General features: G+C 36.9%; 104 protein-coding genes, 1 tRNA gene, 1 rRNA gene and 1 pseudogene (2 of these 107 cut by a window edge). 86 read left to right on the top strand and 21 right to left on the bottom strand.

Annotated features, from left to right (window positions below):
- The 11 genes from DS745_RS16315 to hfq form a co-directional block, all read left to right on the top strand.
- A protein-coding gene (locus tag DS745_RS16315) for a 2-oxoacid:acceptor oxidoreductase subunit alpha (protein WP_129079299.1) crosses the window boundary here: on the top strand, positions 1 to 1,278 show its 3' portion. 462 nt of this gene lie to the left of the window's left edge; 1,278 of the gene's 1,740 nt are visible here — the last part of the coding sequence; the start codon falls outside the window, past its left edge; its stop codon occupies positions 1,276 to 1,278.
- On the top strand, positions 1,279 to 2,145 hold the full coding sequence (locus DS745_RS16310; RefSeq protein ID WP_129079298.1) for a 2-oxoacid:ferredoxin oxidoreductase subunit beta: 867 nt from the start codon (positions 1,279 to 1,281) through the stop codon (positions 2,143 to 2,145).
- 153 nt (positions 2,146 to 2,298) lie between these two features.
- Complete coding sequence (gene miaB, locus DS745_RS16305) at positions 2,299 to 3,837, top strand: tRNA (N6-isopentenyl adenosine(37)-C2)-methylthiotransferase MiaB (RefSeq protein WP_129079297.1); 1,539 nt, start codon at positions 2,299 to 2,301, stop codon at positions 3,835 to 3,837.
- Positions 3,838 to 3,842: 5 nt separating this feature from the next.
- Positions 3,843 to 4,250, top strand: coding sequence for a YlbF/YmcA family competence regulator (locus DS745_RS16300; protein WP_129079296.1), 408 nt, complete (start codon positions 3,843 to 3,845; stop codon positions 4,248 to 4,250).
- Positions 4,251 to 4,699: 449 nt separating this feature from the next.
- Entirely contained in the window at positions 4,700 to 5,269 is a 570-nt protein-coding gene (locus DS745_RS16295; RefSeq protein WP_129079295.1) for an outer spore coat protein CotE, read from the top strand.
- Between the two features lie 73 nt (positions 5,270 to 5,342).
- A complete protein-coding gene (locus DS745_RS16290; RefSeq protein WP_129079294.1) occupies positions 5,343 to 6,497 on the top strand; it encodes a putative amidoligase domain-containing protein in 1,155 nt (384 codons plus the stop codon).
- A 72-nt stretch (positions 6,498 to 6,569) separates the two neighbouring features.
- Positions 6,570 to 9,158 (top strand): DNA mismatch repair protein MutS, encoded by a 2,589-nt coding sequence (gene mutS, locus DS745_RS16285; RefSeq protein ID WP_129079293.1) that lies wholly within the window; start codon positions 6,570 to 6,572, stop codon positions 9,156 to 9,158.
- 39 nt (positions 9,159 to 9,197) lie between these two features.
- Positions 9,198 to 11,063: a DNA mismatch repair endonuclease MutL gene (mutL, locus tag DS745_RS16280; protein WP_129079292.1), complete on the top strand. Its 1,866-nt coding sequence runs from the start codon at positions 9,198 to 9,200 to the stop codon at positions 11,061 to 11,063.
- A 177-nt stretch (positions 11,064 to 11,240) separates the two neighbouring features.
- A complete protein-coding gene (locus DS745_RS16275; RefSeq protein WP_129079291.1) occupies positions 11,241 to 12,011 on the top strand; it encodes a class I SAM-dependent methyltransferase in 771 nt (256 codons plus the stop codon).
- Between the two features lie 18 nt (positions 12,012 to 12,029).
- A complete protein-coding gene (miaA, locus tag DS745_RS16270; RefSeq protein WP_129079290.1) occupies positions 12,030 to 12,956 on the top strand; it encodes a tRNA (adenosine(37)-N6)-dimethylallyltransferase MiaA in 927 nt (308 codons plus the stop codon).
- Positions 12,957 to 12,999: 43 nt separating this feature from the next.
- Positions 13,000 to 13,230, top strand: a complete 231-nt coding sequence (gene hfq, locus DS745_RS16265; RefSeq protein WP_071316298.1) for an RNA chaperone Hfq — start codon at positions 13,000 to 13,002, stop codon at positions 13,228 to 13,230.
- A 64-nt stretch (positions 13,231 to 13,294) separates the two neighbouring features.
- Here hfq and DS745_RS16260 read toward each other — a convergent pair whose 3' ends face one another.
- On the bottom strand, positions 13,295 to 14,257 hold the full coding sequence (locus DS745_RS16260; RefSeq protein WP_129079289.1) for a tyrosine-type recombinase/integrase: 963 nt from the start codon (positions 14,255 to 14,257) through the stop codon (positions 13,295 to 13,297).
- Between the two features lie 171 nt (positions 14,258 to 14,428).
- Between DS745_RS16260 and spoVK the strand changes: the two genes are divergently transcribed.
- The 7 genes from spoVK (at position 14,429) to DS745_RS16225 (ending at position 23,180) form a co-directional block, all read left to right on the top strand.
- Entirely contained in the window at positions 14,429 to 15,379 is a 951-nt protein-coding gene (spoVK, locus tag DS745_RS16255) for a stage V sporulation protein K (protein ID WP_129079288.1), read from the top strand.
- Positions 15,380 to 15,520: 141 nt separating this feature from the next.
- Positions 15,521 to 16,786: a GTPase HflX gene (gene hflX / locus DS745_RS16250; RefSeq protein WP_129079287.1), complete on the top strand. Its 1,266-nt coding sequence runs from the start codon at positions 15,521 to 15,523 to the stop codon at positions 16,784 to 16,786.
- Between the two features lie 10 nt (positions 16,787 to 16,796).
- Positions 16,797 to 18,065 (top strand): methionine gamma-lyase family protein, encoded by a 1,269-nt coding sequence (locus DS745_RS16245; protein ID WP_129079286.1) that lies wholly within the window; start codon positions 16,797 to 16,799, stop codon positions 18,063 to 18,065.
- Positions 18,066 to 18,246: 181 nt separating this feature from the next.
- On the top strand, positions 18,247 to 18,654 hold the full coding sequence (locus DS745_RS16240; RefSeq protein WP_129079285.1) for a MerR family transcriptional regulator: 408 nt from the start codon (positions 18,247 to 18,249) through the stop codon (positions 18,652 to 18,654).
- Between the two features lie 94 nt (positions 18,655 to 18,748).
- A complete protein-coding gene (glnA, locus tag DS745_RS16235) occupies positions 18,749 to 20,086 on the top strand; it encodes a type I glutamate--ammonia ligase (protein WP_129079284.1) in 1,338 nt (445 codons plus the stop codon).
- 358 nt (positions 20,087 to 20,444) lie between these two features.
- Entirely contained in the window at positions 20,445 to 21,839 is a 1,395-nt protein-coding gene (hemG, locus tag DS745_RS16230; RefSeq protein WP_129079283.1) for a protoporphyrinogen oxidase, read from the top strand.
- Positions 21,840 to 22,049: 210 nt separating this feature from the next.
- On the top strand, positions 22,050 to 23,180 hold the full coding sequence (locus tag DS745_RS16225) for an HD-GYP domain-containing protein (protein WP_129079282.1): 1,131 nt from the start codon (positions 22,050 to 22,052) through the stop codon (positions 23,178 to 23,180).
- Between the two features lie 288 nt (positions 23,181 to 23,468).
- On the opposite strand, the gene lexA is transcribed toward DS745_RS16225, so the two are convergent.
- Complete coding sequence (gene lexA, locus DS745_RS16220) at positions 23,469 to 24,092, bottom strand: transcriptional repressor LexA (RefSeq protein ID WP_129079281.1); 624 nt, start codon at positions 24,090 to 24,092, stop codon at positions 23,469 to 23,471.
- A gap of 157 nt (positions 24,093 to 24,249) precedes the next feature.
- Here lexA and yneA point away from each other — a divergent pair, with 157 nt between their 5' ends.
- The 15 genes from yneA to DS745_RS16145 all read left to right on the top strand — a co-directional run bounded on the left by yneA (position 24,250) and on the right by DS745_RS16145 (position 38,625).
- On the top strand, positions 24,250 to 24,588 hold the full coding sequence (yneA, locus tag DS745_RS16215; RefSeq protein WP_206662936.1) for a cell division suppressor protein YneA: 339 nt from the start codon (positions 24,250 to 24,252) through the stop codon (positions 24,586 to 24,588).
- The gene (locus tag DS745_RS16210; protein WP_129079280.1) at positions 24,554 to 25,213 is read left to right on the top strand and encodes a YneB family resolvase-like protein; all 660 of its coding nucleotides are present in this window, start codon (positions 24,554 to 24,556) and stop codon (positions 25,211 to 25,213) included. Before yneA ends, DS745_RS16210 begins: the two co-directional genes overlap by 35 nt.
- A gap of 166 nt (positions 25,214 to 25,379) precedes the next feature.
- Positions 25,380 to 25,622: a DUF896 domain-containing protein gene (locus DS745_RS16205; RefSeq protein ID WP_129079279.1), complete on the top strand. Its 243-nt coding sequence runs from the start codon at positions 25,380 to 25,382 to the stop codon at positions 25,620 to 25,622.
- Between the two features lie 117 nt (positions 25,623 to 25,739).
- Positions 25,740 to 27,740, top strand: a complete 2,001-nt coding sequence (gene tkt, locus DS745_RS16200; protein WP_129079278.1) for a transketolase — start codon at positions 25,740 to 25,742, stop codon at positions 27,738 to 27,740.
- Positions 27,741 to 27,926: 186 nt separating this feature from the next.
- On the top strand, positions 27,927 to 28,367 hold the full coding sequence (sirA, locus tag DS745_RS16195; RefSeq protein ID WP_129079277.1) for a sporulation inhibitor of replication protein SirA: 441 nt from the start codon (positions 27,927 to 27,929) through the stop codon (positions 28,365 to 28,367).
- A gap of 110 nt (positions 28,368 to 28,477) precedes the next feature.
- Positions 28,478 to 28,690, top strand: coding sequence for a YneF family protein (locus tag DS745_RS16190; RefSeq protein ID WP_129079276.1), 213 nt, complete (start codon positions 28,478 to 28,480; stop codon positions 28,688 to 28,690).
- Positions 28,691 to 28,761: 71 nt separating this feature from the next.
- Positions 28,762 to 29,841 (top strand): tRNA 2-selenouridine(34) synthase MnmH, encoded by a 1,080-nt coding sequence (gene mnmH, locus DS745_RS16185; RefSeq protein ID WP_161568290.1) that lies wholly within the window; start codon positions 28,762 to 28,764, stop codon positions 29,839 to 29,841.
- 172 nt (positions 29,842 to 30,013) lie between these two features.
- A complete protein-coding gene (locus tag DS745_RS16180) occupies positions 30,014 to 31,771 on the top strand; it encodes an ABC transporter transmembrane domain-containing protein (RefSeq protein WP_129079274.1) in 1,758 nt (585 codons plus the stop codon).
- Entirely contained in the window at positions 31,764 to 33,581 is a 1,818-nt protein-coding gene (locus DS745_RS16175) for an ABC transporter ATP-binding protein (RefSeq protein WP_129079273.1), read from the top strand. The genes DS745_RS16180 and DS745_RS16175 overlap by 8 nt, the downstream gene beginning before the upstream one ends.
- Before the next feature lie 235 nt (positions 33,582 to 33,816).
- Positions 33,817 to 34,143 (top strand): metal-sensing transcriptional repressor, encoded by a 327-nt coding sequence (locus DS745_RS16170; RefSeq protein ID WP_129080058.1) that lies wholly within the window; start codon positions 33,817 to 33,819, stop codon positions 34,141 to 34,143.
- A gap of 16 nt (positions 34,144 to 34,159) precedes the next feature.
- Positions 34,160 to 36,541, top strand: a complete 2,382-nt coding sequence (locus DS745_RS16165) for a heavy metal translocating P-type ATPase (protein ID WP_129079272.1) — start codon at positions 34,160 to 34,162, stop codon at positions 36,539 to 36,541.
- A gap of 26 nt (positions 36,542 to 36,567) precedes the next feature.
- Entirely contained in the window at positions 36,568 to 36,774 is a 207-nt protein-coding gene (copZ, locus tag DS745_RS16160) for a copper chaperone CopZ (protein WP_129079271.1), read from the top strand.
- A gap of 99 nt (positions 36,775 to 36,873) precedes the next feature.
- On the top strand, positions 36,874 to 37,437 hold the full coding sequence (locus DS745_RS16155) for a TlpA family protein disulfide reductase (protein WP_129079270.1): 564 nt from the start codon (positions 36,874 to 36,876) through the stop codon (positions 37,435 to 37,437).
- Entirely contained in the window at positions 37,427 to 38,044 is a 618-nt protein-coding gene (locus DS745_RS16150) for a hypothetical protein (RefSeq protein ID WP_129079269.1), read from the top strand. The genes DS745_RS16155 and DS745_RS16150 overlap by 11 nt, the downstream gene beginning before the upstream one ends.
- Positions 38,045 to 38,115: 71 nt before the next feature.
- On the top strand, positions 38,116 to 38,625 hold the full coding sequence (locus tag DS745_RS16145; protein WP_129079268.1) for a CcdC family protein: 510 nt from the start codon (positions 38,116 to 38,118) through the stop codon (positions 38,623 to 38,625).
- A gap of 66 nt (positions 38,626 to 38,691) precedes the next feature.
- On the opposite strand, the gene DS745_RS16140 is transcribed toward DS745_RS16145, so the two are convergent.
- The gene (locus DS745_RS16140) at positions 38,692 to 39,117 is read right to left on the bottom strand and encodes a DUF2621 family protein (RefSeq protein ID WP_129079267.1); all 426 of its coding nucleotides are present in this window, start codon (positions 39,115 to 39,117) and stop codon (positions 38,692 to 38,694) included.
- Between the two features lie 180 nt (positions 39,118 to 39,297).
- On the opposite strand from DS745_RS16140, the gene megL reads away from it, so the two are divergent.
- From megL to rrf, 4 genes are all read left to right on the top strand, one after another.
- Positions 39,298 to 40,491: a methionine gamma-lyase gene (gene megL / locus DS745_RS16135; protein WP_129079266.1), complete on the top strand. Its 1,194-nt coding sequence runs from the start codon at positions 39,298 to 39,300 to the stop codon at positions 40,489 to 40,491.
- Between the two features lie 131 nt (positions 40,492 to 40,622).
- A complete protein-coding gene (locus tag DS745_RS16130) occupies positions 40,623 to 40,925 on the top strand; it encodes a hypothetical protein (protein ID WP_129079265.1) in 303 nt (100 codons plus the stop codon).
- A 45-nt stretch (positions 40,926 to 40,970) separates the two neighbouring features.
- Positions 40,971 to 41,939 (top strand): TolB-like translocation protein, encoded by a 969-nt coding sequence (locus DS745_RS16125; RefSeq protein WP_129079264.1) that lies wholly within the window; start codon positions 40,971 to 40,973, stop codon positions 41,937 to 41,939.
- A gap of 184 nt (positions 41,940 to 42,123) precedes the next feature.
- Positions 42,124 to 42,240: ribosomal RNA gene (gene rrf / locus DS745_RS16120) — 5S ribosomal RNA — on the top strand.
- A 115-nt stretch (positions 42,241 to 42,355) separates the two neighbouring features.
- Here the strand turns inward: rrf and DS745_RS16115 are convergent.
- A complete protein-coding gene (locus tag DS745_RS16115) occupies positions 42,356 to 42,886 on the bottom strand; it encodes a YceI family protein (RefSeq protein ID WP_129079263.1) in 531 nt (176 codons plus the stop codon).
- A 408-nt stretch (positions 42,887 to 43,294) separates the two neighbouring features.
- Here DS745_RS16115 and DS745_RS16110 point away from each other — a divergent pair, with 408 nt between their 5' ends.
- Entirely contained in the window at positions 43,295 to 43,996 is a 702-nt protein-coding gene (locus DS745_RS16110) for an HAD family hydrolase (protein ID WP_129079262.1), read from the top strand.
- A gap of 65 nt (positions 43,997 to 44,061) precedes the next feature.
- Positions 44,062 to 44,340, top strand: coding sequence for a DUF1292 domain-containing protein (locus tag DS745_RS16105; RefSeq protein ID WP_129079261.1), 279 nt, complete (start codon positions 44,062 to 44,064; stop codon positions 44,338 to 44,340).
- Between the two features lie 220 nt (positions 44,341 to 44,560).
- On the opposite strand, the gene DS745_RS16100 is transcribed toward DS745_RS16105, so the two are convergent.
- Positions 44,561 to 44,887, bottom strand: coding sequence for a hypothetical protein (locus DS745_RS16100; RefSeq protein ID WP_129079260.1), 327 nt, complete (start codon positions 44,885 to 44,887; stop codon positions 44,561 to 44,563).
- A 53-nt stretch (positions 44,888 to 44,940) separates the two neighbouring features.
- The gene (locus DS745_RS16095; protein WP_129079259.1) at positions 44,941 to 45,534 is read right to left on the bottom strand and encodes a hypothetical protein; all 594 of its coding nucleotides are present in this window, start codon (positions 45,532 to 45,534) and stop codon (positions 44,941 to 44,943) included.
- Positions 45,535 to 45,804: 270 nt separating this feature from the next.
- On the opposite strand from DS745_RS16095, the gene DS745_RS16090 reads away from it, so the two are divergent.
- From DS745_RS16090 to DS745_RS16060, 7 genes are all read left to right on the top strand, one after another.
- On the top strand, positions 45,805 to 47,139 hold the full coding sequence (locus DS745_RS16090; protein WP_129079258.1) for a cytochrome ubiquinol oxidase subunit I: 1,335 nt from the start codon (positions 45,805 to 45,807) through the stop codon (positions 47,137 to 47,139).
- A gap of 15 nt (positions 47,140 to 47,154) precedes the next feature.
- Complete coding sequence (locus tag DS745_RS16085) at positions 47,155 to 48,183, top strand: cytochrome d ubiquinol oxidase subunit II (protein WP_129079257.1); 1,029 nt, start codon at positions 47,155 to 47,157, stop codon at positions 48,181 to 48,183.
- Positions 48,184 to 48,213: 30 nt separating this feature from the next.
- Positions 48,214 to 49,953, top strand: a complete 1,740-nt coding sequence (gene cydD / locus DS745_RS16080; RefSeq protein WP_129079256.1) for a thiol reductant ABC exporter subunit CydD — start codon at positions 48,214 to 48,216, stop codon at positions 49,951 to 49,953.
- Complete coding sequence (gene cydC, locus DS745_RS16075; protein WP_129079255.1) at positions 49,953 to 51,665, top strand: thiol reductant ABC exporter subunit CydC; 1,713 nt, start codon at positions 49,953 to 49,955, stop codon at positions 51,663 to 51,665. The genes cydD and cydC overlap by 1 nt, the downstream gene beginning before the upstream one ends.
- Positions 51,666 to 52,035: 370 nt before the next feature.
- Positions 52,036 to 55,107: a GNAT family N-acetyltransferase gene (locus DS745_RS16070; protein ID WP_129079254.1), complete on the top strand. Its 3,072-nt coding sequence runs from the start codon at positions 52,036 to 52,038 to the stop codon at positions 55,105 to 55,107.
- A 357-nt stretch (positions 55,108 to 55,464) separates the two neighbouring features.
- On the top strand, positions 55,465 to 64,593 hold the full coding sequence (locus tag DS745_RS16065) for a carboxypeptidase regulatory-like domain-containing protein (protein WP_129079253.1): 9,129 nt from the start codon (positions 55,465 to 55,467) through the stop codon (positions 64,591 to 64,593).
- A gap of 185 nt (positions 64,594 to 64,778) precedes the next feature.
- Complete coding sequence (locus DS745_RS16060; protein WP_338324549.1) at positions 64,779 to 66,314, top strand: right-handed parallel beta-helix repeat-containing protein; 1,536 nt, start codon at positions 64,779 to 64,781, stop codon at positions 66,312 to 66,314.
- A gap of 475 nt (positions 66,315 to 66,789) precedes the next feature.
- Here the strand turns inward: DS745_RS16060 and DS745_RS16055 are convergent.
- A tRNA-Sec gene (locus DS745_RS16055) sits at positions 66,790 to 66,886 on the bottom strand.
- Between the two features lie 217 nt (positions 66,887 to 67,103).
- On the opposite strand from DS745_RS16055, the gene DS745_RS16050 reads away from it, so the two are divergent.
- The 3 genes from DS745_RS16050 to DS745_RS16040 all read left to right on the top strand — a co-directional run bounded on the left by DS745_RS16050 (position 67,104) and on the right by DS745_RS16040 (position 71,469).
- The gene (locus DS745_RS16050; protein ID WP_129079252.1) at positions 67,104 to 68,363 is read left to right on the top strand and encodes a hemolysin family protein; all 1,260 of its coding nucleotides are present in this window, start codon (positions 67,104 to 67,106) and stop codon (positions 68,361 to 68,363) included.
- 128 nt (positions 68,364 to 68,491) lie between these two features.
- On the top strand, positions 68,492 to 70,435 hold the full coding sequence (gene selB, locus DS745_RS16045; protein ID WP_338324548.1) for a selenocysteine-specific translation elongation factor: 1,944 nt from the start codon (positions 68,492 to 68,494) through the stop codon (positions 70,433 to 70,435).
- Positions 70,417 to 71,469, top strand: a complete 1,053-nt coding sequence (locus DS745_RS16040) for a glycosyltransferase (RefSeq protein WP_129079251.1) — start codon at positions 70,417 to 70,419, stop codon at positions 71,467 to 71,469. Before selB ends, DS745_RS16040 begins: the two co-directional genes overlap by 19 nt.
- An 11-nt stretch (positions 71,470 to 71,480) precedes the next feature.
- Here the strand turns inward: DS745_RS16040 and DS745_RS16035 are convergent, their stop codons facing one another.
- Positions 71,481 to 72,350, bottom strand: coding sequence for a selenium metabolism-associated LysR family transcriptional regulator (locus DS745_RS16035; protein WP_129079250.1), 870 nt, complete (start codon positions 72,348 to 72,350; stop codon positions 71,481 to 71,483).
- Between the two features lie 51 nt (positions 72,351 to 72,401).
- A complete protein-coding gene (gene selD, locus DS745_RS16030) occupies positions 72,402 to 73,454 on the bottom strand; it encodes a selenide, water dikinase SelD (protein WP_129079249.1) in 1,053 nt (350 codons plus the stop codon).
- A gap of 158 nt (positions 73,455 to 73,612) precedes the next feature.
- On the opposite strand from selD, the pseudogene DS745_RS25465 reads away from it, so the two are divergent.
- From DS745_RS25465 to srtB, 6 genes and pseudogenes are all read left to right on the top strand, one after another.
- Positions 73,613 to 73,798: pseudogene (locus DS745_RS25465) on the top strand (Rdx family protein); the annotation flags it as partial.
- Between the two features lie 133 nt (positions 73,799 to 73,931).
- Positions 73,932 to 74,078, top strand: a complete 147-nt coding sequence (locus tag DS745_RS24650) for a hypothetical protein (RefSeq protein ID WP_161568289.1) — start codon at positions 73,932 to 73,934, stop codon at positions 74,076 to 74,078.
- 345 nt (positions 74,079 to 74,423) lie between these two features.
- Positions 74,424 to 75,830: an L-seryl-tRNA(Sec) selenium transferase gene (gene selA, locus DS745_RS16020; protein WP_129079248.1), complete on the top strand. Its 1,407-nt coding sequence runs from the start codon at positions 74,424 to 74,426 to the stop codon at positions 75,828 to 75,830.
- Positions 75,831 to 76,525: 695 nt separating this feature from the next.
- A complete protein-coding gene (gene ltrA / locus DS745_RS16015) occupies positions 76,526 to 77,851 on the top strand; it encodes a group II intron reverse transcriptase/maturase (protein WP_129079247.1) in 1,326 nt (441 codons plus the stop codon).
- 234 nt (positions 77,852 to 78,085) lie between these two features.
- On the top strand, positions 78,086 to 79,132 hold the full coding sequence (locus tag DS745_RS25205) for a fasciclin domain-containing protein (protein WP_129079246.1): 1,047 nt from the start codon (positions 78,086 to 78,088) through the stop codon (positions 79,130 to 79,132).
- A 73-nt stretch (positions 79,133 to 79,205) separates the two neighbouring features.
- The gene (srtB, locus tag DS745_RS16005) at positions 79,206 to 79,985 is read left to right on the top strand and encodes a class B sortase (RefSeq protein WP_129079245.1); all 780 of its coding nucleotides are present in this window, start codon (positions 79,206 to 79,208) and stop codon (positions 79,983 to 79,985) included.
- Between the two features lie 32 nt (positions 79,986 to 80,017).
- Here the strand turns inward: srtB and DS745_RS16000 are convergent, their stop codons facing one another.
- Positions 80,018 to 80,155, bottom strand: a complete 138-nt coding sequence (locus tag DS745_RS16000; RefSeq protein ID WP_129079244.1) for a small acid-soluble spore protein P — start codon at positions 80,153 to 80,155, stop codon at positions 80,018 to 80,020.
- Between the two features lie 141 nt (positions 80,156 to 80,296).
- Here DS745_RS16000 and DS745_RS15995 point away from each other — a divergent pair, with 141 nt between their 5' ends.
- Positions 80,297 to 80,554 carry a hypothetical protein gene (locus tag DS745_RS15995; RefSeq protein WP_129079243.1) on the top strand — a complete coding sequence of 86 codons (258 nt, stop codon included), beginning with the start codon at positions 80,297 to 80,299 and terminating at the stop codon, positions 80,552 to 80,554.
- 58 nt (positions 80,555 to 80,612) lie between these two features.
- Here DS745_RS15995 and sspO read toward each other — a convergent pair whose 3' ends face one another.
- On the bottom strand, positions 80,613 to 80,762 hold the full coding sequence (gene sspO / locus DS745_RS15990) for a small acid-soluble spore protein O (RefSeq protein WP_129079242.1): 150 nt from the start codon (positions 80,760 to 80,762) through the stop codon (positions 80,613 to 80,615).
- 224 nt (positions 80,763 to 80,986) lie between these two features.
- On the opposite strand from sspO, the gene acnA reads away from it, so the two are divergent.
- Positions 80,987 to 83,710 carry an aconitate hydratase AcnA gene (gene acnA / locus DS745_RS15985; RefSeq protein ID WP_129079241.1) on the top strand — a complete coding sequence of 908 codons (2,724 nt, stop codon included), beginning with the start codon at positions 80,987 to 80,989 and terminating at the stop codon, positions 83,708 to 83,710.
- 56 nt (positions 83,711 to 83,766) lie between these two features.
- On the opposite strand, the gene ymzB is transcribed toward acnA, so the two are convergent.
- The gene (gene ymzB / locus DS745_RS15980; protein WP_129079240.1) at positions 83,767 to 84,114 is read right to left on the bottom strand and encodes a protein YmzB; all 348 of its coding nucleotides are present in this window, start codon (positions 84,112 to 84,114) and stop codon (positions 83,767 to 83,769) included.
- 144 nt (positions 84,115 to 84,258) lie between these two features.
- Between ymzB and DS745_RS25400 the strand changes: the two genes are divergently transcribed.
- The 5 genes from DS745_RS25400 to DS745_RS15960 all read left to right on the top strand — a co-directional run bounded on the left by DS745_RS25400 (position 84,259) and on the right by DS745_RS15960 (position 85,884).
- Positions 84,259 to 84,387 carry a hypothetical protein gene (locus DS745_RS25400; protein WP_277750929.1) on the top strand — a complete coding sequence of 43 codons (129 nt, stop codon included), beginning with the start codon at positions 84,259 to 84,261 and terminating at the stop codon, positions 84,385 to 84,387.
- A gap of 12 nt (positions 84,388 to 84,399) precedes the next feature.
- Positions 84,400 to 84,609, top strand: coding sequence for a DUF1657 domain-containing protein (locus DS745_RS15975; RefSeq protein WP_129079239.1), 210 nt, complete (start codon positions 84,400 to 84,402; stop codon positions 84,607 to 84,609).
- Between the two features lie 80 nt (positions 84,610 to 84,689).
- Positions 84,690 to 85,430 carry a DUF421 domain-containing protein gene (locus DS745_RS15970; protein WP_129079238.1) on the top strand — a complete coding sequence of 247 codons (741 nt, stop codon included), beginning with the start codon at positions 84,690 to 84,692 and terminating at the stop codon, positions 85,428 to 85,430.
- A 68-nt stretch (positions 85,431 to 85,498) separates the two neighbouring features.
- A complete protein-coding gene (locus tag DS745_RS15965) occupies positions 85,499 to 85,639 on the top strand; it encodes an FbpB family small basic protein (protein ID WP_129079237.1) in 141 nt (46 codons plus the stop codon).
- A 104-nt stretch (positions 85,640 to 85,743) separates the two neighbouring features.
- A complete protein-coding gene (locus DS745_RS15960) occupies positions 85,744 to 85,884 on the top strand; it encodes an acid-soluble spore protein N (RefSeq protein WP_129079236.1) in 141 nt (46 codons plus the stop codon).
- 39 nt (positions 85,885 to 85,923) lie between these two features.
- On the opposite strand, the gene ligD (DS745_RS15955) is transcribed toward DS745_RS15960, so the two are convergent.
- Genes ligD (DS745_RS15955) through ku form a run of 3 tightly spaced genes read right to left on the bottom strand, consistent with a single transcriptional unit; the run spans position 85,924 to position 88,558 of the window.
- Positions 85,924 to 86,838: a non-homologous end-joining DNA ligase gene (gene ligD / locus DS745_RS15955; RefSeq protein WP_161568288.1), complete on the bottom strand. Its 915-nt coding sequence runs from the start codon at positions 86,836 to 86,838 to the stop codon at positions 85,924 to 85,926.
- Entirely contained in the window at positions 86,805 to 87,734 is a 930-nt protein-coding gene (ligD, locus tag DS745_RS15950) for a non-homologous end-joining DNA ligase (protein ID WP_241657879.1), read from the bottom strand. The genes ligD (DS745_RS15955) and ligD (DS745_RS15950) overlap by 34 nt, the downstream gene beginning before the upstream one ends.
- Positions 87,735 to 87,745: 11 nt before the next feature.
- Positions 87,746 to 88,558, bottom strand: coding sequence for a non-homologous end joining protein Ku (gene ku / locus DS745_RS15945; RefSeq protein ID WP_129079233.1), 813 nt, complete (start codon positions 88,556 to 88,558; stop codon positions 87,746 to 87,748).
- Positions 88,559 to 88,813: 255 nt separating this feature from the next.
- Between ku and DS745_RS15940 the strand changes: the two genes are divergently transcribed.
- Complete coding sequence (locus DS745_RS15940) at positions 88,814 to 89,335, top strand: VanZ family protein (RefSeq protein ID WP_241657848.1); 522 nt, start codon at positions 88,814 to 88,816, stop codon at positions 89,333 to 89,335.
- 39 nt (positions 89,336 to 89,374) lie between these two features.
- On the opposite strand, the gene DS745_RS15935 is transcribed toward DS745_RS15940, so the two are convergent.
- Entirely contained in the window at positions 89,375 to 89,992 is a 618-nt protein-coding gene (locus DS745_RS15935) for a TVP38/TMEM64 family protein (RefSeq protein WP_129079232.1), read from the bottom strand.
- Positions 89,993 to 90,166: 174 nt separating this feature from the next.
- Between DS745_RS15935 and DS745_RS15930 the strand changes: the two genes are divergently transcribed.
- The 8 genes from DS745_RS15930 to DS745_RS15895 all read left to right on the top strand — a co-directional run bounded on the left by DS745_RS15930 (position 90,167) and on the right by DS745_RS15895 (position 97,320).
- Positions 90,167 to 90,787 (top strand): hypothetical protein, encoded by a 621-nt coding sequence (locus tag DS745_RS15930; RefSeq protein WP_129079231.1) that lies wholly within the window; start codon positions 90,167 to 90,169, stop codon positions 90,785 to 90,787.
- A 95-nt stretch (positions 90,788 to 90,882) separates the two neighbouring features.
- Positions 90,883 to 91,815, top strand: coding sequence for a DMT family transporter (locus tag DS745_RS15925; RefSeq protein WP_129079230.1), 933 nt, complete (start codon positions 90,883 to 90,885; stop codon positions 91,813 to 91,815).
- 286 nt (positions 91,816 to 92,101) lie between these two features.
- Complete coding sequence (locus DS745_RS15920) at positions 92,102 to 92,314, top strand: hypothetical protein (protein ID WP_129079229.1); 213 nt, start codon at positions 92,102 to 92,104, stop codon at positions 92,312 to 92,314.
- A gap of 107 nt (positions 92,315 to 92,421) precedes the next feature.
- Positions 92,422 to 94,746, top strand: a complete 2,325-nt coding sequence (locus tag DS745_RS15915; RefSeq protein WP_129079228.1) for an AAA family ATPase — start codon at positions 92,422 to 92,424, stop codon at positions 94,744 to 94,746.
- Between the two features lie 12 nt (positions 94,747 to 94,758).
- A complete protein-coding gene (locus DS745_RS15910; RefSeq protein WP_129079227.1) occupies positions 94,759 to 95,187 on the top strand; it encodes an acyl-CoA thioesterase in 429 nt (142 codons plus the stop codon).
- 75 nt (positions 95,188 to 95,262) lie between these two features.
- Positions 95,263 to 95,490 (top strand): small acid-soluble spore protein Tlp, encoded by a 228-nt coding sequence (gene tlp / locus DS745_RS15905; protein WP_129079226.1) that lies wholly within the window; start codon positions 95,263 to 95,265, stop codon positions 95,488 to 95,490.
- 131 nt (positions 95,491 to 95,621) lie between these two features.
- A complete protein-coding gene (gene nadE, locus DS745_RS15900) occupies positions 95,622 to 96,440 on the top strand; it encodes an ammonia-dependent NAD(+) synthetase (RefSeq protein ID WP_129080055.1) in 819 nt (272 codons plus the stop codon).
- Between the two features lie 22 nt (positions 96,441 to 96,462).
- Positions 96,463 to 97,320: a PHP domain-containing protein gene (locus DS745_RS15895; RefSeq protein ID WP_129079225.1), complete on the top strand. Its 858-nt coding sequence runs from the start codon at positions 96,463 to 96,465 to the stop codon at positions 97,318 to 97,320.
- Here DS745_RS15895 and DS745_RS15890 read toward each other — a convergent pair.
- On the bottom strand, positions 97,317 to 97,994 hold the full coding sequence (locus tag DS745_RS15890) for a reverse transcriptase-like protein (protein WP_129079224.1): 678 nt from the start codon (positions 97,992 to 97,994) through the stop codon (positions 97,317 to 97,319). The two genes, DS745_RS15895 and DS745_RS15890, sit on opposite strands and share 4 nt — an antisense overlap.
- 181 nt (positions 97,995 to 98,175) lie before the next feature.
- Here DS745_RS15890 and metA point away from each other — a divergent pair, with 181 nt between their 5' ends.
- The 6 genes from metA (at position 98,176) to DS745_RS15865 (ending at position 105,008) form a co-directional block, all read left to right on the top strand.
- Positions 98,176 to 99,093 carry a homoserine O-acetyltransferase MetA gene (metA, locus tag DS745_RS15885; protein WP_129079223.1) on the top strand — a complete coding sequence of 306 codons (918 nt, stop codon included), beginning with the start codon at positions 98,176 to 98,178 and terminating at the stop codon, positions 99,091 to 99,093.
- Positions 99,094 to 99,261: 168 nt separating this feature from the next.
- Complete coding sequence (locus DS745_RS15880; protein WP_129079222.1) at positions 99,262 to 100,344, top strand: hypothetical protein; 1,083 nt, start codon at positions 99,262 to 99,264, stop codon at positions 100,342 to 100,344.
- Between the two features lie 94 nt (positions 100,345 to 100,438).
- Positions 100,439 to 100,585, top strand: coding sequence for a hypothetical protein (locus DS745_RS24645; RefSeq protein WP_161568287.1), 147 nt, complete (start codon positions 100,439 to 100,441; stop codon positions 100,583 to 100,585).
- 94 nt (positions 100,586 to 100,679) lie between these two features.
- Complete coding sequence (locus tag DS745_RS15875) at positions 100,680 to 101,894, top strand: EAL domain-containing protein (protein ID WP_129079221.1); 1,215 nt, start codon at positions 100,680 to 100,682, stop codon at positions 101,892 to 101,894.
- Positions 101,895 to 101,986: 92 nt separating this feature from the next.
- A complete protein-coding gene (locus DS745_RS15870) occupies positions 101,987 to 103,153 on the top strand; it encodes an MFS transporter (RefSeq protein WP_129079220.1) in 1,167 nt (388 codons plus the stop codon).
- Between the two features lie 178 nt (positions 103,154 to 103,331).
- Complete coding sequence (locus tag DS745_RS15865; protein ID WP_129079219.1) at positions 103,332 to 105,008, top strand: methyl-accepting chemotaxis protein; 1,677 nt, start codon at positions 103,332 to 103,334, stop codon at positions 105,006 to 105,008.
- 80 nt (positions 105,009 to 105,088) lie between these two features.
- Here DS745_RS15865 and DS745_RS15860 read toward each other — a convergent pair whose 3' ends face one another.
- Positions 105,089 to 105,577, bottom strand: coding sequence for a hypothetical protein (locus DS745_RS15860; RefSeq protein ID WP_129079218.1), 489 nt, complete (start codon positions 105,575 to 105,577; stop codon positions 105,089 to 105,091).
- A 107-nt stretch (positions 105,578 to 105,684) separates the two neighbouring features.
- Between DS745_RS15860 and DS745_RS15855 the strand changes: the two genes are divergently transcribed.
- The 3 genes from DS745_RS15855 to DS745_RS15845 all read left to right on the top strand — a co-directional run bounded on the left by DS745_RS15855 (position 105,685) and on the right by DS745_RS15845 (position 107,847).
- Positions 105,685 to 106,323 carry a YhcN/YlaJ family sporulation lipoprotein gene (locus tag DS745_RS15855; RefSeq protein ID WP_129079217.1) on the top strand — a complete coding sequence of 213 codons (639 nt, stop codon included), beginning with the start codon at positions 105,685 to 105,687 and terminating at the stop codon, positions 106,321 to 106,323.
- A gap of 117 nt (positions 106,324 to 106,440) precedes the next feature.
- Positions 106,441 to 106,917 (top strand): YwpF-like family protein, encoded by a 477-nt coding sequence (locus DS745_RS15850; RefSeq protein ID WP_129079216.1) that lies wholly within the window; start codon positions 106,441 to 106,443, stop codon positions 106,915 to 106,917.
- 75 nt (positions 106,918 to 106,992) lie between these two features.
- Positions 106,993 to 107,847, top strand: a complete 855-nt coding sequence (locus DS745_RS15845; RefSeq protein ID WP_129079215.1) for an amidohydrolase family protein — start codon at positions 106,993 to 106,995, stop codon at positions 107,845 to 107,847.
- 48 nt (positions 107,848 to 107,895) lie between these two features.
- On the opposite strand, the gene DS745_RS15840 is transcribed toward DS745_RS15845, so the two are convergent.
- Positions 107,896 to 108,261 (bottom strand): YhjD family protein, encoded by a 366-nt coding sequence (locus DS745_RS15840; protein ID WP_129079214.1) that lies wholly within the window; start codon positions 108,259 to 108,261, stop codon positions 107,896 to 107,898.
- Between the two features lie 232 nt (positions 108,262 to 108,493).
- On the opposite strand from DS745_RS15840, the gene DS745_RS15835 reads away from it, so the two are divergent.
- Positions 108,494 to 109,246 (top strand): peptidylprolyl isomerase, encoded by a 753-nt coding sequence (locus DS745_RS15835; protein ID WP_129079213.1) that lies wholly within the window; start codon positions 108,494 to 108,496, stop codon positions 109,244 to 109,246.
- A 58-nt stretch (positions 109,247 to 109,304) separates the two neighbouring features.
- Here DS745_RS15835 and DS745_RS15830 read toward each other — a convergent pair whose 3' ends face one another.
- Positions 109,305 to 110,873: an alpha-amylase family glycosyl hydrolase gene (locus DS745_RS15830; RefSeq protein ID WP_241657846.1), complete on the bottom strand. Its 1,569-nt coding sequence runs from the start codon at positions 110,871 to 110,873 to the stop codon at positions 109,305 to 109,307.
- A 146-nt stretch (positions 110,874 to 111,019) separates the two neighbouring features.
- Positions 111,020 to 111,718, bottom strand: coding sequence for a toast rack family protein (locus DS745_RS15825; protein ID WP_129079211.1), 699 nt, complete (start codon positions 111,716 to 111,718; stop codon positions 111,020 to 111,022).
- 245 nt (positions 111,719 to 111,963) lie between these two features.
- Between DS745_RS15825 and DS745_RS15820 the strand changes: the two genes are divergently transcribed.
- The 5 genes in view from DS745_RS15820 to DS745_RS15800 are tightly spaced (at most 40 nt apart) and all read left to right on the top strand, a layout consistent with a single transcriptional unit that may run on beyond the window.
- Positions 111,964 to 112,887 carry an ABC transporter ATP-binding protein gene (locus DS745_RS15820; RefSeq protein ID WP_129079210.1) on the top strand — a complete coding sequence of 308 codons (924 nt, stop codon included), beginning with the start codon at positions 111,964 to 111,966 and terminating at the stop codon, positions 112,885 to 112,887.
- Entirely contained in the window at positions 112,880 to 113,830 is a 951-nt protein-coding gene (locus tag DS745_RS15815) for an ABC transporter permease (protein WP_129079209.1), read from the top strand. The genes DS745_RS15820 and DS745_RS15815 overlap by 8 nt, the downstream gene beginning before the upstream one ends.
- Before the next feature lie 40 nt (positions 113,831 to 113,870).
- Positions 113,871 to 114,254, top strand: coding sequence for a GntR family transcriptional regulator (locus tag DS745_RS15810; RefSeq protein ID WP_129079208.1), 384 nt, complete (start codon positions 113,871 to 113,873; stop codon positions 114,252 to 114,254).
- A complete protein-coding gene (locus tag DS745_RS15805; RefSeq protein ID WP_129079207.1) occupies positions 114,247 to 114,945 on the top strand; it encodes an ABC transporter ATP-binding protein in 699 nt (232 codons plus the stop codon). The genes DS745_RS15810 and DS745_RS15805 overlap by 8 nt, the downstream gene beginning before the upstream one ends.
- Positions 114,942 to 115,343 carry the 5' portion of a hypothetical protein gene (locus DS745_RS15800; protein WP_129079206.1) on the top strand. It continues 399 nt past the right edge of the window, so the window shows 402 of its 801 coding nt (coding positions 1-402); the start codon lies at positions 114,942 to 114,944; its stop codon lies beyond the right edge, outside the window. Before DS745_RS15805 ends, DS745_RS15800 begins: the two co-directional genes overlap by 4 nt.

The following is a 115,343-nucleotide window of genomic DNA, read 5'->3' as shown; positions in this document are numbered from 1 at the left end:
TTCGCACGTAAAGGTAGTTCTGTTGTTGAAAAAAACATGGAAGCTATTAAACGTGGTGCTGAATATATACTTGAGGCTGCTGGCGGACAAATTCAGTCATTTGAACTTGAAAAAGCAGATGGTAAGAAACGTATGTTTATGATTGGAAACGACGCCATCGCTTTAGGAGCTCTAGCAGGTGGAGCGAGATTTATGCCTGCATACCCGATTACTCCTGCCTCAGAGATTATGGAATACTTAACGAAGAAGTTACCTGAGTTTGGTGGAACTGTTATTCAAACAGAAGACGAAATCGCTGCTTGTACGATGGCCATCGGTGCCAACTATGCTGGGGTCCGTACATTAACAGCATCTGCAGGTCCTGGTTTATCATTAATGATGGAGGCTATTGGTTTAGCTGGAATTACAGAAACTCCTCTAGTTATTGTTGATACCCAACGTGGCGGTCCAAGTACAGGTTTACCAACAAAACAGGAACAATCAGATTTAATGGCAATGATTTATGGAACCCATGGTGAAATTCCTAAAGTTGTTATTGCACCAAGTACTGTAGAAGAAGCATTCTATGATAGTGCTGAAGCCTTCAATATTGCAGAGGAATATCAATGTCCAGTTATTATCCTTACAGATTTAGCCTTATCTCTAGGAAAACAAACGGTGGAGCCGTTAGATCATAGCCGCATTCAAATTCGTCGTGGAAAGCTTGACTTAAATGCAGAGCTTCCAGATCTAGGTGGCGAATACTTCAAGCGTTATGAAGTAACTGAAGATGGTATTTCACCACGTGTTGTTCCTGGTATGAAACATGGTATTCACCATGTAACCGGAGTAGAGCATAACGAACAAGGAAAACCTTCTGAAGATCCAACAAACCGAATTAACCAAATGAATAAACGTCTTGGTAAACTATCAAACTTGCACGAGAACTTCTTAAATCCGATCTTCACTAATGCACCTCACGAAGAAGCTGACCTCTTAGTTATTGGCTTCAACTCTACTAGAGGAACAATTGAAGAAGTGTTACCACGCTTTGATAAAGACGGATTAAAAGTTAACCATGCGCAAGTACGTTTGTTACATCCATTCCCAACGGATGAGCTTAAACCTTTAATAGACCGTGCAAAAAAAGTTGTTGTTGTTGAAAATAACGCGACTGGACAACTTGCTAACATCATTAAAATGAATGTTGGTACTACGAAATTAGAAAATGTTCTGAAGTATGACGGTAATCCATTCTTACCATCAGAAATTTATAATCAATGCAAGGAGTTGTTATAAATGGCTACATTTAAAGACTTCCGAAATAATATTAAACCAAACTGGTGTCCAGGATGTGGTGACTTCTCAGTACAAGCTGCCATCCAAAGAGCTGCCGCTAATGTTGGATTAACACCAGAAAACCTTGCAGTAGTTTCTGGTATTGGATGTTCAGGTCGTATTTCTGGATATATTAACTCTTATGGGTTTCATGGGATTCACGGTCGTGCCCTTCCGATTGCTCAAGGGGTCAAAATGGCCAACCGTGAACTAACTGTTATCGCTTCTGGTGGAGATGGAGATGGATTTGCAATTGGAATGGGGCACACTGTTCATGCCATTAGAAGAAATATAGATGTCACTTATATCGTAATGGATAATCAAATATATGGTTTAACAAAAGGTCAAACATCACCTCGTAGTGAGATGGGCTTTAAAACAAAAAGTACACCATCAGGTTCAATTGAATCTGCCATTGGTATTATGGAGCTAGCAATTTCAGCTGGTGCAGGCTTTGTTGCTCAAAGCTTTTCAAGTGATTTAAAAGAATTAACTTCAATTATTGAACAAGGGATTAACCATAAAGGTTTTTCATTCATAAATGTATTTAGCCCATGTGTTACATTCAACAAAGTAAATACTTATGAATGGTTTAAAGAGAATATTGTGAAATTAGACTCAATTGAAGGATATGATCCGACAAATCGAGCACAAGCCGTGAACACATTAATGGAGCATAATGGTCTAGTAACTGGCTTGATCTATCAAAACAAAGAAAAACCTTCTTATGAGCAATTAGTTCCAGGCTTTAAAGAAACGCCTCTTGTAAATGAAGAGCTTACATTAGAAAAAGAAACATTTGATAAATTATTAACTGAATTTATGTAAAAGCAAGGCTGACATTAGTCAGCCTTTTTTCATTTTAGAATTGTATTTTGTATTTCTAAATTCTACATTCTTGTCATCTATTGAGTTTCTTTTAAAAACTCTATATACTAGAAAGTTGGTACGTATATATTTTATAGAAAAGGAGATATTCATATGAACGAACAACAAAAAAAAGAAATGATGATTAACATTGATCTTTCGTCTGCGGACAAAAAATCCGATCAGAAAAAAGATTATGGACAATATTTTCAAACGACATTTACGCAACCGAGCTTGAAAGAAGCAAAACGTCGAGGTAAAGAAGATATAGAAATCCATTATAATTTTGATATTCCACAAGAAATGCGTAATTTAGGAGCAGGAAAAAAGTTTCTTATCCGCACATATGGCTGCCAAATGAATGAACATGACTCAGAAAATATGGCAGGAATTTTGTTGGAAATGGGATTTGAGCCTACTGCAATCACAGAAGAGGCTGATGTCATTCTTTTAAATACATGTGCAATTCGTGAAAATGCTGAAAATAAAGTGTTTGGTGAGGTAGGGCATTTAAAACCGCTAAAAATTGAAAAGCCTGAACTAGTCATCGGTGTTTGTGGTTGTATGTCTCAAGAAGAATCAGTAGTAAATCGAATTCTTCAAAAGCATCAGCATGTCGATTTAATCTTTGGTACTCATAATATTCACCGTCTGCCTCATTTATTAAAAGATGCTATTTATAGCAAAGAAATGGTTGTTGAGGTATGGTCTAAAGAAGGAGATATTATTGAGAATATGCCTCGGGCTCGTCGCGGTCAATTACAAGGGTGGGTAAACATTATGTATGGCTGTGACAAGTTCTGTACGTACTGTATTGTGCCTTATACACGAGGAAAAGAGAGAAGCCGTCTTCCAGAAGATATTATTTCCGAAGTTCGGGAACTAGCCCGTCTTGGTTATAAAGAAATTACGTTACTAGGGCAAAATGTAAATGCCTATGGGAAAGACTTTGATGATATGGAGTACGGTTTAGGTCATCTAATGGATGATATCCGTAAAATTGATATTCCGCGTGTGCGCTTTACAACGAGTCATCCTCGTGATTTTGATGATTATTTAATTGATGTAATAGCTAAAGGTGGAAATTTAGTTGAACATATTCATTTACCAGTTCAAAGTGGGAATACTGAGATCTTAAAGTTAATGGCTAGAAAATACACGAGAGAACAGTATATTGAATTAGCAAATAAAATAAAAGAGCGTATTCCAAATGCAACTCTGACAACTGATATTATTGTTGGCTTCCCTAACGAAACAGAAGAGCAGTTCGAAGATACGTTAAACCTTGTAAAAGAAATGGAGTTTGATAGTGCCTATACGTATATCTATTCACCTAGGGAAGGTACTCCTGCTGCAAAAATGGAAGATAATGTTCCACTAGAGGTCAAACGTGATCGTCTTCAACGTTTAAATGCTGTAGTTAATGAATATTCTGCAATAAGAAATAAACAACTTGAAGGCACCATTGTTGAGGTTCTTGTCGAAGGTGAAAGTAAGAAAAACCCTGATGTTCTTTCTGGTAGAACTAGAACAAACAAACTTGTAAATTTTGTTGCTCCTAAGTCTATTATTGGAGAGATAGTTCATGTTAAAATAACAGAAGCAAAAACATGGTCACTAAATGGTCAAGTAGTTGAAAAAGTAGAGGTGTAAGCATAATGACAAAAACATTCACAAAAGATGAAATCGTAGAAAAAGCACAAGAAATTGCAAAAATGATCGCTGAAACAGAGGAAGTAGAATTTTTTAAACAAGCGGAACTTCAAGTTAATGAAAATCCAAAAATTCAACAGTTAATCAGCCAAATTAAACTTGCCCAAAAAGAAGCTGTAAATTTAGAGCACTATGCAAAAGCAGAAGCTTTAAAAAAGGCTGAGGTTAAGATAGATGCTCTTCAAGATGAGTTAGATGAAATCCCATTGGTAAAAGAGTTTAAACAATCTCAAATGGAAGTTAATGGTTTACTGCAATTAGTAGCAACGACAATTTCTAATACAGTAACAGATGAGATTATTAAGTCAACTGGTGGCGATGTTTTAAAAGGAACAACAACAAAAAAGAGCTGAGGAACAAATAACGGTTGTGGGGACCACAATCACTAAAAATCAAAACTAGTGCATTACTTTATATAAGTAATGCGCTAGTTTTTTTATATTCTCTAATATTTCACGTACCGTATTAAAAATAGTTAGAAAGTATTTATCATGAAGTGAATAAAACTACCATATATATGAATGAAAAAGGTAATGAAATTAGCACAACTAAGAATGTTTTCACATATGCTTTAATATCAATGTAATAGGAAAGTAATAGAACGTTTTTCGAATTTAAAAGAAAGGAACACTTTGTGAGCCTAAGCTTTAGGCTAAATTAAGTTTTTCTAACTTTATCCCAAATTGTTAGCACAATAGTCATTTGTCTTGCATAGGATGAGAGTGAGGACTGTTTGGGAGGAACTTTTAGGATGTAGAAGTTCCGCGGAGAACAACCAATTGTTTGAGGAGGGTAAAAACAAATGTCACTAGAAAAAGAATTAAATTACAGAGAGATTATAACAAAAGCCGTTTGTGGAAAAGGAAGAAAGTTCTCACAGGCTAGTCATACGATACGTCCTACCCATAAACCGTCAAGTATTTTAGGTTGTTGGATTATCAATCACAAGTATGAAGCTGAGAAAAAAGGGGACTGCATTGAAGTTCGTGGAAGCTATGATATTAATAATTGGTATTCTTATAGTAACAACACAAAAACAGAAGTTGCTACTGAAACAGTTACTTATACAGATGTCGTTCCACTTACTCTACAAGACAAAAACGTCTTGTCTGACGATTTAGAAGTCATTGCAAGAGCAATTCAACAGCCAAATACTCTTGAAGCGACAATTGCACCAAATGGCACGAGTGTGATCGTTCAAGTAGAACGTGAATTTTTAGTAGAAGTCATTGGTGAAACTAAGGTTTGTGTATATGTAAATCCAGATGGAATTAGTGATGATTTAGATGCTAAGACTTGGGATTATGATGTAGAGGATGAAGAATTTGAGGATTTAGATCCTAATTTCTTAGCAGGAGAACTAGAAGAATAGATTTGGTAGGAAGAAGTTTACTTCTTCCTATTTTTTATACCTTCGTAGAGATTTAAAAGGAGGGCTATACATAATGGAAAGTCTAAAAGAGGAAATTCAATCCTTCAATCAAAGATTTCAACCGAACAAAGACCAACTGCCAATTACAAAACTTAGCGAACATGGCATCAGGAGTGTGAGTGCTAAAGAAAAAAATAAATCCCAGCTTAAGGTTCGAGCCTTTCATTTTATCCCACTATCAATAAAACGGGTCGCTTCTGTTTCACCGATGTTGGTTCATACAAACACTACATGGGTTGATGTAGATGAGTTCTTCTACTTTGAAAGAGAGCTACGAGAATTTGCTCTTCAATGCCTCTATTTAACGAATACTATTCTAGGTGAGTGTGTTGTTCAACGGAATAGCAATAGAGAAATACGTGTTGTTGAGGTAAGACCAATCTCAGTTGACCAATTGACGGCAAGAGAAAGAGAATTATTATCGAAAGAACTAAAAACCTATAGACATGCGCAACAACTTTCATTTGGTGCCGATCTAGAACTCATGCTTAAAAGTGAGAAAACAGGTCGATACATGAATGGTGAGATGTTAAAGGGTTATCAATTTGGCTTTGATCAAGCGATTGCTCTATACCAAAGCAAAGTGTATCATCCGATTATTGAAATTAGACCAAAACCTGCGAGTGATATGAACAATCTACATAGAAATTTACTCGCTTTATTTACTCAACTTATCGATGAGATAGATAATTATCAATTAACAACAATTACTGAACCAAACCCAACTGGACGCTTTTTTCTTGGTGGCCATTTGCATTTTGGAAATATCCCTTTTACATTTAAACATGTCAGAGTGTTGGACCAATTCGTCGCAATTCCATTATCTATCGTAGAAAAAAATCCTTCATATCGACGAAGAAACAATTATGGAAGATTAGGATCAGTAAGGAAGAATGACTATAATGGCTTTGAATATAGGGTACTGCCCACATGGTTTCAACATATTCCCAACAGTTTACCTCTATTATTGTGGGTAGAGCATCTATTAGAAAATGTGTCGAGACTAGAGGTTCCATTCTTTGATAAAGACTACTTATTAGGTTATTATCATAAGCAAATCCAAAGAGATTCAATTGATCAATGGGTGTTTGATCATCAAGAGTATTTCGTAGAAGAGGAAGACAAAAAACTTTTTTTAAGCTTCGTCGACTATTTGAAAAAACTTTGAATTACTCGAGAATTTCTCTATGAATATGGTATACTAGTAACGTTGAATGACAAAGACATGGAGGAACAATCAATGGCAGAACATACGCCTATGATAAAACAATACTTAACGATAAAGGCACATTACAAAGATGCCTTTTTATTTTTTCGTTTAGGAGATTTCTATGAAATGTTCTTTGATGATGCTAAATTAGCAGCTCAAGAACTTGAAATAACACTAACGAGTCGCGGAACTGGTGTAGATAGTGAACGAATTCCTATGTGTGGAGTTCCCTATCATGCCGCTGAACAATATATACAACAATTAATTGAAAAGGGATATAAGGTGGCCCTTTGTGAGCAAACTGAAGACCCGAAACAGGCAAAAGGAGTAGTTAGACGAGAGGTCGTTAAATTAATAACTCCTGGAACGGTGATGGAAGGGAAGATTATTCAAGAGAAAGAGAATAACTTTATCGCTTCTGTTAGTGATTTTCACGATGAAACATATGGATTTGCTCTTACTGATTTAACTACGGGAGAGAGTTTTGTAACAATTATTCAGGGAAGTTGGCAAGAGGTAATTAATGAAATTGCTACTTCTGGAGCAAAAGAAATTATACTGGCACCAAATCATAGTGAGGAAAAAATTAGACAGCTTTTACAACAAATTAACGTTACACATTCCTACGAAGAAAGTGATCAGCTCCCAGAAGCCCTATTGCCACTATGTGAAGGACTAGCTCAACAGAAATTGTTGCAAACCTACGGTCGGCTAAGCTCGTATCTAGTTCGAACCCAAAAACGTTCATTGGATCATTTGCAGCCTGTTGTTTACTACACACCTACAGATTTTATGAGAATAGATCTGCATTCAAAACGTAATTTAGAGCTAGTAGAAACATTACGTGACAAAAAAAAGAAAGGCTCTCTTCTTTGGCTACTTGATAAAACGGTTACTGCTATGGGTGGTAGACTTCTAAAACAATGGCTCGAACGCCCGCTTATTGTAAAAGAACATATTGAGAAGCGTCTTAGTATGGTTGAAACGCTTATTGAAGAGTTTTTTCAACGTGAAGAATTGCGTGAAAGCCTTAAAGAAGTATATGATTTAGAGCGTTTAGCTGGTAAGGTTGCCTATGGTAACGTAAATGCCCGGGAACTTATACAGTTAAAACGATCACTACAACAAATTCCGGTGATTGTTTCTATTGTTCAACAGATGAACAATAATTACGGTCACGACTTGGTCAAAGACATAGATTTATGTGAAGATTTATTTGTCCTTTTACAAAACTCGTTAAAAGAAGATCCACCGATCTCAATTAAAGAAGGTGGAATTATCCTTGACGGGTATCATTCCCAGCTTGATCAATACCGAGATGCTAGTAGGAACGGTAAAAGTTGGATTGCTGAACTTGAACAAAAGGAAAAACAGGCAACCGGGATTAAGTCGTTAAAAATAGGCTATAACAAGGTGTTTGGTTACTATATTGAGGTGACCAGGGCAAACTTAGCAAATCTCGCGGAAGGGCGTTATGAAAGGAAACAAACACTATCTAACGCAGAGCGCTTTATTACACCTGAACTTAAGGAAAAAGAGGCACTTATTTTAGAAGCTGAAGAAAAAATTGAACAGCTTGAATATGAGTTATTTATCCAAATTCGCGAACAAGTTAAGTATTACATCACGAAACTGCAATATGTCGCGAAGAAGCTTAGTGAAATAGATGTACTTCAGAGCTTTGCTTACGTTAGTGAGGATAACCAATACACGAAGCCCGAGTTTAATGAAGATCGGGAAATATCTATCATAGATGGTAGACATCCTGTCGTAGAAAAGGTACTTGCCTCAGGGGAATATGTACCAAACGACGTGCAAATGCATCAAGAAAGAGAAATATTATTAATTACCGGTCCAAATATGGCTGGTAAAAGTACCTATATGCGTCAACTAGCCTTAATTGCGATTATGGGGCAAATTGGTTGCTACGTACCAGCAACTAAAGTAAGGATACCTATATTTGATCAGGTGTTTACGAGAATAGGAGCTGCTGATGACCTTGCTAGTGGTCAAAGTACCTTTATGGTTGAAATGTTAGAAACAAAAAATGCGATTTCTAAAGCAACGACAAATAGTTTGATATTATTAGATGAGATTGGTAGAGGAACGTCAACTTATGATGGAATGGCTTTGGCTCAAGCGATTATTGAGTATATTCATGAGGAAGTCGGTGCAAAAACATTGTTTTCCACACATTACCATGAATTAACAGTTCTTGATCAAGAGCTCTCTGCGTTGAAAAATGTTCATGTAAGTGCTGTTGAAGAAAACGGAAAAGTCGTATTTTTACACAAGGTTGTTGATGGACAAGCGGACAAAAGTTATGGAATTTACGTTGCTGAACTGGCCGAGTTACCCGAAAAAGTAATTTCAAGAGCGAAAACAATTCTTGCATCATTAGAAAATCAACCTGTCATTTCACAAGTGAAAGAAGTAGACGGACCAGTACAACTATCCTTATTTATGGATCAAAGTGAAGCACCAAAAAAGCAACCGAAACCAAGCTTAGATGATGATGAGAAAAAAGTACTAACTTCTCTAAAGAAGCTAGATATACTCAACATTACACCAATTGAAGCAATTCAAAAGCTGAATGAGCTACAAAAAAAATTGAAATAAAAGTAGTATGTAGTTTCGTAAATAGAAAGAGTGAGGCCCATGGGCAAAATTGTAAAATTAGATGAATATTTATCAAATAAAATTGCAGCGGGAGAAGTTGTTGAAAGACCTGCTTCAATTGTTAAAGAACTAGTGGAAAATTCAATTGATGCGAATAGTAGCTCTATCCTAATTGAAGTTGAAGAAGGCGGGTTACAAAAAATACGGATTGTTGACAATGGTGATGGGATGGACGAGGAAGATTGCTTACTAGCGTTTCATCGTCATGCTACTAGTAAAATCCGTACTGATAAAGATTTGTTTCGAATACGTACATTAGGTTTTCGTGGTGAGGCTCTCCCTAGTATTGCTTCAGTATCTAACTTACAATTAAAAACTTGTACTGGTACTGGCGCAGGAACGGTAGTAGTGATTGAAGGTGGTAAGATTATTGAGCACGGGTCTTCACCAAGTCGTAAAGGAACTGACATTACGATTACACATCTGTTTTATAATACTCCTGCTAGATTGAAGTATTTAAAAACAATCCATACCGAACTCGGAAATATTACAGATTTCGTATATCGGTTGGCTTTAGCACATCCAACAATCTCATTTCGACTAGACCACAACGGAAAAAAAGTGTTTTCATCTAATGGGAATGGTGACCTGAAGCAAGTAATAGCTGCTATCTACGGGATGAATATAGCGAAACAATTGTTGTATTTTGAGAATTCTTCGTTAGATTTTAAGATATCAGGATACGCATGTAAGCCAGAGGTAACAAGAGCATCAAGACAATATATGTCTACGTTTATTAATTATCGTTACATTAAAAACTTTTCCCTATCGAGAGCCATTCAAGACGGATACCATACGCTATTACCAATAGGTCGCTATCCTGTTGTTGTTTTGCATATTGAAATGGATCCGACATTAATAGATGTGAATGTTCACCCATCGAAACTAGAAGTTCGTCTGAGCAAGGAAGAAGAGTTAACTAAACTTGTGACAGATACGATAAAAGCAACATTTAAACAAGTGCAGTTAATTCCTGAGGTGAAAAAACCAAAACTTGAAAAAGAGAAATCAGAGCAAATCCCATTTACTCTTCAGCATGAGTCTGCACCTGAAAAAACATTCTTTAAAAAAGAACAGGTCGAAGAGGAACGTTTCACATTAAGAGAAACCCTAGAGGAAGAAAATTATGAAGAGATGTTACCATCTGAAACTTTTAAAACATCAATAGAGGAAAAGCCAAACGTCAGCGCTACTGCTACATTTACAGCTGAAGCAGCTTTCCCTTTAGCTACACAAGAAGATAAGAGGCTTCCTATAGATGAGAGAGTACCTGTATTGTATCCTATTGGCCAAATGCACGGCACCTACATTTTGGCTCAAAACGATAACGGCTTATATATCATTGATCAACATGCTGCACAAGAACGAATCAAGTATGAATATTTTCGTGAGAAAGTTAGCGAGGATATGAAGCAATTACAAGATTTATTAGTCCCCCTGACATTTGAATTTACGGGTGCAGAAGTTGAGAGATTAAAAGAGAATACAGTCGTACTCCAAACATTAGGTATTTTCATGGAAGAATTTGGTCAACAGACATTTCTCGTTCGTTCCCATCCCATTTGGTTTCCAAAAGGTCTTGAAGAGGAAATCATTAAGGATATTGTTGAGGAAGTGATGAACGGAAAGAAGGTAACAATAGGTTCACTCCGTGAAGAAGCAGCGATACTTATGTCTTGTAAAGCGGCGATTAAAGCGAATCGTTTTCTTAGGAATGATGAAATGTTTTCGCTTCTTGAAACACTTAGGAAATGTGAAGACCCATTTACATGCCCACATGGGAGACCGATTTTTATTCACTTTACAACGTATGAGATGGAAAAAATGTTTAAACGAATTATGTAAATGTTAAACTTGCCTGGCTAGTTACCACTATGCTCGGGCAAGTTTTTATTTTTTTTCTATAAAAATTGAGGGTAGATTTGCATGAAGACATGGAAGAGACTATAATATTAGAAAAACTTACCGTAAGTTTTCAAAAACTTGCGAATGGTGGAAGGTAGTACCATTAAGAGGAGAAATATGATTGTTACAACGTCACTACGACCTACTGAAAAAATGATTTCCAAAGCAAAAGCTGTCGCTAATGATCTTGATTTGCCACTTATCAAACGAAATAAAGAGCCTATTTCAACACTACACCAGCAATACCATTGTGATATTATTGTTGCTGGATCTAATCGACTTTCGATTTACAAGCTTGAAAACGAACAACCGCTGTTTTTTCACCCGAATTCTGCGATGTTTCGAGTAAAACGGATCTTAAAAGGAGAAGGGGACCCATACTTGCAAGCCACTAAATTAACCTCAGGTATGTCTGTTCTAGATTGTACTTTAGGACTAGCATCTGATAGTATATTATCAAGTGTGGTTGTAGGAAATAATGGAAAAGTTGTTGGGATTGAGGGAAACCGTTATTTGGCTTATTTGGTTAGAGAAGGTCTAGTTACCTGGGATAGTGGCATACGAGAAATGAATGAAGCGATGCAACGAATAGAAGTGGTGTCTGCTAATCATTTAGATTACTTACGCCATGAAAAGACCAATGCGTACGACGTCGTTTATTTTGATCCAATGTTTGAAGTGAAAATTGAATCTGAAGGAATAAACGCGATTAGGAAATTGGCTGTATACCAAGACCTTGATGAGGAGACAATTGAAGAAGCAAAGCGAGTTGCACGTTCTCGAATTGTCCTAAAGGATCATTGGCAGAGTTCGCGCTTTCAACGGTTCAACTTTCAAGTCTATAAACGGACAACTTCTCAGTTTCATTATGCTTCGATAGAAATTTAACTGTTAGAGGAGTATCGAATGAAGGAAAAACTCGTTGTTATCGTAGGACCTACAGCTGTAGGAAAAACAAAATTAGGGATTGAATTAGCCAAGAGATTACATGGTGAAGTTATTAGTGGCGATTCAATGCAAATCTACAAAGAAATGAACATTGGTACTGCAAAGGTTACGCCAGAAGAAATGGAAAATGTTGTTCATCATCTAATTGATATTAAAGAACCGACAGACCCTTTTTCAGTTGCTGAATTTCAAAGTCTAGTCAAACCGTTAATCTCAAAGATAAATGCTGAAGGGAAACTTCCACTGATTGTTGGTGGAACTGGTCTATACATAAGTTCAGTTCTTTATGATTATAATTTTCCTGATGTACCTAGTGATCTTGATTACCGTCAGGAAATGGAAAGCTTTGTTGATAAGTTTGGTGTAGAAAAACTACACGAGAAATTAAAAAATATTGATCCAATTAGCTATGATACCATTCATCCAAATAACTACCGAAGAGTAATTAGGGCTCTTGAAGTATACCATGTCACAAATAAAACCATACATGACTTTCAAAATGAGCAGTCAAACGAAAGTCAGTATGAAGTTGTTGTAATTGGTTTAACTATGGAGCGAGGCCTGCTATACGATCGTATTAACACTAGAGTTGATTGGATGATTGATGAAGGCTTGTTTTCAGAGGCTCAATCTTTATATGATCGTGGGGTAAAGAATTGTCAGTCAGTACAAGCTATTGGGTATAAAGAAATTTACGAATACATAGAAGGTCGAGTAACCAAAGAAGTAGCAATCGAGAATTTAAAACAAAATTCTAGAAGATATGCGAAACGACAATTGACATGGTTCCGTAATAAGATGGACATCCAATGGTATGAGATGACCGAGTCAAACTTTCCAGAAAAGTTTCAAGAAATTCTCAAATTAATAGAGGAAAGCTTATAAAAAAGTCGAAATATAATGTATAGAATTTAGAGGAGGACTGTTTATGAAGCAACAATCGGTAAACATTCAAGATGTATTTTTAAATCAACTAAGAAAAGAAAGTATTCCAGTTACCGTATTTCTTTTAAATGGATTTCAATTAAGAGGCCTTATTAAAGGGTTTGATAACTTTACAGTAATTTTAGAAACTGAAGGAAAACAACAATTAGTTTATAAACATGCGATCTCAACATTCTCGCCACAAAAGAACGTACCGTTAAATCCTGAAGCTTAAGAAAAAACTCCCGATATCGGGAGTTTTTTTGCTTACTATTCCATAAAAGTCTTCTTTTTCTCAGTTATTTAGCATAATGAAAGTACTTTTTTAATGATAGATCTGTTTTTAGACCAAGTTTTTCTTGTATTTCAGTGATAGAGCTACCCTTTCTTATTGCCTCCAAAATATAGGTATTGCGAAAATGTTGTGCAGAAATACCTCTCCTTAACCCGCTTCTTCTAATTTCTTTTTGTATCATCCGTTGAACAGCAATATCCGTTAATCTCTTTGGCTTGTCTTCTTCATAGACCCATCGGTATGTTTCCCTTTGAAAATCAAACGCTACCAAAAAAGGATCGTTTTCATGATAGCGAGGACGGACTGGTTTGGGGATGGTTTCATAGTACTGATAGAAAAGTTTTTTATGCGGCATAGAGAGGAAAACTTTTCGCTTATTGTTTTCTGTTGAAATCGTAATACTGTTTGTTTCAAAGTGGATATGCTTCATCGTAAGATTTGTTAGTTCTTGTAGTGTTAATCCGTAATATGCAAATAAAATAAAAATAGTTTCATTACGATCAATGATTAATGGTCTTGTCTTTAGTTGTTTTTCAGATAAATCATGAGTAGAACGGAGTGAAGAAAACAATTGGTTAAGTTGGCTTTCTGATAAAAAATCGTCAGCCGTCATCATAGGTTCTTCTATTTCAATAATATTTATCTCAAGAATTGGGTTTTTGGATAAGCCTAAGTTGTCATAATATTTATAAAGCTGATTTAAAACCGTTACTACACGTCTAGTTGTTGTAGGATGATACTTTCTTGAATTTGTAAGTAGTGAAACGTACTCTTGCAGATCACTAGAGGTTAAGTTACTCCAAGTTGCAAAGGATTGATTTTTTTTCTCGACCTTAAGCCAGAGGAAGAAATCTTCAAGGTCATATATGTAACGCTTGATCGTTGATGGTTTACGTTTCTTCTTTACTAGAGTAAACAGATAATCTTTGACGAAGTCCGGTAAAGAGGTTTGAAATAAAGTATCCAAGATCTTTCCTCCTTATAAATGATATCCATATTATAACAGTTAAATTGTTTTTTGGGTTCTAAATTGAAAAGAAATGGGCGTTTGTCACCTTTTCTTTGTTAGCGAGTATACTGTCTTATAGTCAAAGTTTTTTCAGGATCATAACATATCGTTAGTTGGGTGGTGACATGATTGGAAAGACCCTTATCACTGAAATCTAGGGGACAAATAAACATTGTCTTAAATCAAAAAGAAATGAAACAAACTAATGAGATGACGATTAAATTACCTGATGCAGATAGAGAAAAGCATTATATACTCGAGAAAATCGAACGAGAATTAGAAGAGTTAGTTGGTCTAAAAGAGATGAAGCGTTTTATTAAGGAAATCTATGCTTGGCTTTACATTAATAAGTGTCGTAAAGAACAGGGGCTAAAAGTTGGAAACCAAGTTTTGCATATGATTTTTAAGGGGAATCCTGGTACTGGAAAAACAACGGTTGCTAGATTATTAGCTAAGTTGTTTAAAGAAATGGATGTATTATCGAAGGGGCATTTACATGAAGTGGAACGAGCGGATTTAGTTGGAGAATATATTGGTCATACGGCACAGAAAACACGAGATCTCGTAAAAAAAGCAGTCGGCGGAATTTTGTTTATTGATGAAGCTTACTCTCTTGCTAGAGGTGGCGAGAAGGATTTTGGAAAAGAGGCAATCGACACGTTGGTAAAAGCAATGGAGGACCAACAACATGATTTTGTATTAATTCTTGCTGGCTACTCTAGAGAGATGGACCATTTCCTATCCTTGAACCCTGGATTGCCTTCCCGTTTCCCAATTACAATGAAATTTCCTGATTATACAAATGATGAATTAATTGAAATTGCAAGAAAAATGGTTGACGACAGAGAATATGTCATGGAACGAGAAGCGGAATTAAAGTTACGAGACTATCTGCAAAGTTTAAAAGCAGAGCGAAGTGAAAACTTTAGCAACGGTAGGTTAATTCGTAACATTGTTGAAAAGGCTGTTCGTGCACAAGCGGTTAGATTGCTTTATCTTGGTAAATACGATCGAGAAACTCTAGTTACATTAACAAAAGATGACTTTAAAATGGAGAAATTGTTAAATGAAAGAAAATAGAATCAATGTGTACCCAGAAAAGGCGGTGGCTAAAGTACTATACTTTAGTAACCGCACTTGCACTTTTCTTGTTGGAAAGATTATAGTAAAGATTGGCAATAGTAAATAGAGATAGAAATCCAAAGAAAAGGTTGTGAAACTTTGGTAGAAACAACAAAAAGTGTTGAAGAAAAGGTGTTACTTGTTGGCTGTAAATTATCTGAAATTCATGAAGAGAGATTTCTTTATTCCATGGAAGAATTAGCAGCACTAACCAAAACGGCTGGTGGAATTGTTTTTGGTACCGTTATACAAAATCGTCATAGTTTAGATCGGGCTACATATATCGGTAAAGGGAAAATTGAAGAAATCGTTCCGCTTGTAGAAGAGCAAGAGATTGATGTTGTTATTTTTAATGATGAACTGACTACAAGCCAAGTTCGTAACTTAACGGCCCAAATTCCTGCTAGAGTTATTGATCGAACGCAGCTTATTTTAGACATCTTCTCAAAGCGGGCAAACTCTAAAGAAGGAAAGCTTCAAGTAGAATTAGCACAGTTAAATTATTTATTGCCACGTTTATCTGGACAAGGTCATTCGTTATCTAGGCTAGGTGGTGGAATTGGGACAAGGGGTCCAGGGGAAACCCAGCTTGAAACTGACCGTAGGCATATCCGTAGAAGAATGGATGAAATTAAAGAGCAGCTTAAAGGAATTGTTAAGCATCGTTCTCTTTATCGTGAACGCCGAAAGGAAAATAGAGCGTTTCAAATTGCCATAGTAGGTTATACAAATGCGGGGAAATCAACACTTCATAACCGTCTAACAATGGCCGATGCTTTAGAAGAGGACCAATTGTTTGCGACCCTTGATCCACTAACAAGAAGAATGAAATTGCCAAGTGGATTTCAAACGTTAATAACTGATACAGTAGGGTTTATTCAAGACCTTCCAACTACATTAGTTGCAGCATTTCGCTCGACACTAGAGGAAGTCTGTGAGGCTGACTTCTTATTACATGTCGTAGACGCATCTAACGAAGATTATTTTAACCATGAAGAAACAGTCATGTCACTTTTAGGGGAACTGAATGTCAAAGATGTACCGATGTTAACAGTTTATAATAAAAGGGACGCAGCTCCGGCTAGCTTTGTACCAACAGAAGGAAGAAAGTCTATCCTCATATCTGCTCTAAATCAAGGTGACCTACATAAGCTGTCAACTCGAATTGAAGAAGAACTAAAAGATAGTCTTGAATATTATGAGGCAAAAATTCATGCTAGTAACGGTAAATTATTGTCCAACTGTCAAACGAGTACAATCATTGAAAAGCAGCTTTGGGTAGAAGATGAGGAAAGTTATATATTAAAGGGATACGTATCTTCTCTATCTTCCACGTATAAACAATTACAACAATACAAGGCATAAAGGAGAAACTATGTACGAGCAATTCACAAATGGTTTGAAGTTAAAACAGCTAGTCAAAGAAGTCGAAGAACAAATTAAGGAAGTACATGCCTCTATTGAAGAACGAATTGAGGAAAATCAGTATAAGGTTTTGCAGGCATTTCGAAGTCATCAAGTTTCTGATTTTCACTTTACCCCTTCAACTGGATATGGCTATGATGATGTAGGTAGAGATACACTAGAGTCTATTTATGCTCATGTTTTTGGGGGAGAAGCAGCAATTGTTCGACCGCAGATCATCTCTGGCACTCATGCTATTGCAACGTGTTTATTTGGAGTTTTACGTCCTGGGGATGAGTTATTATATATTACAGGTAAACCATACGACACCTTAGAGGAAGTTGTCGGAAGTCGAGGAAGTGGAAACGGCTCTTTAAAGGAGTTTGGGATTTCCTACGATTGTGTTGAACTGACGAATGATGGTCGAGTGGACTTTGAAGAAGTTGCTAGAAAAATGAAATCAAATACAAAAGTAATCGGCATCCAAAGATCAAAGGGGTATGCTAATCGCCCGTCTTATACGATTAGTGAAATAAAAGAGATGATTTCTTTTGTTAAGGAGATTAAAGGGGACGTCATCGTCTTTGTAGATAATTGTTATGGTGAGTTTGTGGAGACAATGGAGCCTTGTCATGTTGGTGCTGACCTGATTGCGGGTTCGCTAATAAAAAATCCAGGCGGTGGGATTGTTAAAACCGGTGGTTATATCGTTGGTAAGGAAAAGTTGGTTGATTTAGCTTCCTACCGTTTAGCAGCACCAGGCATAGGAAAAGAAGGCGGTGCTTCATTATATAGCTTGCAGGAGATGTATCAAGGTTTTTTCTTTGCTCCTCATATTGTTGGACAAGCATTAAAAGGAGCTGTTTTTACAGCTGCTTTTCTTGAAAAACTTCAATTTTCTACAAATCCGAAGTGGGATGCACCACGCACTGACTTAATTCAATCTGTACAATTTGATCATGCAGACAAAATGATTACATTCTGTCAGGGGATCCAACAAGCAGCGGCTGTAAATGCTCATGTTACTCCGTATCCGAGTTCAATGCCTGGTTACGAAGATGAAGTAATCATGGCTGCAGGAACCTTTATTCAAGGGGCAAGTATTGAATTCTCTGCAGACGGACCGCTTAGACCACCTTATGTGGCTTATGTACAAGGTGGCTTAACTTATGGGCATGTAAAAATAGGGATATTAACAGCAATCGATCACTTGATGAAAAATCAGTTACTAAAAATCTAGAATGGACGTCACTCTATAATTCTTAAATAGAGTGATTTTTTTTGTATAGAAAGAGCATTGGTAAGGGAAAATAACTATGTAAGAAAATCTGACATGGTTTTCATGTTAACTTAGCTCACATGTATTGACAGCTTTCCTGTCGTGTTGTAACCTAATAGTAACAAGTTAAAGGGGGAGGCAAATGGGAGATCACATTAGAAGGAACATGCCATTGTTCCCAATTGGTATCGTAAAAAAGTTAACTGAATTAACAGCAAGGCAAATACGGTATTATGAAGAACATGATCTAGTACATCCTTCCCGAACAAGTGGAAATCAACGCTTATTTTCCTTTAATGATGTTGATAGGTTATTAGAAATAAAAGAGCTGATAGATCAAGGGATTAACATTTCTGGTATTAAGCAAGTGTTTCTCATGAAACAGCAATCAAACCAAGAAGCTACTAACATCTTAGAAAGAAATCCTAAGGTTCAAAAAGAACTAACGGATCAACAACTAAGAAGTTATCTGAAAAGTGAACTAATGATGGCGGGCCGATTTGGCAAAGCCTCCCTTATTCAAGGAGAGTTATCAAGATTCTTTCATTAAAATTTGTAAAATCATCATTTTGGTAAAACGTTGTTTTGCTTAGATGGTTAGATAATAAAAAAACTTTTTTATCATTTAGGAGGAGAATTGAATTATGGGAACAAAATACTCAGCAGAAGACATTTTTAGACTGGCAAAAGAGGAGAACGTTAGATTTCTTCGCTTACAATTTACTGATTTACTAGGCATTATTAAAAACGTAGAAGTTCCTGTAAGTCAATTAGAAAAAGTATTAGATAATAAGATGATGTTTGACGGTTCTTCAATTGAAGGTTTCGTTCGTATTGAAGAGTCAGATATGTATTTATATCCAGACCTAGATACATGGGTAGTATTCCCTTGGACTAGTGAAAAAGGAAAAGTAGCTCGTTTAATTTGTGATATTTATGATCCAACTGGTGTACCATTTGCAGGTGACCCTCGTGGAGTATTAAAACGAGTATTAGAAGAAGCAAAAGTAATGGGCTTTACATCATTTAACATTGGGCCAGAGCCAGAGTTTTTCTTATTCAAAGTTGACGAAAAAGGCGAGCCAACAATGGAATTAAACGATAAAGGTGGATATTTTGACTTAGCCCCAACTGATTTAGGAGAAAACTGCCGTCGTGATATCGTATTAGAATTAGAAGATATGGGCTTTGAAATTGAAGCTTCTCACCATGAAGTAGCTCCTGGACAACATGAGATTGACTTTAAATATGCAGATGCAGTAACAACTTGTGACAATATTCAAACATTCAAACTAGTTGTTAAAACAATTGCGAGAAAACATGGATTACATGCTACGTTCATGCCAAAACCTTTATTTGGTGTTAATGGATCTGGTATGCACTGCAATATGTCATTATTTAAAGGGAACGAGAACGTATTCTTTGATCCATCAACTGATACTGGTTTAAGTGAAACAGCAATGCAATTTTTAGCAGGTATTATCAAGCATGCTGAAGGCTTTACAGCAATCACGAACCCAACAGTAAACTCTTATAAGCGATTAGTTCCTGGCTATGAAGCTCCTTGTTATGTTGCTTGGTCTATGCGTAACCGCAGTCCGCTAATTCGTATCCCGGCATCACGTGGCTTAAGTACTCGTATTGAAGTACGTAGTCCAGATCCAGCAGCAAATCCTTATTTAGCAATGGCTGCTATGCTTGCAGCTGGTTTAGATGGAATTAAGAATAAGCTTACTCCTCCTCCATCAACAGATCGTAATATCTATGTGATGAACAAAGAAGAGCGTCTAGAAGCAGGTATCAATGATCTTCCTGCAACACTTAAAGAAGCTTTAGAGAAATTGAGAGCTAATGAAATTATCACAAGCGCGCTTGGAGAGCATGCATTAGAGCACTTCTGTGAAGCTAAAGAGATTGAGTGGGATATGTTCCGCACACAAGTTCACCCTTGGGAGCGCGAGCAATATATTACTAACTACTAAGATATTTTAATAAAAGAGGCCAGTCCCTATTAATGGGGCTGGTTTCTTTTACATTATAGGAAAGTATATAATTTCGACTTAAATATTGTTTAGCTCCAGGCGCCATCTGCTCCTGCGATTACTCGTCGCAAAGGGGCGACGGAGTTAATTCGAGGATGTTCTTGGCTCGAGGTCAAATAACCTGACCGAAAAAAAGTGAAAGAGCGCACTTTTTTCGGTCAGAACATTTGCTTGTCGCCGATAGGCGGGCGCCTTGCGCTTTTCTTATTTTAACTCAGGAAATTGGAGTGGTCTCCTTTTTTTAGAAACATGTGATATGATAATAACTAAATTTATTGATTAGAGTAGAGGTGTAAACATGAAAACAATTTTAGTTGTGGGCGGTGGAATTACAGGTTTGTCTGCTGTGTATGAGCTACAAAAGTGGAAACGAGAAAAGCAATCAGATACTCGTTTAATCCTAGTTGAGGCGGGAGAAAAGCTTGGGGGTAAGATAAAAACAATCAGAAATAATGGATATGTTATGGAAACAGGTGCAGATTCCATTGTTGCCAGAAAAGGTTTAAATATGTCTGTGATTAAAGAGCTTGGTCTAGAAAATGAAATTGTTTACAACGCAACTGGTCGGTCGTTTCTATATGGAGATGGAACGTTGAAAGCAATACCTGCCGATACGATCTTCGGTATACCTACTAGTGTTGAGTCCTTAGCTAAGACGTCACTTGTATCACCTGAGGGGAAAGTTGATGCGTTAAAAGATCTTTATTTGAGGAACGAGACTTTTACAAAAAATGATTCGATAGGTGACTTTCTCGAATATTTTCTTGGTAAGGAAATGGTTGAGAAACAAATTGGGCCTGTATTGTCGGGTGTGTATTCTGGAGATATTAAAGAATTAACAATTTCCTCCACGCTCCCTTACCTCATCGACTATAAAGAGCAATACGGAAGTATCATAAGAGGTTTTGAAGCAAATAAGGAAAAATTCCAAAGTGGAAGTGGTAAAAAGTTCTTTTCTTTTAAAAATGGGATGGATTCAATCATTGACGCATACGAGAGCCACTTGCAAGAGGTAGAAATTCTAAAAAATCAACGGATAACTAATATAACTAAAAATAATGAACGTTATTGCGCTCATTTAGTAAATGGAGAAATGTTAGAGGTTGACTCTATAATTTTAAGTATCCCACATGCGTCAGCGCAAGCATTATTTTCCGATGAAAAAATTAAAGAAGATTTTTCTAAATTGAAAAACAGTTCGTTAATTAGTATCTATCTAGGGTTTGATGTTCCAGATAGTGTATTGCCAGCGGATGGTACCGGTTTTATTACTATTAATACAGATGAGTTATCATGCAATGCTTGTACATGGACGAGTCGTAAATGGCTACATACTTCTGAAAGTGGTAATTTACTAGTGCGTCTGTTTTATAAAAGTAGCCATCCTACTTTTCAAACATTAAAGCAGATGGACGTGACAGACCAACTGACCATAGCGCTTAATGATATACAAAAAAGTCTAGGAATTACTGCTAAACCAGTTACATACGAAATAACTGATTGGGTCGAAAATATGCCAAACTATGAAATTGTACATCCTAAGGTTGTTGGAACTTTAGAGAGTGACTTTAAGGAAAATTATCCAGGTGTTCTATTAGCAGGATGCTCGTATTATGGTGTGGGAATTCCTGATTGCATTGAAAATGGACAAGAGATTGCGAAACAACTGATTGGGAGCCTATCAGATAGCTAATATTCATAGAGGGCATAACTATAAAATATATGGAGTTTTTGTCAAAATATATAGAAGTTTGTCACATTTTGCATTATAATTTTGATAGATGAAGTTATGGGGAAGTAGAAAAACATCTTTCGAAAGAGAAAAGAGATGAACCAAACATTTTTTCGGTTCGTCTTTTTTTATCCCGAAATAACTATCCTTGTGAAATGTAGGTGAACATCAATGAGTCTAGACATAAATCTGTTTATAAAGAAGCTATGGATGATTTGTATCGGAAGTTCCATTAGTTTAACAGCCATATATACCATTTGGGTTGGCTCTTTTGATATCATTTATTATCAGTTACTAAGTATTATGTTACTTGGGTATTTACCATTCACTCTCATCTATCGCAAATTTTCACCGATGATACAAAGGTATCTCCTCTTTATAAATATGTGCGTAGTGATTGTTGCTCTGACATGGTTTACTCCTTTCGCTAACCAGATTGCAGTTATTTTCTTACCGTTATTTGCTACGCTATTTAAAAATCGTAACGTTTTTTATGGAACCAGTGTTGCTTCAATTTTGATCCACTTTAGTTTAAATTCTATGGCTGGCTATTATGATCAACGTTTTTTATTTGAAATCGTCACTGAGCTTTCGTACATTATTTGTTATATTGTCGTTCTCGGTGTTTTTGTAAATATGATTGTAGATAGTTCTAAGCAAGCGTACATGTTTGATAAGACAGTGAAAACCCTTATATTAGCAATCGAAACAAAAGATATGTATACACGAGGTCATTCAATTCGTGTATCTGATTACGCAATGATTATTGGTAGTAACATGAAGAAAAAAGGCTATAAAGTAGATTTAGATTTATTGCGAATTAGTTCTCTTATTCATGATATCGGAAAAGTATATATTCCTAATGATATACTAACGAAAAATGGAAAGCTTACTTTGGAAGAGTATAAAACGATTCAAAAACACTCTGAATTCGGTGCTAATTTAGCAAAAGAACTAGAATATCCAAACGAAATTGTCAGTGATATATTGTATCACCATGAAAGGTACGATGGAAAAGGCTATCCAAGGGGGATTAGTCAAGATGACATTCCGTTACATTCAAGAATTATTGCACTTGCCGATACCTTTGATGCAATTACTACTACTCGATCCTATAGAAATGCTTTTACATTAGAAGAAGCCAAGGATATCATTATCGAGGCTATGAATACACAGTTTGACCCTATTTTACATGAGGTTTTTCTTGAAATTTATCCGTCACTAGTTACTTACTATCATCAGAATGTTTCATTAGAAGCAAAGAATGAAATTAGTTATTTAGAAGTCATGAATAAAAGATAGCTGGTACAACAAAAGGGGTTAGTCACTGGTGGCATTTTTAAGTATTGTAATATCCCAAGTGAATGGTATTTTCCATCTTAAAATTAACTTAACTATAGTTATAAAAGAATGTACTAATATTATACTTAAGCTAACTTATTAGTATGAAATGATATCTATTTGGATATATTAATAGTGGTTGATAAGTCACGAGCATTTGCCTTTAGGGGCAAGTGCTTTTTTCCATGTACACTAAAAAAGAACCAACCTAAGTTGATTCTTCTGCTATTAATAATGAAGGTACCGTATTTAATGTACTGAACGAAAAACACCAATAACTTTTCCTAAGATTGCGCAGTTTTGTAGAATAATAGGTTCCATTGAAGAATTCTCAGGCTGAAGTCTAATAAAGTCTTTCTCTTTGAAAAAGCGTTTAACCGTCGCCTCATCTTCTTCTGTCATAGCTACAACGATATCACCATTGTTGGCAGTTTGTTGCTGTCTTACGATAACCATATCTTTATCAAAGATACCGGCTTCAATCATACTATCACCTTGAATGACAAGGACGAACACTTTGTCATCGCCAACGAATTTCTCTGGAAGTGGCAGATAATCTTCTATATTTTCGTAGGCAGTTATAGGCTCACCGGCAGTAACTTTACCGATAATCGGAGCATAGGTAGTATTCGGAGAAGTAGGTTCAAATTCATCTAATTTTAAATCTAATATCTCAATTGCTCTTGGTTTTGTGGGGTCTCTTCGAATAAACCCCTTTTTCTCGAGTCGAGATAAGTGTCCGTGAACAGTGGAGCTAGATGCTAATCCTACTGCTTCACCAATTTCTCGCACCGATGGTGGATATCCCTTTTTGCGAACTTCATCTTTTATGTAATCTAGTATTTCTTGCTGACGCTTCGATACCTTATTCATTATGTAGCACCCCATTTTATCTTATCTTTACCATAAATTATACTGTACTCTCTTCAAATATGCAAACATAAGTTCTAAAAACTATTGACTAGAACGAGTGTTCTGTTTTATTATAATAGAGAACAAATATTCTTATTTATGGAAGTGAGTGTTTATAATGTTTAAAATTCAAAAAATTTCATTTCAAGATATAAGCTATGTGGCTATATTTGTAGTGTTAATCATCTATCTTTTAATGTCTGTGAGTGTTTCTGCACAGCCTGAATTTGAAGAATTAATAGAAGTGGAAGTCTTATCTGGTGACACACTTTGGTCTATAGCAAGTAAACATACAGAAGGAATGTCTATCCTTTCCTACATAACTATATTAAAGAGAGAAAACAATCTTACGAGTGATCATATCTATCCTGGTCAAATTCTTCTTGTTCCTCAGTTAAAAAGAAAGGAGGAATTCGTTAGAAATGAAGGCGATTATTTATTGTCGAGTAAGTACTAATAAAGAAGCACAATCTTCTTCTTTATCTAGACAGAAGGAAGAATTGATCCATTTAGCTGAAGAAAATGGCTTTCCTATCTATAAAGTAATAGAGGAAAAAGCTAGTGGTTACGAAATAGAGAGAGAAGGCATCTTTGAATTGTTAGAGGATTTTAAGGATAAAAAAGCAGAGGTATTACTAATTCAGGATGACACCAGATTAGGGAGGGGAAATACAAAGATAGCCCTCGTTCATCAGTTAGTAAAGTATCAAGTTAAAATTCGAACAATCAATGATAAAGGTGAGTTGAAACTGTCAGAAACTGATACTTTAGTTCTTAATATTGTTAGTATTGTAGAAGAATATCAAAGAAAGCTTCACAATATTAAAATTAAACGTGGAATGAAGAAGGCGATTGAAAATGGCTATAATCCCAGTGAAAACCTAGGTGATGTACATGTAGGAGGCCGTTTAAAGAAAGAAATTCCATTGGAGGAGATTATTCGCTTAAAAACGATGAAACTGACATTTAGAGAAATTGCAGCTACTCTAAGGGGCTTTGGGTATGACGTTTCGAAAGCTACTGTTCATCGTCGCTACCAGGAATATATAAACGCTGAGGATACAAAGGTCTCGCCAAAATAAAGAATCACATATAAAGTCTTAGATTAATCTCTTAAGGCTTTTTTTCTTTCTTAAAAATATAATATTCGATGGAACTTACGAACAAACTAATCAGAAAGGTTGAAAACGTTGGTTTGTTACTGTAAATTTTACTATAGGTCTAAACAATAGATGGAGGATTAGTAAAATGTTATCAAGTGAAAAAATAAAGCGGATTAACGAGCTTTCAAAAAAAGCAAAAGCAGGAAGTATTACAATGGAAGAAAAGCAAGAACAGCAGCAACTGCGACAGGAATACATTCAAACGTTTCGATCTTCATTTAGCAGTCAATTACATTCAATTAAAGTAGTTGATGAGGAAGGTAATGATGTAACACCGGATAAATTAAAAGAAAGTAAACAAACAATTGATCGTAAATTAACTCATTAGTAAATAGTCGACAAAAATTCACCGTTTTTACCATAGATATCCTTGTTAATTTTATAAAAGAGGTATATGATGAAAAACGAATAATGTTAAATGAGGAAGAGAAAGGAAGATCTTATTATGACGGTTCACGTTGATGAATTAGCAATTAATACGATACGTACATTATCAATTGACTCTATTGAAAAAGCAAACTCTGGTCACCCAGGGATGCCTATGGGTGCTGCTCCGATGGCTTATGCACTTTTTGCCAAGTATATGAATCATAACCCTAGTAATCCTAATTGGTTTAATAGAGACCGTTTTGTTTTATCAGCAGGACACGGTTCAATGCTTTTGTATAGTTTATTACATCTTTCTGGGTACGACCTTACTCTAGAAGATTTACAAAGCTTTCGCCAATGGGGGAGTAGAACTCCTGGACATCCTGAGTATGGTCATACTCCAGGTGTAGATGCGACAACTGGTCCTCTAGGACAAGGGGTGGCAATGGCTGTTGGGATGGCAATGGCTGAAAGACATTTAGCTGCAAAATATAATAAAGAAGATTTACCAGTGGTTGATCATTATACATATTCTATTTGTGGTGATGGTGATTTAATGGAAGGTGTGTCTGCGGAAGCTGCTTCTCTTGCAGGACATCTAAAGCTAGGTCGTTTAGTTGTGCTATATGATTCAAACGATATTTCACTTGATGGCGAATTAAATCGTTCATTTAGTGAAAGTGTTGAAGATCGATATAAGGCATATGGCTGGCAAGTCATCCGTGTTGAGCAAGGAAATGATATTACTGAAATAAATAAAGCTATTGAACTTGCGAAGCAAGATGACCGTCCAACATTAATTGAAGTAAAGACTACAATTGGTTATGGCTCTCCTAACAAAGGTGGAAAGTCTGCTTCTCACGGTGCTCCACTTGGTAAAGATGAAGTAAAACTTACGAAAGAAACATATAAGTGGACATATGAGAATGAGTTCCATGTACCAGAGGAAGTAACAGAGCTTTTTGCTGCTGTAAAAGAGGCAGGTATAGCAAAAGAATTCGAGTGGAACGAACTTATGCGCCAATATGAAGAAAAGTATCCGGAACTAGCTACTGAATTAAAGCAAGCTATTAACGGAGACCTTCCTCAAGGATGGGATGAGAATTTACCGGTATATGAAGGCGGGAAAGATAATGTAGCTACACGTTCTTCATCAGGGGAAGCATTAAACGCATTGGCAAAGAACGTTAACCAAATCTTTGGCGGTTCTGCTGACTTAGCTTCTTCCAATAAAACAATGCTTAAAGGTGAAGGTGACTTTACAAGAGAAAATTATAGCGGCCGAAATATTTGGTTTGGCGTAAGGGAATTCGCAATGGGATCTGCATTAAATGGAATGGCTCTTCACGGCGGGGTAAAAGTGTTTGGTGCAACCTTCTTTGTATTCTCAGATTACTTACGTGCAGCAATTCGGTTAGCAGCGTTAATGAAGTTACCGGTAACTTATGTATTTACACATGACAGTATTGCTGTGGGTGAAGACGGCCCAACGCATGAACCAGTTGAGCAATTAGCTGCGCTTCGTGCAATGCCGGGCATTTCTATCATCAGACCAGCTGATAGCAATGAAACAGTTGCTGCATGGAAACTTGCGGTAGAGAGTAAAGACCAGCCAACAGCCCTTGTTCTATCTCGTCAAGACTTAATGACTCAAGAAGTAACAAAAGAGTTGTCCTATGAAGGCGTGAAAAAAGGTGCTTATGTTATTTCACCAGCAAAGGGTACAATCCAAGGTGTGTTACTTGCATCTGGTTCAGAAGTACAGTTAGCTGTAGAAGCACAAAAACAACTAGAAACAGAAAATATCTTCGTTTCAGTTGTAAGTATGCCTAGTTGGGATCGCTTTGAAAAACAATCAGCTGAGTATAAAAACTCGGTAATCCCACAGGATGTGAAAGCTCGTGTAGGTATTGAGATGGGCTCATCATTAGGATGGCATAAATATGTAGGAGATAAAGGAGCAGTAATTGCAATTGACCAATTTGGTGCTTCAGCTCCTGGAGAGAAAATCATGGAAGAGTATGGTTTCACTGTTGCGAATGTTATTGCAAAACTTAAAGAAACATTAGCAAAATAATGTTATTAGGGGCTGACTGAATTTATTTGGTCAGCCTCAATCCTACTTCGAGAGAGTTCCTTTAAACGACAAAAGTAGTGGGCAATTTCTCCGTTATGTGACAATCATTTCTTTGGACATGCTTTATAGTAAGGATAATACCTTTGTAATACATGTGATCAAACGAAATGATTGGGGGAATAATAAATGAGGCATTATTACATTTATTTATTGAAGCCTGAAATTGCTTCTAACTATTTTGGTAAAGAGTGGCTGATATATCAACTTTTTGTTGAAGGTGAAACTGCAAAAAAAGACCTAAGAACAATTGCTCAAAAGCAAATTAATTATATAAGTGGTACAATACCGACACTTCAAATTAAAAAAAATCTCGATAAAGCTTTAAGGATACGTAATGATTTTTACGTACTAAAAGAACATTATTACATAGACATTAAGGCATTGGAGAGTAAGGCTGTTTTAAAGGATCATGGAAATATGTTGACAATTTCAGCTAGTGGTAGTTACCAAGCGGAAACAGTCTTTTTTGAAGTATTACGTCAAATTAATCCTGCATTCTTTGCTATGGACTTTGAAAACCGTAACTACGGTTGGTTAAATCCAGTAAAACAGGTGAATTATATTTAAGACCATAGATAATAAATACTTTTATTCAATAATTTATTAGGTTATAATGAATTGGACGTATATGTATGAATGTCTATTCAATAGACATAACTATAAGGAGGAAATAGAGAATGTGGATTAATATTTTAATCGGCGTGCTTTCTTTAATTGCCGGTGTTGCGATTGGCTTTTTTATTGCCCGCAAAACAATGATGAACTATCTTAAGAAAAACCCACCTATTAATGAAAAGATGTTACGCGTGATGATGATGCAAATGGGTATGAACCCATCTCAAAAGAAAATCACACAAATGATGAAAGCAATGAACAATCAAATGAAATAATATAGGACAAGCACTCCGTAATGGGGTGTTTTTTCGTATTAATGAAATCCATAGGGTATAGGATGATGAACATGTATGATAATCAATTTCAAATTCCAAAAGTTGATGTTTTATCTTGGGATCCTAATAAATATGTAACAGTAGATGTACGCTCACCTGGAGAGTATCAGGAATTTTCTATGCCTTCTTCAATTAATCTACCAATTTTTGATAATGATGAACGTTCAAAAGTAGGGACAGTTTATAAGCAGATGGGGAAAGAAGAAGCAATTCGATTAGGTCTAGACTTTTTTTCAAAGAAAATTCAAGGAATTTTTGATTTAATCTTAAATCTTAGGTCTTCATACTCAACAAAAAGAATTGTGATAGTTTGTGCAAGAGGTGGAATGCGAAGTAATAGCGTTGTTTCGACTTTAAATATGCTAGGTATAGACTGCTTACAGTTGGATGGAGGTATAAGGGCTTACCGGGAAAATATCACGACAAGGTTACAAACGCATGCAGAAAGACTGAAATTCTATTATGTTTTATCTGGAAACACTGGAACAAAGAAAACGGATGTGTTACGGCGTTTGAAACTTGAAGGGTATCCAGTAATTGACCTTGAAGATTTAGCTAGTCATCGGGGTTCTGCCTTCGGTGGAATTGGCTTAAAAAGTAGAAGTCAAAAAGAATTTGAATTACTTTTGGTTGGTGAGTTAGATCGTTATTACCACAGTCCTTATTTGCTAATTGAATCTGAAAGTAAGCGAATTGGTAATATCGTTGTTCCTGATTTTATTATGGCTGGAAAGAGAAAAGGAGTTCGTATCGAATTAGAATATCCGTTTATGGAACGTGTACAACATTTATTAGAAACTTATCAACCAAATAACAATCAAAATAGAATTATTGAGGCGTTTTTAATTATTAAGAAGCGAATGCAAAAACATGTCGGTAATGAAATCCACGACCTACTCTTAAAACGTGATTATGAAAAAGCCTTTGTAATGTTACTTACCCACTACTATGACCCAAGGTATGATCATTCGATGCGGCAGGAGCATCAAGAAATTGTCCATGTGAATTTTACCGATATCTATGATGCAGTAGCTAAAGTAAAACAAGTGATAGCCGATAAGCAAATTGATTGCTTCCGAAGGATGGTTTAAAACCATTCTTTTTTTAGCACTTAAAGAAAAGAACTTGAGCAAGTTGTCTACCACGACAATTCTCGGGTTATTTCGATTATAGAAATTTTTCTACTTCTAACATTTACAATTGTCTGATAAAATTAGGATGTTCTATGTGAAAAATAAAATTAATGAACACGAGGAGAGAAATATGAAAGTCTTTTTAGATTTAATGTGGTTCTTTAAGGAGGAGAAAAGGAAGTATATCTGGGGTATTCTCATGCTGGCATTTGTTTCCTTCCTTTCACTAATCCCCCCTTACATTGTTGGAGTCATTGTAGACCATATTGAAGGTAATACCTTGACGTCTTCGATATTATTTACTTGGGGTGGAGTCTTAGTAGGAGTTGCAGTAGCTGTTTATATTTTTCGTTATTTTTGGCGCATTATGATATTTGGTGCTTCTATTCGTCTAGCTAGGAAGCTTCGTAATCAGCTTTACGAGCATTTTACAAAAATGTCACCAAACTTTTATCACAAAAGACGAACAGGAGACCTTATGGCACATTCGACAAATGACATAAGGGCAATCGAGCAAACAGCTGGGGTTGGTGTTTTAACACTAGTAGACTCTTTATTAATGGGGAGTTTTGTTATTATTACCATGGCAGCAACAATCAGTTGGAAACTAACTCTAATTGCATTAATTCCAATGCCGATTATGGCAATTGCTACAAGTTATTATGGATCATTGCTTCATGAGCGATTTGGTAAAGCGCAGGCTGCTTTTTCAGGGTTGAATGATAAAGTTCAAGAGAGTATGTCTGGAATTCGTGTAATTAAGACGTTTGGCTATGAGAGTGATGATGTTGAGTCATTCAGAAGAAAATCAGAGGATGTAGTAAACAAAAATATTTCAGTTGCAAGAGTGGATGCTTTATTTGATCCGACGATTTCCCTAGTTGTTTCTATATCATATTTCTTAGCCATCTTTTTCGGAGCGAAGTACGTAGTTGCAGGCGATTTATCCATAGGAGAGTTAACGAGCTTTACGATTTACCTAGGTCTATTAATATGGCCAATGCTTGCTTTTGGCTGGCTCTTTAATATTGTCGAAAGAGGTCGTGCCTCATATAATCGCGTATCTTCATTATTAAGTGTTAATGCTGATATTACAGATGTAAACGAGCCACTTGAACAACAACCTGTAGGTGATATTCAATATAAAATTAATAGTTTTGCATATTCGGATAAAGAGACTGTTCTCAAAAATGTTGATTTTAGCTTAGTAAAAGGTGAAACCCTTGGTGTTGTAGGTCGTACTGGTAGTGGGAAAACTACTTTGATGAAATTGTTCATGCGACAATTTGACATTGCAGATGGAGGTATCTATTTCTCAAAACGAGATATTAAAGATTATTCACTAGATGCGCTGCGTAAATCAATAGGGTATGTGCCTCAAGATCATTTTCTCTTTTCCGCAACGATAGCCGATAATATCGCCTTTGCAAAACCTAATGCATCTATGTCAGATATTATTGAAGCGGCGAAGTTGGCTTCTATTCACCATGATATTGTTCAACTTCCTGATGGTTATGAAACGATCGTTGGGGAACGTGGGGTTACCCTTTCTGGTGGACAAAAACAAAGAATCTCGATTGCAAGGGCACTTATCGCGAATCCAGAAGTGCTAATTTTAGATGATAGCTTATCAGCAGTAGATGCAAAAACAGAAGAAGCGATTCTAGATGCATTACGAGAGTTACGTCACGGTAAGACGACAATGATTACGGCCCACCGCTTAAGTGCGATCAAACATGCAAATGTTATTATCGTGTTAGAAGGCGGAGAAATCATTCAAAGAGGAACTCATGAGGAGTTAATGGCTGTTGACGGGTGGTATAAGGAAATGTACGAAAAACAAAAGCTAGAAACATTAGTAGAGCAAGGAGGCTCAAACGATGAGTGAAAAAAATAAACAATCATTATTATTTGAGCCTATGAATCAGAAAACTGTTTTTAAAAGGCTACTGGGGTATACGAAACCACATTTACGTTGGCTGACATTCGCCTTTGTTTTGCTATTGCTTGGGACTGGTGCTCAAATCTTAGGTCCAATTTTAGTAAAGATATTTATTGATGATTATTTAACGCCGAGAATCTTTGATTTCCAACCTTTATTTTGGTTAGGAGCGGGGTACCTAGCCTTACACTTTGCTAGTGTGGCTATTACCTACGTCCAATTATTTCTCTTTCAAAAAATAGCGCTGCAAATTATTCAACAAATTAGAATTGATGTTTTTGAAAAAGTACAAAATTTAGGTTTAGCGTTTTTTGATAAGTTCCCAACGGGTGGATTAGTTTCGCGTATAACGAATGACACTGAAACAATTAAAGAACTCTATGTTAATGTTTTGTCAAACTATGTACAAAATTTTATTTTCCTAATTGGCGTATTTGTGGCAATGTTCTACTTAAATGTTAGATTAGCACTTTTTTGTTTATTCATTTTGCCAATTCTATTAGTATTGATGCAAGCGTATCGACGGTTAAGCTCGAAGTTTTATGCTGAAATGAGTGAAAAACTTAGTCAATTAAATGCTAAAATTAATGAGTCAATTCAAGGTATGACCGTCGTCCAAATTTTCCGTCAAGAAAAACGATTACGAAAAGAGTTTGAAACGATCAATGATGAGCATCAAAAAGCTTGGTTAAAAAGTATCAAACTTGATGGCTTATTACTGAGACCAGCTGTTGATTTTGTTTCTATTATGGCTTTGATCCTTGTGCTTAGCTTTTTTGGGGTTACATCATTTAATAGTCCGGTAGAGATTGGTGTGCTTTACGCATTCATAAACTACTTAGACCGTTTTTTTGAGCCTGTAAACCAGATGATGATGCGTTTATCAATTTTTCAACAAGCGCTTGTTTCAGCTAGTCGTGTGTTTCGACTATTAGATCATGATGAAATTTCTCCAGAGAAAAAAGGCCAGGGTTCACCGAAAATTGAGAAGGGTGAAGTTGAATTCCGAAATGTGAGTTTTTCTTATGATGGGAAACATCAAGTATTGAAAAACATTTCCTTCACCGCAAAGAAGGGTGAGACAGTTGCCCTTGTAGGTCATACAGGGAGCGGAAAAAGTTCAATTATTAACTTATTGATGCGTTTTTATCCAGGAGTACAGGGAGATATTCTGATTGATGGGGTATCTATTGATGCGTATGAGAATGAGGAAATTCGTAAGAAAATGGGCCTCGTTCTTCAAGATCCGTTTCTATTTGTTGGTAGTATTGAAGATAATATCCGATTTTATAATAAAGAGTTATTAAAACAGAACATTGTTGATGCAGCACAATTTGTTCATGCCCATCCGTTTATAGAAAATCTCCCCGGGGGGTATGATGCTAAAATTGGTGAGCGTGGCTCGACCTTATCAAGTGGACAACGTCAGTTACTGTCTTTTGCAAGAACAATTGCATTAAATCCTAGCATTCTAGTTCTTGATGAAGCGACAGCAAACGTTGATACGGAAACTGAAGGTGAAATTCAAAAGGCACTTGAAAAAATGCGTCAAGGCAGAACAACCATTGCTATTGCACATCGACTATCTACAATACAAGATGCCGACCAAATCTTAGTTTTACATCAAGGTGAGATCGTTGAAAGAGGCAATCACCAAGAATTAATTAAACAAGGTGGTTTATACCACAAGATGTATCTACTTCAACAAGGAGATCCAGAAGAGATTGAATCGGTAACAACATCTGAATTAGCGTAATAGGAAAGGCTCTTTTCGTAAACATTGTGGCTTTTTACCCAAAATAATCGAAAAAATACCCTAGATGAAGGTATCAGCCAATAAATTATGTAAGAAAAGAGCAAATTTACGAAAGCAACAAACTTTGCGAAAACAGCCATAGGAATAAGACACGGCGATGTCACAATTGCTGTGTCTTTTTTGTTGACACGGAATACCATGTGGGGGTATGGTATATGTAAGAGGTGATGATGACATGGAAAAAGATATTTTAAATATACCCCTTCATCCAGAAAAGAGCCCTGCAGTGAGACGAAGAGAAGAAGAAAAACAACAACTTATCAACCGTCTGAAACGTGTCGAGGGGCAGGTAAGAGGAATTCAAAAGATGGTTGAGGAAGATCGTTATTGTGTCGATGTTCTTGTTCAAGTATCTGCAGTATCAGCAGCGTTAAAGAAGGTTGGCTACACCTTACTAGAGCATCATACAAGAGGATGTGTGTCTCAAGCTGTTGCCGATGGAGAAGGTGACGAAGCAATCGAAGAATTGATGAAAGTTATTCAGCAATTCTCTAAATCATAGAAAAAAGGTGATCGAAATGGGTGAAAAAAACGTACAATTGAATATTGGAGGTATGACGTGTGCGGCTTGTTCTTCCCGTATAGAAAGAGTGCTTAATAAACAAGAAGGTGTTTCTGCTTCTGTAAATTTAGCAATGGAAAAAGCTGCAATAAGATATGACTCTAGTCAAACTTCACTAAAAGAAATTGAAGGTAAAATTGAAAAATTAGGCTTTGAAGTGAGAAAAGCGAAGCTCGAGTTAGATGTCAAAGGAATGACTTGTGCAGCTTGTTCTGCAAGAATCGAAAAAGTTGTAAATAAATTAGAAGGTGTCCATCAAGCTACTGTAAATTTACCACTAGAGCGAGGAACTATTGAATACGTCGAGGGGGTAATTTCAGAAGAAGAAATTATTCAGCGTATCGAGAAAATAGGCTTTCAAGCTTCGGTAAGGAAAGAAAATAAAGAAGAGCCCTCAAAAGATCAAGAAGTCGCCAGACAAAAACGAATGTTTATCATTGCTCTCATTTTCTCTTTACCATTGTTTGTAACGATGGTTGACCATTTCTATCCAGAGCAAATGTTGTTGCCTCACTGGTTTATGAATGGGTATTTACAATGGGTGCTAGCAACACCAGTTCAATTTTATGCTGGTTTACAGTTCTATAAAGGAGCCTACAAGTCTCTTAGAGGTGGTAGTGCAAACATGGATGTTCTAGTAGCAATGGGAACATCGGCCGCCTATTTCTATTCGGTATGGTTAACTCTCCAAGGTGAAGTATACTTGTTTTTCGAGACAAGTGCCGTAATTATTACGTTAATATTGCTTGGGAAGTTATTAGAAGCTAGAGCAAAAGGCCGCACTTCAGAAGCAATCAAGAAGCTAATGGGCTTGCAAGCCAAAAAAGCGATCGTCATTCGTGATGGTATTGAAAGCGAAATTGCGATTGAAGACGTTCGAATTGGTGATGTCGTTGTTGTTAAACCAGGCGAAAAAATACCGGTTGATGGTATCGTCGTAGAAGGTCATACTACAATTGATGAGTCAATGCTTACTGGTGAAAGTATTCCCGTTGATAAAAGTATCGACGATGAAGTCATCGGTGCAACCATTAATAAGCATGGATCATTTAAGTTTAAGGCTACTAAAGTTGGGAAAGAAACAACCTTAGCTCAAATCATCAAAGTAGTTGAAGAAGCCCAAGGTTCAAAAGCACCAATTCAACGCTTAGTTGATATCATTTCCGGTTATTTCGTTCCGGTTGCAGTGTTAATTGCGGTTATTTCCTTTGTTATTTGGTATTTTATTCTTGGAGCAAGCTTCCAGGAAGCGCTCATTAATTTCACTGCTGTCTTAGTCATTGCTTGCCCTTGCGCTCTAGGATTAGCGACACCAACATCAATTATGGTTGGTACAGGACGAGGCGCAGAAAATGGTATTTTGTATAAGGGTGGTGAGCATTTAGAAAGAGCTCACAAAACAGATACAGTAGTTCTAGATAAAACAGGAACGATTACAAAGGGCGAGCCAGAATTAACAGATGTAATTGCGGTTGAAGGTTGGGCTCAAGACCAACTACTACAATTAGCGGCGTCTATTGAAAAAGGCTCAGAGCATCCTCTTGGTCAAGCCATTGTAAAAGCAGCTAAAGAACAGGAAGTTCCCCTTAATAATGTTGAAAACTTTGAGGCTATTCCTGGTCATGGCTTAAAAGCTGTCTACGAGGGTAAGGAAGTCTTTATAGGTACTCGGAAACTGCTACGTGAAAATAATATTGAATTCCAAAGTCTAGAAGCTGAAATGACAAGGTTAGAGTCTGATGGAAAAACAGCGATGCTTATAAGCGTGGATAGCCAACTAGTGGGCGTGATAGCTGTTGCTGACCAAGTCAAAGAAAGCTCTAAGGAAGCAGTCCAACAGTTAAAGAAGATGGGCTATACTGTCATTATGCTTACTGGGGACAACAACCGTACAGCAAAAGCAATTGCCAAACAAGTTGATATTGACCATGTTTTTTCGGAAGTATTACCAGATGAAAAAGCATTTAAAATTAAAGAACTAAAAGATCAAGGCAAAAAGGTAATTATGGTAGGTGATGGTATTAATGATGCCCCGGCACTTGCCCTTGCTGACATCGGAATGGCGATTGGTACAGGTACAGATGTCGCGATGGAAGCTGCAGATATTACACTTATGCGTGGAGATCTACGGTCTATCCCAGAGGCAATTAAATTAAGTAGAGCAACAATGCGAAATATTAAGCAAAACTTGTTCTGGGCATTTATTTATAATTCAATTGGCTTACCGATTGCTGCGGCTGGTTTGCTTGCACCTTGGATAGCAGGAGCTGCTATGGCATTTAGTTCTGTTTCAGTAGTTAGTAACTCTTTACGTTTAAAACGCGTAAAAATTAAATAAAAAATTAGGTTAGGGAGTTGTAAATAATGGTAGAAGTAACTATTTCAGTTGAAGGTATGAGTTGTGGTCATTGTAAGGCTGCAGTAGAAGGGGCTTTATCGAAACTTGATGGAGTAGCAAAGGCTGAAGTGAACTTAGCGGCTAAAAATGTAACAGTTCAATACGAGAATGGTAAGGTTACAGAAGATGCTTTAAAAAATGAAATTGAAGAAGCTGGATACGATGTCGTATAATATCTGCTAAGAAGAAGGAGGTTGAAAAACCTCTTTCTTTTTATATGTGAAAATACCCCGTGTGGTTTGGAAGTGCGCGGTGCTGAAAGGTGTGTTAGAGTGCTCGGCAAACGAATTCTTATAATTGTAAACGTAGTTGTTGTTGTTTTTTTCTTGTGGATGGGCCAAAAACAGTCTACTTATAAATTTGATGATAGAATCGCAACGATTCCTTTAGTTGGTTATCAAGCTCCTTCATTTACATTAGAAACGTTTGATGGAACTACACTTACTTATGATGTAGATCTCCTTGGAAAACCTATCTTCATTAATTTTTGGGCATCATGGTGTCCACCTTGTAAAGCCGAGATGCCCGATTTAGTGGAAGTGGCAAATACATTCGGTACTGAAATTACCTTTATTGGGATTAATGTAGCTACTCAAGATACGCTTCATAAGAGTAAAGAGTTCATAGAACAATATCACGTACCATACGAGAACTTAGTAGACGATAAAGGGGTCGTGTCAAGATTGTATCAAGTACCACCGATTCCAACCTCGATTGTGATCGATAAAGATGGAACGATTGTCTATCGTAAAGTTGGTGGGATGACGAAGTCCGAAATACGTGCTGCCGTTCAAAAAGGTGTAGAAGGGGGAGTGTGGGTAAATAATGTTAAATGAATTGGATGGAATTCAATTGGGACCTATTTTCCTTTCTTTTCGTATCCTGGGCATTGGACTAGGAGTATTGGGAGCCTATTGTTTCTTTGTGCTTGTGACAAAGCGCGCATTTCCTGAGGGTAGTCACAAAATCGTAAATGTACTTCAAACTAGTGGGTTACTATTTTTAGTAATATTTAAATTAGCCCCGTTACTTTTCCAGCCTTCTTATTTGTTTCAACCGTCAAAACTTCTTATTTATTCTGGCGGTCCATACGCCATAGAACTAGCAATGTTAGGTTCGATTAGTTATTTTGGGTATTTTTTCATTAAGGAAAAGTGGTCGTTCAAACTTATCGATTTCCTATCTATCGCGATTTATCTATATTTAATTATTCATAATCTTACTATTAAAGAATATGGTCTTGCGACACCGTTTGAATTTGGTTACATAAATAACGATGTTTTATATCATCCAGTTAACCTATATTTTTTATTGTATTATAGTTTGTTCTTGGTTACTTTCGTTTCGTTATTCATTAGGCAAAGACCGGGAGTTTTAACAATATCTTTGGCAGCCGGCTTTCTTTTCATTCAATCAATAATTCAACCTTTTGTCTTATCTTAAACAAATATTAAATAAGGTCTTGTGTTATAATGAACAATATTAGTGTTTTGGTAAGGGGGTCCAGCGTTCATATGACATATTTAGCGACTGGAGTGGCTATTTTTATGGCCTTTATGGCCTTTTTTATCCGTATGAAGGCAGCTAAAAAACCTGCAACTATAAAGAAAATTATTTTGCCGCCCATGTTCATGTCAACGGGCTTCTTCATGTTCTTATATGAACCAGTTAGAATTAGTTCTCTCCAAGTACTAGAAGCTCTAGCGGTTGGTTTACTTTTCTCTATTTTTCTTGTAAAGACCTCTAAATTTGAAATTAGAGATGAACATATTTATTTTAAAAAATCAAAATCATTTTTATTTATTTTATTGGGTCTGTTAGTTATCCGTCTGGTACTTAAGTACATTTTAGGTTTTCATATTGATCCATTGCATTTAAGCGGTATGTTCTTCATTGTTGCTTATGGAATGATTGTTCCGTGGAGAATTTCAATGTTCCTAGGATTTAAAAAGTTACAGAAGAAATTAGCAGAGAACCAGAAACTAAACCACATAGCTATAGACCCTGTAACTGCTCAAAAATAATAAAAAGAAAAACCAGTCACCAGGAGAGTAGACTTTGCGTTTCTCTCCCTAGGTGACTGGTTTTTCTTATAGATATTGCTGATATGTGGATTTGTCGATATTTTTTTCGGTAAGTTTTTTTACTAGGAATTTATGATCTCGTTTTGGTGTAGCTAAGCAATAGCCTTTAATAATATGATCACGAGTAATTTCACTAGCTTCATCTTCTAAAGCTACTTCACCAATTTTCCCTTTGATTTTGTCTCTAGCAACATCACGAAATAAAACCGGAACAGGTTCTACTAACTCTTCTAAAAATGCTTTCCCTTCCAGATTCCATAAGTGTTGCGTCTTTTCAATATAGTAATCTTGCCAATCCAATATTGATTTACCATCTTCTTTGGGCATTTTCTTTAAAAATTTACGGAACATAAAGTACCCACCAATAGAGATCAGCACAAAAATAAAAATTGACCATAAAAATATAAACCACATGAAAAATTCGTTAGGCATTTAAGTCACCTCTAAGTAATTTACATAACAGAAGTATTGTAGCATAAAAATAACTAGGTTGTATATTTTCTCTAGAGTAAAGAGAGGTTTCTAGTACTATTGTACTAAAAGAAAGCGTTTCCATTTTCCTTCTTTCTGGAATATGGTATATATAAAGTGAGAGAAAGAGGAGGAGATTAAATGGAGAGAAAATACAAACAATTTGAAACGAGGGTTATTCACACTGGTTATGATTCGAAAGAACATTTAGGAAGCTTATCAGCACCAATCTATCAAACTTCAACGTTTACGTTTGAAACTGCGGAGCAGGGTGAAAGATTTTTTGCTGGTGAAGAAAAAGGCTATATCTATTCTAGGTTAGGTAATCCTACAGTGAGCGTTTTACAGGAGAAAATGGCAGAGTTAGAAGAAGGAGAAGCTTGTCTTGCATTCGGTTCCGGAATGGCTGCTATCTCAGCTGTGTTACTCTCACTAACAAAGACAAATGATCATGTCCTTGTGTCACAAGGTGTTTACGGATGTACCTATGGCTTATTGAAGCTAATGGAAGAAAAATATAACATTACCCATGATTTTTGTTTTATGGAAACTAGCGAACAAATAAGATCTCTTATTAAACCAGAAACAACTTGTATTTATATCGAAACTCCAATTAATCCAACCATGAAAATGATTGATATTGAGATGGTTACTAATATTGCTAGAGAATACTCTATCCCTGTTGTCGTTGACAATACGTTTTGTTCTCCTTATCTACAAAAACCGTTACAGCTCGGTTGTGACGTAGTGGTTCATAGTGCCACTAAATATATATGCGGTCATGGAGACGTCGTAGCAGGTCTAGCGATTGGTAGTCAAGAACTAATGAGCAAAATAGCGATGACGACACAAAAGGATATTGGAGGTATTCTAGCTCCTTTTGATGCGTGGTTACTAATTCGTGGACTTAAAACACTGCCAATTCGTATGGACAGACACTGTGAAAATACTATGAAACTAGTAGAGTGGATGAAGAAGCATCCAGCAATTAAAGATGTCTATTATCCTGGCGACACCAGTCATCCAGATTATGAAATTATGAAAAAACAGATGAAATATGGTGGTGGACTATTCTCCTTTGAAATAAACGGCTCAAAACAAGATGTACAAAATTTCTTAAATCATTTAAAAATGATTAAAATTGCTGTTAGCTTAGGGGATGCAGAAACTCTAGTTCAACATCCAGCAACAATGACACATTCCGTTATTCCAGAAGATGTAAGGTTATCAATGGGAATTACAGACCAGTTAATTCGTTTATCAGTAGGACTAGAATCCTGGGAAGATATTCGGGATGACTTACAACAAGGTCTAGATCATTTAACAATCGATTAATAACAAAAGCGATGTAGCTTACCTACCAATAGCTACATCGCTTTTTTTTCAAATTGAAATATTAATTAAGTATATTTGTTTGAATTTTCTAATATTTATTTAGATAAGAATGTAGGGAAAGAGGGGAGAAAATGGCCAAATTTAAAATTGAGCATGTGAAGGAAATTGTCTCTGATATTGAAGAAATCCAAAATACTGCAATGAAGCATTTGTGGAATGAAACGCAGCAATCTGAGGATGTTCGTCAATTGCTTCATGTAATTGATGATCTAGCACGAGTGGCTGGTATGTTTGGAGAAACAATCATCGAACAACTCAAAGGCGAAATTGTAAATACAGACCCCCAAACCTATATTGAGCAAAAGCTATCTGGAGCGTATTTTCAGATGAAAAGATTTGAACAAAGTAATATCGAGGAGGAGACGCCGAGTTAGAAGGTGTCTTTTTTTCTAATAGATATTTGGAAGGAGTGAAATTTTATGCGAGTAAATATAGAAGAAACAGAACTCATTGCTTATACATCTGGATATTACGGTAGTTTTGATATATATGTATTAGACGTATTGAATGGAGAGAATGTTCGGCTTACGTACGAGCTAGCAGACTATTTTACTGTACCGTATTGGTGCAAAGAAAGTTCTAAGATCGCTTTTGTGGGTAAGGATCTGTTTCTCTATGTTGTAGACATTACCTCTAAAGAAATCATCAGGATCGACCAATTAGTAATAGGGGAGGAACACAGCCTAAGCTGGTCCTATAAAGGTGATAGATTAGCATATACAAAACAAAATCAAATAATGATTTATAACACTGCAACACATAAAATGCATAAGATTATTGAAAGAAGCCCCACGAATGTTCAATGGTTTCCGGATGACACGACTCTTCTCTATCAATCCTCTGCATTAACTGGTACAAGTCAGTTGTTTCGGATAAGTATTGATCAAACAAGTATCCAACAACTAACTATTAATGAAGGAGGAACATTGACAGATGTTCGACTTTCACCTGATGGACAATTTGTTATATATAGGAAAGTAATGATTAGTTCATCAGCCATTTTTTCAATGGATATATTATCAGGACAGGTTTATGAAATAGAAGGTAGCTCACAAGATAGAAGTTATTTTCCAGAATGGTCATTAGACTCAAAAAAGATTGCCTATAGTCAGACGAGTGGATTTTGGAATGGGTACTCTTCTTCTATAAGAACAGTAGGCAGGCATGGCGAAAATGATCAAGGGTGGGTTACTACAGATTGTTATGCTTCTCCAATTACGTGGTCACCAGATAGTAAAAAACTCGTCTATCTTTCTGGCTGTAAGAGTGGTTATCTCGCGAGTGAGATGTGGTATATTGATTTAATAAAGCCAATCCCTCTAAACTTGATTAGTGGCAGGTTTATTACATCTGTTAAATGGTCGCCTACTAAGTTACTTAGATGTTGAGTATTCTAGTGTAATAATTGAGTCGAATTTTCACTTCGAAAGGATGTTGACTTTGTTTTGTATTTTGTTATGAGGAACATCCTGTCGTTGAGACAAACTATCTAAGTAACTACGAAAACAAGTTATTGTAAAGGTGTGAATTATTGAAGAATAATAGTTCTCCTACCATTAACAATTGAATAAATCTAGTAACGATAGCGAAGAGGCCACACTCGTTCCCATGTCGAACACGATCGTTAAGCTCTTCAGCGCTGATGGTAAGTTGGGGGTTTCCCCCTGTGAGAGTAGGACGTTGCTAGGTAAAGAAAAAACACATTCCAAGGGGATGTGTTTCTTCTTCTCTGTATATAAATAAAAACCTTAATTAAGGCATATAAAACAAAAGCATCCAAGAAAGGATGCCTCGTTTATAAATATTAAGCTTTTGCTGCTTGAATTTCTAATGAAATTTTAATTTGATCTCCAACAAGTACACCGCCTGTTTCTAATGCTGCATTCCATGTTAAACCATAGTCACTACGTTTGATTTTTCCGTTAACTGTAAAGCCGACTTTCTCATTGCCCCAAGGGTCTTTTCCAGATCCTTCGTATGTTACAACAAATGTTTCTTTATTAGTTGTATCACGGATAGTTAGGTCACCAGTTACTTGATATTCACCATCACCGTTGCTAACAATTTCAGTTGCCTTAAAAGTTAATGCAGGGTAGTTTTCTACATCAAAGAAATCTGCTGAACGTAAGTGGTTATCACGATCCTCATTTCGTGTATCAATGCTAGCTGTATCGATACTAAAAGAGATATCTCCTGTAGTTAGATCATTTGGGTCAGCATCAATTTCTGCGTTAAAGTTGTTAAAAGTTCCTTTTACGTTTGCAATCATCATGTGTTTTACTGAAAATTCTACACCACTATGTGCTGTATCAAGTGCCCATTTTGTTTTTGTCATTTTAAAAATCCCCCTTAAATAATAAATCTTAAATTCAAGATAACTTAATTCAAGATAATTATATAAGGTTAATCTAAAAATAGCAACTACTATTTCTTATTTTAAGAAATTAGTTTTTTTACCTGAGTGAATTTCATAATTACCAAAAACGATCCACCCAAAACCATATATAGTTGCGAAAAGTTTAGCGAAACTAGATATGGTATCTTCGTGGCGAGATTTTGGAATTATGAAATTCATTAACCTAGTTAAGATATCCTTTATTTATGCAATCAACCTATACTGTTTACGTTAGTTTAAAAAAACAGCCCTCGAATTGAAATGTTGTTCTATTAAAATGTAATAAATGAGTATGGTATTATAAGGTGTAGCCTTTGGCAACTAAATAAAACAACTGGAGAAAATCTCATGGTACAAACAACAGAAATAAAGAGAGCTGTTTTTTTTGATCTAGATGATACTATTTATGATCAACTGCAACCATTTAACGATGCAATTAAATTTCTAGAGGAGTTTCCGGAGGACTTAAAGTATGAAGACATCTTCAAACGTTCTCGACAGTTCAGTGATATACTTTGGAACCAATATTGTAATGATGTAATTACATTAGAAGAACTAAGGGTCAATAGACTAGTTCTTGCCTTCAATGAATTCGGACATGAGCTAACGTCGCACCAAGCGTTGCAAATTCAAGAACACTATGAGAGTAGGCAAGGGCATATACAAGTTATTGATGGCTTTCTTGAGGCTTTTCATACCTTAAGAGAGAATGGTTACATGGTTGGACTGATTACTAATGGTCCAGTTGAACATCAGTGGAAAAAGATAAAGTCTCTAGAACTTGATAAGTACATACCTGAAGAGTTAATTTTTGTTTCAGATGCAGTCGGGATCGCAAAACCTGATCCGAATATCTTTATTCATGTAACTAGTACTCTTAAAATAAAACCAGAGCATTGTTATTATGTAGGGGACTCATGGAGAAATGATGTAGTACCACCGATTAAGGCTGGCTGGAATAGTATTTGGTTTAATTATCGCCAACGAAAGCCTGAAACAAACGATCAGCCATTCAAGACGATCTATAGTTTTAAAGAATTTAGTATTTAATTAACGTAAAAGTTGTTTTTTGGATTGAGTAAGAGGATATACTACTGTCATTAGGAGGGATAAACATGGCTGTTGAAATTGGTGAAGAGTTGCTTTTTGGTGATGAAGGTAGTGAGGAAAAGTATGAAGTTATTTATACTTGTGAGTTAAATGATAAGCACTATTTACTAGCTGCCTTAAGCGAGGAATTAAATAGGGAAGAAACTGAACCTGAAATTATAGGATTTACGTATACCGAAGACGAAGAGGGTACACTCTTTTACGATGAGATTGATGAAAATGAGTGGCCAGAAGTGGAAGCTAAATTTAATTCATACCTAGAGGAGTTAGAACAAGAAGAATAAACAAAGAAGGGAATCCATTTACATGGGTTCCTTTCTTGTTATATAAAAAACCTTTTCGTTAGACGAAATAAAATACAAAGAAGAGGTTTAAAATTGCAAAAGTAGAAGACCAAAAGCCACAAGAAAAGGTATCATAATATCAAATGTTAGACAGCCATAATCGTGGCTGTTTTTTTACAAAAAAAAGGAATCCTACTAACAGATTCCTTCTAAAAGTAATTTACTTATTTAGTTGATCTTCACTTACGATAATCTGATAATCATCTATTTGTAACGTATATGCTGCATCTCTACAACGATAGATGACTTTGTTTTCATCTTTATTTTCTTCTAGTTTACTCTCTGGGTAATGAACAATTAAGATATCATCATGAAATTCATAAGGGAGTGGTATCGATGAAATGGCTTCCTCGAGTATGGTAAGTCCACTTTCGACGAACTCTCCTTGTTCATCTGTTTCACGGTAAATTTTTTCTGTTTTAACAATTTCAGCTTCTTTTAGCTCGTCCTGAAAATGCGCAATAATTTTATCGCCAATCTTGTACAATCGATCATCATTCCCTTCAAAAATTTGAACTATATATTTCAGTCATATTTCAGTTAATTTTTACTACCTTCAACCTCAAGGTAATTTAATACCGATTGAACATCAGTTTGCAGGTTCATACCAAATGATTGTAAGGCTTTTCGATGTTGTTTAACAAAGGTTTTCACTTCTTGATAAATAAGTGTATTCCATTTCTTTAATTGACTTTTTCTTTGCTCATCTAACTGATCTTCAACTGATAGACAGATAAATGATCGACACGTGGTATTTTTATAGTTCCCAGGAAGTCCACAGCCTTTTTGTGGTTCAAAGAACTGGCATACCGAGTATTGAAGGCGAATGTCTGCTTTTTCTATGTGAGAAAGATGATTAAGGCTAAGTTGATCAAACTGCGGATGTACATTAGCATGAATAATAATTTCGTAAGGCTTAATCGTAGCTGCTTTGTGGTTATAGATTGTATTTATAAAGTACTCTCTATTTCCATCTTTAATCATCTGATAAATTTCAAATAAACCTAAAACAGGACTATAGCTACAGCAACCCGCATGAATGAATGTTGGATTTGCTGGTAGAAAATATGGATCTCTACAATGGAGACAAGCATTGGTTAAAATTTGTTTATAGTTAGTATCAAATGTAATCATGGTATCACCTACTTGAATTTCTACTATAAAGTAAAATTGTTGAGATGTACAGGTATTTCATAGATATATGAGATCAAAAATGAATATCGGTCAATGGTACAGGCTGGGCTTAAAAGGTTATATAAAAGACTTTTTGAGTTCAGCCTTTTTCTATTTGTACCTTTTTTACTTGTTGGACCATTCGTTATTTCATTTTTTTTACAAGCTTGTATAATTCAACCTCTTTTAAAGACAATAAAGTTAGAACATGAGTGTGAGAGGAAGGTTAGAATGGATAACGTTTTATTAGCGAGGACACTTTTTGGTTCGTCTCTAGCATTTCATATTATCTTTGCTACTTTGGGAGTTGGACTGACGTTTCTAATTTTACTGGCAGAAGTTCTTCGAGTAGTAACGAAGGACAACGATTATGCAATATTAGCTAAGCGTTGGACAAAGGGGGTTGCGATTTTACTAGGTGTAGCAATTCCCTCGGGGACAATTGTTGGGGTTATGCTCTCTTTATTATGGCCAGGGTTCATTGAGGTCGTTGGACAAGTGATTGCGTTACCATTTGCGATTGAGATCTTTGCTTTTTTTCTTGAGGCTTTATTTTTATCAATTTATGTTTACGCGGCAGACCGCCTTTCGCAGACGATGCGGTTAATTAGCGTCTTTTTCGTTGCTCTTGGCGCAACAGCATCAGCGGTATTAATTACAAATGTTCAGGCTTGGATGAATACACCTAGGGGTTTTGACTTTGTTGATGGACAATTTGTTAATATCCAGCCATGGCAAGCGGTCCTAAATCCTGCTTTTAGTTATACCGCTAAGCATGTGGTAAGTAGCGCTTACATGGCGACGGCTTTTGTCGTTGTTTCCGTAGCGGCATATCGTTTGTTAAAAGGAAATCTGAAAGAAAAAGAGGAGAGGTATTACCGGAAAGGGTTAATGCTTGCCCTGATCTTTGGTGCGGCAACGGCATTATGGACAGGAACCAGTGGTCATAGCTCCGCGGTTGGATTGCACAATAACACTCCTGTAAAACTAGCAGCAGCAGAAGGGTTGTTTGAAACTCAATCAAATGCTCCGCTAGCAATTTTCGGAATTCCTGATCCAGAAGCAAATCGTGTTGTTGGTGGTTTGGAACTCCCAGGTCTACTTAGTTGGCTCGCAACTGGTTCAACTGATGGAGTTGTGATTGGATTAAATGAGTTTCCGCGCGACGAGTGGCCGCCACTGTTTGTGCACACGCTCTTTAATATTATGGTTGGAATAGGGTCATTATTAATTGCAGTATCATTTGGAGCGATAGCTTACCGGCTAATTTTTCGAAAGAAACCTTATCCGCAATGGCTATTAGCTGTACTACTTATCAGTGGGCCGCTTGCGATGATTGGGTTGGAAACAGGCTGGATTTTTGCTTGTATTGGCAGACAGCCGTGGACAATTATTGGATTTCAGCGAACGGCAGAGGCTGCGACACAATCAGGAAATCTAGGGTTTATTTTTGTTCTATTTATTAGTTTATATTTGTTCTTGTTAGTGCTTACAGGGCTTGTCATGAGGTTTTATTTTCAGCGCAATCCTTTATCAAAAGAATATGAAACGACAACGTCAGTCTAGATTGGGGGGATTTACTTGAATGAAGCATACATTGGGATCATGATTATTTGGCTGTTTTTGTTTCTATATGCGTTAGGTGGTGCGGTTGATTTTGGTACCGGTTTTTGGTCGATGTATTATTATGAAAAGAAAGATACGACAGCAGCCAATTTTGCAAATCTTTTTTTATCACCATCTTGGGAAGTAACGAATGTATTTCTTGTTTTGTTCGTTGTCGCTCTTGTCGGCTTTTTTCCCGGAGCTGCTTTTGCCATGGGTTCATTATTAATTGTACCTGTCAGCTTCGTCTTATTCCTATTAACAATCCGAAGTGCTTTTATGGTCTATTCGTATACGGTAAGAAAATATGTAAAGTTGCTTCGTTATGTTTCAGGAATAACTGGCTTATTAATTCCAGCATTGATGCTTAGTGTCTTGCCAATTATTATCGGTGGATTTTTTGAAGTTGTTGGCGATCGACACTACATCTTATACAATGAACTGCTGACAAGCCCTACGTTATACGCTCATATAGGTTTCGGTTTAGCGAGCCAATTGTTTTTATCTTCCCTATTTTTAAGTGACTATGCTAGTGAAGCGAATTCAATGGAAACGTATGAAGTGTACCGAAAAAATGCTATTATCTTTGGGCCAATTATGTTGAGTTTTGCCGTAGCGGCAACATTAACATTAATACCACAAGCAATGTGGATGGTTGAGAATATGGCACGTGAGTGGGAATTGTTTGCCTTGAGTATGTTTGCTTACACAATCGGATATAGTGCGCTCTGGTGGCCATCGAAAAAAGGTCGAATTGGTCAGCCACGTGTGGCCTTTGTCTTAATTATCGGTCAATATGCGCTTGCAAGTTTGGCTTACGGTTCGGCACATATGCCTTATCTTGTATATCCGTATCTAACCATATATGATGCTTTGACGAATTTGACAATGTTTTATTCGCTTACCATTGGTTATGCGATTGGAATGGCCATCTTATTGCCGTTGTTTATATGGTTTTGGCGCTTATTTCTTAAAGATAAACGGTATTTGTCTAGTGAAAAATAATTTGTATTTTACAAGGGCAGGAGAATTGTCATGAAGCAGCTGAAAGAAATGGTTCAAAAACAAAAAAAGTCTCGGCATCTACTTTTGTTCACTTCGATTGCTAGTGGAATTGTTATTGTTGCTCAAGCATATTTTATAGTGTCCACTGTCGATGCCCTTTTTCTACAAGCTGCAACGCTACTTGAGGTTATCCCATTTTTGCTTGGACTTCTACTAGCCTTTTCGGCTCGGGCTAGTCTCACGTATGCAACTGGCCGAATTGGTCTCCATATGGCGGTCGTAGCAAAAAGAGAATTTCGGAACAATCTTTTGTTATATTATCGAAACTACCCATTGCAAGCTTCACGCGAAGGGCTAGCAGGGAAGAGGGTTAGCGTCATTTTAGATTGTGTCGATGAAATCGATCCCTACTTTAGTACATATTATCCTCAACGCATCGTAACCAGTATTGTTCCATTAATCGTACTAGCTACGGTCTTTTGGTACAATTGGATTTCGGCAACGATACTTCTCGTGACTGCTCCTTTTATTCCGCTTTTAATGATCTTAATCGGACGTTCTTCAAAAAAGAAAGCAGAAGAGCAGATGGAGAAACTCACACTTTTTTCAGGGAAGTTTCTTGATATTCTCCAAGGCTTAGTGACATTAAAGTTTTTCGGTAAGGCCAAAGAACAGCACCAGGAGATCTATGACAGTAGTATTCGGTATCGCGAGGCAACGATGGAGGTGTTAAAAATCGCCTTCGTCTCCTCATTGATGCTAGAGTTTATTTCCATGCTAGGGATTGCCTTAATTGCCTTAGAATTAGGTCTGCGGCTGGTTGTTTTTCAGCAACTAACATTTTTCACTGCTTTCTTTGTGCTCTTACTTGCTCCAGAATTTTATGCAACTTTTAAAGAGTTAGGTAGTGCTTTTCACGCAGGACGTGGCAGTATGGGGGCAGCCGAAAAAATTGTTGATGAACTTAAGCAAGGAAGTAAGGTGGTAGAGTGGGGAGAGTTGGAGCTCGAAAGCAAAATACCACCTAAAATAGCACTTGAGGATGTTTCTTTTCGTTATTCAGAAACTTCTTTTTCGCTAGAAGGGGTCCATGCCACAGTTGAGCCATTCACGAATGCTGCCATTGTAGGGAAGACTGGTGCGGGAAAAACAACGCTCCTTCACATGCTTGCAGGTCTTTTTTCTCCAGAGAGCGGGAAAATTTTGATAAATGACAGACCACTTTTTGCTTACAAGGAAGAAAGTTGGTTTGATCAGTTTAGCTATATTTCTCAGCAACCATTTTTGTTTTCAGGAACGATCGAAGAAAACATTCTTATAGGGATGAAACAAGGACAGTTATCAAAAGACGAATGGGAAAGTGTAATCAAAAAGGCAGGTTTGAAAGAGTTAATTGAAACGCTTGACGATCGGGAAAAGACATTAGTAGGTGAAGGTGGAAGAGGATTATCAGGGGGAGAGAAGCAACGAATTGCCTTAGCAAGAGCCTTAGTAAAAAAGCCTTCGGTTATATTCTTTGATGAACCGACAGCAGGTCTTGACCTTCGAACAGAACATGTATTACAGCAGTCCCTTGAAGAATTAGCCAAAACAGCAACGGTGATTACCGTTGCCCACCGACTTCACACAATTCAACACGCCGATCAACTTTTGTTTTTAGAAGAAGGTCGCTTAATAGCAACAGGTACACATCAGAAGCTTTTAAACAGCTGCGCTACCTATCGGAACATGTTTGAAATTCAAAGGAATGGGAAGGAGGCTACCGGGTAATGGAGCTTCGAACGGTTATCAAGCTGATCATGAGTGAAAAAAGAGATCTCCTGCTTTCGATTTTGTTTGGGTTTTTAGCAGCGATTTCTTCTGTAGCTTTATTTGCAGATAGCGGCTACCTGATATCGAAGGCGGCTCTGCTTCCCCCGTTATATGTGCTGACAATGACTATTGCATTTTTAAAGCTATTTAGTGTCATGAGAGCGCTCAGCCGCTATGCTGAACGTTATTTTTCACATCGGGCGACGTTCACGATTTTAAGTAGATTACGAACCTATTTCTTTAATAAACTTGAGCCGCATGCCGCAACAATTTTTCATAACTATAGAAGTGGCGATTTACTTGCTCGGATTGTTGGCGATGTAGAAAGTTTGCAACACTTTTTCTTACGAGTCTACTATCCTCCGGTTGTGATGGTAGCGGTATTTTTGGTGACACTCGTATTTACGTTGCTATTTTCACCCGCAATAACCTTGGTCCTTTTTTCGGGACTAATTGTGACGGGCTTTCTCCTTCCTTTCTTTTTTGCTCAGCTTCAAAAGCAGAAGAAAACAATCGTCCGTGAAGTACGAGGCCGGCTTTCTACAGAAACTACCGAGCTGATGCAAGGTTTTCTAGACTTAAAGCTGTATCAAAAGCTTCAAGAAAGGGAAGATCAATTAGTGCGAACTGCAAATTCGTATCTAGCTTGTCAAGCAGCAAGTAGTAAAAAGGCTTTGACGAGCCAAGCACTTCAACAATGGGTCGCGTTGTTTACTACATGGCTCGTAGTATGTTTAGGTGCTATTTTCATACTCGAACAGAAGCTTGATCCTGTATTTCTAGCGATGCTCGTGTTAATTGGATTGACGGTCTTTGAAACAGCAACTCCAATGGCTGTGTTTCCGATTCATTTTGTTGATAGTAAGACAGCTGCCAGTCGGCTTTTTTCAGTCGTCAATGAAAAGGAGAATTCTAAGGATAGTAATAACAGCATTGAAACAGATACTATCCCTTCAATTGAAGTAAAGAACTTGTCGTATCAATTTCCGGGTTCAAGCCGGCCTACGTTAAAGAATGTCAATTGTACAATTCCAGCTGGCTCAAAAACAGCACTAGTTGGCCCTAGTGGCTCAGGGAAATCAACTTTTTTAGGGATTTTATTAAAATTTTATGACGATTATCAGGGCGAGATTAGGATCGCAGGCCAGCAGTTTTCGAAGCTAGATGAAGAAGTACTCTGGAAAGCGGTAAATCCTGTTTTGCAGAGCAATCACTACTTCTATGGAACTGTAAGGGAGAACTTGCAGATTGCTAAAGAGAGCGCGTCAGACGGGGAAATGAAAACAGTGCTAGCAAAAGTGTACTTGGATAATTTGTCCCTAGATTCGCTTATCTTAGAAAAAGGAGAAAATCTTTCAGGTGGAGAAAAACAGCGCCTTGCCCTCGCAAGAGCGATGTTGAAAGGCTCACATTTATGGCTATTGGACGAGCCAACTTCTTCACTTGATGCAATTACTGAAAAACAAATTATAGATGAGATTTTTACAGAATATGCCGATGATACAATGGTTTTTGTCAGCCATCGTTTATATGGACTAGAGAAATTTGATCAAATCCTTGTGATGGAAGCAGGAGAAATCATTGAAGCCGGTACATATGAGCAATTAATGAATAAGAAAGGCTATTTCTATGAATTAAAGCAAATTGAAAGTCGCTTGTTTTATGCATAGAGAGGAGCTGAGTGCTTAACGGTTCTTTCTCTTGTTGTTTTTATTTATCACAATCAACTTTCTAATCGGGAGAGCTTGTACATTCAAGCTCTCCTTTATTGATTACTATAAAAGGAAAAACTGGACAATCTATCGCATTAGGAAGAAACAATAACAACTGGGTCCCTATTATTCTAGCAATTCCATAGACACTCTTACTTAGAAAAATATCTTTACATATATTTCAGATAATTTTAGAATTAAATAGGTAGTAAATATTACCAAAAATATTGAAAGGAGAGATGATGATGAAAATAGTCATTAATGGATGGGAACAAGTAATTAAATTAAGTGAGGTTAGACACATAAAAACGTAGTGTAGGAGGAAGTTATGGAAACTTTCGAGCAAGTAAAAATTGTAGAGTACCATGAAGGTCTAGCAAAAGGGATCGCTAAGATGTGGAATGAGAGCCGTGAAAATTGGGGTGGAGATTCCGTTGTTATGACAGAAGAAGAGGTAAAAGAAAAAGAAGCCAATTCTACGAATCTTCATTTATTTTTGGCTGTAGTTGAAGAAGAGGTAGTTGGCTATTGTGGACTTTCAGAATATCGTGAAGATACAGGGGCGCTGTATATACCATTATTAAATGTTCACCCTGCTTACCAAGGTTTAAAAATAGGGAAGCAACTTGTGTTAAAAGCAGTTGAAAAAACAATTGAGTTAAATTGGCCTAGATTAGATTTATTTACGTGGGCTGGAAATACGAAGGCTGTACCTTTATATAAAAAATGTGGCTTTTTCTGGGAAGACAGAGAAAATACAACGCATTTAATGAATTTTATCCCGATGGTACTTCAAATTGAATGGTTAAAGCCTTTCTTTGAAAAACATGATTGGTATTCAACGAGTCAACGTGTAATTGAGGTTAAGCCTGACGGTATTAAAGAAAACGATCATACCTTTTATGAATATGTATGGGAAGCAGGAGAAGAGTTTGTCCGAATTCAAATTGAACGAACTGGAAGGGCAATTCGACTGATTGAAACTCATGATATGTTAGTAGAAATGAAGCTACCAGCATTTAAACTCTTAGAGAATAAAGAACATAGTGTCTCTTACCGAGTCGTCAATAAAACACATATACCGCTTGAGGTGTCAATCTCGGGGATTTCCTCGGAACTTATAGATCACGATTTCAATGAAATAGTTGTTATCAATGAGGAGTGGAGAGGAGAGTATCCTGTTAGATTGAAAATGCCTAGCAGTGAGCCAAGTCCTTGGAAAACGCATCCAGTTGTTTCGGCAAACCTCGTGATTAATGGCCACCAAATCCCAGTCAAAATGGGGGTGTTCCCCAAAAAAGCAGGAAAGATCCACTTACGTTCAATAAAAACAAATTGGCGTTACGGGGAAAATGGTACATTACATCTAGATTTAGAGAGTCAATTAGAGGAAGATACAACGTGGACGGTGAAACTTCCAGAAAATAAGGTTGTAAAGTGGGGCCAGTCTTTAGTAGAAGCAAAACACAAAGGCAATACACGTGTATCAATCCCGTTGTCTATTACATTATTACAGAATGATTTCCTTGCTGGAGATTTAGTAGTCAAAGTCGAGCGCGATACGGGAGAGTCTTTTACTTTTACTAGTCGATTAGCGTTAGCATTCCCGGGTTATGGAGCAAGATTTGGTGGTGAAACAGAGGAATATTGGTATGGTTATATTGGTTCTTTTTATGTCAGAATTGAAAAAAGAAATCATCATGTTACTATTGGATCACTCAGATCAAACCAAGAGCCAGTCCCATTATTTACTCCGAAATTAGGCAAACCGTTTAGTGAGGAGTTCTCAAAGAAGGAAGCGAGTTTGGTTGAGTACATCGACGCACAGGAAGCATTTATAGTAAAAACTTCTTTACAATCGGATACATTTGCACCGTTAATACTAAATACATCATACAAAATTTATGGGGATGGGTTGGTAGAAATCTACCACGACATAACAAACGAAGGAAACGAAAGTAAACAAGAAATATTCCTTCGACAACCTTTAAATCTTCAACTCTACGGTTTAAGTATTCCACAAAAAGATGGAGTCATGACTAACAGAGAAGCATCCTTACCATTTCTAGATTATATTCGTGATAAAGATATTTCGGAAAGGTGGCTCTTTACGTCCTTCAAAGGAGAAACGAAAGCTATAAGCTGGCCTGAAGAAGCAGTTGGAGGCAAAGATGATTGGCGTTTTGGAATTGAGTACTCAGTAAACGAAATTGAACCAATGAGCGCTGTTCAATTTGGTCCAATTCAAGTAGGTCTTAATACAGCTTCTACCTGGCAAGAGTGGCGAGAGTTTGTACTTGGGGAGGAAGCAAAAACGATTCATGAAACGCCAACTTACACATTGAAGTCTGAAAATGATAATTTCGTTACAACTGTAGGGAAAGAAGTTGACTATACTTTTCAAACGCTGCTTACCCCATACCTAAATGGAAAGTTAACCTTACATTATGAGGGAGACACTATAGTTACAGAGGTTCACAAAGAAGACGCAGTAACTAAAATGAATGTAAGCATTACCCATGATACGCCCGGATTTAAATTTATTTCAGGAAACTACTCATCTATTGGGCAGCACGGGGAAATTCAAACTTGTCAAATTGTGAAAGGCTTGGGAGAAGTTTCGTTGAAAAATGATGATCAAATATGGACAGTAGATAATAATGTACTAACGTTTAGAGCTTCATCTTCTTATTATCCGAATATCTATTCCTTAACGTATAAAGGGAAAGAAGTATTTGACCATCAATATCCAAACGCAGGTCCTAAAGCATGGTGGAACCCATGGGGTGGTGGATTACAATTCAAGTTTTCAAGTGTAAGCCATCGCACTTTGTTTAAAGAAAAAACACTAATTGAACCGGTTCAAAAGCTCGATCAGTACGGAAACAGCTGGTCAGGTATTTGTTTAACAACAAAGATTACCGATCACGAAACGATGAATGATGTTGTCCTCAGACAATTTGCATTAACATTACCAGAAGTACCTGTGTTAGCGTCTTATGCGGAAATTGACCAAGGATCTCGCCGTACGTTTACCAAAGAAGTACTAGAACTGAATGCCTTCTTTAAACCTGCGGAAAGTTTAGCTTCATGCTTTGCTGAGGTACCAACGGAGGGTATAATTAAAACCTATTATGCTGGTGTCGAGGAAATCTTACAGGATACATCCTTTGTAACAATTGGATCTGATGAAAGAAGAGAAAAAATAACGGTCATCCATCCAAGCATAAGAAAGATGTCAGAAGTTTATATGAACCATGAAGTCCTGGCTGTAGCTTCTGGTCAGTACTGGTCAGCTTCATCTGGTAACCTAACTACCGTTCAACCGACTTTTATTGTTATCGGTGAGGAGTCAATCCATTTAACTGCCCAACAATTTCAAGATCTATCATTTAAATAGTCTGGTGTAAAAATTACGCATTAAAATTGACCTTACTTTACAGGATACCGTTTTCTTTAAAGTAGGGTCTAACTAGAGGTATTCCATTAGTTCTTTGAACTAATGGAATACCTCTTTTTTTCATCATTGTAACCGAACTTCCAAATAATCCTCTGCTTATTGAAAACGGACGGAGAAAAATTTCCGTTCTTTCATCCGACATTTTTAGCTAAGCACTTTGGAATACATCTTCGACAAAGCCATTAGGTATAATTAATCAAAATTTACAAAATAGTAAAAATATTCAAAAATAACAAAGGAATAATCTTAATACTTGAGGTATTTAGTAAATCGAATAAAAAAATTGGAGGTGGCAAGATGGGTCAGAGGAGATGGAAAAAGCAACGAAAATGGTTTTCACTTTTCTTTATTTTTCTTTTGCTAGTTAGTAGTTTTTTACCACAAATTTCGTATGCAAACGAGCTTATGGAGACAGGGGAGTTACTAACAAATGAACTGGATATAGAAAGAGAAAGGGAAAAAGAATTTGCGGCACCTTTTGAAGATACAGAAGCTACCGATGAGTTGGCAAGCCTACTATCTGGATTAGGATGGGAAGCACCAACACTTGGTAGTGACATGGATCTGGAATTAGAGAAAGAAACTGTAGAACCTGCTGTTTTAGAGGAACTGCAAAAAACAGAAACAGTTGATGTTATTATCCGCTTAAACCAGAAAGAAGATTTAGAGCAACTGCATAAAGAGGTAAGCAAGAAATCAAAAAGGGAAGACAGAATTAAAACGGTAAAAGGTAAATTACAACAAAGAGCTGCTGCTTCACAAAAAGCTTTATCTGAAGCACTTTCTGCTCTTGAAGAAAAAGGGAAAGTAAAACAGAAGGAATCCTTGTGGGTTATTAATGCTATTACAGCAACAGTTGACCAAGAGGCGTTAGAATTGTTACAGCAACATGAAGATGTCGAACGAATTACTTTAGATCAAGTGATTGAACTACCTGAAATTAAAATAGAAGAGTCAAAACCACGTTTACCTGAGTGGGGACTTGAAAAGATTTACGCAACAAAAGTTTGGGGAGATTATGGATTAAAAGGAAAAGGAATTGTAGTTGGTATTATGGATACTGGGGTAGATGGTTCTCATGAGGCATTAATGCATAATTACCGTGGAAGAGATGGAAAACATCAATATTCTTGGATAGACTTGTCCGGTAATAACTATGCTACACCTGGTGATGGGCACGGGCACGGTACACACGTAGCTGGTACGGCAGTAGGTGGAGGTAAAGGAGAACCAATTGGTGTCGCTCCAGAAGCGGAATGGATTGCGGCCAAGATTTTTAGTGATGGAGGTTCTACGACACTTTCAGCTATTCATAGAGCGTTTGAATGGTTTATTGCCCCTGGTGGTGACCCTTCTAAAGCACCTCATGTTGTAAATAACTCGTGGGGAAATGCGAATACGTATAATTTAGAGTTTTATGAAGATGTCCAAGCATGGGTTTCTGCGGGAATTTTTCCGTTGTTTTCTGCAGGAAACGAAGGACCTGGTTCTCAAACGATAGGATCACCTGGTAGTTTCCCAGATTCATTTGCTATTGGCGCGACAGATAAAAACGACCAAGTTGCTTCTTTCTCTAGTCGTGGACCAGTTTTTTGGGCAGACGAAAGCGGTAATCAACAACGTTTGATTAAGCCGGATGTTTCAGCACCTGGGCATCAAATCTATTCTGCTTGGCCATCTGTTAGAGGACAAGGAAAATATCACACAATTAGCGGAACATCAATGGCAGCGCCACATGTATCAGGGGCTATTGCTCTCATTTATCAAGCGAACCCCAATTTAACAATCGATGAGGTAAAAACGTTATTAAAAGAAACGGCTAGAACAGAATCGTTTATGGGGAATGTTCCAAATGATGTGTATGGGCATGGGATCATAAATGTGTACCAAGCGGTTACCCAGGCAGCTTATGCAGGCCGAGTAAGCGGAACCATTCGAACTTCTGATGGAGCGGAAGTTCAAGCGAAAGTTTCTGTTCCAAGTCAAAACATGCAAGTAAGCACTTCAAATGGAGAATTTCAACTTTCTATCCGTGAGGGAAAACATACAGTGAAACTCGAAGCTTTCGGATATAAAACACTAGAGGCTGAAGTTACCGTTACCAAAGGACAAACAACAGAAGTTTCCTTGCTACTACAGGCTTCCTCTCGTTATTCTGTTACAGGGAAAGTGGTAGAAGAAGGAACGGATCATGGCGTTGCATTTGCTTATATTCGTGTAAAAGGAACACCGTTAACTAGTGTCAGAACGAATGAGTTAGGGGAATTCGCGATTCAGGCTGTTCCAGCAGGTACTTATGAAATGGTTGTTTCCGGTGAAGGGATAAAAGGAAGAACAGAAACAATCAACGTGAATGAGAATAAAGAAGTCGAACTAGCTATTCAAAAAGATGAGACAAACACAGAGAGAGATTGGGCTACAGCAAACAACAATAATAGCAGGAATGCAGTCTCTTCAAATGCAATCGATGTAGAAAGTTTAACGAGCAATTGGCAGTATTCTTCTTCAGCGAAGGGGCAAATTTTGTTTTCTACTCCATCTGTAGCTGAAAATGTAATTGTATTTACAACAGACCGAGGCTGGATTACGGCATTAAATCGTACAACTGGCGTTGAACGTTGGAGTGTAAGACTAGGTGCAACGAACCGATCGACTCCAACTATTGCAAACGGTGTTGTTTATCTATCTGGTGGACAAGATGGAAACATTTATGCACTAGATTTACAGAGTGGTAGAGTTCGATGGACAAAAGGGATCGGACAACCAGCCATTTATGAATCTCCTATTTACAAAGATGGTGTTTTATTTGTAGGGTCAGGGTTAGTAGATAACCCTAGTGTTTTTGCTTTAAATGCAGAAAATGGTGATACAATTTGGTCAAAATCATTAGGTGGTTCATCTTTCTTTGGTGCAACCTTAGGAGAAGATCTGTTATATATTGGTTCGTATGATAACCGAAAGCTTCATGCACTGGAGCTTTCAACTGGGAGTGAACGATGGAGCATTACAGTTCCACAAGAAGGATTTGCCTCACGACCTGTTTTCCATGAAGGGAACATTTATGTCGTTAGCGCAAACTTTAATAACCAAGCAGGTACACTACATGCCATTAATGGCAATAATGGTGAATTGATTTGGCGAGTAGCCGGAGTAGGAGATACGCAAGCAGGTTCACCGGTTGTATTTGAGGACATTGTCATAGTGAACTCAGCAGCGCAACCAATATTGCGAGGATTTAATAAAGCCACAGGTGAAGTAGTATGGACAAATCGTTCCGTCGGGACTGCTGTTCATAATGGCTCGGTTACCGCGAATGGAATTCTATTCTACGCAAACACGAGCGGAAGTTTTTATGCAATCGATGTGTATTCTGGCAACATATTAAAAGAGTTTTCATTACCGGATTACAGTACATCAGGTATCCCTGTTGTGCCTGGTAACGTTCTAGTAGCACATCGGTCTGGGATTGTAAGTTATCAATCTCCAGGCGTGGTAGAAGGGCGAGTCATTGATTCTAATGGTAAGCCACTTGAGGTAAGTGTTTCCGTTATGGAAACTGGTGAGCGTGTGATGTCTAATTCTACTGGAGACTACTCCCTTCCACATGAACCTGGGAAGTATTCAGTGAAAGTTTCACATTATGGGAAGAAGCAAGTAATCGAAGAAGTGACCTTTGTATCTGGTTACAAAGAAAGAAGAAATTATCAGTTAGAGGAAGCAGAAGAAGGATCTCTTCAACTTTCCATAAAGGATGCGAGAACAAAAGAACCTTTATTTGGTGTAGAAGTACTAGTAAAAGAAACTCCTCTGAATGGTGCTACGAATGATAATGGGGAACTACAATTTGGAGCTGTTTACGAAGGGACATACGAAATTGAGATTGCTCTTAATGGATATGAAGTGACAAAAAGAACAGTAACAATTGAGGCGGGAAAAACAGCTGTTTTATCAATGGAACTATCACCTTTTGATATTGCAGTCTTAAATGATTGGAATAGTGAAGTAACCTCATTATTAAATATGAACGGCTTTTTAGCAGAAGAAAGAGGATGGGACATTATCGAGGATATTTTCCGCTATGATATCGTTTATTTAAACGGTGCCTATGGCTCAGGAGGTTGGAAGCCTGACCGAGCCCTGTTTAACACCCTGATAGAAAAAGCTAAAGAGCATGACGTTAGTTTAATTTTTGCGGATGCTTGGGGAGCTAATTACGGTTCGATAAGACAGTTAACAGAATTTAAGCAAGATCCGAAAGAGATTGCTCATCATTATGGCCTAACAGGTCAAGTTCGACTACAAGTTGATCAAGCTCATCCAATCTTTGAAGGATTTGAGGTTGGGGACCGAGTGACTTTATATACTCGTACAGGAGACTTTGCATGGTTTAATCAATACTCTGGCCGAAGCATCGCGACCATTGGCAGTACTACACAAGGTATGGTAGGAACGGGTGTTGCCTATAAAGCAGTTTCAGAAAACAGTGCACATTTATTATTAGGAAGTCATGCTGCAGCTCCTTGGATTTCTCCTTTACAAGGCTGGCTGTCGGATATGCAAACCATTTTATTTAATGGAATTGATTATTTACAAGAAGCATCCTTTGGTGAAGTAGTTGGTACGATTGTGGATGACGAAGGAAATCCAGTAGAAGCAGAAATAGCGATCGTAGAGACAAACAATACAACCAAAGCAAGTGTCATTGACGGTAGGTCTTCGTTCCAATTCTTCCATGACGAAGGAACCTATACATTAGAAGTTCGAGCTTCTGGATTTACAACACAAACAGAAGAAGTTACCATTCAGCATGGTTCCCCTATAGAGGTGCAAATAGTGATGGGTTCATCAAACGGTGACCGAGTTGCTGGAATAGTAACAGACGGATTAACGCAACAACCTGCACAGGCAGCAATTGTTACGATGGAAAAAGACGGAGAAGTGCTTGCGGAATTGACAACAGCAGCTAACGGTAGATTTGAGTTTACTGGTTTAGAATATGGAACCTACACATTAAAGGTTAAAAAAGATGGATATATTCAATTAATCCAACAAGTACAAGTAGGTAGAATGCAAGAAGAGCTTCAATTAGAGATTTTCCCTACTCCTAAAGTAGCGGTATTTGGTGAATACAACTCAAATGGACGTAACTTTCAAGCAGCAATGCAGGAAGTAGGAGTAGAAGCTACGTCATTAACTTTAACAAATGTAGTAGATGAAGTAGGGAATTTCGATGTTTTATTTATCAATGACGTACCAACATCTTCTTTTACAAAAGTTCTATTTGATAACTTGTTGGCTGCAGCAGATGCTGCTCAAACTAGTATCATCTTTGGGGATACGTACTACACGGGCTCAGGAATAAATCATTTAGTTCGACATAGGCAAGATCCGCGTGTACGAAACACCATTTTGGAAACGACAAAAGCCGCAGGGTATATTGTTTTAGAAGAACACCCTATCTTTAGAGGATTTAATGAAGGTGACTTTGTTGAATTGCTGTTGCCGACTGCTAGCAGAGTAGGGTACTTTTCAGAGTATAGCGGCTATAGTCTTGCAACGATTACACATGAAGGAAATGAACATTCACTAGGTTTAGGAGTTGCGTATAAACCAAGAACTTCTAATAGTTTAGAATTATTAATGAGTGGCCATGGATTTGGACTAGGTCATCACAATGAACACTACACAGTTCAAGGAAAACAGGTTCTAACAAATGCGATCGTATGGGCTGCTTATACTTCCTTCCATACGATTTCAGGTCAAGTAACGGATGAAAGTGGTAACCCATTATTAGCAGAAATATCAGTTGTTGGAGAACCATTTTCTACAACAACTGACCCAGAAACGGGAGAATTTACGATTGCTATTAAAGATGGAAACTATCAAATTTTAATTGATTCATTTGGCTATCAATCTCGTCAAATCCAGGTACAGGTTGATGCAAATATGGAACCATTAAATATTGAATTAGAAGTAGATACCACCGTAGGTTCTATCCGTGGTCTAGTTGAAAATGAGAAGGATGGTACAGCGATAGGTAATGTGTCGGTTGAGGTAATCGGTGTTCCTAGAACTTCAACGACAAGTGCGCAAGGATCATTTTCCATTGAAAGGCTTATGCCTGGTAACTATCAACTACTCTTAACGAGAGAAGGCTTTGTTAATAAAAAAGTCGAAATTGAGGTTGGTACAAACGAAGAAGTAGCGATTTCACTTACCATGAAACCTTCTCCAACAATTGGTGTGATTGTAGACTCTACTGCATCTGGAACTGTTAAGATGAAGGATTACTTGGAAGATCGCGGCTATCGTGTTATCGATATGTCCTATACAGATTTGGAACTTTTACAAGAGGTAGATCTTGTCATTGCGAACTCTGATTACGATAACAACAGAATTCCAACTCGAAACGTATTTCATGCTTTCCAACAAGCTTTAGATACGACAGAAACTTCTGTCATTTGGACAGGTCAACATGGTGGAAGAGGTTCGATTCGATATTTATATGAATACGAAAATAATCCTTCCATAGAAATCAGAGGAAGTAAAGCAGGTATGCAAGGGACCGTTAATGTGGAACATCCGATCCTTGAAGGAATTCCTAGTGCGTATTCTTTATTAGCTAGTAGCAACTACTATTATGCTTTTGATGGATATGATGGAACCACTATCTCGGACGTGACCCATCCAACAGACGGCAGAATTGGAAGTGCAATTGCTTATAGAGGGAGAACACTTCACTCACTTGAAGTATTACTGGCTAACTTTACCTTCTCTAACAGTTTCCATCCTGGAAACCCATCATTCTTTGATAAAGAACGCGAGACAATTTTTAACAATGCGATTACGTGGGCTTTAGATAACGAAGAGCCGTTAGTTGGGGAACTTTATGGCCAAGTGGAAAATAACCAAGGAATAGCTGTAAAAGCTACTATTACAGTCAATGAAACAGGGAAACAAATAGAAACAGACCATTTAGGAGCGTTTCGTTTAGGGTTACCAGAAGGCACGTACACACTAGGTATTAATGTATTTGGACACCACCCAGAGTCGTTTACCGTTACTATGACAAATGGAGAGAAGCAGGAAGAGACATTTATTGTGACAGCTGATCGAGCGGGTGTGATTACAGGTACTGTCTTACATGCCCAAAATGAAGCTCCTATAGCGGGTGCGGTTGTTGCTATTATGGGTACACCAATTACAGCAGTAACAGATGAAAATGGTGTGTATCAAGTAGTCGTTCCAGTAGGGGAATATGATGTTCGTGCCTCAGCTTCAGGATATACTTCAACAATCCATAGAAATGTGTCTGTAATAGAAAACGAAGAGGTTAATGTTAACTTCTTATTAGAAGAATCGGAGAAAGTAGCAGTCGTTGCTACCTCTACAAATGGAAATCGTTTAATGACATTCCTTACAAGTAGGGGCTATGAGGCTGAATTACATGTGAACAGTAACTTAGATAACTTACGCGAAACGATGGCAGAATATGCGGTTATCTTGTTTAATGAGAAACATTCTAGCATGACGAAAGACGCGTTTGAACAATTTTTACAACTGGCACAAGAGAATGGAGTAAGTATCATTTTTGGTTCCCAGTTTAATGGTGGAACGATCCGAGATTTATCAGACTTTACTGGAAATCCGCAAAATGTAAGCTGGAGTTATGTACCGGGCCATGTCAATGTAAAGGTGGTACACTCGCATCCTATTTTCGCTGGCTTTACATCTAATGAAATTCCACTATTAAATAATGGAACGAGTAACCAGCAATATGCGGTTTATTCTAGCTATAGTGGAACAACCATCGGTTCACTCTCGCATAATGACCAAGGAATTTTAGGAGATGGGATTGGATATGAGTTTAAGAGTGCAAACTCTGTTCATATTTTACTCTCAGGTTTACAAGTGGGTACGTATGGCCATCCGGAAAGTCGCTGGACTGATGAAGCGAAACAATTGTACACGAATGCCATTGACTGGGCAATTTCAGCAAGCCTAGGAGAAATCACTGGTGTTGTTACAACAGAGGATGGAAAATCAATCTCTAATGCAACTGTATTTATTCCATCATTAGGATTGGAAACAAAAACGAATGTAGCTGGTCAGTACCGTCTAGGAGTTGGTACTGGAATGTACGAACTGAAAGTTGTTGCTAGAGGTTATGAAGAGCAAACACAAACAGTTAATGTATCTCAACTTGGAGAAACAGTAGAAGCGAATTTCGAATTAACTAAAGTAAATGGTGTCATGATCTCCGGAACGATTAAGAAAAAGTCGGAAGTAGGAATTGCAGGAGCAATTGTTACCTTAAGAGATGTTGGCACGAATACGATCTTAGATGAGATCGTAACAAATGATGTAGGATACTATGAATTTGCAGATCTTCTAGACGGCGAATATGAAGTTTCTGTTGAGGTAGATGGATATCTTCCGACAAGTGAGAGAGTGTTGATCGAAGGAGAGGATATCATTCTGAACCTGTCATTACAATCGATTCAAGTAGCAGTGATTGGAGATTGGAATGATAAACTATCTACGTTCCTAAACGAACAGGAATTGTTTGCAGAAGCAAGAGACTGGGATTTAGTAGAAGAAGTAGAAAAGTATCAACTAATTGTTATTAACACAAATAAAGGTACAAAAGAGCAACTAAAAGCATTAATAAACGCGGCAGATGAGCATCAAGTAAGTCTCGTGTTTGTTGGTACATGGGGAGTAGAGGAAGGTTCTATTTCCTTACTGGAAAAAACAGTTGGTTATCCAACACTTGATCAACAAGGGTATAACGAAGGGGAAGTAATGTTACCAATTACAGATCATCCTATCTTTGAAGGTTTAGGTAATGGCTTCGGAAATATTGTAATTCACGCAAGTAAGAGTCCATATTCTACTTTTAAAGATTATCCAGGAAAAGTAGTTGGGAACATCTTAGTTGGTGGAGTAGACAAAGGTGCATCTATAGCATATGCATTTATGGGCGAACGACATATGCATCTTCTCTTATCTTCTTTTGCCGTAACTAATATTATTGGACCAAACTACGGCTGGACAGAAGACGGAAAGCAACTATTTGTTCAAGCGTTACGATTTGCCATGGAAGCAGAGCGACCAGAAGAACCAATGGAGCCTGAGTTGCCAAGTATTCCGCAATGGAATGAAAAACAAATTAGAACTAGTGAAAGCCTTGTGGAGGTTACTGGTCATGGGGAAGTTGGCTCTATCATTCACATTTACGAGATGAAAGGTAACAAAAAAGAGTTACTCCTTTCAACTGTAGTAAATGAAGATGGAACGTTCTCCATCCAACTCGAGTTTATTAAAAACGGTAACTATTTCTTATATGCTCAGGCAGAGAATGAAACAGGATTATCTGAGTGGAGTGAAAGCTTACAAATTGTTAAAACTGGGAAGCCAAAGTAATGAAACTGAGATAACCAGCAAGACAGAAAAAGACATAAAAGATAGCCTCTTTTATGTCTTTTTTCACTTCTTATAAAATGTCAAGATAAATAAGACTAGTTATACTAATGGTTTTAAATACAGTGTGATTGAAACGTACTTGTTGGTTAACTATAGTAAATAATGATGAAAAAAGGAGGAACAAAATGGGAGTTGAATATCACGTAGCAAAGAATGGATCTGACCTTGGAAATGGAACAAAACAGGATCCGTTTCTGACAATTAACAAGGCAGCCTCTGTTGCTGTAGCTGGAGATACAGTCATTGTTCATGAGGGTGTCTACCGGGAATGGGTCAAACCTAAAAATCCAGGATTTAGTGGATGGAGAAGAATTACCTATAGAGCTGCTGAAGGTGAGAAAGTTATCATAAAAGGCTCTGAGCAAATACAAAATTGGGAAAAACTCGAAGGAAGCGTATGGAAGGCAGTTATCCCAAATGAATTTTTTGGAGAATATAATCCTTTTAAAGAAGAATTATATGGGGATTGGATTGTTTATAATCCAGGCAGACACCTAGGAGATGTTTATGTAAATGGCAAGTCCTTCTATGAGGCTGAAAATTTTGAACAAGTAGTAAATCCTGTTGTCAAAACAGAAGTACTAGATCACTGGACAAACAAAATAGTAGCTCCTCATAATCCTGAGCAGATGAAATATGTCTGGTATGCAGAAGTTGATGAGAACCATACGACCATCTATGCAAATTTCCATAACTACAACCCTAATGAAGAATTAACAGAAATTAATGTCCGAAAATGTTGCTTTTACCCTGAAAAGACAGGCATGGATTACATAACAGTTCAAGGTTTTGAAATGGCCCAGGCAGCAACACCCTGGACACCACCAACAGCAGATCAGCCTGGTTTAATTGGTCCTAATTGGAGTAAAGGTTGGATCATAGAGGATAATATTATTCATAATTCAAAATGTAGTGGAATTAGTATAGGAAAAGAAATTTCAACAGGAGATAACTATTTCACGAAACGGAAGGATAAGCCTGGTTACCACTATCAGTTAGAAACGGTCTTTGCTGCGGGGAAGATTGGATGGAGTAAGGAAAAAGTTGGTTCCCATATTATCAGAAATAACATCATATATGATTGTGGTCAAAATGGGATTGTCGGTCATCTTGGCTGTATTTTTAGTGAGGTCTATAACAACCATATTTATAATATTGCAATAAAGCGCGAGTTTTATGGACATGAAATTGCAGGTATTAAATTACATGCAGCGATTGATACGCAAATATACGATAATCGTATCCATGACTGTTCTTTAGGCTTATGGCTAGATTGGCAGTTACAAGGAACAAGAGTTAGCAGGAACCTTTTTTATCGAAATAATCGAGATTTGTTTGTTGAAGTGAGCAGCGGTCCATACTTAATTGATCACAATATTTTGACTGCCGACTATGCTTTAGATAATCATGCTCAAGGTGGAGCCTATATTAACAATATCATTAGAGGAAAAATGGTTCATCGTAAAATGCTCGATCGTTCCACTCCGTATCATGAGCCACATAGTACAGATGTTAAAGGCATTTCAGTTGTCTACGGCGGAGATGATCGCTGGTACAACAATATCTTCATTGGTGATGATGAATTGGAAGGTGTGGGTACTTCTCATTATCATGGATATACAACTTCTTTAGAAGAATTTATCGAAACAGTACAACGATAATCCGGCAGTGATCATGAAGCATTCAATCTAGTAGAGCAACCTGTTTATATTAATAAAAATGCTTATCTGAATGGAGCTAGCCCTTTTGAAAGAGAGGAAGAAAATTTCATTTCAGAGGTTAATCCTAATTTTAGTATTGTTGAGGAAGGCGAGGAAGTTTATTTAGAGTGTGAGCTTCCTGAAGAATTTGAAAACCTACTTGGAGAAATTCATTCGACTCATACCTTGGCAAGAGTACGACTTGTAGATGTAGAATTTGAAAATCCAGATGGCAGTGAAGTGATACTGAATAAGGACCTTTTAGGAAACTTAAAAGAAGAAAAAAGTGTCTTAGGTCCAATTTCTCAGTTGAAGAAAGGAAAAAATCGCATAAAGGTTTGGGGTTAACTAACCTAGACAACGAAAAAGAGACTTCTTAAAAGTTCGGTGAACTTTTGAGAAGTCTCTTTTGTAGTATATGTAATTATGTAAGCGTTGGCGGGACTGTGTGGGAATCGAACCCACCGAAGACGGCACGCGCCTCCCATAAGGTTTTGAAGACCTCGGCAAACACCAGTTACACAACCAGCCCCGTATAAAAGAGTCAACTACAATTATATAATATTTTGTACAAGCTTTCAAGGGTAAAGTATTATACTTAAGTTCCAATATAAGCAAATCACTTGGTATTATGTTAGCACAAACCCAATTATTTCTATTACTAGTGTTTTTTAAACATAAATGAATAGGCTCTCTTTGGGAAAGTTAAAGCTATAGAAAATTAGCGGTAACTTCAGGTGGTGAAGCTGTATGGATGAATTTCCTTTTTATATTATGGTTTTATTGGTGGTTCTTTTAATATTATCGGCATTTTTCTCTTCTGCAGAAACTGCATTTTCTAGTGCTAATCGGATTCGTTTGAAAAATTATGCAGATGAAAATCGTAAAGGAAGTAAAAATGCGTTGATGATTTCAGAGAACTTTGATAAAGGACTTTCAACGATCCTAGTAGGGAATAACGTTGTTAATATTGGTGCAGCAACAATATCGGCAAAATTAGCGACTGATCTTTTTGGGTCAGGAACTGGTATGCTAATTAATACGGTCGTTATGACGATGCTTGTATTAATCTTTGGTGAGATATTACCGAAGTCTTATGCAAAAGAAAACGCAGAATCATTCGCTTTGAAAATATCAGGAATATTAGCACTATTAATGAAACTTTTAGCCCCTATTACGATCATTTTTATCTCATTGAAGAAAGCAATCTCAAAAATGATTACAGCCAAGGAACACACTCCTTCAGTAACAGAAGAAGAACTAAAAGTCATGATTACGATAAGTGAAGAAGAAGGAATTATCGATCAGAAAGAAAGAGAGCTTGTGTATAGTGCGTTAGATTTCAATGATATTGTAGTGGGGGAAATTCTCACACCACGAATTGACATGATTGCCGTTGAGGTAAATGATCCCCATGAAGAAATATTAGAGGTTTTCCTTACAGAAAGGTATTCTAGAGTCCCTGTTTATAGCGAGAATACGGACAATATTATTGGGATATTATCTGAACGCGAGTTTTTATCACACTTAGTTCAAAACAAAACCTTTAAGGTTAAGGATCTGTTACGAAAACCAAAGTTTGTGGTGGAATCACTGAAGATCTCTTCGTTACTCCCTGAATTGCAAAAAAGTAAAACTCATATGGCGATTGTCATTGATGAGTTTGGTGGAACCGAAGGCTTAATTACGATGGAAGATATATTAGAGGAAATTGTTGGTGAAATATGGGATGAACACGATGAAAAAGTAAGCAATATGAATCAATTTGATGAGAATACGTATCAATTTACCGCAGATTTTCCTCTAAATGATTTCTGCGAGCTAATGAACGTAACGATCCCTGATAGCTCTTATCACTCATTAGGCGGCTGGATTGTAGAGAAGATCGAAAAAATTCCTACTGTTGGTGAAGAAATTCACTATTATCATTTAACAATTATCGTTCACAAAATGGACGGCAAAAGAATACGCCAACTTATTGTAAAGAAAAATACTTCTGAAGGGGAATGAATGATGAAAGATGACTTCATCATTCATTTTTTTTTGCTTTTTTTGAATATACCGTTTTCCTTGCGTCATAACCGATTTTAAGAGTAAAGTATAAAGGGAATAACTTGTATACATAAGGAATAGAAAGGTTGGTATTTCTAATTATGGGAGACCGATTTTATACGATAGGAATGGCAGGACATATTGATCATGGGAAAACGACGCTTACAAAAGCGTTAACGAACATTGATACAGACCGACTAAAGGAAGAAAAAGAACGTAACATCTCGATAGAGTTAGGGTTTGCACCATTAAAGCTAAAGAGTGATATACAAGTGTCTGTCATTGATGTTCCTGGACATGAGCGCTTTATTCGCCAAATGATTGCTGGTGTTGCGGGAATTGATTTGGTCATGCTCATAGTAGGTGCGGACGAAGGTGTGATGCCGCAAACAAAAGAGCATTTAGACATTTTGTCGTTATTGGGGATAAAAAACGGAATTATTGTTGTGACAAAGATTGATCGTGTTGACGAAGAATTATTAGAACTAGTTCAAGAAGATATCGCAATGGAAGTAGCGGGAACATTTTTGGAAGAGGCACCATTCGTTTTTGTTGATAGTATATCGAAAAAAGGGATTGATCAGTTAAAAGACGTCATTGAAGAAAAATTGAGTGATGTACCTAGTCGTGATGCAAAGGGTGCTTTCCGATTACCAATTGATCAGGTTTTTACAGTCCATGGTCAAGGAACAGTGGTAAGGGGGACGATCTATGAAGGGGCTATTAATGAAGGAGATATTCTTGAAATATTACCCCAAGGTCTAAAAGTTCGGGCAAGACAGCTCCAAGTTCATCATGAAAAGAAAGAACGAGGCTTTGCGGGTCAACGAACCGCAATTAACCTTGGAGGAGTTTCAAAGGAAGAAGTAAAACGTGGCGATGTTCTTGTTTCAACTCAACAATACGCGACAACATCTACTATAGATGTATCCTTACAGACATTAAAAGGTTTAGACCACCCATTAAAGCAACGTGGACATATTAAACTACACCTTGGAACAGCAGAAGTCTATGGGAAAATCGTCTTTTTTGATCGCAATGAACTCTCAGGTGAAGAATCTGAAACCATTCTATGTCAGTTAAGACTAGATGAACCAATTGTGACTAGGAGAGGCGATCGCTTTATTTTACGGAGACCAACACCGGTAGAAACGATTGGTGGTGGCTTTGTCATTGACCCGAATGGTGAAAAATATAAGTTCGGTGAAACAACCATTGACATGCTTGAACGAAAGAAAGAGGGAACCCCGTTAGAGCGAGTTACTGACATGTTAAAAGAAGAGAAATACGTCTCAATCGTGAAATTGCAAAAGCTTGTTGATCTCCCTGAGGATATTGTAAGAAATGCAATAAACGAACTCTTAGAGAAAAACAATATTATTGAAGGCGAACAGGGAGACTTTGTTTTATCCTCTATTTATGTTGAGATCGTCGAACTTATCCGTCGCGATTTAGAAGAATTCCACGAGGAAAACTCATTAAGAGAAGGAAAAAGTAAAGCAGAAGTCCTCCATTCTCTAAAGCAAAACTATCCAGCGAAGTTACTGGAATTTGTTCTGTCTAGAAGTGAACAGGAGAATCAGCTTGCAAAACGTGGACAATTCATCGCGCTAGCAGAGTTCCAGCCACATTTTCCGAGTAAATGGGCAAAGCGCATGGAACAAGTCGTGACAGAGCTAGAGAAACAAGCTCTGCAGGTCGAGAACTGGGAGTCAATTGTAACAAAGGCTGGTCTGCCAACACAACTTCAAGAAGACCTAAAGCATTACTTAGTTCGTACAAACAAGGTTATACCTTTAGATGAAAAACACTATATTTCACGTACCCATATTAAAGTAGCTGTGAAAAAATTAAGGGAAAAAACAGCGGATGAATTTGAATTGCAAGATGCAAAAGAAGTATTGCAATTATCTAGAAAATATTTAGTCCCGTTTATGGAATTGTTAGATCGGTTAAGATTAACTACTCGTACCGAGACAAAAAGGAAATGGCAACACGTGGAGTATGATAAATGGATAGCAACCGAATAAATCGAAATAATTTCTCGTTAACATTTGTAACCCCTTATTATGATCAAGGACGTGGCAATGCAACGACGGCAAGAAGGATTGTAAGTGGTTTGATCGAAAATGGTGTGACAACAAGCATACTACCTTATGAAGAACAGCGATACACAGATGATATCATTGAGCGTATCGAGGCAAGTACCCTTTTGCACGTCCTTCATTTTCGCAGGTTCGCTGAGTGGCTCGAAGCAAATAATTATCATGTGAAAACACCCTACATTATCACTTCTGGTGGAACCGATGTAAATATGGATATTTTTAATGAACAACTAAGGGATAAGATTGGCCATGTTTTAAGAGATGCGGCTGCTGTTACCGTGTTTAGTCAAGATGCAAAAGATAAATTGATCGATATATATCCGGTAATCGCCGGTAAAGTCGATATTGTGAAACAGAGCGTTTGGTTTCCGGAGTCCTTGCCTACCAATATTGAAGAAAATCGTTCAGTAGGAACAAACATACTTTTACCGGCAGGTTTAAGAGAAGTGAAAGATGTGTTGTTTGTCTTGCCAGCGTTAATTAAACTTAAGCAACACTATCCTAATCTAACTTTTACGATATTAGGGGCTCCTCTCGAGTCTGAAATAGTTGAAGCCGTAGAGTTCGCGCAGAAACGTTATCCGTGGATAAGGTATGTAGAAGAAGTACCATTAGAAGAAATGCCTGAAATCTACATGAAACATGACATCGTTATCAATTCTTCTTTATCTGAAGGGCAATCTTCGGCATTATTAGAAGCGATGCTGCTTGAAAAACCAGTCGTAGCTAGAAACAATGGTGGGAATCAAAGTATCATTAAACATGAAAAAACAGGATTTTTATTTGATACAATAGAGGATTTCTATCAACAAGTACAACATTTACTAAACAGTAAACAATTGTACAAGCAGATTAGTGAGAATGGGAGAAAGTATGTGACAGAACACCATTCCTTAGCAGAGGAGATTGAGAAATATCTTGATCTATATAAGGTAGCCATTGAAAAAACCTGCCAATAGACTTGGCAGGTTTAGTCGTGGTCAGGATTGCTAAGAGCAACTAATGAAACAATGGCTGGATGTAGTTGCTTTGAATGTAAATAAGTTAAGTAAAAGTTTCTATCAGAAGGAAGTTGTTGAATAATTTTTATTCGATTTTGTTTCATTGCTTGTGTAGCAGCAATACTAGAGACAACGGAGTAGCCAAGTTCTGCTTCGACCATACTAATGACAGCTTCAGTAGTTTTTACTCTTGCAATGCAGCGTAGTTCACTAGTTGATATACCAAGTGCTTGCAAGTTCTTCTCGACTCCTTGCCAAGTACCTGATTTTTCACTTCGAAAGATAAAAGGTAAATCTCTTAACGTTGTAATATCGTTTATACCTTCACTATCCTTGGGGCCGATCAAAAGAAAGTGATCTTTTTTAATAATATGGCTGATCAACTCATCACTCGTTGGTTCACTACCAACAAAACCAACATCAATGGAACCATCTTTTAGAAGGTCAGTAATTTCTCCGGACTCATGGATGGTTAGCTGGATATCAACGCTAGGATGAAGGTTTAAAAACTTTCGTAATAAACTAGGGACCATGTACGTCCCGGGTACTGTACTAGCCCCAATTTTGATAACACCAGATAATTCACCTTGAAGTCGGCGACATTCTTCTACAAGCATGTCCCAATCATAGAGAAACTTCTTTCCTTTTTGGTAAACGATCTTTCCAGCTTCGGTAGGTTCTGCTGTGTCACGATGCACCAAATTAATTCCAAGTTCAGCTTCTAGCGTTTTAATTTGTTTACTAACCGCAGGTTGACTAATGTTTAATAGATTTGCAACAACTGAGAAACTTCTATGATCAATTACCATCATAAAAGTTTTTATTCTTTTTAGGTTCAATTCATTCACCTTCATATTAGAAAGAGGAACAAGGTTGTTCCTCTTAATCATTTAACGAGTAACGTACAGGGACTTGTCTTGCTTTTCTTCAACGCTTCCAATCATTCTTGCCTCAGTAACACCTAACTCTTGTAGTTGTTTCACGTAGACCTCAGCCTCTTCAAGTGGTAAAGAAACTAATAGGCCACCAGAAGTAATAGCATCGCATAGAATAAACTGTTCAAACTCGGCTAGAGTTTCATCGTATTTCACATCATTCTCTAACCAACGGTGATTGGCTTTCGATCCTCCAGGTACTATACCTTCTTCAGCTAATGCTCTAGTTCCTTCTAAAACAGGTATAGACTCAAAGTTAAGCTTAAATGTTACACCGCTTCCTTTGGCCATTTCAAAAGCATGTCCAAGTAGTCCAAATCCAGTGATGTCAGTTACGGAGTTTGGATGGAGATTTTGTAAGGCTTCACTGGCTTTATTATTTAAGGCTGCCATCGTTTCCATCACTTTTTTAAGCTGTTCCTCAGTTAGTTTATCTCTCTTAATGGCAGTAGTCTGAATACCTACCCCAATGGGCTTTGTTAAGACTAGTACGTCACCTGGTTTTGCTCCAACGTTTTTGAATACTCTGTTTGGGTGTATCACACCTGTTACTGACAACCCGAACTTTGGTTCTTGGTCATCAATCGAGTGTCCACCAATAACGACAGCACCAGATTCTTGCACTTTATCTGAAGCCCCACAAAGTATTTGTGCTAGAATATCCGGTCCCAATTTCTTAATTGGGTAACCAACGATATTTAAGACAGTTTTTGGCGTTCCACCCATGGCGTAAACATCACTTAATGAATTTGCCGCAGCAATTTGGCCAAACATATATGGATCATCAACGATAGGTGTGAAGAAATCAACCGTTTGAATAATAGCAAGATCTTCCGTTAATTGATAAACACCAGCATCATCTGATGTTTCATGTCCAACGAGGACATTTGGGTCATAAGCACGTTTAGGTAATTGGCACAAAACTTGTGCTAGGTCCTCAGGACCGATTTTGCATCCTCAACCACCTTTACCTGTTAGTGCTGTTAATTTAATTGGATTATTTTCCATGCATGTGCACCTCCTAACCTTTAGTATAAGCGTATTTTTTGATTAATGACAAATAATATCATAGAATTAATAAAAATAAATATTTTAAAGAAAGAGGTTGTTAGTCCATGAGTTATAAAATTGAAGTTCAGTTTTGTATGCAGTGAAACTATGCACCTAAGGCTGCGAGTTTCGCAGAAGAATTATTTACACAATTACGTTCAGAAATCACTAGCTTGGTACTTGTTCCAAGTTCAGGTGGTGCTTTTGAGGTCATCATAAACGATCAGAAAGTTTACTCGAAACTAGAAACTGGTTCTTTCCCTGATACTGATGAAATTCTTGAGAAGATGGAAAATCTCTAACATAGTAAATTAAGACTCTTATTAGGGTCTTAATTTTTTTATTTGTGGTAAATTATGAAAAAAAGTGTGCCATTTACTCTTGCAATTTTTGTATAATGAAGATACATAGAGAAGAAAATGGGGAGGAAAAAAGATGAAGTCTAAATTAGCTAAAGGTTTAGGTATTGGCTTCGGTATCGGAGTATCAATGTACTTAACGGGTCTTTTTTTTGAGAAGAAAGAAATTAAAGCAAAGCTAAAAGAAAGAGAAGCTTTTGGAACGGGGGAAAATTGGCAATAAAATAAAAGAGGTGATCGGGAAACCGATCACCTCTAACCATCTAGTCGATTAAATCTTCTGGGGCCGAAGCGATCTTACTTTTTCGGAGACACCTCATTTCTATGTTCAATAGTAGAACACTGGATAAAAAGCTTAACTGTGCAAGCGTTATCACCCCTTGAGGTAGAAAAGCAAATCATTCATTTCCCATACAATTCATTTTTTAGATGGGAGAAACAGTTACCCTGTCCCTCGATACTATTTTGTACAAAAGCTCAATTAATATTTATGGAATTTGAAAAATAGTGTTTTAGCAATTTTTTGATATAATAAATCATTATGGTTTTGTGTAAAAAGGAGAAAACAATGAAGCACTTACTACGGGAATTACCCGCAATACATATTTTAAAATCGGACAAGCGATTTCAACAGTACAGTAATACCTTCAGCATTCACGATCAAGAGCTAACAAATTTTCTACAACAGGAAATTGAACAATTAAGGTCAGATATCCTTACCAGTAAATTACCTTCAGAGACCTTACTAAATAAAGAAGGTATTATTGAGCTTGTGTATGAAAGATTGTTGAATTCGCTTCAGAAGTATGAGCCTTTTTATTTGAGACGAGTAATCAATGCAACGGGAACAATCTTGCATACAAACCTTGGGCGAGCTAAATTAAGTGAAACGGCCATGAATCAAGTCATTCAAACAGCTCAGAATTACTCAAATTTGGAATACCAAATAGAGCAAGGAACCCGGGGATCTAGACATGATATTATTGATCAAGTATTGCAGAGGATTACAGGAGCTGAAGCTGCAATGGTTGTAAATAATAATGCAGCAGCTGTGTATTTAATCTTACGTGCATTGGCAAAAGATAAAGAGGTCATAGTCTCAAGAGGTCAACTAGTTGAAATTGGGGGATCATTCCGCGTTTCTTCGATTATGGAAGAAAGTGGAGCAAAGCTTGTTGATGTAGGAACAACAAATAAAACTCACTTGTATGATTACGAGAACGCCATAAGTGAAGAAACTGCGATGATCTTAAAGATTCATACCAGCAATTTCAAAACCGTTGGGTTTACAGCCTCCGTTGAAACAGAGCAATTGGTGGAGCTCTCTAACAAACACGAAGGAATCGTCTTTTATGAAGATTTAGGGAGCGGGGCCTTATATGACTTCCGTCAACATGGTATAGGTGACGAACCTGTTGTCGCAAAAGTACTGAAGACTGGTGTTGATTTGGTTTCGTTTAGTGGGGACAAGTTGTTAGGTGGCCCTCAGGCGGGAATAATTGCTGGTAAAAAAGAACTCATTCAAAAACTAAAGAAACATCAGTTGGCAAGAGTTCTTCGTGTTGACAAGATGACCTTAGCAGCGCTGGAGGGAACGTTAAAGGCATATGAAAATGAAACGGCGATCCATGAAATACCAACAGTAAGAGATATCTTAGCATCAAAAGAAGAGATTGAGAAAAAAGCACAAATCTTTATCGAAAAAGTGGAAAGAGAGTGTCCAAATTTTAGCTTTGAGTTAGTTAATGAAGTCTCACAAATTGGTGGGGGAACGATGCCGACGGAAGAGATCGCCACAAAAGCTGTAGCAGTTACTTCAACAAGTATGTCATCAAATGACCTTGCTACAAAATTAAGGTTAAATCAACCGTCTATTGTAACACGCCAGAAAAATGATGTAGTTTTGCTTGACTTTCGAACAATTACAACGGAAGAAATTGATATTATCGTCGATGCGTTAAGTGAAATTCAATAAAATATGATGTGAAAAGAGGGTGTCCAAAAAGCTATGCTTTTACGGACACCTTTTTTGCCTTTGTGTTAATCTGGAGGACAGGTATTTCGTTATTTCTTTGTTTTTTGCCTTTTTGAACTTTTGAGGACATAGGATCTCTTATTTTAGTAAAAACCCTTGTTTTTTTAGGGTTTTTACTAAAATAGCTGAACGTATGGCCGGAGCGACCGAGCAAGGTTGCGTAATTTAGCAGGTGGAACTCCTGCTTGGTAAGACTCTAACCAAGTCGCCAATAGCGAGTCTTGGACTCACGGGGGTAACCGACGTGGGTTAAGCGTAGACAGCCAGGTAGTAGGCCTGAAAGTGATTGAGCCCCGAAATTAGTTCAAATTTAGAGAGGCCGACAGTGTCGGACAACTGGAAGGCAATATCTTATGTTACCGATATGGTGAGGAACATAAAACTCTCTCGGGGTCGAAGAGCCAGGCATGCTTCACAATGATTACGTGGCAACTCGGGATATCCTATATGTTCTTTCTTCACTTGAAGAGAGTATGGTTGAACAAGCGATACAAAGTAAGGAAACCAAATGACTATAGGAAGTCGGATGACTGTATAGTACCAATGAATGCGGGTAACTCTGCACGAGGAAAGACAGTCACCTGAACATTACCCTAACAAGGGACACATTTACTACACTCGGAGGTAGAAGTAGAATGGAAACAAAACTTATTAGGATAGCAGAATTAGCTAAGGAAGATCCACAATTAAAATTCACCTCTTTAGCACACCTTTTAGATCACGAATTTCTGAAAAGCTGCCATCAAGAACTACCAAGTAATAAAGCCACAGGAACTAACGGTACAACGAAAGAAGATTACAGTGAGAAAGTGGATGAAAACCTAACAGATCTGATTACACGAATGAAAACGAAAAGCTACCAACCAGTTCCTGTTAGAAGGACTTATATCCCAAAAGAAAAGAACAAGAAGAGACCTTTAGGTATCCCAGAACATGAAGACAAAATTGTTCAGAAAGGGATGGCAAAGATCTTAAATACAATCTATGAAAGTGATTTTCTAGACTGTTCTTTTGGATTTCGCCCAAGTAGAAACTGTCATGATGCGCTAAAGATCTTAAATGTGTATATTGAGGAACGGAAAATTAGTTACATCGTAGATGTTGATATCAAAGGATTTTTTGATAACGTAGACCACCATTGGATGATGAAGTTTTTAGAACATCGTATTGCAGACCCAAGCTTCCTACGTATAATCGGTAGATTTCTTAAAGGTGGTTATATGGAACAAGGGAAATACTTTAAGACGGACAGAGGGACTCCTCAAGGGGGTATCATCTCGCCAATTCTCGCGAATATTTACTTACATTATGTACTCGATTTGTGGTTTGAAGTACATGTGAAGAAACATTGTAAAGGACAGGCTTACCTTGTTCGTTATGCCGATGATTTTGTGTGCTGTTTCCAATACAAGAATGAGGCGGAACAATTCTATGACGTGCTAAAACTACGTTTAGCCAAATTCAATTTAGAAATAGCAGAGAACAAAACGAAAATAATTCCTTTTGGGAGATTTGCGACTAGTAACTGTAAAGATAAAGGTATAAGCAAACCTCCAATATTCGATTTCTTGGGTTTTACGCACTATTGTGGCAAGAGCAAGCAAGGAAAGTTTAGAGTGAAACGTAAAACAAGCAAGAAAAAGATGCAGGCGAAACTAAAGGAAAGCAAAGAATGGTTTAAAACCAATCGACATCAGAATATGGTGGAGCTTATTGACCGACTCAGACGCTCTTTAAATGGATATTACAATTACTATTGTATTACTGATAACACAAACAATGTAGCTAAATTCGTAAGAGAAATTGTGAAACAGTTCTTTAAATGGATGAACCGCCGTAGTCAAAGGAAATCATTTACGTGGGAAAAGTTTCACCTACTACTCAGGAAATTCCCACTACCTAAACCTAAAGTTAAAGTTAACATTTATGATTTAAGAGATCACATTAGCTATATTTTGTGAATGATGTTTAGGAAGAGCCGTGTGCGTTAATTGCGCCCGCACGGATCTGTGAGGGGGTAGGGTCACAATCCTGAGAGGAGAGGACCCATCCTACTCGACCGAAACAGTACCCGCTCTACCTTTAATGCTAAGAAAATCTAATTCGGTGAGCATATTACTTTTCTAAATTATAAATATGTTATACAATCACTTTGTAAAGGTTATACAAAATTTAAAATCTTAGGAGGTTTCAAGATGAAGAAAAAAATTTCTGTTTTGTTTTTAGCTTTTATTTTAATGTTGTCAATGTCTATGGGAGTACAAGCGAACAATGGTAATTCAGCAGATATTGTTGATACCGCTGTAGCAAGTGAAGATTTTAATACATTAGTAGCAGCAGTTCAGGCAGCAGGTTTGGTGGACGCTCTAAAAGGTGAAGGGCCGTTCACAGTTTTTGCCCCAACAGATGAAGCATTTAACCAACTACTAAATGAATTAAACTTAACAGCTGAACAATTATTAGCAAGTGATGAATTATCAAATATTCTTCTGTACCACGTTGTGTCAGGAAAAGTAATGTCTAGCGACTTGGTAGACGGTATGGAAGTTGAAACGTTAAATGGTGAAAAGATTGTTATATCTTTAGATCCAGTAAAAGTAAATAATTCAACAGTAGTTGCAGCAGATATTGAAACTTCAAACGGGGTAATACATGTCATTGATACGGTGTTACTACCAGCTGGTGATCAAGCGGTAGAAGAAGAAGCTACGCTTACTGATATCGTGGATACAGCCGTTGCAGCTGACAATTTTCAGACTCTAGTTGCAGCTGTTCAAGCAGCTGGGTTAGTAGATGCGCTCAAGGGAGAAGGCCCATTTACAGTCTTTGCACCAACAGACGAGGCATTCAATCAGTTACTAGCTGAACTTGGTGTGACAGCTGAACAATTATTAGCAAGAGAAGACTTGGCGGATATCCTCCTATATCATGTGGTTTCTGGTAAAGTATTATCTACAGATCTAACGGATGGAATGGAAGTTGAAACGTTAAATGGTGAAAAAATCATCATTTCATTAAACCCTGTGAAAGTAAATGACTCAAATGTAGTAGCAGCAGATATTGAAGCATCTAATGGAGTAATTCATGTCATTGATGCAGTACTTCTACCAATAGGCGATGAAGCTGTAACAGAAATACCAAAGACGGGGAACAATTCAATATCAATGTATGTACTATTAGCTATCCTTGCCGGTGCCGTGGGGCTTTACGTAGTAAGAAGAACCCGTACTGTGAGAGCTTAGAATTTCCCTAGGGAGCAAACAAATTGCTCCCTTCTGTTTTATTTGACAAAACATAAAATGGATAGGAGTATGTATGAATGCATCTCGTATAGTAATCATTTTTTGTCTGGGGATCTTTCTGTTTTCTATCTATCAAATTTTTGATTTTCTTATCAGTAGTAAGAAAAACCAACAAATTTATGCGGAGATTGAAACGGAATTTAGATCTGAAAACAATGCTTGGGAGCGCATAGCTTCAAGTGAGAGTAATGATTTAGAGTTAAAAGCCACAACAGAATTTCCCCTCATTTTAGAGCAGTTTATTCCTCTTCTAGAATTAAACAAAGATACAGTAGGTTGGATTACAGTTCCAAATTCGAATGTAGATTATCCAGTGGTACAAACTAACAATAATGAATTTTATCTTCACCATAATTTCTATGGCGATCAATCTATTGCCGGTTCAATCTTCATGGATTTTCGAAATGTTGGTGATGGTACAGATCGGCATACAATCTTATATGGTCACAACATGAGAGATGGCTCGATGTTTCAAGGTCTTATGAAATATAAGGACGAGGATTTTTTTCTAGACCAACAAATTATTACATTCTACAGTTTGTATGAAGAGTTTCACTACGAAGTCTTTTCCGTATATGTTACAGATACAGACTTTAACTATATTCCGACGAAATTCCGTTCAAATCGAGATTATGTGGATTTTTTACATGAGCTTCAAAAAAAGTCTATCTTTCCTAATGAAATTACATTATCCGAAGAAGACCGTTTATTAACTTTATCTACATGTTCTTATGAATGGGATGATGCAAGATTTGTTGTGCATGCAAGAAAAATTGCAAAAGAACCAAACTGATTAGTTTGGTCCTTTCTTTATGGCGATTTGATTTAGCTTTCACCGTCTGTTTGGCTTACATGATTATGTTTTTTTACTTTTTTAGAACCGCTTAATGGCTCAGGTTGACCAGAGTTTTGGCCTTTAGGGGCATTTTTGCGTTGATCTTTATATGTGTTCTTTTCAGTCAAGATAAATTCCTCCTAAAAAATATCGTCTTACGCCTTTAGTATCCTAATCGTGAAAGAAAACTATTCACCTTCAAAAGTGAATAGATTTTTACTCATTAATAAAAACTAATCGTGTATTTAAAGATAAAGGGGGAGTTTGTTTTGCCTTATAATAAAGACAAACAACAAGCATTTCAAGCTGCACAGCAAGCATTTGTTCAAGCCGAACAAGTGACTAGTAATCTACAGCCAGATGATGAAGATTTTGGTCATCATTTAAAGCAAGCTGAACGTGAGGTTCGTGAAGCAGAACAAATGATACAAAAAGCCTTAAGAAATGCCTCAGAACATCAAAGAAATGAGTTGCAAAAATTTGAGTCAGAACTAGAGGAAATGAAAGGCAATTTAAATCAATACTAGTTGTGATAAAAAGGAAAACTCCACTGAAAATGTGGAGTTTTTACATGCGTTTAAAACCTTACTGCCTTTTCTTCGTCTTTTTATTGTTTTGCTTCTGTTCTTCCGTAAGCGGCTCATTAGAGAACTCACTATTATAGCCCGTACCAATGCCTTGAGCTTTTGCATCGTTCATACCTGGACGTACGTGATTTGCTTTACGTTTTGCCATTAGTTTCACCTCCGTTTCGTCTAAGTTATTTTTTCTAAAATAATGATTTTCTATGATGAACTTCGCTAAAAGAAAAAGAATCCAGAAAAAAGAAGTCTAAAAAAAACCACAATCGACAAAAATTTGCTATACTTAAAAAGAACATTTTTTTGAACTTTTTTTGAATTAACTATTTAGAGAATTTCGAAAATGTGGTATAAGATAAATGAGGGAGGGTTTTACATATGACAAAAAATCTTTATAATTCACGTTCATCGTTTCAAGTAAACGGTAAAGAATTTAACTATTACAGACTTCAAGCAATTGAAGAGGCTGGTGTTGGTAACGTTACCAAACTTCCTTATTCTATTAAAATTTTACTTGAGTCTGTATTACGTCAATTTGATGGCTTTGTAATTAAAGAAGAGCATGTTGAAAACTTGGCTAAATTCGGTACAAACGAAGTAAAGGACATCGATGTACCATTTAAGCCTTCGCGTGTTATTTTACAGGACTTCACAGGAGTTCCGGCGGTGGTAGATTTAGCTTCTCTTCGTAAAGCGATGGCTGACCTAGGTGGAGACCCAAATACAATTAACCCTGCAATTCCAGTAGATCTTGTTGTTGACCATTCAGTGCAAGTAGATGCATTTGGAGGCAGTGATTCATTAGCGAAAAACATGGACCTAGAGTTCGAAAGAAACGAAGAGCGCTATAAGTTCCTAAGCTGGGCGCAAAAATCATTTGATAACTACCGTGCAGTTCCACCAGCAACAGGGATTGTTCACCAGGTTAACTTAGAGTATTTAGCTAGTGTTGTTCAAACTGTTGAGAAAGATGGCGTTTTAGAAGCGTTCCCTGACTCTCTAGTAGGGACAGACTCTCATACAACAATGATTAATGGATTAGGTATTCTTGGATGGGGTGTAGGTGGAATTGAAGCAGAAGCAGGAATGCTTCAACAACCTTCTTATTTCCCAGTACCTGAAGTTATTGGTGTGAAGTTGGTAGGTGCATTACCTAACGGTACAACTGCTACTGATTTAGCATTAAAAGTAACTCAAGTATTACGTGAGAAAAAAGTTGTAGGAAAGTTTGTTGAGTTTTTCGGACCAGGACTTTCTGAAATGCCTCTAGCTGACCGTGCAACAGTTTCAAATATGGCGCCTGAATATGGTGCAACTTGTGGTTTCTTCCCAGTTGACGAAGAAGCTCTTAATTACCTGCGTCTAACTGGTAGATCGGAAGAGCAAATTGCCATTGTTGAAGCATATTGTAAGGCAAATAGCTTATTCTATACTCCAGATATGGAAGATCCGGTCTTTACAGATGTAGTAGAAATCAATCTATCTGAAATTGAACCAAACCTTTCAGGACCTAAACGTCCACAAGATTTAATTCCACTTTCACAAATGAAAACAGAGTGGAACAAAGCCGTGAAAGCACCTGCAGGAAGCAGCGGTTTCGGCCTAACTGACGAGGAAATTGCAAAAGAAGTAACTGTACAACATCCAAATGGTGAAACGTCAACGTTTGGTACAGGCTCAGTTGTTATTGCGGCTATCACAAGCTGTACAAATACGTCTAACCCATTCGTTATGGTTGGTGCGGGTTTACTAGCTAAGAAAGCAGTTGAAAAAGGCCTTAAAGTTCCTGGATATGTAAAAACTAGTTTAGCACCTGGATCAAAGGTTGTTACAGGGTACTTAAATGATGCTGGTTTAACTTCTTATTTAGATCAATTAGGGTTTAATACAGTAGGATATGGCTGTACAACATGTATCGGTAACAGTGGTCCACTTCCACAAGAAATTGAAAAAGCAATTTCAGAAAACGATCTAACTGTTACATCAGTACTAAGTGGTAACCGTAACTTTGAAGGACGTGTTCACGCATTAGTAAAAGGTAACTACCTTGCATCACCTCCTTTAGTTGTAGCTTACGCTTTAGCTGGTAATGTTAACTTTGATCTTCTAAACGATTCATTTGGTAAAGATCTAGATGGTAACGATGTATACTTTAGTGATCTATGGCCTACAACTGAAGAAGTTAAGGAAGCAATGGCGTTAGCTGTTAAACCTGAGCTATTCAAGAAAGAATACGAGCGTGTATTTGATGAAAATCAACGTTGGAATGATCTTAAAACAACGGATGAGAACTTATATACTTGGGATAATGAGTCAACATATATCCAAAATCCACCATTCTTTGAAAACTTATCTCCAGAGCCTGAAGAAGTTAAAGAACTTGCTGGCTTAAAAGCAATTGCTAAGTTTGGTGACTCAATTACGACGGACCATATCTCACCTGCAGGTTCTATTGCAAAAGATAGCCCAGCTGGAAAATATCTAATGTCTAAAGGTTTATCACCAGCAGACTTTAATTCATATGGTTCTCGCCGTGGTAACCACGAAGTAATGATGAGAGGTACGTTTGCAAACATTCGTATTAAAAACCAAATCGCACCAGGCACAGAAGGTGGATACACAACTTACTGGCCAACAGGTGAAGTAATGGCAATTTACGATGCGTGCATGAAGTATAAAGAAGAAGGTACAGGTTTAGTTGTTCTTGCTGGTAAAGATTACGGAATGGGAAGTTCTCGTGACTGGGCAGCAAAAGGAACAAACCTTCTAGGTATCAAAACAGTTATTGCGGAGAGCTTTGAGCGTATCCACCGTAGTAACCTAGTATTAATGGGTGTTCTTCCGCTTCAGTTTAAAGATGGAGAAACTCCTGATACTCTAGGTCTAACTGGTAAAGAAGAGTTCACTGTTAAAGTATCAAATGACATTAAGCCAAGAGATCTTGTAACAGTTGTAGCTAAAAATTCAGAAACTGGCGATGAAAAGCAATTCGAAGTAGTTGCTCGTTTTGACAGTGAAGTAGAGATCGATTACTATCGTCATGGTGGTATCTTACAAATGGTATTACGTGCAAAATTAGCTGAACAAAAGGCTAATGCGTAAGGAAAAGTAAAAATGCTAGTTTCTAATGGGGTAACCCTTTAGAAACTAGCCTTTTTTTATTTCTTTAATGTGTACTTAGCCCGGTCTGTTTTGATCGTTAGCAGTTCTGCAGAAGCCTCAATTGACTCTAATTGGTGTAATGGTAGCTCATAACTATCTAGAGGAAGGTCAACTGATGATCGATCGTCTTTTATAACAGATCCATGACCCTGCAATTGAATCGTGTAAGGATCCACATAATCATCGTCATCCTCTAATTGCCTCACAATTTCAACGCCACTTAATGCAATGGTGTTTTTATCTAAATCATTTAATTCTTCTTTTTCGATGGTAATTTCAGAACCTACCCAACTATTTAATTCCTTTAGTAGAAACTCAATCGATTTATTTGTCATTTCACTCATTCATTTTGCCTCCTTACCTATCCTACTTATTATCATTAACTTGAGCTAATAATAAAATGCATTGGAAATACTCTTAAAACGTCAAATATTTTGGGTTGTACCTGAAGATACTATATATGAATTGAAAAAAGGAGGGTATCTCATATGGGAAGACAGAAAAAAGGGAATGCAAATGCCCAAAGAAACAATAACAAAAAGAAAATGGGAAAAACGAATCATGCATCTGAGTTAGAAGTATTCTCCCAAGTAAGAGACAATAACGAAGATAAATAGGAGGTTCTTTACTTGACTGTTCAGACTCAAATGCAGCAGGCAATCGCATCGGCATTAAGTGTAGAAGCAAGTTTAACACAATTTACTCTAGAAACTGAAAATCAACAAATGAAACAATTATATAGTCAATTAGCAGAACAACAACGTGGTATTGTAACTAGACTTGAGGGACGTTATCAACAGATCCTTCAAGAAGAACCACAGTTTAACCAAAATCCATAAATTTAAAGAATGTAGAGTTTCACTATATAAACTCTACATTCTTTCTTACTAATAATGATTAACAAGGGAATGAGTTAGGTATGTTTGAATTTTGGACAGGATCTGAGACTTTACCTGTTTATGCATTTATAATTAGGGCTACGATTGTTTATGTATATATATTCATCATCATCAAAGTCTTAGGTCAACGTTCGATGGTTGCAATTAATCCAATCGATTTTCTCTTTGCAGTAATTATCGGAGATGTTGTTGGAGAGCCGTTAGCAGATGGTGGAATAGATTTATCTGGTCCGTTTGCTGCTGCTGCAGTCATTGCTGGATTACATTTATTCTTATCCTATATTGCATTAAAAACACCTCGGTTTAGACGTGTTATTGAAGATGAACCTATTGTCATTATTGAAAAAGGGAAAATTCTTCATAAAGAATTAACAAAAGCCAAAATTACTGTGGAGTCACTTCTTATGGATATGCGCCTTCAAGACGCCTCTGATTTATCGGAAGTTGATTATGCAGTCTTAGAGTCAAACGGTCAAATTAGCGTCATCAAGAAAAGTCAATATCAAGCACTAACACCAAATGACATGTTAAAACAAACATCACCTAAAGGTTACCCAACAGTTCTAATCCAAGACGGTAAGGTAATCGAGGCGAACTTGAAGAAAGTAGGTACCAAAGGTTGGCTTGAGGAGCAGCTTCAAAAAAGAGGCATCCGCCACCATTCGGATTGCTTTTTAATGACGATGGATGAGAGTGGGAAAATATACGTAAGCCAAATGAACAAACGAGAGGAGGATATAAAAAAGGAAATTTTCAAATAATTAGGTTTAAAGAAGAGCTCATAAGATCATAATGGTTGTACATACAAACTAACAAAGGGCTGATCTTAATGAGAAAAATAAAAAAAATGTCATTTGATGATTTAGTAAATCAAAATAAAACAGAACTCTTAAATGATGAAGAGGCGATGGAAAAACTTGAAGAGCGTCTTGACAACAAACATTATGAACGATTAAAAGAAAGTTGGTAAAGCCCAGTTGGGTTTTCCAACTTTTTTATTCTGAAGAGCTTAAACACCATACATACACTACCCTTACTATGTAAATATTAATATCATGGAAGGGGGAGTGAACAATGAAGAAAACAGCTCAAAATAATGCAAAGTTTCGTCCAAGACACTTGGGTACACAACCTAGGGAGTCTGATATAAATGGTGGTAAGAAAATGGCTACAAAAGGGAATGAACATCCAGATTACGTTCCTCCAAAAGGTTAAACTCACGAATAAAGAGGCTACTCAAACGAGTAAGCCTCTTTATTCACTTGAGGTAAGTTTTTTTAAGACCATGTCAAACGGTTGTTTCTGTTTTGCTTCAAAGAAATTCTCAAAGGGTAAAATCCCATTAGAAATTCGTCTTATTCCTTCTTCCATAGGAAAATCAGTAGGCCGTAAGCTTTCGTTAACCTCCGACCAGTGAAGTGGAGTTGCCATTAACGCATTCTCATTTCCCCTAAGAGAATAAGGAGCGATAATTGTTTTCCCCTCACCATGTTGAAGAAAGTCGATATAGAGTCGATTGTTTCGATTTTTTTTTAGACGTTCAGTGGTAAATGACTTTGGATATTTTGTCTCTAAAAACGTAGCAATAAAACTTGTAAATACACGTGTTTGGGCGTAGGAAAAGCTTCCGTCCAAAGGTAAATAGATCTGCAAGCCCTTATTACCAGATGTCTTTATAAAGGAAAGGAGCTTTAAGCTGTCAAAAACCTCTTTTAAAATAAGCGCTGCTTCTACTGCAAGAGAAAACTCGTTTTGTGAAGGTGGATCTAAATCAAGTACGATCTCACTTGGATCATTACTTTTAATCGTTTGAAAAGGAATATGATATTCAATGGCAGCCTGATTACCTAACCAAAAAAGTGCTGGTAAATTTGAGCAAACAATATAATCTATTCCTTCTCTTTGAACCGTTTTTACAAATTCAGGTGCATAATCCGGACAGTTTTTTTGGTAAAACGACTCATGTAGCACCCCATTTGGAAAACGAATAACGGTAAGTAGACGATCTCTTAGAAATGGAAGCATATGAGGAGCTACGACGGTTAAAAACTTCAAAAAGTCATACTTTTTAATGGAAGTTTTTGGCCATAGCACTTTTTCCAAATTTGTTAGAGCAACTTGGACACCGTCAATGCTTAATTCTGACCTAGTTTTGGTATGGCTTCCCACGTGCATTCCTCCCAATTCTTATCAAAACGAAATCGTCGAAACTTTGGATGTCTAAGTTCATTCTTGCTTACTTCAAGAAATTCTACTTCAATACAGATGCTAGGTTTTACACAAATCAAGTTTTGAACAGTCTTTTCCGCATTTTTTTTTATAATAGCCACTAAAGCTTCTTTTTCTTCCTTCGTAAAACCTTGGCCAACTTTACCAATAAGTTTTATGTCTCCTTTATAAAGGCAGCCAATATGGAAAAAAGAATTTGCCTCATCATATCCGAGAATAAAAAATGAGGCGATCATTAAATTTTTAATCTTTACCCATTGGTTCGTTCTCTTGCCTTCTTGCCAGAGACTTTGCCGCCGTTTAGCAATGATCCCTTCGCCAAAAACTTGGGAAATTTTGGACCATAATTTTTGCGGATCCTTGTAATATGGTACATATCTTAGAAACGGTTTGTCTTCCTGAATATTCTTAACGGTATCCTCTAAACGTTTTTTTCTTTCTTCATAAGGTCTATGAGTTAGCCACTCACCATTTTCCATTAGTACATCAAAGGCCATAAATGTTACAGGTGTAGTTTTTTTTGCATCCTCTATCTTTTCACTATTTTTTAGTCGACCTCTAATTTGAATTTTATCAAAATTAGCTTTATAGTCATTTTCAATTACACACAGTTCCCCATCAAAAATAATGGGAGCCTGTAACGATTTTTGGTAAGCTATGAAGCCTTCTACAATTTCAGGAAATTGCTCATTTAAAACATTTTGATTCCTACTCATAATTGTTACTTTCGTTTCATCTATATAAATTATAGCTCGAAACCCATCGTACTTTACTTCATAAACCCAATCTAAACCTTCAGGAATTTCAGTAACCAAAGATGGGAGCATTGGCTTCATTACTTTCAAGTTTAACCAGTCGCTTTCTTTTTCCTTGTTGTTTTACGCTTTGTCGGTTGTTTTGTTTGGTCAATACTAGCCTGAAGCGCTTCCATTAGGTCCACAACATTTGTTTGCGGTTTTTCTGTTGGAGTCTCAATTTCATTACCAGTGATTTTCGCCTGGATTAAATCCATCAGTGCAGTACGATAATCATCAGTATATTTTTCCGGTTCAAATGGTGTTGTTAATTGTTCAATTAATTGAATAGCTGTTTCCATTTCTTTCTCACTTAGTTCAATATTCTCAGGTACCCCTGGAACTTGATCAATATTGCGAACTTCATCCGGAAAATACATGGTTTCCAGAACAAGAGCATTTTTGAATACACGGACAATTGCCAGGTGTTGTTTGGAACGAATGGTGATTTTTGCTACTCCAATTTTTCCTGATTTCTCCATGGCTTGTTTTAAAAGCATATAGGCTTTTTGGCCATTTTCATTGGGGCCAATAAAATAAGATCGGTTAAAGTAGATCGGATCAATTTCTTCTAATTTGACAAAGTCAATAATTTCAACGCTTTTGTTTTGTTCTAGCTCAATTTTTTCTAAATCATCTTCATTGAGTAATACAAACTTTCCTGGTTCATATTCATAGCCTTTAACGATCTCACTACTTTCAACCTCTTTATCACATACAGGACAGGTACGCTCGTACTTTATCGGGCTATTGCATTCTTTGTGAATCATGCGAAGCTTAATGTCTTTGTTTTCCGTAGCAGAAAACAATTTGATCGGGATATGGACTAAACCAAAGCTGATAGAACCTTTCCACATAGTGTGCATATTGGACGCCTCACTCCTTAGTTAAAAATGGTCTGCTACTTACTAGTATGTTCGACTTACTATGTAACAGTCTGTAAGCTTTTACCTATCGCGAAGGTTGTCTAAGATTTACGGAAAATAATACTTGTCAAAAGGGACGAGAACCGTTAATAATAGAGGAGAAACAGTTTGTTCATGTATGTTAGAGGTATTAGTATCCAACATAAAATCGGTGATTAATGCCAATCTTAACACCCACGGACTTTAATTAAGGAAGTGTTCCAAATTCATCCACAAAAAAAAGACCAACTTACGAAGCGAACTAAATCACGGCGTCAAATCAAATTAAAAACGTTATTACTTATAAGTTTCTTTGTATATTTAACACTCGTTATTTATGTGACTTTATTTGCATGGAACTACGGAGCATCATTAGGCCCAGTTGGACCTGGAGGTAGAAATTACAATTTTATTCCATTCCGTAGTATTTATCGAATTGCTGTATATAGTCCGACGATTATAGACCCTTTAAAAATCTTAGTTGGTAATGTTATCTTGTTTATGCCGTTTGGCTTTTTAGCCCCTATAGCGTTAAAAAAGTTAAGGAAATCGATTTTTTCTACCACAGTATTAGCTATGTTTTTTTCGATAGCTATTGAAAGTAGTCAATTTCTATTCACCTATCGTGTCTCAAACATTGATGATGTCATCCTAAACACATTAGGGGCTTTTATAGGAGCAATTTTGGTTAAACTTTGTTTTTGGATTAATTCCAAAATTATCTACTTCCAAACCTAAAAAAGGATGAACCAATTTGAGATTGGGTCATCCTTTTTATTAGTTGAGAGATTTTTTCCATTTGGAATAAAAGTAAATAGTCATCACAATGATCAGTGCGTAGATACCAATAACAATCACAACCTCCTGGTTCGAGGAAACAAGTGAATGGCCTAAGACTGCAAAAAGAAGCATCGCGGGTATTTTCCCCAAACTAGAGGCTACTGCGTAGCTAAGGAAGGAGACTCGGCTAACTGCACTATATGCATTTACGATAATTGACGGAATAAAAGGAATTAATCTAGATACTAAAATCGTGATAAATGCATTTCTTTCAAACATGCGAGTAATCATATCGAGTTTTTCATAGCGATTGATAATTTTCAGACCCCAACTTTGAAATACGTAACGAATAAAAAGAAACATGATCAGCGACGCAAGAGTGGAGGCAACCCAAGTAACAAATCCACCTAGAAAAGTTCCGTACATCGCACCGATAATCCCACCAATAATCGGGAAGGGGATGATCGGGAATAAGGCAAATAACGTTCCGATAAACATGGTTAAGAAGATTGAGCTTTCTTTCGTCTGTTGAAACCAAAGGAGTAAGGGTACCTGATAAACATAAATGGCGATGGCAATACTCGTATAAAATAAAAATAATAATATCTTTTGCATGAAGGCGCTCCTAGAATTTGTTTGGTAAGTAAAACATGTCCTTGAGCTTTTAATTTTACCACAAATCTATGATGAAACGATGTAGATTTAGTTCTTTTCATTTTGTAGCGTTTTTGTTATGCTAATAATACCATAAAACTAAGTGGTTAACTCGGATTTAAAGGTGGCTAAATCATGAAACGACTATTCGTACTTTTCTCGTTAATTGCCTTAGGTTGTTCCTATGTGTTTTTTGCAACAGGCGCTAACTCGAAAAAAATTGATTATATACTAGATGAAGAAAGTTTCCAGACGATAGAAGAGGCGATACAAACTGGGTACGACCCAAGTCAGTCCGTTTCCATATTTCAAATCGGTTTCAAAGAAGAGGATATCGTGTACGTTCTCTATACCGTTGACCAAGACCAATTATTGACTGAACTTCTGTACCAAGAAGAAAATGAATACCGAAAAATTATTGATAGCCGTTTAATCATTGGTGGAACAAGTGTAGAAGAAGCGGAATATAAAATCCGAACCTTTTTAATAACTGATGGTCCCTGGTTAACAGGTAATCATCCTTTTACTTTTGTTACATTTGGTCACATTAATAGTCCTGAGAACGTAGATAGTGTTGAAGTTCGTTACGAAGGCCAATATAAAAGAATTAATTTAGAAAATAAGACATTTTTCAATATTGCCTCATCCCCCCATCAATGGGACACACTTCATCCAGTAGTTTTTTATAATAAGGATAGAGAGGATATTGGAGGTTTTATGAAAGATATGTTATTTGCAAACGCCTATTGTCATTAGAAGATAATAGGTAATTTTTTTTGAGAAAAAAGTATGGAAATTTTCGTTCAGTTACGTTATATTTCGAGTAACGAAAAAAAATAAAGAGGGATATCATGAAAACAAAGAAGACATGGCTCATTTATTTGATGTTAGCTTTAGCAACTAGTACGTGGGGTAGTGCCTTTATTGCGGGAAAGGTCGCTATTGAAAGCTTTGAACCTGCTACTGTTGCATTTTTTAGGTTTCTTGGTGCTGCATTGCTCCTGTTTCCATTAATGTGGTATTTAGAACGAGATATTCCTAAACCTACGAAAAAAGATTGGTTTTTATTTGCGTTGCTTGGATTAACTGGAATTGCACTTTATAATATCTTCTTTTTTATTGCTAGTAAACATGCACCAGTGATAAAGAGTTCGTTATTTATTGCCTCCAACCCAGTTCTCATCATTATTCTTTCAGCAATTTTTTTAAAAGAGAAAATCTCTCGTAATCAAGTGATAGGATTAATTCTGGCATTGCTAGGTGTAGCTTTTATTATAACCAACGGACACCTTGAAGTATTTCTAACTATGGGATTTGAAGCTATTGATGCTGTTTTACTTGGGGCAGTCGTTTGCTGGGCTTTATATAGCGTTATTGGAAGAGTAGTCTTAAAAAAATATAGCTCGATTGTTTCAACAACGTATGCTGTTGGATTTGGAACGATTCTTTTACTTCCTTTTGCCTTGGTAGAGACTTCCTTTACTGATCTTGCTGATAGTACCTTATCTGCTTGGGTAGCAATTGGTCACATGAGTGTGTTTGTAACGGTTGTTTCTTTTATCATGTATTATTATGGAATTCAGCAAATTGGGGCAGCAAAGGCCTCTATCTTTATTAACTTTATGCCGATTTCAGCTGTAGTCCTAGCAAGTCTTATTTTAGGTGAAGCATTAACACTTCCACACATAGTAGGAGCTTGTTTCGTTTTAAGTGGAGTTACAATCAGTACCTATAAGAAACTACCAAAGACAAAAAAGGAAAAAATAGAAAAAAAACTTGCCTAAAGAAAAATAATTCGACAAATTATCAAAAAGAAAGCCACAGGCTTTCTTTTTTTATGTTATAAATTAAAGTTTACTTTTTCTTTATGTATCAGTGGATAGTTGGACAAGTAATCAATAATTTCACGAGAGAATATGTTTTATTATACTAAGAAAGCATTACCTAGAGTCGAAATAGTGAAAATTTTGAGGAACGAAAAGGTTTGAAGCACAAAATTTGAACCATTAGAATAGATAATATTATAACCTTTTTTACTATACAGAAATATTTAAGGAGTTGGCTTTGGGTATGAATTATGAGCAAATGAGTACAAGTGAAATCGTCGCTTATTATAAAAGGGTAAGAAATTATATAGATCAAGGGTTTAGGGTAGAAGGCCTAAAAGATGAGCTACATTTAATTTCCAAAACACTAAAGCAAAAAAGTAGAGAAATGAACAAAAACGAATTAGCACAATATCTCGGTGAAATCGATAGCTACCTAAAAAATATTCGTCATTAAAAGGGTAAGAAAACATTTTTTCTTATCCTTTTTATTTTGTCTTAGAGAATATTTAACGAGAAAATGATAAGATAAGGTCAATAGTTTTCCGTGAGGTAGGTGGCAAGATGAATCATACTTTTACTATAGAGCAAATCGAACAATCGATAGAAAAATGGAGTCATAATATTGAACATGTGAAGGAAGCTCAACTACTAAGGTATTTGCAGGTGGTTGATAAGCTAGAAATACATCCAGCAAAAGGAAGTAAATTAAGGGCAAAACTATATGCATTAATCGCATACGGGAGATTTGTAAGAGTAAACGAACTTGATCAAGTAACTTTGAGCTGGTTAGATAAGGCGATGGAAGTTGACTCTAATGATCCAGTCATTAATGATATTTTTATTAAAATATATTCAATGCAAGTAATGACACCGTTATTTCCTACTCAATTTCCACAAATACGTGAAACTGATCATGGAAATGCAAAGAAAAAGTTGGCTAGTGATTATCTTCAGATCGCTAATGAGTTTTTTGAAAGGACTACCTATTTCGAAGGTGTCATCCAATCGCTAGTTTTAGCAGCAAGGCGCGTATACGACGATGAGCGAATTATTCGATTTGAACAATTGGCTGATATTCTACAGCAGTTAAAGAGAGAATTAAGAACGATCGTTAAGTCAACGGAAGCTTATTCTGACTCCGTAAAAGGAATTTATTATTCACAAGCACAACTGTCGGAGGTTAAAAAGTCAATTGCAGAAATCGAACGTCTACACCAAAACTGGCAGAAGTTAATTGGACAAGCCGAAATAAAGATAAACGAGGATCAAACCGCATTAACTGAATTAGAAAAGATGGTTGGACTACATGAAGTAAAACTTCGAGTGGAGAAACTATATCATTACTTAATGTATCAGAAAATCCGTAAGGAAAAAGGCTATCAGTTAAAAGATGAACTAAGCTTGAACATGATCTTAACAGGAAATCCTGGTACAGGAAAAACAACATTAGCCAGGCTATTAGCAAAAATTTATTTTGAGTTAGGTATTTTACCACGTGAAGAGGTAATCGAAGTGGACCGTTCTCACTTAGTAGGTGGTTATGTAGGGCAAACAGAAGAAAACACCATGAATGTTATTAAACAAGCAGTCGGTGGAGTGTTATTTATTGATGAAGCATATAGTTTGAAAAGGGTAGATAGTAGTGGAAATGACTATGGTCAAACAGCGATTGATACGCTTGTATCAGCAATGACTAATAGCGAGTACGTAGGACAGTTTGCTGTCATTTTAGCTGGGTATCCAGAAGAAATGAGACAGTTTCTCTGGTCCAATCCTGGGCTTAGAAGTCGCTTTCCAGAAAGCAATCATATTCATTTACGAGATTACTCTGTCAATGAATTGATTGAGATAGCGGAAGGCATTGCCTTAGATAATGATTTTAGTTTTTCTGAGGATGCAATCATTGAGTTGAGGAAACGAATTGAAGAAGAACAGGTCGATTCTACGTTTGGAAATGCCAGGACGGTCAAAAACATTGTGCTTGATGCTATTTTTCAAAAGGGTTCAGTCGTTGGTCTGCAAGAACCTATTCAAAGCGAGGATTTCACAATTTTAAATAAAGATGATGTGAAAAGTCACCATCTAGATGAGGAAGAAATAGAGGGTACTCAACAACTAGAGGCGCTTGTTGGATTAGAGGAAGTGAAACAAGAGGTAAAATCATTAATTTCATTTGTAAAAGTTCAACAGCTTCGCCGTGAAAAGAAACTACCAACGGTACCTCTTCAACTACATTCTGTTTTTACTGGAAATCCAGGCACAGGAAAAACAACAGTAGCCAAAATCTATGCAAAAATTTTAAGAGAGCTTGGCTTATTAAAAAGGGGGCACCTTGTTGTTGTTGGAAGAGGAGATCTTGTCGCAGGTTTTACAGGTCAAACAGCACTGAAAACGAAGAAGAAGATTAGAGAAGCGTTAGGTGGTGTATTATTTATCGACGAAGCCTATTCACTTGTTGGAAATCAAGGGGATTTTGGAAAAGAAGCGATTGATACATTAGTAGAAGAAATGACGAAACAAAATGACAATCTAGTTGTGATCTTGGCCGGTTATCCAAGTGAAGTTGATAAACTCTTGCTTAGTAACCCTGGATTGGAGTCTCGTTTTAAAAAGTTTTTTCATTTTAAAGATTACTCTACCGAAGAATTAGTAGAGATGATTAAAATAAACGCCAAGGAATATGGATATACAATATCGAATGATGTCTTTACTCTTTTACAATCAAAAGTAACAGAAGTACAGCCAGTAAGTAACGGTCGATATGCAAAAGACCTTGTCGACTTAGCCATACAACAGCATTCGCATCGTATCATGAGCGATGAAAGAGAATTAACAACTAGAGAATTAACTGAGCTTATGATTGAGGACTTCGAAAAACTATTCTAAGGGGGAAAACATTTGTTAATTACTACTGAATATATTAAGGTTCGATATGCTGAAACAGACCAAATGGGTGTTGTCTACCATGCCAATTATCTAGTTTGGTGTGAAATCGGTCGGACAAGCTTAATTGAGGATATGGGGTTTAACTATGCAAATTTAGAAAAAGAGGGAATACTCTCGCCAGTTGTAAATTTACAGTTTTCATATAAGTATCCTGCGAGGTATGGTGAAACAGTACAAGTAAGAACATGGGTGGAGGATTATAACAGTATTAAGGTAACCTATGGCTACGAAATTTTAAATGAAGAAGGAAAGCTTTGTGTGGCCGGGACAAGCGAACATGTTTGTGTAACGAAGGATGCATTTCGTCCAATCTCCATTAAGCGAAAGTTTCCTAGCTTGCATGAGGCATATGAAGAAGTAAAGAAGAAAAGTGATGCATAAAACCTGCCTGGAAGTAAAAAATAACCTTGGATAGACAGTTTTTGAAAACTATTCTAAGACAAGGAGAATACATACATGGCTAAACCAGATAATCGCTATAACAATGCAGAACGTTTAGAGCAAATGGTAAACAATACGATTGAAAATCTAGAAGAAGCTCATAAGACTTTACAAAACGAAGATCTAAGTAGAGAAGATCGTGAAGCAATTGAAGCAAAAAATGCTAGAAGAGAACATAGTATTGAAGGCTTTAAGGCAGAAATTGACGATGAAATTGCCGCAAGGGAAAATGGTGAAATCTAGAGTAGGAGGTTAGGTCATTGCCTAACCTTTTTTCTATTTGCATTACAGAAAATCTTCCTAACTTTATGTGCTTTCAACTATTAAATGGTAAACTAAGGGTATAACTGTTTGGAGGTAAGTATATGGTAGATATGCAAAACATAATCATTGAAGCAATGAAAGTAAAGCCTACGATTGATGTTACAGATGAAATTTCTAAACGTGTTCAGTTATTAAAGGAGTACCTAGTAAAAACCAATACGAAAGGCTATGTATTAGGTATTTCAGGTGGACAAGATTCAACATTGGCTGGAAAGCTTTGTCAAATGGCGGTAGATGAATTGAATGAGGAACAAGAAAACGATCCTTATATGTTTATAGCAGTTCGTCTCCCTTACGGTGAACAACAAGATGAACAAGATGCCCAGGACGCTATTCAATTTATTAACCCGACGAAGAAAGTGACAGTGAATATTAAAGCAGCTGTTGATGCATCTGTACAAGCTTTTACGATAGCAACTGGTGAAACATTAAGTAACTTCATGAAAGGTAATACAAAAGCGAGGGAACGAATGAAGGTGCAATATGATGTTGGTGCCTACTATCAGTGTCTTGTTGTCGGAACGGATCATTCAGCAGAAGCGATTACTGGCTTTTTTACGAAGCATGGAGATGGCGCTTGTGACATTGTTCCTTTATTTGGTTTAAATAAACGACAAGGGAAACAATTGCTTCAACACGTAGGCTGTCCTGAGCACTTGTATTTGAAAGCACCTACAGCAGATTTAGAGGACGATAAGCCAGGTTTACCGGATGAAGTTGCGCTAGGATTTACATACGAGAATATTGATGACTATTTAGAGGGCAAACAAGTTCCTGCTGAAATCCAAGAAAAGATTGAAATGAAATTCAAAGCTACTGAGCATAAGCGTCAAGGTGCAGTAAGTATTTACGATACGTGGTGGAAGTAATCCTTGATAAGGGGTGTTTATCATGAAAAATGCTGATTTACATATGCATACAACTGCTTCGGATGGCGGCTACTCTCCCCGAGAATTGGTAAAAAAGTGTCACGAGGTAGGCCTACAGTACATTGCTATTACGGATCACGACACGGTAGGCGGAGTACGTACTGCGATTCAAGAAGGTGAAAAGCTTGGATTAACGGTTATTCCAGGGATCGAATTTTCAACGAAAGAAAATGGAGTCAGTGTTCATGTACTTGGCTTTGGTATTGACATCGAGGATGAGTCACTTTTATCCATGCTTGATGAGCAACAAAGAATGAGAAAATTACGAATGGAAGAAATGGTAGGTAAGTTCGAAAGCCTCAATATTCGTGTAAAAGAAGCTGATATCCTAAAAGAAGCTGATGGTGGCAGCATTGGAAGGCCACATGTGGCAAAAGTACTTGTAAAAGCAGGTGTAGTAAAGGATGTTGCAGAAGCCTTTCAGTTGTATTTAGGGGAAGGAAAACCATGCTATGTGAAAAAACAACGGGAAATGACGCCGGTAGAAGCTATGGAATGGATTAAAAAATCGAATGGTGTGGCTGTTGTTGCTCATCCTGTTTACTATGAACTAGATGATAAAATCGAAGAGTGGGTGGCAACTGGACTTCTCCATGGAGTCGAGGTATATCACCGCGACCATGATCAAGCTACGCAACTGCATTACGAAAGACTTGTCCAGGAGATTGAACGTAAATTAAACATATCGTTACTAAGAACAGGTGGCTCAGACTTCCATCATGAAGACTACGGAAGAGTTCGCCAACCATTAGGAGAAACTAGAATTGAGAATGATCTAGCAATCCAATTACTTGAACGTATTAATACACCAAGAACCTAAGCGTTCTTGGTGTAATTTTTTACTTCAGAAGTGGCGTCAATAAAGGTCTCTGTCAAAGCTTGCGAAGCAAGTTGGTCTGCTTCTTTATTTTCACCACGATTAATCGCTTCATAGTTAACGGTAAGGCCTAATGAATTTATTTTCTGGTCAATTCGATCAAGCCAGCGAGTATGTTCTTCCTCATAGCAAGGCCACTCGCCCTTTGCCTGATTGATGACAACTAATGAGTCTCCTTTGATAGTGACAGGTTGGTTCTTTACACCTAGTGCTTCTAGTTCATTAATAGCTGTCCACAATGCCGCAAATTCAGCTTCGTTATTTGTTGTAAGTTGCTCAAGCATTTCATTCTTTCTTAAGCGGTAGTACTTTTCATTTTGTTCGTAGTACAAAACTACACCTACGCCACTTAAACGCTGTTCTTCGTTGAAGCCACCGTCAAAATAAAGTACGATATTGTGGGGCTCTTCCTTCAGGCTATCTAAGTATTTCTTCAAATGTTTTTTTAACCAGGTAGAGCCAGTTTCATCATAGTATTCTATAGTAGTTGCACGCCCTGTTTTTTCAACATCCTCACTTAAAAAAAGTGCTTCTTGAATTGGTAAAAATTCTGTTCTCATCTCATATTGATTTGTACCATTTTTCGGCTTATAAAAAATCTCTAATCGTATCTTCATTGTTATCTCCTTTACCCCTTCAAATAATTAAAGAAATAATTGCGAATTTTATAAAAACATGATAACTTAAATATTTAGCAGGGTCTATTTTATCTTGCTTTTTTCATTTGTTATTATTATATGTTTGAAAAGACAACTACTATCCATAAATAGGTGAGTGTACATAGAGGAGTGACTGGAAATGCCAATTAAAGTTCCGGATTTTTTACCTGCAAAAGAAATCTTGTTACAAGAAAATATATTCGTTATGGACGAGAGTAGAGCCTTTAGCCAGGATATACGTCCTTTAAAGATAGTCATATTAAATTTAATGCCAGTAAAAGAGGTAACAGAAACACAATTACTTCGGTTACTTGGAAATACTCCATTGCAAGTGGAGGTTATCTTTATTCATCCAAATACGCATGAGTCTAAAAATACGAAAAAGCAGCACCTAAATGCGTTTTACCAAACATTTGATGATATTAAGGAAAATAACTACGATGGCATGATCATAACCGGTGCCCCAATTGAACATCTTCCGTTTGAACAGGTTACTTATTGGAATGAATTAAAGCAAATTATGGATTGGTCTGTAAGTAATGTTACGTCTACTTTACATATATGCTGGGGTGCTCAAGCTGGATTATATCACCATTATGGAGTCCCAAAATATGTGTTAGATGAAAAAGTATTTGGAGTCTTCCCGCATATAATTTTTAATCGTAAAGTAAACCTGTTACGAGGATTTGATGATGAATATGTTGTGCCACAATCCCGTTATACAGAAGTCAGAAGAGAAGACATTGAAAAAGTTCAGGACATTGAGATTTTATCTGAATCCATTGAATCTGGTGTGAATATAGTTGCATCAAAAAACGGAAAACAAATCTTTATTACTGGGCATTTTGAATATGATGCTACAACCTTAAAACATGAATACCAAAGAGATATTGATAAAGGCTTAGCCATTTGCTGTCCGCTTCATTATTTTAATAATAATGATCCAAGCACTGAACCTCGGCTCCGCTGGCGCGCTCATGCAAATTTAATTTTCTCGAATTGGTTAAACTATTATGTATACCAAGAAACACCGTATGACTTATCTAATCAAAAGTAAAATAACCCTCTCTTCTTATCCTTTGAAGAGGGGGTTTACTTTTTGGTGAAGGACCTAGGACTCCCCTTTTTTATATTTTGCACTTCTTCTTAGGTATTGGCATAGGATGAAAAATAGGTAACTGTCTAAAAGTTACTAGCAAATAAAGTTTATTAGGAGGTCTGTTTTGTGAGTAAGACAAAACATTATTTTTTGGACGGTAATACGAGCAAAGGGTACGTCACACTTGTTGATCAATTAGTTAATTCTATAAATAACATACATGTAGTCAAAGGAAACCTTGGCAATGAAAAAACAGCGCTTTTTCAATCAATTGGCGATAAATATGAGCAACAAGGTTTGGCTGTTCAATTTCTTCACAATCCTTCTAATGAAGAGAACTTAGATGGTGTTATTATCCCTGAAAAGAGTCTCGCAGTGTTAGATGGGTCGGGGAAAAATGGGTTAGAGGCAAAATATAGTAATTTTATTAAAGGAGTATATGATCTTGATGCAGCATTGGATAAAGTGAAGCTACTCATAAATAAAAATACGATTATTAACATGAATAAAGATATTCAACAACTCCATGAAGAAGCATATGCTAAATTTGCAAAAGGGAAGGAAATCCATGAAACGAAAGAAGAGTTATATATTGCTGCTATGGATTTTGATAAAGCAAATAAAGTGATTGCGCAATTAGCAGCAAACCTTTTTCATGATGTAACAGTTCCTCAAGAGTCACCAATCGTTAAAGAATTGTTCTTTGGTGCAGCCACACCGAATGGTGCAGTAAACTATATAGATAATATTACAAGTGACATCGATAAACGTTATATCATTAAGGGTAGATCTGGAAGTGGAAAAAGCACATTAATGCGTAGGATTGGTAAGTATGCGGAGAATGTAGGGTTATCAGTTCAATACTTCCCATGTGGATTGGATCCGAACAGTCTCGATATGATTATTATTCCAACTCTTAGTGTTGCCATTCTAGACGGAACGGCCCCACATGTCATCGATCCAACGAGAGCTAAAGACGAAGTCATTGATATGTTTGAATTGTGCATGGATCAATCAGTCGACTCGAAATACCAAGAAGAATTTGAACAATTACAGGTAGCATACAAACAGGAAATGAAAGTGGGAACAAAATTATTGCAAGAGGCAAAAAATGCGAGAAATGATCTTGAACAATTATATCGTGATGCGGTAAACCAAGATGAACTCTCTGAAATAATAAATCGAATTATTACTTCTACAACTAACTAATTTTTAGGTATACCATAAGTTTGGTATAAATGAATTATTTAACTTCCCTCACAAGAATTCTTTTGGAAACAATAATGTGTATGGAGGGGGTTATATGAATTGGTTCATATTTATCATTATCGTTGTCCTCGTATACCTTACTGTGAAAAATAACTGGTTTTATGATCCAACTTCGCCGGATCGTCCGAAGAAGACAAAAGCAGAAAATTGGTTTTTATCGAAATCCAAAAGAAGAAGCTGAACGGAGTTTCTTCTTTTTTTTATTTATAAATGGTATAATAATACATGTTTTACTAGAGGGCTTTTATTAGAAGAAAGATAGGTGTTGAGAAAATATGGATGCATTAGAGGTTTTAATGAACAAAGATAAAATTATCCCATATTTTCAACCGATTGTCAGTGCCACTAAACAACGAGTGATGGGTTACGAAATACTTGGCAGAATTCAATTGGGAGAAGAAGTTATTAGTTTAGGCGATTTTTTTAATAATGACAGCATACCAGATGAATACTTGATTGAAATAGATGAATATATTCAAGAGATCGCTTTTGACTATTATTGTCAAGCAAACCAAACAGCAGAATTGTTTATAAATTGTAGTGCAAATATTATGATGAGTAATCAGGATTACATTGAGAACTTTTTGCAGCGACTGAAAACATACGAAACAAGAGGATTAACTCTTAATAAAATCGTTTTAGAAATAAAGGAACATACTTACAACGGGGATTTATCTCAGCTTGGACATTTAATTCTGTACCTTAAGAGCTTAGGGATAAAAATTGCCATAGATGACGTGGGTAGAGGTGGCAGCAATCTAGATCGAATTGCTCAGCTTGAACCCGACATTTTAAAAGTTGATTTAAACTTCCTCAAAGGAGTTACGATCTCACAAGTTCATCGCGATGTTTTGTACTCGCTTGCAACGTTTGCTAGAAAAATGGGAGCAACACTTTTATTTGAGGGAATTGGTGATTTAACGAAACTAAATGCAGCCTGGCGAAATGGGGGGCGGTTTTACCAGGGGTTTTATTTAGCGTTACCAGCTCCAAACTTTGTGGAAGAAAATAATTGTAAAAATAAGCTTCAAAGTGAGTTTCAACAATTTATAAACCATGAGCGAATGAAGTTAACTAATCAATATAATTTTACCGAAGAACTGAACACACGCTTAGAGCCGCTAATTAATAAAAAGTATTCAATCGATGATTTATTAAAAGTAATTTCGAAATCGTTTTCTGATCTATGTTTTCGCTTATATATATGTGACCAGTACGGTTTTCAGCGATCTTCTAACTATGTGAAAATTAACTCTAGTTGGGAGAAACAAGAGGATTACATAGGGAAAAATTGGAGTTGGCGGCCATACTTTCTTGAGAACATTATCAGAATGCACTATGATAAACGAGGGATTCTTTCGGATATCTACGCAGACATTGATACAAACGAGTTTATTCGGACCTTTTCATTTCCAATTAATGAAGAGCTCTATTTATTTTTAGATATTCCATATACAGTACTTTATGAGAAAAAAGGGTTGTTATATTAAATTAACGATTATGAGACTCGGGTCTTCTGAGTCTCCTTTTTTCGTGCTTTTGTACATACTAAAAAGTAAATATTATTATTAGGAGCAATTACATGAGTTCTACATTCAACTTGAAAGCATTTTTATTTTTTTATTACTCGGCGATGACAGTTATTGTGAGTTATCTTCCTGTTTATTTTCAGGATATTGGATTAACTGGTGCGCAGATAGGTGTCTTACTAGCAGTTGGACCACTAGCCTCCATGCTATCGCAGCCATTCTGGGGCTATATGACTGATAAGTATAAAACATCAAAGAAAATCATCATCATTTGCATCATTGGTGCGTTCCTTGGATCGTTATTTATGTTCCAGACATATAGTTACTATTTTCTGATCATTGCTGTTTTTATCTTTCATGGGTTTCTCTCTCCTGTTGGTGGATTGGGGGATAGCTTAACACAAAAAACGGCAAATCGATTATCTCTATCTTTTGGTTCAATCAGACTTTGGGGTTCACTTGGCTTTGCGGTCATGTCATTGCTTATGGGCTTTTTGCTAGCGAGAATAGGTGTGCAATATATTTTTCTTCCATTTCTCTTCTTCTTATCCGTAACCTTCATTCTTACATTACGCATTCAGGATGTAGAAACATCAAAAGTGCCGGTGGCTTTAAAAGATGCAACGAAGTTACTTAAAAATAAGAAATTTATGTACTTTTTATTAATTATGATGTTTATTACGATTACACACCGTGCCAATGATAGCTTTTTGGGAATTTATATTGTTGATAAGGGTGGGACAGAGTCATTCATTGGGTGGGCGTGGTTTATTGGTGTTGTCGCTGAGGCAATTATTTTTGCGACCGCCACTTACTGGTTTCGGAAATATCATGCGCTAACGTTTATCACCATAGCAGGTATTTTATTTGCTGTACGGTGGATCGTTATGGGGTTAATTGTAAATCCACTACTTGTTTTGCCACTGCAGATGTTACATGGTTTTTCGTTTGGCGTGTTTTATTTATGTGCCTTTCATTATGTTACCAAGATTATTCCAGAAGAGTTACAATCAACGGGTCATCTTCTATTTTATTCTTTTTTCTTTGGCCTCTCTGGAATGCTTGGTTCCTCAATTGGTGGAGTCATTATTGATGAAACAAGTGTTTCATATCTTTATCTGATTTTGGGTATCTTTGCTATTATCGGTGCAATCTTTATAGCGGTATATCAGGTACTGTTTTTTAAAGTGAAAAATAAGAAAGTATTACAAGTCCAATAACATTCTATTCGATTTAGAAAAAATGTAGTTTTTTGTCATTTAAGCAGTTTGCAAATATGTAAACTGCTTTTTACATATTGTTAAGAATTTTTACAAAACTATGAACACAAAAGTATTTCTGTGGTATATTAATCTTATCAATACATATTTGATAGACTACTAGAGAAGGAGGTTGCACATGAGTTTACGAGCGAAAATTATTAGTGGCTTTTCAGTTATTCTGTTATTAATGGTCATTATGTCTGGTTACAGCCTTTATAATGTTATTCAAATTAACAAGAATGTCGAATTAGTTGTTCAAGAAGATTTGCCGAAATTGTCATTAAGTAACGAACTAGCTCATAATATGGCAGAGCGATTAGCGCTAGTAAGAGGGTATATCCTACTAGGTAAAAAAGAATATAAAGAGGGATATATAGAATTGACTGAGAGGAGTTATGTTCTTGAAGAAGAATTACTAACTCTTCATGAAGATACTTATATTTTAAACTTAGTAGAAAAAAGTCAACTCTGGGATCGCTTGATAACTGGTAGAATTTTTCCGATGTTTGAAGCAAATGGACGAGAAACAGCCATTGTTAGTATTCAATACCAAGTAGATCCACTAGCGAATGAAGTAGTTGAGGGTTATCATCAGCTAGCAATAAATGGACAAGCGCAAATTATTAATCAAGGAACGCAAGTGTCTAATAGTACTGATACAGTTGTTATGTTTAACATTGTTGCCACTGCTATTGGAATTGTTATAGCTGTTGTTGTAGCGTTAATTACGGCAAGACAAATCGTTTCTCCTATTACTTCAGTTGTTCGAATTGTTGAACAAGTAGCAAAAGGTGACCTTACTGGGAAATCCATCGAAGTAAAAACGAATGACGAGCTTGGAAAATTAACAGCCTCTACAAATGAAATGGCAAATAATCTACGCAGCCTTGTATCTAGGACTACAGAAACAGCGAACCAAGTAGCTGCAGCATCTGAAGAACTAACGGCTAGCTCACAGCAAACGACAGTTGCTACTAACCAAATTGCTTCAACAATTTCGGACGTTGCAAAAGGTGCAGAAGTGACGGTTACTGGAGCGCAAGAAAGTGCACGAGCAATGGAAGAAATGACAATTGGAATCCAAAGAATTGCCGAATCTTCATCAGTTGTAGCGGAAAGCTCTTTAGATGCAACACAAGAAGCTCAAGAAGGTAATAAATCATTAGAGCGTGTGATTGAGCAAATGAATTCTATTAGCAACGCTGTTAAAGATGCTACTGTTATCATAGGTCGATTAGGTGAACGTTCTAATGAAATAGGAAGTATTTTAGGAGTTATTACGACAATCGCCGATCAAACAAACCTCTTAGCGTTAAATGCTGCGATTGAAGCGGCACGTGCCGGCGAGCATGGAAAAGGGTTTGCAGTTGTAGCTGACGAAGTGAGAAAATTAGCAGAAGAATCTAGACAGTCTGCAGCAAAAATCTCTTCAGTTATTCATGAAATTCAAGCAGATACATCAGTTGCCGTAAAAACAATGGACAACGGGACGAAGGAAGTAGAAGCTGGTATCGTAGTTGTTGGTGAAACTGGATATGCCTTTGAACGAATTCTTGCGGCTATTCAAAATGTTTCTTCGCAAATTCAAGAAGTTTCGGCTACGGCAGAACAAATTTCTGCAAGCTCACAACAAGTTAGTGCTTCTGTAGATGAAATGGCTAATGTTGCTGGGGAAACAGCGGAACATTTCCGTTCTGTTGCTGCAGGATCTGAGCAACAACTTTCGTCAATGGAAGAAATTCAATCTTCTGCTACGAACTTAAGTAAGCTGGCACAGGAATTACAGGACGAAATTAATAAGTTTAAAATTTAACGATAATGAAAAAGTACAAGTATTCACACTACTTGTACTTTTTTTGTTGTTGAATAAAGCTAAAATAGGCCGGTAGTTGCCTATTTTCTTTTTTGAAACGAAGTCATTACTAGTTCATGGATGGGAGCTTGTGTAAGAATATATAACCACCAGGGAAGTCTCGGTTGAAAGTGTTGAAGAGCTATCATCGAATGATGATCAAAACGTAAAAATGAAAAAGTACCTTGTTGGTTTGACTTAGCTAGTAACCCTCCTGAAACTAAATAGATTGCCCGCTCATCATCTGCTTCAATTAAAGTAAGAATTAGTAGAGGTTTAGGGATAAAAGTGACGAATAGTTCAAATTGATTTTGAGTTTCTTTCACTTTGATCATTTTTTTTGAGGCCGAGCTTAGCCACTGAAAATAAACTCTCGCTAGTTCAATAGGAATTACTGATTTGTTTATTAGTTGTATTGAGCAGTAACGTCTTAACTGGTGATCAAAGGCAAGCAATCGGTCTTGGAATAACTTTAATTTATAGGTTTTCTGCAATTCGGACTTGAATGACTCTAAGAGTATCTCGTGCAAAAGGTGTCACCAACTTTTCGAAAAATTAAATGAGTAAAATGATAATAAATAACTCACTCTAATCATAACAGCAAAAGTGCAGTTATGAAAAAGAGGAGTGCTCATACATGAAAAAAAGTGTACGAATAAGCATTGTCATATTTTTTATTGTTTTTTATATGAGTGGTTGTGGGATTAATGATAGAGGTGTGGATCCTGGGTTAGAAAATGATGCAGGTAGATTTACTGGACATGATCATCAACGGGGAGAAGGCTACGGTTTATGGAATCAACAACGAGATCCAAAAAATCCAATCGCCAGAATTATCACGAGAGATGAACGTCCTGGCCGGGGCATAAATGGAATTGTAGATGGACGTCCACCAGATATGAACAGAAGAATCTCTCGATTTCATGCTGCTGGAGAGTTTCAAGGAACTCCAAGAGCATTTACTGAACGTGATACGTCTGATCGGAATATCCCAGAACAAATTCGACTTGAACTTCTTCAGCTAGATACTGTTCGCAATGTCAGAGTTATAAGTCAGCAAAATCGGCTACTAATTGCTGTAGATACGGAAACGGAAGATCGCCAAACACTAAAAGCTAATATCACAGAGTTTATAAATAATAGGTATCCAAACAAAGAAATCATTGTTATTACAGATCGTCAGGCAGTTGATCGAATTCAGTTATTAGATGATGGCTTTCGACAAGAACAAGAAGGTGCACTTGATAATGATCATGGTCCGATAGCTGGACAATAAGTATTAAGGGCTAACAATTAAAGTTAGCCCTTTTCCTTTGTACTAGAAGAAAGATTAAGAAAAATATGGATTTATGATATGATAAATATATGATGAATATTAAGAGGGGTGTAAACAATGAAAACATTTAAGTTATGTTCGTTAGTTGTATTATTAGATCATGAGATTGAACCTAAGGAAATTCCCCTTGTCGATGGGTTAATTATCAATAAAGAAGAGGTACAAAAAAATTGGATCATAGAGGCTGTTGTCGGTGATAATTATCAGCAATATTTTCAAAAGTTATATGAAACACAGGAAAAATTTATGGTAGAAGCGACAATTACAAAAAGAACGAATGCACCAGCAACCTTTGTCTGTACGGTGAAAAATGTAAAGAAAATTCAAACCAATACAAGTGTTCTCCTTGATGGATTACTTGTTGTAAAAGAAGATGATTTTTCGGATATGATCCTACGCAGCATTATTGAAGAAGGATTTCAAGGTGAAGAAATTATTACGGAATTCAAAAAAAGAAAAAAAGATCGTGGTAGAGCAATTCAAGGTGCTCTCAATAACGCATTTGTTCAAGTAAAAGGCAACGAAAACCTTTGAGTTCGACGATCGAGAACTTTTTACATACAATTTTAAAGATGTTAAAATATTTTGTTCTTAGAAAGGAAGGTCCGATTGAAGATTATTGATGCTCATATGCACTTTTCTAATATCGAAAGTTTTCATAAAACTGCAACAGACCGATCCGACATTGACTATTCTTATGATGGACTAATGAAAGAATATCGTGCTGCTAATGTCGTACTTGGGATAGGTATGGGAGTCACAGAAGTGGAACAGGGTGGTTTTCCAGACGCAGCTGCACCTACACCAATGGGGCTAGATATGCTTAAAAACGAACATACAGGCATCGTTTATTGTGCTGGTGTCAATCCGCATGCTCTTAATCAAGAGCAATTGCGTAATTTAGAAGCTGAGCTACAAAAAGAGCAGGTCGTCGGGGTGAAAATATACTTAGGCTACTATCCATATTATGCCTACGATAAAATATATGGACCTGTTTACGAGCTTGCTGCTGCCTACAAGGTTCCTGTAGTGTTTCACTGTGGCGATACTTACTCTGAACGGGGATTATTGAAGTATTCGCATCCACTAACATTAGATGAAGTCGCTGTACAAAACCGAAATGTTACATTTATGATGGCTCACTTTGGTGACCCTTGGGTTTTAGACGGGGCAGAAGTCGTTTACAAAAATTCAAACATGTATGCCGACTTGTCCGGGTTAATTGTTGGTGATAAAAATGAGGTGCATCGTATTTCGAATACACCGCACTTTTATGACCACTTAAGACATGCGATTACGTTTTGTGATCATTACGACAAGTTGCTTTTTGGAACGGACTGGCCACTGGTTCAAGTTCAACCTTATATTGATTTTATTAAAAGGTTTATTCCAAAAGAGTATCATGAAGATGTATTCTATCGTAATGCACTAAAGGTTTTTCCGAAAATTAAGCAATATCTATAGTCTGCGTCTGTAGGAGTTGTAGTATAGGCCAGAGACGTTACACGCCCCTTAAGACAACTTACTGTTTGGAACGAAAAAATTACTTACCCTATCTTGGACTTTATTTTTTAGATGGGCATTTAAAAAACGGCTAGTTTTTGTATAGCCACGAAAGTAGCAGTGACATTCCGTGAAAGTACCGTCATTTTTGCCAAATTCAATTTTCATGTTGTGTTTGTGCAACTGTTTTTTTATTTCGAATAATTCCTTACTGATTGCACCAATGGAAGAGTGGATAAGCTGTAAATAAGGTTCCTTTAATTTGAAAAATGACTTCTCCACAATAAGTAAGTCATTTTGTAAAACCTTACGGGCCAGTGTTAGAATAATAAACGATTCAAAAAGTCGATCTTCCTGCTGAGTTAGGTAATTCATTTAAAAAGCTCCTTTCTAATAAAAGAACCTATGTTCGTATTTTCATTTTAAATGATCCAAGCTTCTTTTGCAACATTTCTTCGTTCCTATTTTGCTACAAAATAAGAGGCGATATGATCGCCTCTTTTAAGCTTGATAGGTTGTTTGCTCGTGATGAAGGTCAACAGGATGTAGTTTATTGCAGTTTTTATTCGTAAATAATAGAATATATAAAAAGGAGGAATTACATAACATGCGTTTTATGAAATATGGTTTGTTATCTTTTTTATTACTAGTATTAATCTCGGGGTGCGGTCAAGGAGCAACGGAAGAGAGAACAGGTGCTGTGAATGAGGAAGAAGTAGAAGTAGAGCAAGCACCATCAACGGAGGAAGTGACGCCAGTTGAGTACCCGCAATTCCATGCAGCCGTTCAACCAGAGGAGAGAATGGTGAAAATGGTGACTAGTATGGGCGATATTACGATTCGTCTTTTTCCGCAGTATGCTCCATTAGCTGTTGAAAATTTCATTACTCATAGTGAAAACGGCTATTATGATGGCGTATTATTTCACCGAGTGATTGAAGGTTTTATGGTTCAATCAGGTGATCCAGAAGGTACTGGTAGAGGTGGAGAAAGTATTTATGGACAACCTTTTGCAGACGAGTTTTCGCCGTCATTAGGTCATTATAGAGGGGCTTTGTCAATGGCGAACCCAGATCGACCAGATACCAATGGAAGTCAATTTTTTATTGTTCAGTCAAATGATTTTGACCCTCGAATGTTTGAACAAATTGAAAAGCAATATGGGGTTGAGTTTCCTGAAGAGACAATCAAACACTATGAACAGCACGGTGGAACACCATTTCTAGACTATCGCCACACTGTTTTTGGACATGTCTTTGAAGGAATGGATGTAGTCGATGCAATTGCTCAAGTACAAGTTGGGCAAAACGATCGTCCAATAGAAGATGTTATCATTCAGAGAATTGAGATTCTACAATAATTAATAAAAAGGTCACATGGGACAATTGAGTCTCATGTGACCTTTTTTATTCTTACTATTAATTTGTAGCTAGAATAATCGTTGAATATGCTGGTAGTTTAAGCATGCCATCAGTAAGAGAATATTCAGTGGTAGAGGTGAATATAACATTTCCAGCTAATTCGCCAAGTGAAATTTCTAGCTCGCCCTTCGAGAGATTGTGAAACACATGTAGCTCTTCATCATTGTGTGTCCGGATATATGTCAGTGCGCCTTGTTCTTTTACATTGGATTCGACAATATCTCCAAACAATAAAGCGGGCTGTGAACGACGAAGATATATCATCGTTTTATAGTGATTTAATAGCGAATTCGGATCCTCTAGTTGTGCTTCTACAGATGGGGCTTCAGTTCCGATATTGTGTTTTGGTTTAATCCACGCAGTTTGGCCATCTCCACCATTCTCGTACCAAAGCATTGGCTCACGAATATGTTCATCAGGTTTAGCCCCTTCCATTCCGATTTCTTCCCCATAGTAGATGAATGGACTACCTGGGAGGGTTAAGAGAAGGGAAGCAGCGATTTTAGCTTGATCAGTATTTCCTCGTAATTCACTCATAACACGGTTCATGTCATGGTTTGTAATAAAGGTTGAATCAACAAAGTCACTTGCGTAACGTTCAAACGTCTGTAGGCTTCGAATTAATTTAGGTACTAGAGACCCAGCTCGCTCGGATCTAGTTGCTCGTAAGATTTCTTCCGCCAAATCAAAGTTAAATGTCGAATGAAGGCCATCTTCTAAGTAAGGGCCAGCAACTTGGGGAAGGTCCCAAACCTCACCTACTAGAAACACATCAGGATTAACAGCTTCCATTGCAGAACGGAATTCTTTCCACCAAACTAAATTTTGATCTTTGTCTTTAGGAAAAATATGCTTTGCAGCATCTAAACGGAAGCCGTCGACTCCAACTTCCTCTAACCAATAACGACCAATGTTAATCATCTCTTGACGAACTTCTGGATTGTAAAAGTTGAAGTCAGGCATTCCACCCCAAAAAACACTAAAATAATTATTTGGTGCTTCGCCATGCCAAAACGGTTGTCCCCATTCGCCACGTTCCCTTAAATTTGCTTCTTCATCAGCCCAGATATACCAGTCTCGATATGAACTGTCTTCTGACGTGATTGCATCTTGGAAGTATGGGTGTTCAATACTTGAGTGGTTGACGACGAGATCAATAATGACTTTTATATCCCGTTTATGGGCTTCTTCCATAAATGTTTTGAAGTCTTCCATTGTTCCGTACTCAGGATGAACATCATAATAGTCGGTTACGTCGTAGCCGTGGTAAGAAGGTGAAGGATGAATAGGCATTAACCAAATTCCTTCAACTCCAAGATCTTGTAAATAATCTAATTTGGATGTCATCCCATTGATATCACCAATTCCATCCCCAGTTGAATCGTAGAAAGCACGAACAAAGATTTCATAAAATACAGTATTGGGATAGCTGGAAATGAGATCCTCTTGCTGAATTGCCTCGGTCGTACCCTCGTGTTGTTTTGGCTCTTGGGGAGTCGTACAGCCAACGATAATTCCAAACGATAATAAGAAGCTAAATAGCAAAGCTCTTGAGAAAATTTTCAATATTATTACCTCCATTTAATGCAAGCGTTTACCTTTCAATATACTAAATTTTATCAAAGTCTATTGGAGTAGTAAACCATTTTGTGAAAACGATTGCGCAAATTTGTAAAGACAGAAAAAAGAGACTCTTCAGTCTCTTTTTCGAATTATTTTGTTACTAAGATTACCTCGCCAACACCTTGAGAAATTGTTACGTTTATGATGTTATCAGATTTAATATTCGTTTTGTAGCGATTTTCTTCAACGACAAAACCATTTGCTGAAACACTCCCAATGCCTTTTCTTACATCAACAACCACAGCGTGGTTCTCAGAAAATAGTAGCTTGGTACTTCCGACGCCACTATTAACATCTACATTAAAATGATTATTTTCTACATTTGATAGATCGATGATAGTCTCCCCAACTCCGGTATGAACAGATAAATCTTTTAGGTAAAGGTTATCGAATGTCAGGTTATTTTCTCCAACGCCAAGGTTGAGTTTAAATGATAAGGGAAGTTGGTTTGTAAAAGCTACATTCCACTCATTTTTGACGTTCCCTTTTACTTTTGTTTTTTGAGGCTTAAGAAGTAACGTTGCTTTGTTCTTTACTGTTTTATAGTTTACGTTTGGAAAGAGTAATTCATCGTTCGATGTGAAACTTCCTGAAAAAAAATCATTTGTTTCACCACTTAGATGAAGAGTGCCTACCCCAAAATGAATTTCAATGGCACCTTCAGTTATATCAGTTTCAATTGGAATTGACTCTGTTTCAGTTGTAACAGGTCCACTAGCAAAATTGGTGTAGCCACACCCGGTTAGGAAAAGTATAAGAAATGTAAATAATAGCAAACTTTTTTTCATTGTAATCCTCCTTATAGGTCATGTCTAAATTTTACCATTAAAAGTTAATAATGGAAGTGAATTTCATAATTACCTTAACGGAGCCATATCAAACCTGTATCGTAATGGCGATACTAATGGAATTATGAAATTCATTAAATCGATGTAAAATTTTAGAAAACAATTGCAAACCATTTTGTGTTAGTGTATTATTTGATTAGTACAGTAATTCATTAATACTTTAAAAATAATGAGGGGGGATTTCGATGGGAGTACCTGTCGTCTCAATTAATAATCTGACAAAAGTAATAAATGGAAAGACGATCATAGATGATTTGAGCTTTGATATTTACCCAGGTGAAGTATTTGGCTTTCTCGGTCCTAATGGTGCTGGGAAAACAACAACCATTAGAATGATCGTAGGATTAATATCAATGACTAAAGGTGAAGTGATTATTAAGGGAAAAAACGTTGCCACGAACTTCGAAGAGGCAATTTCAGAAGTTGGTGCCATTGTAGAAAATCCTGAGATGTATAAATTTCTAACAGGTTATCAAAATCTTATTCATTATGCCCGAATGGTTAATGGCGTTTCAAAAGAACGAATTCATGAAGTCGTAACTTTAGTAGGACTTAAAGATCGAATTCATGAGAAAGTAAAAACCTACTCACTAGGAATGAGACAAAGACTTGGTCTAGCTCAAGCGCTATTACATTCGCCAGCCGTACTAATCCTAGATGAGCCGACAAATGGTTTAGATCCAGCTGGAATACGAGAAATACGTGATTATTTAAGAAAGTTGGCTAAAGAAGAAGATTTGGCAATTATTGTTTCTAGCCACTTATTATCCGAAATGGAATTAATGTGTGATCGAATTGGGATTATTCAGAAAGGAAAACTACTGGGCGTTCAAACAGTTAATGAATTCATTAATGGTGATGAGGGCTTACTTATTAGTTTTGAGCTAGAGAATATCGAAAAGGCAGTTCAAGTATTGAATGAGCAATACCAAAACTATTCCTTTCGGATGAATGCCAATTGTTTAGAGATTTATTTAGAAAAGAACGAAATACCAATTTTAAACAAAGCATTTGTTAATCAGAACATCAATGTCTTTGCAATAAGTCAAAAACCGAAAACCTTAGAGGATAAATTCTTGGAAGTGACTGGAGGGGAACAGCTTGGGTAATTTCATTCGCTTACTGCAAAATGAAAATATGAAAATATACCGTCGGCCTGGGACGTGGATGATGTTTGGAATCCTTGTAGCAGTACTGTTGATTGTTGCTGTTGTTACAAGATTTTTATTTGACCAACCTGTAAACGGCAGTTGGCAGGAGGTACTGGCAGCAAAGAATGCTCAATACCAAATGATGATTGATGAAGGGGCCATGCCAAAGGTAGCGTTAGAGAATTATGAAAGAGAAATAAAATTAAATGAATATCGGCTTGAGCATGACATTCCTCCTGTTGATACCAATAGTTTTTGGGGGTATATGATGTCTACCGTGAATTTAATCAGCATTGTTACCTTATTTACCATTATTGTTGCGGCTGGTACGGTCGCAAGTGAATTTTCTTGGGGAACAATTAAGTTATTGCTAATTCGTCCTGCGTCAAGGTCGAAAATATTGCTTTCGAAGTACCTGTCAACATTTATCTTTGCAATACTTATGTTAGTAGTGTTATTTATGTTTTCTCTAGCAAGTGGAGCGATCTTTTTTGATGCGACAACAATAACGCAACCACATCTAATTTATAATGCTGGAGAAGTTTACGAGCGAAACATGTTTCTACACCTGTTTCTTTTGTATGGACTAAGCAGTGTTGATTTATTAATGATGGTGACCTTTGCTTTTATGATTTCAACCATTTTCCGTAGTAGTTCACTTGCTATTGGGTTAGCACTATTTTTAATGTTTACAGGGAGTCAGCTTGTCTTTGTTCTAAGTCAATATGATTGGGTGAAATATGTATTGTTTGCCAACACCTACTTGGCTCAATACATTGAGGGATCACCGATAGTCGAAGGGATGACAATGACATTCTCGATAACTATGTTATTTATATACTTCGTAATCTTTAATACACTTTCATGGGTGATTTTTCAGAAACGTGATGTTGCAGGCTGATGCATTGACAACGAACATTCTCTTTGAAAGGAGGAGTTTTATGAAAGTATCTTTTGATAACTCCAAACCAATTTATTTACAATTGATGGATTATTTTTATCAACAAATTTGTAACGGTACCATAAATCCTGGGCAAAAGCTGCCGTCTGTTCGAGAGACGGCAGTAGAAGCTGGGGTGAATCCAAACACTGTCCAAAGAACATATGCAGAAATGGAACGCAGTGGGATAGTAGAAGCTAAGCGGGGCCAAGGCTCATTTGTAACTGTGGATGAAACAATCATTAAGCAGTTACGAGAAACGATTTCTGAACAATATGTTACGACATTCGTGGTCTATATGCAAAATAACGGTTTTTCTGAAACCGAAATTATTGAGCAAGTAAAAACAGCGTTAGAAAGATCTAGGGGTGAGGAGAATGGATAATATCATTACGTTTCAAAATGTCTCGAAAAGATATGGATTGTCAAAAGCACTAAATGATGTGAGTTTTCAAATTCCAGCTGGTGGAATTATTGGTTTAGTCGGTCATAACGGAAGTGGAAAATCGACTTTATTAAAGCTTATCGCAGGATTAGTCAAAAAAACATCTGGAGAACTAACTGTATGTGGAGAAAGTGTTACCAGATTAATAGGTAGAAACGTTGCTTTTTTAGCAGAAGTAGATTCATTATATGACTTTTATACGGTTAAAGAGACCATTGAATTCTGTAATGACGTTTTTCCTGATTTTAATGAGCAAAAAGCATTTGAAATTGTAGCTACTTTAAAGGTCGATCAGACGAAAAAGGTTGGTACTCTTTCAAAGGGAAATCGGGCAAGGGTAAAGATTGCAATTAATCTCTCGAGGAATGTCCCCTTATTAATTATGGATGAACCTCTTTCAGGGCTAGATCCGCTAGTAAGAGAGGATATCATTAAAATGATTGCAAAGTATGTTGAAATGGAAGAGCAAACATTAATCATCTCCACTCATGAAGTAACAGAAATTGAACCTTTATTAGACCATGTCATTTTGGTCAGGGATGGAGAAATTGTGTTATCCCAGAGAGTGGAGGAGCTTAGAGAAACAAAGGGACAAAGCGTTCTTGACGCGATGAAGGAGTTGTTAAAATGAGTTGGTTAATGCTATACAGAAAAGAACTTCGGTTAACAAGAACTAAATTTATGATTAACATTGGCTTTCTATTAGCTTTGGTAGCAATTCTTTGGGTGCTCATCGAAAGATATAATCCAGCATTCATTGCATTGATAGTGCCTGTTGTTCTTGTCCACTTGTTTTATTTGTTTTTTGCGATGTTAGATTCACTTAGGCAAGAGTGGAAACAAAAAACAACTGTATTTTGGCTGAACATTCCAACAAGTGGTTGGCAGTTGTTAACAGCCAAATTTGTTGCAGCTACGACTCAATTGGTCGTCTCATTATCTCTAACACTACTGTTCCTGTATATACTACTACAACGGAGTATAAATCACTTTATCGATTCAACAATAGCCAACTTCATTTTAGAGCAA

The organism is Anaerobacillus alkaliphilus (assembly GCF_004116265.1).
Lineage (GTDB): Bacteria > Bacillota > Bacilli > Bacillales > Anaerobacillaceae > Anaerobacillus > Anaerobacillus alkaliphilus.
This window is presented reverse-complemented; position numbering and strand designations above follow the sequence as displayed.

Excerpts from the sequence above, each read along its gene's own strand:
- DS745_RS16310 (WP_129079298.1), top strand. The coding sequence starts at position 1,279 with ATGGCTACATTTAAAGACTTCCGAAATAATATTAAACCAAACTGGTGT.
- miaB (WP_129079297.1), top strand. The coding sequence starts at position 2,299 with ATGAACGAACAACAAAAAAAAGAAATGATGATTAACATTGATCTTTCG.
- DS745_RS16300 (WP_129079296.1), top strand. The coding sequence starts at position 3,843 with ATGACAAAAACATTCACAAAAGATGAAATCGTAGAAAAAGCACAAGAA.
- DS745_RS16295 (WP_129079295.1), top strand. The coding sequence starts at position 4,700 with ATGTCACTAGAAAAAGAATTAAATTACAGAGAGATTATAACAAAAGCC.
- DS745_RS16290 (WP_129079294.1), top strand. The coding sequence starts at position 5,343 with ATGGAAAGTCTAAAAGAGGAAATTCAATCCTTCAATCAAAGATTTCAA.
- mutS (WP_129079293.1), top strand. The coding sequence starts at position 6,570 with ATGGCAGAACATACGCCTATGATAAAACAATACTTAACGATAAAGGCA.
- mutL (WP_129079292.1), top strand. The coding sequence starts at position 9,198 with ATGGGCAAAATTGTAAAATTAGATGAATATTTATCAAATAAAATTGCA.
- DS745_RS16275 (WP_129079291.1), top strand. The coding sequence starts at position 11,241 with ATGATTGTTACAACGTCACTACGACCTACTGAAAAAATGATTTCCAAA.
- miaA (WP_129079290.1), top strand. The coding sequence starts at position 12,030 with ATGAAGGAAAAACTCGTTGTTATCGTAGGACCTACAGCTGTAGGAAAA.
- hfq (WP_071316298.1), top strand. The coding sequence starts at position 13,000 with ATGAAGCAACAATCGGTAAACATTCAAGATGTATTTTTAAATCAACTA.
- DS745_RS16245 (WP_129079286.1), top strand. The coding sequence starts at position 16,797 with ATGTACGAGCAATTCACAAATGGTTTGAAGTTAAAACAGCTAGTCAAA.
- DS745_RS16240 (WP_129079285.1), top strand. The coding sequence starts at position 18,247 with ATGGGAGATCACATTAGAAGGAACATGCCATTGTTCCCAATTGGTATC.
- glnA (WP_129079284.1), top strand. The coding sequence starts at position 18,749 with ATGGGAACAAAATACTCAGCAGAAGACATTTTTAGACTGGCAAAAGAG.
- hemG (WP_129079283.1), top strand. The coding sequence starts at position 20,445 with ATGAAAACAATTTTAGTTGTGGGCGGTGGAATTACAGGTTTGTCTGCT.
- DS745_RS16225 (WP_129079282.1), top strand. The coding sequence starts at position 22,050 with ATGAGTCTAGACATAAATCTGTTTATAAAGAAGCTATGGATGATTTGT.
- lexA (WP_129079281.1), bottom strand. The coding sequence starts at position 24,092 with ATGAATAAGGTATCGAAGCGTCAGCAAGAAATACTAGATTACATAAAA.
- yneA (WP_206662936.1), top strand. The coding sequence starts at position 24,250 with ATGTTTAAAATTCAAAAAATTTCATTTCAAGATATAAGCTATGTGGCT.
- DS745_RS16210 (WP_129079280.1), top strand. The coding sequence starts at position 24,554 with ATGAAGGCGATTATTTATTGTCGAGTAAGTACTAATAAAGAAGCACAA.
- DS745_RS16205 (WP_129079279.1), top strand. The coding sequence starts at position 25,380 with ATGTTATCAAGTGAAAAAATAAAGCGGATTAACGAGCTTTCAAAAAAA.
- tkt (WP_129079278.1), top strand. The coding sequence starts at position 25,740 with ATGACGGTTCACGTTGATGAATTAGCAATTAATACGATACGTACATTA.
- sirA (WP_129079277.1), top strand. The coding sequence starts at position 27,927 with ATGAGGCATTATTACATTTATTTATTGAAGCCTGAAATTGCTTCTAAC.
- DS745_RS16190 (WP_129079276.1), top strand. The coding sequence starts at position 28,478 with ATGTGGATTAATATTTTAATCGGCGTGCTTTCTTTAATTGCCGGTGTT.
- mnmH (WP_161568290.1), top strand. The coding sequence starts at position 28,762 with ATGTATGATAATCAATTTCAAATTCCAAAAGTTGATGTTTTATCTTGG.
- DS745_RS16180 (WP_129079274.1), top strand. The coding sequence starts at position 30,014 with ATGAAAGTCTTTTTAGATTTAATGTGGTTCTTTAAGGAGGAGAAAAGG.
- DS745_RS16175 (WP_129079273.1), top strand. The coding sequence starts at position 31,764 with ATGAGTGAAAAAAATAAACAATCATTATTATTTGAGCCTATGAATCAG.
- DS745_RS16170 (WP_129080058.1), top strand. The coding sequence starts at position 33,817 with ATGGAAAAAGATATTTTAAATATACCCCTTCATCCAGAAAAGAGCCCT.
- DS745_RS16165 (WP_129079272.1), top strand. The coding sequence starts at position 34,160 with ATGGGTGAAAAAAACGTACAATTGAATATTGGAGGTATGACGTGTGCG.
- copZ (WP_129079271.1), top strand. The coding sequence starts at position 36,568 with ATGGTAGAAGTAACTATTTCAGTTGAAGGTATGAGTTGTGGTCATTGT.
- DS745_RS16150 (WP_129079269.1), top strand. The coding sequence starts at position 37,427 with ATGTTAAATGAATTGGATGGAATTCAATTGGGACCTATTTTCCTTTCT.
- DS745_RS16145 (WP_129079268.1), top strand. The coding sequence starts at position 38,116 with ATGACATATTTAGCGACTGGAGTGGCTATTTTTATGGCCTTTATGGCC.
- DS745_RS16140 (WP_129079267.1), bottom strand. The coding sequence starts at position 39,117 with ATGCCTAACGAATTTTTCATGTGGTTTATATTTTTATGGTCAATTTTT.
- megL (WP_129079266.1), top strand. The coding sequence starts at position 39,298 with ATGGAGAGAAAATACAAACAATTTGAAACGAGGGTTATTCACACTGGT.
- DS745_RS16130 (WP_129079265.1), top strand. The coding sequence starts at position 40,623 with ATGGCCAAATTTAAAATTGAGCATGTGAAGGAAATTGTCTCTGATATT.
- DS745_RS16125 (WP_129079264.1), top strand. The coding sequence starts at position 40,971 with ATGCGAGTAAATATAGAAGAAACAGAACTCATTGCTTATACATCTGGA.
- DS745_RS16115 (WP_129079263.1), bottom strand. The coding sequence starts at position 42,886 with ATGACAAAAACAAAATGGGCACTTGATACAGCACATAGTGGTGTAGAA.
- DS745_RS16110 (WP_129079262.1), top strand. The coding sequence starts at position 43,295 with ATGGTACAAACAACAGAAATAAAGAGAGCTGTTTTTTTTGATCTAGAT.
- DS745_RS16105 (WP_129079261.1), top strand. The coding sequence starts at position 44,062 with ATGGCTGTTGAAATTGGTGAAGAGTTGCTTTTTGGTGATGAAGGTAGT.
- DS745_RS16095 (WP_129079259.1), bottom strand. The coding sequence starts at position 45,534 with ATGATTACATTTGATACTAACTATAAACAAATTTTAACCAATGCTTGT.
- DS745_RS16090 (WP_129079258.1), top strand. The coding sequence starts at position 45,805 with ATGGATAACGTTTTATTAGCGAGGACACTTTTTGGTTCGTCTCTAGCA.
- cydD (WP_129079256.1), top strand. The coding sequence starts at position 48,214 with ATGAAGCAGCTGAAAGAAATGGTTCAAAAACAAAAAAAGTCTCGGCAT.
- cydC (WP_129079255.1), top strand. The coding sequence starts at position 49,953 with ATGGAGCTTCGAACGGTTATCAAGCTGATCATGAGTGAAAAAAGAGAT.
- DS745_RS16070 (WP_129079254.1), top strand. The coding sequence starts at position 52,036 with ATGGAAACTTTCGAGCAAGTAAAAATTGTAGAGTACCATGAAGGTCTA.
- DS745_RS16065 (WP_129079253.1), top strand. The coding sequence starts at position 55,465 with ATGGGTCAGAGGAGATGGAAAAAGCAACGAAAATGGTTTTCACTTTTC.
- DS745_RS16060 (WP_338324549.1), top strand. The coding sequence starts at position 64,779 with ATGGGAGTTGAATATCACGTAGCAAAGAATGGATCTGACCTTGGAAAT.
- DS745_RS16050 (WP_129079252.1), top strand. The coding sequence starts at position 67,104 with ATGGATGAATTTCCTTTTTATATTATGGTTTTATTGGTGGTTCTTTTA.
- DS745_RS16040 (WP_129079251.1), top strand. The coding sequence starts at position 70,417 with ATGGATAGCAACCGAATAAATCGAAATAATTTCTCGTTAACATTTGTA.
- DS745_RS24650 (WP_161568289.1), top strand. The coding sequence starts at position 73,932 with ATGAAGTCTAAATTAGCTAAAGGTTTAGGTATTGGCTTCGGTATCGGA.
- selA (WP_129079248.1), top strand. The coding sequence starts at position 74,424 with ATGAAGCACTTACTACGGGAATTACCCGCAATACATATTTTAAAATCG.
- ltrA (WP_129079247.1), top strand. The coding sequence starts at position 76,526 with ATGGAAACAAAACTTATTAGGATAGCAGAATTAGCTAAGGAAGATCCA.
- DS745_RS25205 (WP_129079246.1), top strand. The coding sequence starts at position 78,086 with ATGAAGAAAAAAATTTCTGTTTTGTTTTTAGCTTTTATTTTAATGTTG.
- srtB (WP_129079245.1), top strand. The coding sequence starts at position 79,206 with ATGAATGCATCTCGTATAGTAATCATTTTTTGTCTGGGGATCTTTCTG.
- sspO (WP_129079242.1), bottom strand. The coding sequence starts at position 80,762 with ATGGCAAAACGTAAAGCAAATCACGTACGTCCAGGTATGAACGATGCA.
- acnA (WP_129079241.1), top strand. The coding sequence starts at position 80,987 with ATGACAAAAAATCTTTATAATTCACGTTCATCGTTTCAAGTAAACGGT.
- ymzB (WP_129079240.1), bottom strand. The coding sequence starts at position 84,114 with ATGAGTGAAATGACAAATAAATCGATTGAGTTTCTACTAAAGGAATTA.
- DS745_RS25400 (WP_277750929.1), top strand. The coding sequence starts at position 84,259 with ATGGGAAGACAGAAAAAAGGGAATGCAAATGCCCAAAGAAACAATAAC.
- DS745_RS15970 (WP_129079238.1), top strand. The coding sequence starts at position 84,690 with ATGTTTGAATTTTGGACAGGATCTGAGACTTTACCTGTTTATGCATTT.
- DS745_RS15965 (WP_129079237.1), top strand. The coding sequence starts at position 85,499 with ATGAGAAAAATAAAAAAAATGTCATTTGATGATTTAGTAAATCAAAAT.
- DS745_RS15960 (WP_129079236.1), top strand. The coding sequence starts at position 85,744 with ATGAAGAAAACAGCTCAAAATAATGCAAAGTTTCGTCCAAGACACTTG.
- ligD (WP_241657879.1), bottom strand. The coding sequence starts at position 87,734 with ATGAAGCCAATGCTCCCATCTTTGGTTACTGAAATTCCTGAAGGTTTA.
- ku (WP_129079233.1), bottom strand. The coding sequence starts at position 88,558 with ATGCACACTATGTGGAAAGGTTCTATCAGCTTTGGTTTAGTCCATATC.
- DS745_RS15935 (WP_129079232.1), bottom strand. The coding sequence starts at position 89,992 with ATGCAAAAGATATTATTATTTTTATTTTATACGAGTATTGCCATCGCC.
- DS745_RS15930 (WP_129079231.1), top strand. The coding sequence starts at position 90,167 with ATGAAACGACTATTCGTACTTTTCTCGTTAATTGCCTTAGGTTGTTCC.
- DS745_RS15925 (WP_129079230.1), top strand. The coding sequence starts at position 90,883 with ATGAAAACAAAGAAGACATGGCTCATTTATTTGATGTTAGCTTTAGCA.
- DS745_RS15920 (WP_129079229.1), top strand. The coding sequence starts at position 92,102 with ATGAATTATGAGCAAATGAGTACAAGTGAAATCGTCGCTTATTATAAA.
- DS745_RS15915 (WP_129079228.1), top strand. The coding sequence starts at position 92,422 with ATGAATCATACTTTTACTATAGAGCAAATCGAACAATCGATAGAAAAA.
- tlp (WP_129079226.1), top strand. The coding sequence starts at position 95,263 with ATGGCTAAACCAGATAATCGCTATAACAATGCAGAACGTTTAGAGCAA.
- nadE (WP_129080055.1), top strand. The coding sequence starts at position 95,622 with ATGCAAAACATAATCATTGAAGCAATGAAAGTAAAGCCTACGATTGAT.
- DS745_RS15895 (WP_129079225.1), top strand. The coding sequence starts at position 96,463 with ATGAAAAATGCTGATTTACATATGCATACAACTGCTTCGGATGGCGGC.
- DS745_RS15890 (WP_129079224.1), bottom strand. The coding sequence starts at position 97,994 with ATGAAGATACGATTAGAGATTTTTTATAAGCCGAAAAATGGTACAAAT.
- metA (WP_129079223.1), top strand. The coding sequence starts at position 98,176 with ATGCCAATTAAAGTTCCGGATTTTTTACCTGCAAAAGAAATCTTGTTA.
- DS745_RS24645 (WP_161568287.1), top strand. The coding sequence starts at position 100,439 with ATGAATTGGTTCATATTTATCATTATCGTTGTCCTCGTATACCTTACT.
- DS745_RS15875 (WP_129079221.1), top strand. The coding sequence starts at position 100,680 with ATGGATGCATTAGAGGTTTTAATGAACAAAGATAAAATTATCCCATAT.
- DS745_RS15870 (WP_129079220.1), top strand. The coding sequence starts at position 101,987 with ATGAGTTCTACATTCAACTTGAAAGCATTTTTATTTTTTTATTACTCG.
- DS745_RS15865 (WP_129079219.1), top strand. The coding sequence starts at position 103,332 with ATGAGTTTACGAGCGAAAATTATTAGTGGCTTTTCAGTTATTCTGTTA.
- DS745_RS15855 (WP_129079217.1), top strand. The coding sequence starts at position 105,685 with ATGAAAAAAAGTGTACGAATAAGCATTGTCATATTTTTTATTGTTTTT.
- DS745_RS15850 (WP_129079216.1), top strand. The coding sequence starts at position 106,441 with ATGAAAACATTTAAGTTATGTTCGTTAGTTGTATTATTAGATCATGAG.
- DS745_RS15840 (WP_129079214.1), bottom strand. The coding sequence starts at position 108,261 with ATGAATTACCTAACTCAGCAGGAAGATCGACTTTTTGAATCGTTTATT.
- DS745_RS15835 (WP_129079213.1), top strand. The coding sequence starts at position 108,494 with ATGCGTTTTATGAAATATGGTTTGTTATCTTTTTTATTACTAGTATTA.
- DS745_RS15825 (WP_129079211.1), bottom strand. The coding sequence starts at position 111,718 with ATGAAAAAAAGTTTGCTATTATTTACATTTCTTATACTTTTCCTAACC.
- DS745_RS15820 (WP_129079210.1), top strand. The coding sequence starts at position 111,964 with ATGGGAGTACCTGTCGTCTCAATTAATAATCTGACAAAAGTAATAAAT.
- DS745_RS15810 (WP_129079208.1), top strand. The coding sequence starts at position 113,871 with ATGAAAGTATCTTTTGATAACTCCAAACCAATTTATTTACAATTGATG.
- DS745_RS15805 (WP_129079207.1), top strand. The coding sequence starts at position 114,247 with ATGGATAATATCATTACGTTTCAAAATGTCTCGAAAAGATATGGATTG.